Source organism: Candidatus Weimeria sp. HCP3S3_B5 (genome assembly GCF_052064335.1).
Taxonomy (GTDB): domain Bacteria; phylum Bacillota; class Clostridia; order Lachnospirales; family Lachnospiraceae; genus Weimeria.
In genome coordinates, this window is sequence record NZ_JBQHVU010000002.1 from 1 (window position 1) to 115343 (window position 115343).

At 46.9% G+C, this 115343-nt stretch carries 105 protein-coding genes, 8 tRNA genes and 1 pseudogene (1 of these 114 running past the window's edge); 91 read left to right on the forward strand and 23 right to left on the reverse strand.

Annotated elements, in window-relative coordinates; all coding sequences use genetic code 11:
- Positions 1-323 precede the first annotated feature (323 nt).
- From ACTNCK_RS01255 to ACTNCK_RS01280, 6 genes are all read right to left on the reverse strand, one after another.
- Positions 324-396 (reverse strand) — tRNA-Lys (locus ACTNCK_RS01255).
- A gap of 4 nt (positions 397-400) precedes the next feature.
- A tRNA-Gln gene (locus tag ACTNCK_RS01260) sits at positions 401-472 on the reverse strand.
- Positions 473-516: 44 nt separating this feature from the next.
- A tRNA-His gene (locus tag ACTNCK_RS01265) sits at positions 517-590 on the reverse strand.
- A gap of 5 nt (positions 591-595) precedes the next feature.
- A tRNA-Arg gene (locus ACTNCK_RS01270) sits at positions 596-669 on the reverse strand.
- Between the two features lie 61 nt (positions 670-730).
- Positions 731-801, reverse strand: a tRNA-Gly gene (locus ACTNCK_RS01275).
- A gap of 4 nt (positions 802-805) precedes the next feature.
- A tRNA-Pro gene (locus tag ACTNCK_RS01280) sits at positions 806-879 on the reverse strand.
- 183 nt (positions 880-1062) lie between these two features.
- Between ACTNCK_RS01280 and ACTNCK_RS01285 the strand changes: the two genes are divergently transcribed.
- The 5 genes from ACTNCK_RS01285 (at position 1063) to thiH (ending at position 5248) form a co-directional block, all read left to right on the forward strand.
- Complete coding sequence (locus tag ACTNCK_RS01285; protein WP_441080517.1) at positions 1063-1485, forward strand: helix-turn-helix domain-containing protein; 423 nt, start codon at positions 1063-1065, stop codon at positions 1483-1485.
- A gap of 81 nt (positions 1486-1566) precedes the next feature.
- Positions 1567-2859, forward strand: a complete 1293-nt coding sequence (gene eno / locus ACTNCK_RS01290) for a phosphopyruvate hydratase (RefSeq protein ID WP_441080518.1) — start codon at positions 1567-1569, stop codon at positions 2857-2859.
- Positions 2860-2978: 119 nt separating this feature from the next.
- Positions 2979-3173: a sulfur carrier protein ThiS gene (gene thiS / locus ACTNCK_RS01295; protein WP_441080519.1), complete on the forward strand. Its 195-nt coding sequence runs from the start codon at positions 2979-2981 to the stop codon at positions 3171-3173.
- Between the two features lie 22 nt (positions 3174-3195).
- Positions 3196-3960, forward strand: coding sequence for a thiazole synthase (locus ACTNCK_RS01300; protein ID WP_441080520.1), 765 nt, complete (start codon positions 3196-3198; stop codon positions 3958-3960).
- A gap of 25 nt (positions 3961-3985) precedes the next feature.
- Positions 3986-5248, forward strand: coding sequence for a 2-iminoacetate synthase ThiH (thiH, locus tag ACTNCK_RS01305; RefSeq protein ID WP_441080521.1), 1263 nt, complete (start codon positions 3986-3988; stop codon positions 5246-5248).
- 38 nt (positions 5249-5286) lie between these two features.
- Here the strand turns inward: thiH and ACTNCK_RS01310 are convergent, their stop codons facing one another.
- The gene (locus ACTNCK_RS01310; protein WP_441080522.1) at positions 5287-5640 is read right to left on the reverse strand and encodes a DUF5684 domain-containing protein; all 354 of its coding nucleotides are present in this window, start codon (positions 5638-5640) and stop codon (positions 5287-5289) included.
- A gap of 138 nt (positions 5641-5778) precedes the next feature.
- Here ACTNCK_RS01310 and ACTNCK_RS01315 point away from each other — a divergent pair, with 138 nt between their 5' ends.
- From ACTNCK_RS01315 to ACTNCK_RS01340, 6 genes are all read left to right on the forward strand, one after another.
- Positions 5779-6444, forward strand: a complete 666-nt coding sequence (locus ACTNCK_RS01315) for a thiamine phosphate synthase (protein ID WP_441080523.1) — start codon at positions 5779-5781, stop codon at positions 6442-6444.
- Positions 6445-6664: 220 nt separating this feature from the next.
- Entirely contained in the window at positions 6665-8977 is a 2313-nt protein-coding gene (gene nrdD / locus ACTNCK_RS01320) for an anaerobic ribonucleoside-triphosphate reductase (RefSeq protein ID WP_441080727.1), read from the forward strand.
- A 14-nt stretch (positions 8978-8991) separates the two neighbouring features.
- A complete protein-coding gene (gene nrdG, locus ACTNCK_RS01325; RefSeq protein WP_441080524.1) occupies positions 8992-9516 on the forward strand; it encodes an anaerobic ribonucleoside-triphosphate reductase activating protein in 525 nt (174 codons plus the stop codon).
- Between the two features lie 21 nt (positions 9517-9537).
- Positions 9538-10230 (forward strand): histidine phosphatase family protein, encoded by a 693-nt coding sequence (locus ACTNCK_RS01330; protein ID WP_441080526.1) that lies wholly within the window; start codon positions 9538-9540, stop codon positions 10228-10230.
- Positions 10230-11114, forward strand: a complete 885-nt coding sequence (locus ACTNCK_RS01335) for a polysaccharide deacetylase family protein (protein ID WP_441080527.1) — start codon at positions 10230-10232, stop codon at positions 11112-11114. Before ACTNCK_RS01330 ends, ACTNCK_RS01335 begins: the two co-directional genes overlap by 1 nt.
- A gap of 24 nt (positions 11115-11138) precedes the next feature.
- Positions 11139-13259 (forward strand): EAL domain-containing protein, encoded by a 2121-nt coding sequence (locus ACTNCK_RS01340; protein WP_441080528.1) that lies wholly within the window; start codon positions 11139-11141, stop codon positions 13257-13259.
- 36 nt (positions 13260-13295) lie between these two features.
- Here ACTNCK_RS01340 and nadC read toward each other — a convergent pair whose 3' ends face one another.
- From nadC to nadA, 3 genes are read right to left on the reverse strand one after another with little or no spacing between them, the layout of a single operon-like run.
- Positions 13296-14150 (reverse strand): carboxylating nicotinate-nucleotide diphosphorylase, encoded by an 855-nt coding sequence (gene nadC, locus ACTNCK_RS01345; protein WP_441080529.1) that lies wholly within the window; start codon positions 14148-14150, stop codon positions 13296-13298.
- A 13-nt stretch (positions 14151-14163) separates the two neighbouring features.
- On the reverse strand, positions 14164-15522 hold the full coding sequence (locus tag ACTNCK_RS01350; RefSeq protein WP_441080530.1) for an L-aspartate oxidase: 1359 nt from the start codon (positions 15520-15522) through the stop codon (positions 14164-14166).
- A complete protein-coding gene (gene nadA / locus ACTNCK_RS01355) occupies positions 15519-16439 on the reverse strand; it encodes a quinolinate synthase NadA (RefSeq protein WP_441080728.1) in 921 nt (306 codons plus the stop codon). The genes ACTNCK_RS01350 and nadA overlap by 4 nt, the downstream gene beginning before the upstream one ends.
- A gap of 177 nt (positions 16440-16616) precedes the next feature.
- Between nadA and ACTNCK_RS01360 the strand changes: the two genes are divergently transcribed.
- From ACTNCK_RS01360 to hemL, 9 genes are read left to right on the forward strand one after another with little or no spacing between them, the layout of a single operon-like run.
- On the forward strand, positions 16617-17618 hold the full coding sequence (locus ACTNCK_RS01360) for an ABC transporter substrate-binding protein (RefSeq protein ID WP_441080729.1): 1002 nt from the start codon (positions 16617-16619) through the stop codon (positions 17616-17618).
- Positions 17619-17625: 7 nt separating this feature from the next.
- Complete coding sequence (locus tag ACTNCK_RS01365; RefSeq protein WP_441080531.1) at positions 17626-18567, forward strand: ABC transporter permease; 942 nt, start codon at positions 17626-17628, stop codon at positions 18565-18567.
- Positions 18554-19348 carry an ABC transporter ATP-binding protein gene (locus tag ACTNCK_RS01370; RefSeq protein ID WP_441080532.1) on the forward strand — a complete coding sequence of 265 codons (795 nt, stop codon included), beginning with the start codon at positions 18554-18556 and terminating at the stop codon, positions 19346-19348. The genes ACTNCK_RS01365 and ACTNCK_RS01370 overlap by 14 nt, the downstream gene beginning before the upstream one ends.
- A gap of 6 nt (positions 19349-19354) precedes the next feature.
- Entirely contained in the window at positions 19355-20503 is a 1149-nt protein-coding gene (locus tag ACTNCK_RS01375; RefSeq protein WP_441080533.1) for a glycosyltransferase family protein, read from the forward strand.
- Positions 20500-23352, forward strand: coding sequence for a hydroxymethylbilane synthase (gene hemC / locus ACTNCK_RS01380; RefSeq protein ID WP_441080534.1), 2853 nt, complete (start codon positions 20500-20502; stop codon positions 23350-23352). The genes ACTNCK_RS01375 and hemC overlap by 4 nt, the downstream gene beginning before the upstream one ends.
- Positions 23345-24319, forward strand: coding sequence for a porphobilinogen synthase (hemB, locus tag ACTNCK_RS01385; protein ID WP_441080535.1), 975 nt, complete (start codon positions 23345-23347; stop codon positions 24317-24319). Before hemC ends, hemB begins: the two co-directional genes overlap by 8 nt.
- On the forward strand, positions 24319-25422 hold the full coding sequence (locus tag ACTNCK_RS01390) for a glutamyl-tRNA reductase (protein WP_441080536.1): 1104 nt from the start codon (positions 24319-24321) through the stop codon (positions 25420-25422). Before hemB ends, ACTNCK_RS01390 begins: the two co-directional genes overlap by 1 nt.
- Positions 25423-25432: 10 nt before the next feature.
- Positions 25433-26572 carry a DUF4422 domain-containing protein gene (locus ACTNCK_RS01395; protein WP_441080537.1) on the forward strand — a complete coding sequence of 380 codons (1140 nt, stop codon included), beginning with the start codon at positions 25433-25435 and terminating at the stop codon, positions 26570-26572.
- A 10-nt stretch (positions 26573-26582) separates the two neighbouring features.
- A complete protein-coding gene (hemL, locus tag ACTNCK_RS01400) occupies positions 26583-27851 on the forward strand; it encodes a glutamate-1-semialdehyde 2,1-aminomutase (RefSeq protein WP_441080538.1) in 1269 nt (422 codons plus the stop codon).
- Here the strand turns inward: hemL and truA are convergent.
- Both truA and ACTNCK_RS01410 read right to left on the reverse strand, forming a co-directional pair.
- Positions 27848-28600, reverse strand: a complete 753-nt coding sequence (truA, locus tag ACTNCK_RS01405; protein ID WP_441080539.1) for a tRNA pseudouridine(38-40) synthase TruA — start codon at positions 28598-28600, stop codon at positions 27848-27850. The two genes, hemL and truA, sit on opposite strands and share 4 nt — an antisense overlap.
- Positions 28597-29571: a zinc dependent phospholipase C family protein gene (locus ACTNCK_RS01410; RefSeq protein ID WP_441080540.1), complete on the reverse strand. Its 975-nt coding sequence runs from the start codon at positions 29569-29571 to the stop codon at positions 28597-28599. The genes truA and ACTNCK_RS01410 overlap by 4 nt, the downstream gene beginning before the upstream one ends.
- A 108-nt stretch (positions 29572-29679) precedes the next feature.
- On the opposite strand from ACTNCK_RS01410, the gene ACTNCK_RS01415 reads away from it, so the two are divergent.
- The 11 genes from ACTNCK_RS01415 to ACTNCK_RS01465 all read left to right on the forward strand — a co-directional run bounded on the left by ACTNCK_RS01415 (position 29680) and on the right by ACTNCK_RS01465 (position 39471).
- Positions 29680-30393, forward strand: coding sequence for a pseudouridine synthase (locus tag ACTNCK_RS01415; protein WP_441080541.1), 714 nt, complete (start codon positions 29680-29682; stop codon positions 30391-30393).
- Between the two features lie 482 nt (positions 30394-30875).
- Positions 30876-31088: a hypothetical protein gene (locus tag ACTNCK_RS01420; RefSeq protein WP_441080542.1), complete on the forward strand. Its 213-nt coding sequence runs from the start codon at positions 30876-30878 to the stop codon at positions 31086-31088.
- 4 nt (positions 31089-31092) lie between these two features.
- Positions 31093-31172 (forward strand) — tRNA-Leu (locus tag ACTNCK_RS01425).
- 81 nt (positions 31173-31253) lie between these two features.
- A complete protein-coding gene (locus ACTNCK_RS01430; RefSeq protein WP_441080730.1) occupies positions 31254-31730 on the forward strand; it encodes an S-ribosylhomocysteine lyase in 477 nt (158 codons plus the stop codon).
- 22 nt (positions 31731-31752) lie between these two features.
- On the forward strand, positions 31753-32454 hold the full coding sequence (locus ACTNCK_RS01435; RefSeq protein WP_441080544.1) for a 5'-methylthioadenosine/adenosylhomocysteine nucleosidase: 702 nt from the start codon (positions 31753-31755) through the stop codon (positions 32452-32454).
- An 81-nt stretch (positions 32455-32535) separates the two neighbouring features.
- On the forward strand, positions 32536-32976 hold the full coding sequence (locus ACTNCK_RS01440; protein ID WP_441080545.1) for a MarR family winged helix-turn-helix transcriptional regulator: 441 nt from the start codon (positions 32536-32538) through the stop codon (positions 32974-32976).
- Between the two features lie 78 nt (positions 32977-33054).
- Positions 33055-34908 (forward strand): single-stranded-DNA-specific exonuclease RecJ, encoded by a 1854-nt coding sequence (locus ACTNCK_RS01445; RefSeq protein WP_441080547.1) that lies wholly within the window; start codon positions 33055-33057, stop codon positions 34906-34908.
- Positions 34909-34922: 14 nt separating this feature from the next.
- A complete protein-coding gene (locus ACTNCK_RS01450; protein WP_441080550.1) occupies positions 34923-35879 on the forward strand; it encodes an alpha/beta fold hydrolase in 957 nt (318 codons plus the stop codon).
- Entirely contained in the window at positions 35872-36687 is an 816-nt protein-coding gene (locus ACTNCK_RS01455) for a class I SAM-dependent DNA methyltransferase (RefSeq protein WP_441080551.1), read from the forward strand. Before ACTNCK_RS01450 ends, ACTNCK_RS01455 begins: the two co-directional genes overlap by 8 nt.
- Positions 36684-37547 carry an Hsp33 family molecular chaperone HslO gene (hslO, locus tag ACTNCK_RS01460; RefSeq protein WP_441080552.1) on the forward strand — a complete coding sequence of 288 codons (864 nt, stop codon included), beginning with the start codon at positions 36684-36686 and terminating at the stop codon, positions 37545-37547. The genes ACTNCK_RS01455 and hslO overlap by 4 nt, the downstream gene beginning before the upstream one ends.
- Before the next feature lie 10 nt (positions 37548-37557).
- Entirely contained in the window at positions 37558-39471 is a 1914-nt protein-coding gene (locus ACTNCK_RS01465) for an NAD(+) synthase (RefSeq protein ID WP_441080553.1), read from the forward strand.
- A gap of 4 nt (positions 39472-39475) precedes the next feature.
- Here the strand turns inward: ACTNCK_RS01465 and ACTNCK_RS01470 are convergent, their stop codons facing one another.
- Positions 39476-40129, reverse strand: coding sequence for a phosphatase PAP2 family protein (locus ACTNCK_RS01470; RefSeq protein WP_441080554.1), 654 nt, complete (start codon positions 40127-40129; stop codon positions 39476-39478).
- Between the two features lie 75 nt (positions 40130-40204).
- Here ACTNCK_RS01470 and ACTNCK_RS01475 point away from each other — a divergent pair, with 75 nt between their 5' ends.
- From ACTNCK_RS01475 to rlmD, 24 genes are all read left to right on the forward strand, one after another.
- Positions 40205-41623 carry a L,D-transpeptidase family protein gene (locus tag ACTNCK_RS01475; protein WP_441080555.1) on the forward strand — a complete coding sequence of 473 codons (1419 nt, stop codon included), beginning with the start codon at positions 40205-40207 and terminating at the stop codon, positions 41621-41623.
- Between the two features lie 20 nt (positions 41624-41643).
- A complete protein-coding gene (locus ACTNCK_RS01480; RefSeq protein WP_441080556.1) occupies positions 41644-42708 on the forward strand; it encodes a pyridoxal phosphate-dependent aminotransferase in 1065 nt (354 codons plus the stop codon).
- Positions 42709-42710: 2 nt separating this feature from the next.
- Positions 42711-43214 carry a COG2426 family protein gene (locus ACTNCK_RS01485; RefSeq protein WP_441080557.1) on the forward strand — a complete coding sequence of 168 codons (504 nt, stop codon included), beginning with the start codon at positions 42711-42713 and terminating at the stop codon, positions 43212-43214.
- A gap of 10 nt (positions 43215-43224) precedes the next feature.
- On the forward strand, positions 43225-43404 hold the full coding sequence (locus ACTNCK_RS01490) for a hypothetical protein (protein WP_441080559.1): 180 nt from the start codon (positions 43225-43227) through the stop codon (positions 43402-43404).
- Between the two features lie 80 nt (positions 43405-43484).
- Positions 43485-44492 (forward strand): 6-phosphofructokinase, encoded by a 1008-nt coding sequence (gene pfkA, locus ACTNCK_RS01495; RefSeq protein ID WP_441080560.1) that lies wholly within the window; start codon positions 43485-43487, stop codon positions 44490-44492.
- A 64-nt stretch (positions 44493-44556) separates the two neighbouring features.
- The gene (locus ACTNCK_RS01500) at positions 44557-45345 is read left to right on the forward strand and encodes a TrmH family RNA methyltransferase (RefSeq protein ID WP_441080561.1); all 789 of its coding nucleotides are present in this window, start codon (positions 44557-44559) and stop codon (positions 45343-45345) included.
- The gene (locus tag ACTNCK_RS01505) at positions 45342-45605 is read left to right on the forward strand and encodes a hypothetical protein (protein ID WP_441080562.1); all 264 of its coding nucleotides are present in this window, start codon (positions 45342-45344) and stop codon (positions 45603-45605) included. Before ACTNCK_RS01500 ends, ACTNCK_RS01505 begins: the two co-directional genes overlap by 4 nt.
- 83 nt (positions 45606-45688) lie before the next feature.
- Positions 45689-46336, forward strand: a complete 648-nt coding sequence (locus ACTNCK_RS01510; RefSeq protein ID WP_441080731.1) for a GTP pyrophosphokinase — start codon at positions 45689-45691, stop codon at positions 46334-46336.
- Positions 46337-46816, forward strand: a complete 480-nt coding sequence (locus tag ACTNCK_RS01515; protein ID WP_441080563.1) for a gamma carbonic anhydrase family protein — start codon at positions 46337-46339, stop codon at positions 46814-46816.
- 23 nt (positions 46817-46839) lie between these two features.
- Positions 46840-46971, forward strand: a complete 132-nt coding sequence (locus ACTNCK_RS01520) for a hypothetical protein (RefSeq protein ID WP_441080564.1) — start codon at positions 46840-46842, stop codon at positions 46969-46971.
- A 105-nt stretch (positions 46972-47076) separates the two neighbouring features.
- Positions 47077-47149, forward strand: a tRNA-Gly gene (locus ACTNCK_RS01525).
- Between the two features lie 126 nt (positions 47150-47275).
- Entirely contained in the window at positions 47276-47494 is a 219-nt protein-coding gene (locus ACTNCK_RS01530) for a YjfB family protein (RefSeq protein WP_441080566.1), read from the forward strand.
- Between the two features lie 106 nt (positions 47495-47600).
- A complete protein-coding gene (gene thyA, locus ACTNCK_RS01535) occupies positions 47601-48557 on the forward strand; it encodes a thymidylate synthase (protein ID WP_441080567.1) in 957 nt (318 codons plus the stop codon).
- Positions 48558-48573: 16 nt separating this feature from the next.
- On the forward strand, positions 48574-49095 hold the full coding sequence (locus ACTNCK_RS01540; protein WP_441080568.1) for a dihydrofolate reductase: 522 nt from the start codon (positions 48574-48576) through the stop codon (positions 49093-49095).
- Positions 49071-50801 carry a biosynthetic-type acetolactate synthase large subunit gene (gene ilvB / locus ACTNCK_RS01545; protein WP_441080569.1) on the forward strand — a complete coding sequence of 577 codons (1731 nt, stop codon included), beginning with the start codon at positions 49071-49073 and terminating at the stop codon, positions 50799-50801. The genes ACTNCK_RS01540 and ilvB overlap by 25 nt, the downstream gene beginning before the upstream one ends.
- Positions 50802-50806: 5 nt before the next feature.
- A complete protein-coding gene (gene ilvN, locus ACTNCK_RS01550) occupies positions 50807-51304 on the forward strand; it encodes an acetolactate synthase small subunit (protein ID WP_441080732.1) in 498 nt (165 codons plus the stop codon).
- A 252-nt stretch (positions 51305-51556) separates the two neighbouring features.
- Complete coding sequence (locus ACTNCK_RS01555) at positions 51557-52591, forward strand: phosphatidylinositol-specific phospholipase C domain-containing protein (protein WP_441080570.1); 1035 nt, start codon at positions 51557-51559, stop codon at positions 52589-52591.
- A gap of 42 nt (positions 52592-52633) precedes the next feature.
- Positions 52634-53848, forward strand: coding sequence for a DUF4317 domain-containing protein (locus ACTNCK_RS01560; RefSeq protein WP_441080571.1), 1215 nt, complete (start codon positions 52634-52636; stop codon positions 53846-53848).
- A 117-nt stretch (positions 53849-53965) separates the two neighbouring features.
- The gene (gene asnS, locus ACTNCK_RS01565) at positions 53966-55363 is read left to right on the forward strand and encodes an asparagine--tRNA ligase (protein WP_441080573.1); all 1398 of its coding nucleotides are present in this window, start codon (positions 53966-53968) and stop codon (positions 55361-55363) included.
- A gap of 34 nt (positions 55364-55397) precedes the next feature.
- The gene (gene asnA, locus ACTNCK_RS01570; protein WP_441080574.1) at positions 55398-56408 is read left to right on the forward strand and encodes an aspartate--ammonia ligase; all 1011 of its coding nucleotides are present in this window, start codon (positions 55398-55400) and stop codon (positions 56406-56408) included.
- Complete coding sequence (locus ACTNCK_RS01575) at positions 56405-56692, forward strand: YerC/YecD family TrpR-related protein (RefSeq protein ID WP_441080575.1); 288 nt, start codon at positions 56405-56407, stop codon at positions 56690-56692. The genes asnA and ACTNCK_RS01575 overlap by 4 nt, the downstream gene beginning before the upstream one ends.
- Positions 56693-59041, forward strand: coding sequence for an ATP-dependent helicase (locus ACTNCK_RS01580; protein ID WP_441080576.1), 2349 nt, complete (start codon positions 56693-56695; stop codon positions 59039-59041).
- A gap of 65 nt (positions 59042-59106) precedes the next feature.
- On the forward strand, positions 59107-59427 hold the full coding sequence (locus tag ACTNCK_RS01585) for a hypothetical protein (RefSeq protein WP_441080577.1): 321 nt from the start codon (positions 59107-59109) through the stop codon (positions 59425-59427).
- Positions 59428-59489: 62 nt separating this feature from the next.
- On the forward strand, positions 59490-60674 hold the full coding sequence (gene rlmD / locus ACTNCK_RS01590; RefSeq protein WP_441080578.1) for a 23S rRNA (uracil(1939)-C(5))-methyltransferase RlmD: 1185 nt from the start codon (positions 59490-59492) through the stop codon (positions 60672-60674).
- Here rlmD and ACTNCK_RS01595 read toward each other — a convergent pair.
- On the reverse strand, positions 60657-61637 hold the full coding sequence (locus tag ACTNCK_RS01595; RefSeq protein ID WP_441080579.1) for an alpha/beta fold hydrolase: 981 nt from the start codon (positions 61635-61637) through the stop codon (positions 60657-60659). The two genes, rlmD and ACTNCK_RS01595, sit on opposite strands and share 18 nt — an antisense overlap.
- Positions 61634-62365, reverse strand: coding sequence for a glycerophosphodiester phosphodiesterase (locus ACTNCK_RS01600; RefSeq protein ID WP_441080580.1), 732 nt, complete (start codon positions 62363-62365; stop codon positions 61634-61636). Before ACTNCK_RS01600 ends, ACTNCK_RS01595 begins: the two co-directional genes overlap by 4 nt.
- A 129-nt stretch (positions 62366-62494) precedes the next feature.
- Here ACTNCK_RS01600 and ACTNCK_RS01605 point away from each other — a divergent pair, with 129 nt between their 5' ends.
- On the forward strand, positions 62495-63979 hold the full coding sequence (locus tag ACTNCK_RS01605) for an MFS transporter (protein ID WP_441080581.1): 1485 nt from the start codon (positions 62495-62497) through the stop codon (positions 63977-63979).
- Between the two features lie 86 nt (positions 63980-64065).
- On the opposite strand, the gene ACTNCK_RS01610 is transcribed toward ACTNCK_RS01605, so the two are convergent.
- The 3 genes from ACTNCK_RS01610 to ACTNCK_RS01620 all read right to left on the reverse strand — a co-directional run bounded on the left by ACTNCK_RS01610 (position 64066) and on the right by ACTNCK_RS01620 (position 66738).
- Positions 64066-65076: a GGGtGRT protein gene (locus tag ACTNCK_RS01610; protein ID WP_441080582.1), complete on the reverse strand. Its 1011-nt coding sequence runs from the start codon at positions 65074-65076 to the stop codon at positions 64066-64068.
- A gap of 17 nt (positions 65077-65093) precedes the next feature.
- Positions 65094-65786: an iron-sulfur cluster assembly scaffold protein gene (locus tag ACTNCK_RS01615; protein WP_441080583.1), complete on the reverse strand. Its 693-nt coding sequence runs from the start codon at positions 65784-65786 to the stop codon at positions 65094-65096.
- A gap of 82 nt (positions 65787-65868) precedes the next feature.
- Positions 65869-66738, reverse strand: coding sequence for a helix-turn-helix domain-containing protein (locus tag ACTNCK_RS01620; protein WP_441080584.1), 870 nt, complete (start codon positions 66736-66738; stop codon positions 65869-65871).
- A 231-nt stretch (positions 66739-66969) separates the two neighbouring features.
- Between ACTNCK_RS01620 and ACTNCK_RS01625 the strand changes: the two genes are divergently transcribed.
- From ACTNCK_RS01625 to ACTNCK_RS01655, 7 genes are all read left to right on the forward strand, one after another.
- Positions 66970-68106, forward strand: coding sequence for a tyramine oxidase subunit B (locus tag ACTNCK_RS01625; RefSeq protein ID WP_441080585.1), 1137 nt, complete (start codon positions 66970-66972; stop codon positions 68104-68106).
- A gap of 67 nt (positions 68107-68173) precedes the next feature.
- Positions 68174-68773, forward strand: a complete 600-nt coding sequence (locus ACTNCK_RS01630) for an AAA family ATPase (RefSeq protein ID WP_441080586.1) — start codon at positions 68174-68176, stop codon at positions 68771-68773.
- A gap of 5 nt (positions 68774-68778) precedes the next feature.
- The gene (locus tag ACTNCK_RS01635) at positions 68779-71460 is read left to right on the forward strand and encodes a bifunctional amino acid transporter/iron-containing alcohol dehydrogenase (RefSeq protein ID WP_441080587.1); all 2682 of its coding nucleotides are present in this window, start codon (positions 68779-68781) and stop codon (positions 71458-71460) included.
- 41 nt (positions 71461-71501) lie between these two features.
- The gene (locus tag ACTNCK_RS01640) at positions 71502-71831 is read left to right on the forward strand and encodes a (2Fe-2S)-binding protein (protein WP_441080588.1); all 330 of its coding nucleotides are present in this window, start codon (positions 71502-71504) and stop codon (positions 71829-71831) included.
- A gap of 20 nt (positions 71832-71851) precedes the next feature.
- The gene (locus ACTNCK_RS01645) at positions 71852-73438 is read left to right on the forward strand and encodes an FAD-dependent oxidoreductase (RefSeq protein WP_441080589.1); all 1587 of its coding nucleotides are present in this window, start codon (positions 71852-71854) and stop codon (positions 73436-73438) included.
- 19 nt (positions 73439-73457) lie between these two features.
- On the forward strand, positions 73458-73790 hold the full coding sequence (locus tag ACTNCK_RS01650; RefSeq protein WP_441080590.1) for a (2Fe-2S)-binding protein: 333 nt from the start codon (positions 73458-73460) through the stop codon (positions 73788-73790).
- Positions 73787-74920 carry an NAD(P)/FAD-dependent oxidoreductase gene (locus ACTNCK_RS01655; protein ID WP_441080591.1) on the forward strand — a complete coding sequence of 378 codons (1134 nt, stop codon included), beginning with the start codon at positions 73787-73789 and terminating at the stop codon, positions 74918-74920. The genes ACTNCK_RS01650 and ACTNCK_RS01655 overlap by 4 nt, the downstream gene beginning before the upstream one ends.
- A 71-nt stretch (positions 74921-74991) precedes the next feature.
- Here the strand turns inward: ACTNCK_RS01655 and ACTNCK_RS01660 are convergent, their stop codons facing one another.
- Complete coding sequence (locus ACTNCK_RS01660) at positions 74992-76281, reverse strand: MATE family efflux transporter (RefSeq protein ID WP_441080592.1); 1290 nt, start codon at positions 76279-76281, stop codon at positions 74992-74994.
- A 50-nt stretch (positions 76282-76331) separates the two neighbouring features.
- Between ACTNCK_RS01660 and ACTNCK_RS01665 the strand changes: the two genes are divergently transcribed.
- From ACTNCK_RS01665 to ACTNCK_RS01725, 13 genes and pseudogenes are all read left to right on the forward strand, one after another.
- Complete coding sequence (locus ACTNCK_RS01665) at positions 76332-76517, forward strand: hypothetical protein (RefSeq protein WP_441080593.1); 186 nt, start codon at positions 76332-76334, stop codon at positions 76515-76517.
- Between the two features lie 197 nt (positions 76518-76714).
- Complete coding sequence (gene ppdK / locus ACTNCK_RS01670) at positions 76715-79357, forward strand: pyruvate, phosphate dikinase (protein WP_441080594.1); 2643 nt, start codon at positions 76715-76717, stop codon at positions 79355-79357.
- 146 nt (positions 79358-79503) lie between these two features.
- Positions 79504-81471 carry a BMP family ABC transporter substrate-binding protein gene (locus ACTNCK_RS01675; RefSeq protein ID WP_441080596.1) on the forward strand — a complete coding sequence of 656 codons (1968 nt, stop codon included), beginning with the start codon at positions 79504-79506 and terminating at the stop codon, positions 81469-81471.
- A complete protein-coding gene (locus ACTNCK_RS01680; RefSeq protein ID WP_441080597.1) occupies positions 81468-82151 on the forward strand; it encodes a metallophosphoesterase family protein in 684 nt (227 codons plus the stop codon). Before ACTNCK_RS01675 ends, ACTNCK_RS01680 begins: the two co-directional genes overlap by 4 nt.
- 85 nt (positions 82152-82236) lie before the next feature.
- Positions 82237-83730, forward strand: a pseudogene (gene malQ / locus ACTNCK_RS01685) (4-alpha-glucanotransferase); the annotation flags it as partial.
- Positions 83731-83772: 42 nt separating this feature from the next.
- Positions 83773-86028 (forward strand): glycogen/starch/alpha-glucan phosphorylase, encoded by a 2256-nt coding sequence (locus ACTNCK_RS01690; protein ID WP_441080733.1) that lies wholly within the window; start codon positions 83773-83775, stop codon positions 86026-86028.
- A 92-nt stretch (positions 86029-86120) separates the two neighbouring features.
- Complete coding sequence (locus ACTNCK_RS01695; protein WP_441080598.1) at positions 86121-87650, forward strand: response regulator transcription factor; 1530 nt, start codon at positions 86121-86123, stop codon at positions 87648-87650.
- On the forward strand, positions 87651-89378 hold the full coding sequence (locus ACTNCK_RS01700) for a sensor histidine kinase (protein WP_441080600.1): 1728 nt from the start codon (positions 87651-87653) through the stop codon (positions 89376-89378).
- A gap of 108 nt (positions 89379-89486) precedes the next feature.
- Entirely contained in the window at positions 89487-90800 is a 1314-nt protein-coding gene (locus ACTNCK_RS01705) for an extracellular solute-binding protein (protein WP_441080601.1), read from the forward strand.
- A gap of 94 nt (positions 90801-90894) precedes the next feature.
- The gene (locus ACTNCK_RS01710; protein WP_441080602.1) at positions 90895-92271 is read left to right on the forward strand and encodes a carbohydrate ABC transporter permease; all 1377 of its coding nucleotides are present in this window, start codon (positions 90895-90897) and stop codon (positions 92269-92271) included.
- A 1-nt stretch (position 92272) separates the two neighbouring features.
- Positions 92273-93118 carry a sugar ABC transporter permease gene (locus tag ACTNCK_RS01715; protein ID WP_441080603.1) on the forward strand — a complete coding sequence of 282 codons (846 nt, stop codon included), beginning with the start codon at positions 92273-92275 and terminating at the stop codon, positions 93116-93118.
- A gap of 62 nt (positions 93119-93180) precedes the next feature.
- The gene (locus tag ACTNCK_RS01720; RefSeq protein ID WP_441080604.1) at positions 93181-94839 is read left to right on the forward strand and encodes an extracellular solute-binding protein; all 1659 of its coding nucleotides are present in this window, start codon (positions 93181-93183) and stop codon (positions 94837-94839) included.
- A gap of 170 nt (positions 94840-95009) precedes the next feature.
- Entirely contained in the window at positions 95010-96767 is a 1758-nt protein-coding gene (locus ACTNCK_RS01725; RefSeq protein WP_441080606.1) for an ammonium transporter, read from the forward strand.
- A gap of 61 nt (positions 96768-96828) precedes the next feature.
- Here the strand turns inward: ACTNCK_RS01725 and ACTNCK_RS01730 are convergent, their stop codons facing one another.
- The 3 genes from ACTNCK_RS01730 to ACTNCK_RS01740 are packed head-to-tail and all read right to left on the reverse strand — an operon-like array spanning position 96829 to position 99497.
- Entirely contained in the window at positions 96829-97827 is a 999-nt protein-coding gene (locus ACTNCK_RS01730) for a FecCD family ABC transporter permease (RefSeq protein ID WP_441080607.1), read from the reverse strand.
- Positions 97827-99068 (reverse strand): ABC transporter substrate-binding protein, encoded by a 1242-nt coding sequence (locus ACTNCK_RS01735; protein WP_441080608.1) that lies wholly within the window; start codon positions 99066-99068, stop codon positions 97827-97829. Before ACTNCK_RS01735 ends, ACTNCK_RS01730 begins: the two co-directional genes overlap by 1 nt.
- Positions 99069-99497 carry a hypothetical protein gene (locus ACTNCK_RS01740; RefSeq protein ID WP_441080609.1) on the reverse strand — a complete coding sequence of 143 codons (429 nt, stop codon included), beginning with the start codon at positions 99495-99497 and terminating at the stop codon, positions 99069-99071.
- 128 nt (positions 99498-99625) lie between these two features.
- On the opposite strand from ACTNCK_RS01740, the gene ACTNCK_RS01745 reads away from it, so the two are divergent.
- On the forward strand, positions 99626-101119 hold the full coding sequence (locus ACTNCK_RS01745; protein WP_441080610.1) for a cobyric acid synthase: 1494 nt from the start codon (positions 99626-99628) through the stop codon (positions 101117-101119).
- Here ACTNCK_RS01745 and ACTNCK_RS01750 read toward each other — a convergent pair.
- Positions 101100-101840, reverse strand: a complete 741-nt coding sequence (locus ACTNCK_RS01750) for an ABC transporter ATP-binding protein (RefSeq protein WP_441080611.1) — start codon at positions 101838-101840, stop codon at positions 101100-101102. The two genes, ACTNCK_RS01745 and ACTNCK_RS01750, sit on opposite strands and share 20 nt — an antisense overlap.
- A 41-nt stretch (positions 101841-101881) precedes the next feature.
- Here ACTNCK_RS01750 and ACTNCK_RS01755 point away from each other — a divergent pair, with 41 nt between their 5' ends.
- From ACTNCK_RS01755 to ACTNCK_RS01820, 14 genes are all read left to right on the forward strand, one after another.
- The gene (locus tag ACTNCK_RS01755; protein ID WP_441080612.1) at positions 101882-102643 is read left to right on the forward strand and encodes an alpha/beta hydrolase family protein; all 762 of its coding nucleotides are present in this window, start codon (positions 101882-101884) and stop codon (positions 102641-102643) included.
- The gene (locus tag ACTNCK_RS01760; protein WP_441080613.1) at positions 102640-103269 is read left to right on the forward strand and encodes a histidine phosphatase family protein; all 630 of its coding nucleotides are present in this window, start codon (positions 102640-102642) and stop codon (positions 103267-103269) included. The genes ACTNCK_RS01755 and ACTNCK_RS01760 overlap by 4 nt, the downstream gene beginning before the upstream one ends.
- 3 nt (positions 103270-103272) lie before the next feature.
- The gene (gene cbiB / locus ACTNCK_RS01765) at positions 103273-104298 is read left to right on the forward strand and encodes an adenosylcobinamide-phosphate synthase CbiB (RefSeq protein ID WP_441080614.1); all 1026 of its coding nucleotides are present in this window, start codon (positions 103273-103275) and stop codon (positions 104296-104298) included.
- 22 nt (positions 104299-104320) lie between these two features.
- Positions 104321-105358: a pyridoxal phosphate-dependent aminotransferase gene (locus tag ACTNCK_RS01770; protein WP_441080615.1), complete on the forward strand. Its 1038-nt coding sequence runs from the start codon at positions 104321-104323 to the stop codon at positions 105356-105358.
- Positions 105351-105998, forward strand: a complete 648-nt coding sequence (locus ACTNCK_RS01775; RefSeq protein WP_441080616.1) for a precorrin-8X methylmutase — start codon at positions 105351-105353, stop codon at positions 105996-105998. Before ACTNCK_RS01770 ends, ACTNCK_RS01775 begins: the two co-directional genes overlap by 8 nt.
- The gene (cbiD, locus tag ACTNCK_RS01780; protein ID WP_441080617.1) at positions 105995-107068 is read left to right on the forward strand and encodes a cobalt-precorrin-5B (C(1))-methyltransferase CbiD; all 1074 of its coding nucleotides are present in this window, start codon (positions 105995-105997) and stop codon (positions 107066-107068) included. The genes ACTNCK_RS01775 and cbiD overlap by 4 nt, the downstream gene beginning before the upstream one ends.
- A complete protein-coding gene (gene cobM / locus ACTNCK_RS01785) occupies positions 107065-107814 on the forward strand; it encodes a precorrin-4 C(11)-methyltransferase (RefSeq protein WP_441080618.1) in 750 nt (249 codons plus the stop codon). The genes cbiD and cobM overlap by 4 nt, the downstream gene beginning before the upstream one ends.
- Complete coding sequence (locus ACTNCK_RS01790) at positions 107811-108881, forward strand: cobalt-precorrin 5A hydrolase (protein ID WP_441080619.1); 1071 nt, start codon at positions 107811-107813, stop codon at positions 108879-108881. Before cobM ends, ACTNCK_RS01790 begins: the two co-directional genes overlap by 4 nt.
- Positions 108878-110206, forward strand: a complete 1329-nt coding sequence (gene cobK, locus ACTNCK_RS01795; protein WP_441080620.1) for a precorrin-6A reductase — start codon at positions 108878-108880, stop codon at positions 110204-110206. The genes ACTNCK_RS01790 and cobK overlap by 4 nt, the downstream gene beginning before the upstream one ends.
- A 3-nt stretch (positions 110207-110209) precedes the next feature.
- A complete protein-coding gene (locus tag ACTNCK_RS01800) occupies positions 110210-111556 on the forward strand; it encodes a cobyrinate a,c-diamide synthase (protein WP_441080621.1) in 1347 nt (448 codons plus the stop codon).
- Positions 111534-111791: a cysteine-rich small domain-containing protein gene (locus ACTNCK_RS01805; protein ID WP_441080623.1), complete on the forward strand. Its 258-nt coding sequence runs from the start codon at positions 111534-111536 to the stop codon at positions 111789-111791. Before ACTNCK_RS01800 ends, ACTNCK_RS01805 begins: the two co-directional genes overlap by 23 nt.
- A 45-nt stretch (positions 111792-111836) precedes the next feature.
- On the forward strand, positions 111837-113282 hold the full coding sequence (locus ACTNCK_RS01810) for a transglutaminase domain-containing protein (RefSeq protein ID WP_441080624.1): 1446 nt from the start codon (positions 111837-111839) through the stop codon (positions 113280-113282).
- Between the two features lie 98 nt (positions 113283-113380).
- Positions 113381-115093 carry a methyl-accepting chemotaxis protein gene (locus ACTNCK_RS01815; RefSeq protein ID WP_441080625.1) on the forward strand — a complete coding sequence of 571 codons (1713 nt, stop codon included), beginning with the start codon at positions 113381-113383 and terminating at the stop codon, positions 115091-115093.
- 134 nt (positions 115094-115227) lie between these two features.
- Positions 115228-115343 carry the 5' end (the start) of a transglutaminase domain-containing protein gene (locus ACTNCK_RS01820; protein WP_441080626.1) on the forward strand. 1048 nt of this gene lie beyond the right edge of the window, so 116 of the gene's 1164 nt are visible here — the first part of the coding sequence; the start codon lies at positions 115228-115230; its stop codon lies off the right edge, out of view.

The window sequence follows — 115343 nt, forward strand, 5'->3', positions numbered from 1 at the left end:
CAGTACGAGGTTGACTGGTAGACATAAGTGATCCCGCTCCGTTTATCAAGGCTTCGAATGATACTGGACATCTTCATTCCTCCTGCTTCATAGCTTGGTATTATTATACCACACTATGTAGGAGAAGGCAATGAAAACATGTCATTTTTTCAGTATTTATGCGGCTTTTCAGCCGTTTTCATAGTGGCAACATAGGTTGGAATTCCGGGAATCCAGGTTCCATGGGAGCATTGTCATACGGATAAATAAAAAAATCATATGCTTTCGACCAGACATATGACCTTATATAAATATCATAATATAATTCATAAAGAGGGATAAAATGAGGCATGGGGGATTTGAACCCCCGACAACTTGATTAAAAGTCAAGTGCTCTACCAACTGAGCTAATACCCCGTTTCTGGGCCAGCCGGATTCGAACCGGCGAATGCAGGAATCAAAATCCTGTGCCTTACCGCTTGGCGATAGCCCACCAAAGAATCCAACTGAAAGTGAAAGATAGACTAAAAAGTCAAGGGTGGATAAAGGGATTCGAACCCTTGGCCTCCAGAGCCACAATCTGGCGCGCTAACCAGCTGCGCTATACCCACCATAATGTGCCTGAAGGGATTCGAACCCCCGACCCACGGCTTAGAAGGCCGTTGCTCTATCCAACTGAGCTACAGACACATTTATATTCATAAATGTCCGCACAATGCCTATCAGAGTGCGGACAATAAACATGAATAGAAGCAGGTGATGAGAATCGAACTCACGTATCCAGCTTGGAAGGCTGGTGTTCTACCATTGAACTACACCTGCATAATCGAGGTGACAGGATTCGAACCTGCGACCTCCTGGTCCCAAACCAGGCGCTCTACCAAGCTAAGCTACACCTCGAAACAAGAGCGTTTTCTCTCGAAACGCAAGTAAGAGTATATAACAATGTCGGGCGCTTGTCAAGCACAAATTTCAAATTCGAGTAAATAGAATTCTGCTTCGAGTATATGGCAGCATTCCAGCCATTTCAAGCTCACATGGATATCCTTTTAGATATAAAAATATCAGCGAAAGGAGAAATCTATGGAAATCTTTAAGCAGGCGGACAAAGGCTTTGATAACAGCAAGGGCAAAAAGGAAAAGAAGGAAAAGGCTGTAGCACTTGTCGAGCAGACATTCGGAGAGAGATTAGAGCAGGTACTTCTTGAAAGCGGCATTGCAAAGAAGGTGTTTGCGGAGAGCATAGGTATAGCTCCTAATACACTGAGCGGTTATCTGAAGGGAGCCCATCTGCCGGATCTTCTTACCTTTACTATTATATGCAGGAAGCTCGATGTTTCCGCTGACTATATGCTTGGAAGAACCGAGAACAGGAATGTGGACAGGAAACATACCAGAAGGGAGAGCGATCTTTTATCCTTCTACAGCATGATATCGGCCGGACGTCAGGAGCAGCTCATAGGTGAGGCAAGAGCATTTGCCAAGATGGAAAACAGGATGAGGTAAATGTTGCTTGAAAAAAAATACATTGTCTGTTAAACTTTACATCGGATTTTATGGTACCTGTTTTTTATAAGGAGGCATTTCATGGAATTACAGGAAATAACAGACGTAAAGGGAAGGGAGATCCTTGATTCAAGAGGAAATCCTACTGTAGAGGCAGAGGTCACTCTTGCCGATGGCACAGTAGGACGTGGGGCTTCCCCTTCAGGAGCATCGACTGGACAGTTCGAGGCTATAGAGATGCGTGACGGCGGAGACCGTTATCTTGGTAAGGGTGTGATAAAGGCAGTTTCTCATGTGAATAATGAGATCAGGGATGCGGTCTTAGGCATAGATGCTACAGATACCTATGCAGTAGACCGTGCCATGCTTGCTGCAGACGGCACAGACAATAAGTCAAAGCTCGGCGCCAATGCAATACTTGCAGTATCAATAGCAGCAGCAAGGGCAGCAGCCAGCTCGCTTGAGATCCCTCTGTTCAGGTTCTTAGGCGGATCCCAGGGGACTGATCTTCCAGTTCCTATGATGAATATTCTAAACGGCGGGGCTCATGCAGCCAACAATATCGACGCTCAGGAATTCATGATCATGCCGGTAGGGGCTCCTTCCTTCAAGGAAGCGCTCAGATGGTGTGCGGAGGTCTTCCACAGCCTGCAGGCACTTCTGAAGGCTGACGGCCATGCTACAGCAGTAGGAGACGAGGGAGGCTTCGCTCCGGATCTGGAGAGTGACGAGGAGGCTATAGGCTACATAGTAAAGGCAGTCGAGAGGGCCGGATACAAGCCGGGAGTCGATTTCAAGATCGCTATGGACGTAGCATCCTCCGAATGGAAGGGCAGCCGCAAGGGTCAGTATCATCTGCCGAAGGCCGGAAAGGATTATACTACAGATGAGCTTATAGAGCATTGGGCTAGGCTTGTAGACAAGTATCCTATCATTTCTATCGAGGATCCTCTCGATGAGGAGGATTGGGAAGGATGGGCAAAGATCACAAAGAAGCTGGGCGATAAGGTTCAGCTTGTAGGAGACGATCTTTTTGTTACAAATGTAAAGAGACTCCAGAAGGGAATCGACTGCAAGGCAGGAAATTCCATCCTGATCAAGCTCAATCAGATCGGATCTGTTTCAGAGACCCTTGATGCCATAAAGCTTGCTCATGACAATGGATATACGACTATAGTTTCACACAGATCAGGCGAGACAGAGGATACTACGATCGCTGATCTGGCTGTAGCTATGAATTCCAAGCAGATAAAGACCGGAGCTCCGAGCAGATCAGAGAGGGTTGCCAAGTACAACCAGCTCCTGCGTATAGAGGAGGAGCTTGGAGAGGCAGCAGTCTATCCGGGACCAAAAGCATTTAATGTCCAGCGCTGAAGCAGGATCTTAAATAAATAACAGAGTACACGAAAGTGCACGAAGGGGCACACCACCTTGGGCGTGAGTCTTCTTCGTGTACTTTTTTTTATTGTCTTTGTAGACGCGAAAGGAGGCATATGCGGATAAATGGCGAGGAATTCCCCGCAGATGGGAAAAGCGTAGAGGCGCTTATAGAGGAGAGAGGACTGAAGAAGGAAATGGTTGCGGTGGAGCTCAATGAAAGGATTCTGCCGCGAGAGGAATATGGGACTTGTATTCCTCTTGAAGATGATGTGATAGAAATAGTTCAGTTCATGGGCGGCGGCCGGTGAACAAAAGAAAGGAAGGCAAAAAATGTCAGATACATTAAAGCTCGGGAACAAGGAATTTACATCAAGGTTTATCCTTGGATCAGGGAAATACTCTGTGGATCTGATAAAGGCAGCTGTAAATGAGGCGCATGCCCAGATCATAACACTAAGTGTCAGGCGGACCAATACAAGGAAGTCAGAGAATATCCTTGAGTATATACCTGATGGGGTAACCCTTCTCCCGAATACCTCCGGAGCCAGGAATGCCGAGGAGGCAGTGCGTATCGCTCATCTGGCAAGAGAGCTTGGATGCGGGGATTTCGTAAAGATAGAGATAATGGGAGATACCAAGTATCTTCTTCCGGATAATAATGAGACAGTTAAGGCAACTGAGATCCTTGCAAAGGAGGGCTTTATTGTGCTTCCATATATGTATCCGGACCTCTATGCAGCAAGAGCCTTAAGAGATGCGGGAGCTGCAGCGATAATGCCACTGGCATCTCCTATCGGATCAAACAGAGGGCTTTCTACAAAGGAGTTTATCCAGATCATTATCGATGAGATCGATCTTCCTGTGATCGTCGACGCCGGTATAGGGAAGCCGTCAGAGGCAGCCTGTGCAATGGAGATGGGAGCAGCAGCTGTAATGTGCAATACTGCAATAGCTACGTCTGAGAATATACCTCTTATGGCAGGCGCCTTTGCAGAGGCCATAAGCGCAGGAAGAAAGGCATATCTTGCCGGAACTGGCAGGGTGCTTGAAAGAGGAGCAGAATCATCTGATCCCCTGCTTGGTTTTTTGAGATAAGAGTGAAGGAAGGCAGGAACATAAAATGGAAGAACAGAAAAATCAGTTTTTTGTCGATGGAAAGCAGTTAAGCGAGGCTGCCCTTAAGAGAAAGCACGAGCTGGAAAATAACCCTGAGAGCCGAACAGATCCTATGAAGTTCATGCCGGGTATGGACAGGATCGATCCTGCCATAAGGAATACAGTGATCGACCAGATGAATTCATACGATTATAATAAGTACACAGATATGGACGTAAGGAGGGCTTTAAGGAAGAGGAGGATAGATATAGAGGACTTCAAGGCGCTTTTGAGCCCGGCAGCCTTTCCTCATCTGAACGAGATGGCAGAGAGAGCCAGGTATGACACAGCCCGTCAGTTCGGAAACACAGTATATATGTTTACTCCGCTTTATATAGCCAACTACTGTGAGAATTACTGCATCTACTGCGGCTTCAACTGCTATAACGATATTCACAGGAAGCAGCTCGATAAGGATGAGATCCGTCATGAGATGGAGGTAATCGCTGATACCGGGATCGAGGAGATACTGATCCTTACTGGGGAAAGCAAGAAAAGGAGCTCGGTCGAATATATAGGAGAGGCCTGCAAGCTGGCAAAGGAATACTTCAGGAATGTAAGTCTTGAGGTATATCCCGGCAACATAGACGATTATAAATACTGGCATGAGTGCGGAGCCGACTATGTGACAGTATTTCAGGAAACCTACGATGCGAAGAAATATGAGACCCTCCATCTGCTAGGCCACAAAAGGATCTTTCCTTACAGGTTCGAGGCCCAGGAAAGGGCCCTGCTCGGAGGCATGAGAGGAGTAGGCTTCTCGGCTCTCCTGGGCTTAAGCGATTTCAGGAAGGATGCGCTTGCGACAGGCCTTCATGTATATTATCTTCAGAGGAAGTATCCATGGGCTGAGTATTCGCTTTCATGTCCCAGACTTCGTCCTATTATAAACAATGAGAAGATAAATCCGCTTGATGTAGGAGAGGCCCAGCTGACACAGATACTCTGTGCATACAGGATCTTTCTTCCGTTTGCGGGGATAGTAGTAAGCTCCCGTGAGACAAAGCGCTTCAGGAACGGTATAGTAAAGATAGCGGCCACCAAGGTTTCAGCCGGGGTATCTACCGGAATAGGAGATCATGAGGCCAAATATACCCACACCGAGGAGAAGGGGACCGGCGATGAACAGTTCGAGATCGCTGATACCAGATCCTTCGACAGCATGTATTCCGATCTCTCCGATGAAGGAATGCAGCCTGTCACCAATGACTATGTATATGTAGGATAAAAAATGCGCCCCATATGGGGCGCACCTTTTCTCAAGACCTATTGCGGTCCGTAGTACTGGGAAGAATCGAATCCCAGTATAAGCTGGAAAATATTCGGCAGGAAGATAAGTCCTACGGCGAATCCGCCTGATTTCCCGAATGCATGTGCAAGCTTTACTTCATAGATGATGCTTATCACGACATTTACGATCGGGATCAATAACAGAAGAAATAACAGACCGTTTCCCCATGCTATCTTGTACTGAACGTACAGATTATAGAATGGGATAAGACTCGCCCAGCCAGGCTCTCCGGCCTTTTCGAAGATCTTCCAGTTCGCTATGATCAGAAGAATATATAATACCAGACACCAAACCCAGTAGACAGCAAGTAATGCAAATAAGCCTTCCATTGCTTTCGTCCTCCTTTCTCTTAAAATTTGATTAAATTATAATCTTTTTGTAAACACACGTCAAGCTAAAGGTTTGTAAGTCCTGATAAAAAATGCTATATTAGATAAAGCGATTTACAGGAAAAGGAAGCGGAACTTATGAAGGTGATCTGCATTACAAATCATGAGCTTCTGCCTGACGGCAGACTGGGGGAGATGTCCTACAGGTCATGGAAGAAGGCCTATGTGGAGGAGATAAAGAGGATAGACTGCTGCGGTCCGGCAGCAGTAATAGTAAGGGAAAAGCTGCTGTCCGGAATAGAGTATACAGATCTCTATCAGGCACTTTCTCGGGACTCCATTACAGAGCAGACAGAGCTTATCTGGCATGATCATTACGAGGCGCTGCGGCTTTTTATGAGATTCCACAGGAGATCTGAATGGCCGGCATCCGTATTCTTCTCAGGACGTGAGGCGGGTGCTATTCCTGATGCGGATCTAAGAGAGCTAAAGAGAGACGGGATCAGATTCGGACTGCCATGCCACAGTATGATCGAGCTTAAGGACGCACTCTGCGCAGGAGCTGACTTCATTACTGCAAGCCATATCTTTAATACTGCCTGCAAGATAGGAAAGAGGCCGAAGGGTCTTGACTTCCTGAGGGAGGTTTCGTCTGCGGTGACTATACCTGTCATAGCCCTTGGAGGTATAGATGTATCAAATGCCGCATCATGTATCGAGGCCGGAGCAGCCGGAGTGGCTGTCATGTCTCTTGCGATGAGGGAAGACAAGGCTGCTCTTAGGGATCTTATAGCCCTGAAATGAGTTGTATTAATATTCAGAAAATTACGACTTTGCTTTTTTTGCGTTTTACCCTTTTAATATTCTCTGGAATGTATTATCATATATCCAACGCACAATATATAGTGCTTTATAGATCAGACATAACTACACTTAGTTGTTGCATGAGTCCACAACTAAGTGATTTTTTCCTGTATGACCTGATGATGGGTTTGTCAGGATAAGGAAAGGAAGATTCTTTTTGATGGATACTATCGTAGTAAAGACAAATGTGATCAAGCGAAACGGCCGTGAGGTCAGCTTCGATGAACAGAAGATCATAAATGCCATAATGAAGGCCAACAAGGAGGTGGAGGGTATCCATCAGCTCAATCATGCCCAGGTTCAGGCTGTTGCTGACGGTATCTCAAGACAGGTGGCCGCTTCTCCCCATGCGGTAAATGTCGAGGACATTCAGGACCTCGTTGAGAAGGGCATTATGGAGATGAGATGCTACGAGGTAGCCCAGAAGTATGTCAGATACAGATACAAGAGAGAGCTTTCCCGTAAGTCCAATACGACCGACAATGGTATACTTGCTCTTATAGATCAGGTCAACGAGGAGGTAAAGCAGGAGAACTCCAATAAGAACCCGGTGATAAACTCAACCCAGAGGGACTATATGGCCGGAGAGGTATCAAAGGATCTGACCAACAGAGTCCTTCTGCCTGAGGATATAGTAAAGGCACATAAGGAAGGGGTAATCCATTTCCATGACGCCGATTATTTTGCCCAGAGAGAGCATAACTGCGATCTGATAAATCTCGAGGATATGCTTCAGAACGGAACGGTCATATCAGAGACCATGATAGAGAAGCCGAAGAGCTTCTATACTGCCTGCAATATAACAACACAGATAGTAGCTCAGGTGGCCAGCAACCAGTACGGAGGCCAGTCCTTCTCCCTGGCTCACTTAGCTCCATTTGTGGATGTGAGCCGTCAGAAGATAAAGAAGCAGGTCATTGCTGAGAGAGAGGAGATCGGAGATGATCTCGATCCGGAAAAGGTCATGAAGGTTGTTGACCATCGCCTTCAGTCAGAGATCGAGTCGGGTATACAGACGATACAGTACCAGCTCGTTACCCTTATGACTACAAACGGCCAGACTCCGTTTGTGACTATGTTTATCTATCTTGATGAGGTGCCAGAGGGGCAGACCAGGGACGATCTGGCCCGCCTGGCAAAGGAGGTCTTCCGTCAGAGGATCCAGGGCATAAAGAATGAGAAGGGAGTCTGGGTGACTCCTGCCTTCCCTAAGATCATCTATACGCTTGATCAGGACAATATAGAGGAGGGCAGCCCTTACTATGATCTGACAAAGCTTGCCGCAGAATGTACAGCCAAGCGGATGGTGCCTGATTATATTTCCGCCAAGGTCATGAAAGAGCTTAAGGGTGATGTATATACCTGTATGGGATGCCGTTCCTTCCTTACTCCAGACAATGAAAATAATGACGAGGGACTCTGCAATGCAGGAAATAAGTCCGGAGCTCTTGACTACAAGGAAGGTGAGCACAAGTATTACGGCCGCTTCAATCAGGGAGTCGTCACCATAAATCTTGTTGATGTGGCCTGCTCCGCTGTAAAGGAAGCAGAGGAGAAGGGCACAGACAGATTCGAGGAGTTCGAGCGGATCTTTGACGAGAGGCTTGAGCTCTGCCACAGAGCCCTTCTCTGCAGACATAACCGTCTTATGGGGACATCATCAGACGTGGCTCCTATACTCTGGCAGCACGGAGCTCTTGCCCGCCTGAAGAAGGGTGAGAAGATAGACAAGCTTCTTTTCGGGAATTACTCAACTATCTCACTCGGCTACTGCGGTATCTCTGAGATGACCTATGAGATGACAGGCGTAAGCCATACTGATCCTAAGGGCAAGGAATTCGCACTCAAGGTCATGAGGCATCTGAATGATAAGTGTGCAGAATGGAGAAAGGCTGAGAACATCAGCTATTCTCTTTATGGGACTCCTATGGAGTCGACGACCTACAAGTTCGCCAAGTGCCTGCAGAAGAGATTTGGTATCATACCTCATGTGACCGACAAGAACTATATCACCAACAGTTATCATGTCCATGTGACAGAGGAGATAGATGCATTCAGCAAGCTGAAGTTTGAATCGGAGTTCCAGAAGCTTTCTCCGGGAGGAGCCATAAGCTATGTGGAGGTTCCTAACCTTCAGACCAATATACCTGCTGTTCTATCTATAATGAAGTATATCTATCAGAACATCATGTATGCGGAGCTCAATACCAAGAGTGACTACTGTGAGGTCTGCGGCTATGACGGACAGATAAGGATAGTAGAGGATGACAACGGAAAGCTGGTCTGGGAGTGCCCTAAGTGCGGCAACCGTGACCAGAGCAGGATGAGCGTTGCCCGTCGTACCTGCGGATATATAGGGACCCAGTTCTGGAATCAGGGACGTACCCAGGAGATAAGAGACAGGGTGCTTCACCTTTCTATACCTGAGTTCAGTGATACGAACGAGATGAATGTAAACGCTTCAGTAAAATAGAAACCACTAGACAAATGAATTACGGACAGATATACTATGCAGACGTTGCAAATGGTCCGGGATGCAGGACCTCGCTCTTCGTGAGCGGCTGCACCCACCATTGCAAGGGCTGCTTCAACCAGGAGACCTGGGATTTTTCATTCGGACACGAATACACAAGGGAAACCGAAAACAGGATACTTGAATCAGTAAAGCCATCCTATATAGATGGCCTTACGGTCTTGGGAGGCGAGCCGATGGAGCCATCAAACCAAAAGGCTCTCCTGCCGCTCTACAGGCGGATAAAGGAAAAGGTCCCTCATGCAGACATATGGATATACAGCGGATATACCTGGGAGGAGCTTACAGATCCTTCAAATAAGCGCGCCCATACAGACTGTACAGATGAGATCCTTTCTCTTACAGATGTGCTTGTAGACGGCGAGTTCGTAGAGGACTTAAAGGACATTTCCTTATGCTTTCGTGGCTCTTCCAATCAGCGTATAATAGACGTGCAAAAGACAATTGAATATGGTAAAATAACTCTGAAGGATATCTGATCCAACGGAGTTTTTTTATTTATGGCAGAGATATATTTTTTGCGTCACGGTCAGACAGATATGAATATTTCCCATATGCTGCAGGGCCGGACCAATACCGATCTGAATGACAGAGGAAGAAGACAGGCAGAAAGTACAGGAAAAGCAATAGCAGAAAGAGGCATAAGGCCGGATATCATCTTTTCATCGCCTCTTAACAGGGTGAGACAGACGGTATGCGGGGCACTTAGTGCGCAGAACCTTACCCCTATCGATATGACGCTTGGAGAGGCTCTTGTATATCAGGGAGACAAGGTCCCTCTGGTTACCGATGAGCGGCTTATAGAGATGAGCTTCGGAGAGGCCGAGGGTATCCCTATGGATAAGCTGCCGGATGATTTTGCAGACATATTTTTTCATGATCCTGAGAACTATTCTCCAGTAGCCGGAGCAGAGTCCTATCAGGAGCTTGTAGCAAGATGCAGGGATTTTCTGGAATCGCTTCGCAGGGATATAAGACCAGGCGGCATTCTTTCTGATAAGACCATCTTCTGTGCGACTCATGGCGGAGTCATGCACTGCATTTTTCTTCTGCTATCCCACAGGCAGCTTAAGGATTTCTGGAGGCAGTCGGTTCTTAACTGTGCAGTGATAAGGGCATTCCTTGGAGACAGACAGGATGATGACAGGGTTACGTTTATCGAGGAAGGATTTACAGGAGAGGAAAGAATTTGATGAAGAAGGCAGCATTATTTCTTGGAGCAATATGCATGAGCTTATCCATGATCGTGCCAGAGGGCTCATCGGCAGTTCAGGCAAGGGTGGTTACAGAAGCAGCTGTTGGTAAGAAAAATGAGACCAGCGCAACAAGTGGCTCAGCCATAAAGACAAAGCCCCAAAGGCCATCAAAGCCGGCTAAGTCAAATAAGCCGGTGAAGAAGAACAATAATAAGCCGGTGAAGAAGAACAAGAAAAAGAAGCATAAGAAGCAGCCGAAGAAGACGGTATATCTTACATTTGATGACGGACCGGGAAGCAGGGTCACACCAAAGCTTCTTAAGGTCTTAAAGGACAATAAGGTAAAGGCTACTTTCTTTATAGTAGGCTATGAGGGAAAGGCCAATAAAAAGCTTCTGAAGCGGATAGTGAAGGACGGCCATACAATAGCCATTCATACCTACACCCATGACTACAGGAAGATCTATTCCAGCAAGAAGGCTTTTCTTTCAGACTTCCATAAGACAGAGAAGCTTATAGTGGATACGACCGGGGTAAAGCCGCATTACTTCAGATTCCCTGGAGGAGGCAACAATCACTATATGTCAAAGAAGCTGAGGAAGTCAATACTTAAGGAGCTTCATAAGGAAGGCTATACAGAGATGGACTGGAACTGCGGTACCTCTGACGCGGCAGCGACCTATTATAGTGCGGCCCAGCTTATCAGATATGGTAAGACTACTCACTGGGGACCGGATCCTATCGTCCTGCTGCAGCATGATGCCAATACCAAGTATCATACACCGGAGGTCACAAGGGCACTTATAAAGTATTACAGATCAAAGGGATATCATTTCAGCGGTCTGTCTGATTATCCGGGACCGGAGATGTGCTTTAAGTAGAGAGTCTTTTAAAGGAGGGCAACAATGACAGACAAAAGTGTACTGATAATCGATGATTCACCGACCAACAGAAAGATGCTGGCGGATATCTTAAAGGATGAGGTCGATGTGCTTGAGGCAGATACAGGCGAGAAGGGTCTTGGCCTTTTAAAGAGCCATATAGGTCATATAGGGATAGTGCTTCTTGATCTTATCATGCCGGGAATGAGCGGCTTTGATGTGCTAAGTGAGATGAAGCGTGAGCATATGATGGACTATGTGCCAGTGATCATGATCTCCAGCGCAGATGAACCGGGCAATATAGAGAAGGCATTTGATCTGGGAGCCCTGGACTTCATATCGCGTCCATATTCTGAGAGGATAGTTAGGAGAAGAGTGCTTACTACTATAAGCCTCTTTCAGAAGCAGGCCAGCATAGCGAGTAAGATCGACAGGCAGTACAAGGCCGATGACGAGCTTATCGACAAGAGGACCGGACTTCCTTATAAGAAGAATTTTTTCAATCAGGTAGACACGGCGCTAAGGAACCCGAACCTTGTACCTCTGTATATGGTTGCCATGGACATAGATCATTTCAAGCTCTTCAACAGCTATTACAGCTGGGAGAGAGGAGATGAATACATCAAAAAGATAGGATCGATACTTGCTTCATCTACACAGAGACATGGAGGAGTCGCCGGCTATCTGGGTGGTGATGATTTCGCCCTGCTCTGTCCGGCGAGATTTGATCTTGTCAATTCCCTTTCTGAGCAGCTGAACCGCTATCTTACTGAAAACAGCTTTGAGCCCTCTTTCCGTACTAATTTCGGAATCTATTCGGTGGACATGGCGCGTGCGACGGATGCCAAAGCCCTCTACGATCTTGCTGCAATAGCGCTTGAGACCATAAGAGGTGATTATACAAGGACTGTTACGGTCTACGATCCTGCTATGATCCAGAAGGAGCAGGATGAATACAAGCGGCTTCTTAATATCAGAAGCGGTATCAAAAATGGAGAATTCACTATCTATATCCAGCCAAAGGTAGATATGAATACAGGTCATATCCTGGGTGGCGAGGCTCTGGCCAGATGGATCCATGACGGTACAGTATATTCTCCCGGACTTTTTGTCCCGGTGATGGAGAAGAATGGACTTATTTCCTCTCTTGACAAGCTGATCTGGGACAGAAGCGCCAGATATATAAAGAAGCTTATAGGGGAGGGGATAAATCCTCTGCCTATCTCTGTAAATATATCAACGACCGATATCTTCACTATGGATGTACCGGAGTTTTTCAGTGAGCTGATAAGGGCTTATGACATACCTCCGGCCCTTCTTGAGGCTGAGCTGTCTGAGAGCACCTTCCAGAAGGCGCCAGAGAGAGCTGCCGATGTGGTATCGAGATTCCATGACATAGGAATGAGCGTCTCCTATGATGATTTCGGCAGCGGCTATGCACCTCTGTCCACGATCGAGTCCATGGATGTGGATATGCTAAAGATCGATACGACCTTCCTTCGTATGTCACATGAGAATCCGGAAAGGAGCAGGAATATCCTTGAGCCTGTGCTTGCTATGGCTCAGCAGATCCAGCTTCCTGTGATAATAGAGGGAGTAGAGACCGAGGGACAGGCTGACTTCCTTAAGCGTATGGGCTGCTACTATGCTCAGGGCTATCTGTTCTATACACCTATGCCTACAGAGCGTTTTACAAGGCTTATAAGCGATCCGGCAATGGTCGAGACCGAGGGACTCATGATTGGGGCACCTCAGGCCTACAGGGTAAGACAGATCTTAAGCTCTGACTACATATCGGATGATATGGTGACAAATATATTCGGATCAATAGTCATCTTAAACAGGATAGGAAGTATAGTCCATGTAGGATGGTCCCTGCTCGACCACTACAGGAATTCAAGCCTCCAGGAGCTTGTTGATAAAGATAACAGTACGTCGATGTCAGACTTTGTACAGGATGAGGACAGGGAGAAATTTGACAGGCTTTTCGAGAGCGCTGTTGAGAATAAGGATCAGGGAGCAAAGGGCACTATCACCTTTGTCACATCAGAGGGACAGATAAGGGTCAGGATAAGGCTTTATTATTTGAGAAGCAATGTAAATGAGCAGATCTTTTATTCAATGTTAGACCAGATCGACGAATAAAAAAACGCTGACGGATCCGCCGTCAGCGTTTTTTATTTAATCTGTAGGATGAAGATTCTTAAGAGAAAGATCGAGGATCGGGGCTGAATGGGTAAGAGCACCGCTTGATACGAAGTCGGCTCCCAGGTCCTTTATCATGTCAACATTCTCACAGCTTACGTTTCCTGAGATCTCAGTCAGGGCCCGGCCGTCTATTAAGGCTATGGCCTGCTTCATTGTCTCGTGATCCATATTATCAAGCATTATGATATCAGCGCCTGTGTCAAGAGCCTCCTGGACCTGGTCTATGCTTTCGGTCTCGACCTCTATCTTTCTGACGAATGGAGCATAGTCCCTTGCCAGCTTCACGGCTCTGCTTATAGATCCTGCAGCTCCTATATGGTTGTCCTTTATCAGGACTCCGTCAGTCAGATTATATCTGTGGTTCGTGGCCCCTCCGACCTTTACAGCATATTTCTCAAAAAGACGCATATTAGGAGTGGTCTTTCTGGTATCAAGAAGCCTTGTCTTAGAACCCTCTAGAAGATCTACCATACGTCTAGTCATAGTAGCTATACCGCTCATCCTCTGAAGGTAATTAAGCGCTGTACGCTCTCCTATAAGCAGGGTCCTGATGTCGCCCAGAACCTCAGCTATCTTCTGGCCGGATCTTATTTTCTCTCCGTCCTTTACGAAGACCTCGAACTCTGTTGTGAAATCGAGAAGAGTAAAGACTCTTTTGAATACATCGAGACCGCAGAGTATACCATCTTCCTTTGCGATCAGATCCACCTGACCGGGAGTACTCTTCGGCATTATAGCGTTTGTCGTCACGTCCTCTGAGGTCACATCCTCTCTTAATGCAGAAAGGATATAAGGGTCAGCGTTTAATTTAAGAGTTATATCTGTCATATGTTCTCCTTTACTATTCGGCGTTCTGATCCATAAGAGTGTTTTCCCTGTCGATTTCATCCCAGATAAGCTGTCTGTTTTCCTGATCCCTGTCTTTGGTATCATAAAGACTGTCAAGATCGAGATCATAGATCGCTGCAAGCTCTGACAGGGACTTGTCAAGATTAGAAATATAGCGGGGCTTCCTGCCCTCCCAGGCCCTCTGCCCGTCTATCTTTACCATATGTCCGGCTGCATTCTTTGCGAATACAAGGCTTTCCAAAAGGGAGTTGCTGGCAAGGCGATTCTTGCCATGGACACCATTGCAGCAGGTCTCACCTGAGGCATAGAGATGGTCCATGGATGTATGTGAATTCAGATCGACATGGATACCACCCATGAAATAATGCTGGGCAGGGACCACAGGCACATACTCCTTCTTCGGATCTATACCGCATTCGAGACAGTGCTTTACTATATGAGGAAATCTCTTTGCTATGTCGAATTTCGTGATCGCCATCATATTGAGATGGACATACTTAGTATGATCCTTTGCCATCTGCTTAAGGATCTCCTGTGACAGCAGATCTCTTGGCAGAAGCTCATTTGTGAAGCGCTCTCCGTTCTTGTCAAGAAGAGTTGCACCCTCACCGCGCACAGACTCTGAGACAAGGAAACGTCTTTCTTTCTTCTCACTGTAAAAGGTCGTCGGATGGATCTGCACATAGTTCACATGCTCCAGCTTTATACCGCGGCGAAGACACAGAGCCAGCGAATCTCCGGTAAGTGAAGGATAGTTGGTCGAATTCTCATAGATGCCGCCAATACCGCCGGTAGCCAGAAGTATATGGGAGGCAAAGACAGTGTGGAGCTCTCCGTCACCGTCAAGAACCACTATTCCGTCGCAGCGGTTATTTTTACAGAGGAGGTCTACCATTCTGGTGTATTCAGAAATCTCAACGTTCGGGAGTTTCTTTACTGCTGCCTGCAGATGGGTGGTAATCTCCTCTCCTGTGATATCCTCGTGGTGGAGGATACGGTTAGTCGAATGGGCGGCCTCCCTGGTAAACTCAAGCGTGCCGTCAGGGTTTCTCGCGAAGTCTACCCCGTAGCCCATAAGCTCCTCAATGACTCCCTTTGAGGAACGTATCATGCAGTCAACCGATTCCTTCCGGTTCTCATAATGCCCTGCCCTCATCGTATCCTCAAAGAAGCTGTCATAGTCGGAAGGATCCTTTAGCACACAGATACCACCCTGTGCCAGATATGAATCACATTCCTCCATCCCCTTTTTTGTTATCATAAGGATCTGTTTGTCTGCAGGAAGATGCAGAGCCGCAAAGCAGCCCGCTACACCGGCACCTGCAATTATCACATCGTATTGTTTTTTCATTTTGAAAGTTTTAGCATCTTCTCCATAGGTAAAGCAGCATCCCTCATTATATCATCAGGAAGCGTGATCTGATTGTCTTCATATTCAAGAACATGAAGAAGCTTCTCCATAGTAAGCTTTTTCATATTCGGACAGATCTGCATAGGACCTGCAGGGTAGAAGCTTTTGTCAGGATATCTCTTGCCCAGCTCATGCATGACGCCAAGCTCTGTGGCGACGATGAATTCCCTGGCATCTGACTCTCCGGCGTATTTTATTATGCCTGAGGTGGATCCGACATAGTCAGCAAGAGCCACTACATCAGGCTTGCATTCAGGATGAACCAGAAGCGGGGCATGGGGCTTCAACTCTTTTGCCTTCTTTACTACATCTGCCTTTATCGAATTGTGCACATGGCAGAAGCCGTCGTTAAAGATGAAATTCTTGTCAGGAAGCTGGTCTGCAATATAGCGGGCCAGATTCTGATCCGGAATGAAGAAGATATTCTTCTGCGGAAGCCGGCTTACGATCTTTAGAGCATTGGCACTTGTCACGCATACATCTGAGGCAGCCTTTAAGTCTGCTGTAGAATTCACATAGCAGACGACTGCAAGATCATCATACTTACTCCTCATCTCTGCGATCGAATCGGTCGTGGCCATATGAGCCATAGGACAATCAGCGGCTATCTCAGGGATCAGAACCTTCTTATCAGGATTCAAGACCTTGGCGCTCTCCCCCATGAAACGGACTCCGCAGAGTACTATTATATCTGCATCGGTCTCAGTAGCCTTCTTTGCAAGGAAAAATGAATCCCCCACATAGTCCGCTATATCCTGGATCTGATCAGCCACATAGTAGTGAGCCATAATCACAGCGTTTTTCTGATTCTTTAAAGCATTGATACGGTCTGCTATTTCTTTCGTGTTCACAGGCATGCCTTTCCATTTCATAAAAAGGCTGTGAAAAGAATATTCACAGCCCTTGGTTTTTCCGAATCAGTTTACCACTCTTAAAATGATTTTACAACTATTAAATGAAAGTCTCCGGATTGACTTCATTGATTTGAAGTGATATAGTGAAAAAATCGAAAGTATATTTCAAGGAAGGAGTCTATAATGAAGAAGAAAAAGATCATCACACTGTTCCTTGCAGCCGCAATGGCTGTGACTTCACTGGCTGGCTGCTCAGGGGCGTCGAATGGCAAGTCAGCTGACAAGGGAGGCAAAGGGGGGAAAACCTATAATATAGGTATCTGTCAGCTGGTACAGCATCCGGCGCTTGATGCCGCTACGAAGGGCTTCAAGGATTATCTGAAGGAGAAGCTGGGAGACAGGGTGAAGTTCGATGAGCAGAATGCCGCAGGTGATTCTGCAAACTGCTCGACCATCTGCAACGGCTTCGTCTCTGCCGGAGACGATCTTATCATGGCTAATGCGACAGCAGCTCTTACAGCAGCTACTCAGGCTACGACCACTATCCCTATACTGGGCACCTCGGTTACCGATTATGGCACAGCCTTAAGCATCAAGGACTGGAACGGAAAGAGCGGAAGCAATGTATCAGGGACTACAGATCTGGCTCCTCTCGACCAGCAGGCTTCAATGCTGAATGAGCTTTTCCCGGACGCAAAGAAGGTAGGCATCCTTTACTGCTCTGCAGAGGCCAACAGCAAGTATCAGGTCGATACCATCACTCCTTTCCTTGAGAAGTACGGATATACAGTAAAGGCTTATACATTCTCGGATTCGAATGATGTGGCTCAGGTCACAAAGCAGGCCTGCGCTGACTCGGATGTCCTCTACATCCCTACTGACAATACTGCAGCAAACTGTGCTGAGAATATCAATAACGTTGCCCTTCCGGCAAAGACTCCTATTGTATGCGGAGAAGAGGGAATCTGCTCAGGCTGCGGAGTAGCGACTCTTTCGATAAGCTATGAGGATCTGGGAAGAAAGACCGGAGAAATGGCCTACGATATCCTTGTCAATGGCAAGAATCCTGGTGACATGCAGGTCGAGAGCGCAGAGAACTTCACAAAGGAGTATGATGCTGATCGTGCCAAGGAGCTTGGCGTAACGATCCCTGATGATTATAAGGCAATTAGTAAAGAGTGATAAAGATATGGGACTTAATGTAATGACTCTGATCGGGGCACTTCCCGGAGATGTGGCCCAGGGACTGATATGGGGAGTGATGGCTATAGGCGTTTTCATCACGTACAAGATACTTAATTTTCCGGATCTGACAGTTGACGGCAGCTTCGCTACAGGCGGAGCTGTGGCCGTGATGCAGATCCTTGGCGGACATTCGGTCGCATCAGCGCTTGTCATGGCGCTTATAGCAGGCCTTATAGCAGGCCTGTGTACAGGCCTTCTGCATACACTTCTTGGTATACCAGATATCCTTGCGGGGATCCTGATGCAGATAGCGCTTTTTTCCATAAACCTCCATATAATGGACGGAGGAGCCAACAAGGCTGTTTCATCGACCCAGTACAAGCTTATAGTTAGTCTTCGTGATGTGAACCAGTCCATCCTTGTAGCACTTATATTTGTAGCTGTAGTGATAATAGCCTGCTACTGGTTCTTCGGAACAGAGGCCGGCTCGGCAATAAGAGCCACCGGTAACAACCCGGCCATGAGCAGGGCACAGGGTATCAATATCAAGGTCTGCAAGGTCGTTGCACTTTCGTTATCAAATGGACTTGTGGCCCTCTCAGGAGGACTTTTCGCCCAGTACCAGGGCTTCTCTGATATCAATATGGGCAGGGGCTCGATCGTTATCGGGCTTGCAGCAGTCATAATAGGTGATGTGCTTGGAAACGCTATCCTCGGAAAGAAAATGAACTTTGCGGTAAAGCTGGTCTTTGTCGTCATTGGTTCCATAATCTATTATCTGGTGATAGGAGTCGTTTTATGGCTTCGTATGCCTACAAACGATCTGAAGCTCTTTACAGCTATAATCGTTGCAATCTTCCTTGCTATCCCTTATCTTAAGGACAGCATAGGGCATTCCTTTGCTCATGCCAAAAGAATAGGAGGCAGAGAGAATGATCGAGCTTAAGAATATAAAAAAGACCTTCAATCCCGGTACCATAAATGAAAAGCATGCCTTAAACGGCCTTTCCCTGAAGCTTAACGATGGTGACTTCGTCACAGTTATCGGAGGAAACGGAGCAGGAAAGTCAACTATGCTAAATGCTCTTGCAGGAGTCTGGCCTATAGATTCCGGCCAGATCATAATAGACGGTGTGGACGTGACCGGTTATCCTGAGCATAAGAGAGCTCCATTCCTTGGAAGGGTCTTCCAGGATCCTATGACAGGGACGGCTACAGACATGCAGATCGATGAGAATCTGGCTCTTGCTGCAAGAAGAGGAAAGCACAGAGGCTTAGGCTGGGGTATCACAAAGGCTGAGCGAGAGAAATACAGACAGCTTCTGTCGAAGTTCAATCTGGGACTTGAGGACAGGCTTACAGCAAAGGTCGGGCTCCTTTCCGGAGGACAGAGACAGGCTCTTACCCTTCTGATGGCTACTCTTGTAAAGCCAAAGGCCCTGCTGCTCGATGAGCATACAGCAGCTCTCGACCCCAAGACTGCAGCAACTGTTCTTGCCGCTACAGACCGTATCGTAAGCGAGAACAAGCTGACTACCATAATGGTCACTCACAATATGCGAGATGCCATAGCTCACGGTAACAGACTTGTGATGCTAAATGACGGACAGGTGATGCTTGACATCAAGGGAGAGGAGAAAAAGCATCTTACAGTCGAGGATCTCCTTCATAAGTTCGAAGAAGCCAGTGGCGAGGAGTTCGCTAACGACCAGGCAATACTTTCATAAGAATTCATGTATAATATCATTTTTTTCAAGGGCATCCTTGAAACAATGGATTATTTCACAGACAAATGCACCGAGGCGCTTAGCTTACTTGGAGCAGATACCTATATCATAGACGCCGGAGATCCTTCCACCTATAACGGGGAGGATTTCCGGCGTTTCATGGAAAGAGAGAATAAGGCGGTTTTCCTCTGGAATCAGATCGGGCTTAACATGACAGTCGATGGGAACAATCTCTGGGAGAAATACGGGGTGCCCATATATGATTCCATACAGGATCATCCGAGGAATTTTCCTGATACTCTTACAAGTCCTCCTGGAGATTTCCATGCTCTTGTACTCGATAATAACCATGCGGCCTTCATAAGGGAGTTTTATCCAGCTATAAGGGATATACGTTTTTTCCCTAACGGCGGGGCCTGCGAGGGTCAGATGATACCCTATGATAAAAGAAGTATTCCGGTTCTTTACTGCGGCTCTGTGCAGAAGGCTGTAAGCGGTTTCCCTATGCTCTCCATTTTTGCAGATCAGGGAAAAATGTATTACAATCAGACCATCGGCCTTATGATTTCTGACCCGTCTCTTACCACAGAGCAGGCAGTAAGCAGGGTGATAGATGGATGCGGTTTTTCTCCTGATGAGTACCACAGGCTCTTTTTTGCCACATCTGTACAGATAGATATGTATGTCAGACGGTATTTCAAGCTCAGCTTTATGCATGCGCTTGAGAAAAAACGGATTCCTGTTGCTGTTTACGGTGACCACTGGGATGATGGATTTTCTGAGCCAATATCTATACATACAAGGATAAGCTCAAGGCGATGCAATGAGCTTGCCTCTGATGCCAGGATCTCGCTTAATTTCATGCCCTGGTACAAGGACGGATCGAGCGAGAGAGTCTTTAACAATATGCTTGGAGGCTCCCTTTGCATTAGCGACAGGAGCAGATACCTAAGCGACCATTACAGGGATGGAGAGGATATAGTTTTCTTTGATTTGAAGGACCCGGATGGCTTTGCAGACAAGGTTTCCTATTACCTGTCTGATATGGATAAGGCAGCGGAGATCGCTGCAAATGGAGCAAGGAAAGCAGCAGAAAACGACAGCTGGTACTGTCGTATGAAGACCTTTCTTTCGTTTCTAGAGGAAGAAAAATGACTTATTTTCCTTTTTATATAAATATTGATGATAAAAGATTCCTTATAGTCGGAGGCGGCAGGATAGCCGGAGAAAAGCTTTCAAGACTTAAGCAGTTTACAGAAAATATAACTATAGTTGCAGAGGAGTTTTCCTTTGACACAGCAGGCATCGATATCAGGAAAAAGCCTTTTGCGGCAGCAGATCTTGATGGCTTTGATTACTGTATCGCCGCAACAGATGACTGTAAGCTGAACAGATCTATCGGGTCTCTTTGCCGTGAAAGGGGCATACTTGTAAATACAGTAGATGACGAGTCATACTGTGATTTTATTTTTCCCTCTATAATAAAGGAGGGAGATCTGACCGTTTCTGTCTCGACAAACGGCTCATCTCCAGCAATGGCAGCTCTTCTTAAGAAAAGGATAAGGGAGATCCTGCCGGATAATATAGATCAGGTGGCCAGAGAAATGAAAGCTGCCCGCTCTGTTATAAGGAAAAGTGTTCCTGATCAGGATGACAGGAAGGCTGTATACAAGCAGATGCTTAAGACTTGTCTTGACGGAGGAAGGCCGGATATTTATTTTCCCCACAGGATAGTCATTGCTACACGCGGATCGAAGCTGGCCCTGGCTCAGGCAGAAATAGTGAAAAAGAAGCTGGCATGTCTTGGAATGGAGAGTGAGCTTAGGATCATAAGGACCCAGGGAGATAAGGAACAGAAAAAATCGCTGGCTAAGATCGGTGGCCGGGGAGTCTTCGTAAAGGAAATAGAAAGGGCCCTGCTTTCGGGAGAGGCAGATATAGCTGTACATAGTGGAAAGGATCTGCCTTTCGAGCTTGCAGCTGGTCTTACCATAGCAGCTACTCCTGAGGCGGAAAGCGACAGGGACGTAATGCTTTCTGTGACAGATGATCCGGTAAGGATAGGGACAGGCTCACTTCGCCGGATAAAGCAGCTTAAAGCTGTTTTTCCTAAGGCAGAATTCATACCGATCAGAGGAAATGTCGACACCAGGCTTGAAAAGCTGAGATCAGGTCAGGTCGATGCCATTGTGCTTGCGCGTGCAGGGCTTAACCGGCTTTCTATAGATACCGGAGATCTTATAGTAAGGGAATTTACTGACAGAGAGTGTATACCGGCAGCCACTCAGGGAATAATAGCTGTCGAATGCAGGAGGGACAGGAGAGACCTTCTGAATCTTCTCTCCCTTATAGACGACAGTAAGGTCCACAGGAGATTCAACGGAGAGAGAGCCTGTGTCAGGGCACTTGGGGCAGACTGTACCTTTGCAGCTGCCGCCAGATACTATCAGAGCGGCGATAAGGACCTGCCTTTACATGAGACACTTCGAGAGGGAGAGTATCTGATGCCTGTTATGTATCAGGGAATGAGCCATATATTTAAGGGAGATGTTTACAGCTTTGACAGAGACATGTCTTTTGAAACGGTAAGAAGGATATTCCATACAGGAGCCCAGAAGAAGCGGGGGAAGGTATATATTGCCGGAGCCGGGCCTGACTATGAGCTTCTTACCCTAAGGACAAGACAGCTGATAGGAAGCTGTGATGACATAGTATATGATGATCTTATAGACCCATCTGTACTTTCTCTGGCAAGGCCAGATGCGGCCTTTCATCCAGTAGGGAAAAGGCTTGGCTCCCATAAGGCCTCGCAGCAGCAGATAAATGATTTCCTTGTGACACTTGCTGTATCAGGAAGACAGGTGCTGCGTCTTAAGGGCGGAGATCCGTTTGTATTCGGCCGGGGCGCTGAGGAGGCACAGGCGCTTGAGGGAGCAGGTATAGAATATGAGCTGGTGCCAGGCATCACATCCGCAGTCGCTGTGCCTGAGCATTTCGGGATACCAGTCACAAGTCGGGGAGTTGCGAGTGGCTTTATCGTAGAGACAGGACATGCGGCAGAACTTCACAGGGACTGCCTGTCAAGGGTATATCTGATGGGTATCACAAGGCTTGCCCAGATAGTAGATGAGCTGACAAGCGAGGGCTTTCCTGCTGATACTCCGGTTGCAGTGATGAGCAGGGGCTTTAAGAGAGATGAGACTATAATAAGGGGAAGGCTTTCTGATATTGTAGAAAAGGCAGCAGACGCGCCGATGCCAGGTATAATATTTGTCGGTGAGGGTGCCGGGTTTTCTCTTTCCGCCCACAAAAGAGAGTCAGTTACGGTGACAGGTACAAGAAGCTTTGTAGAAAGGGCTGAAAGGATACTTACAGACAGAGGTTTCAGGGTAAAGCCCCTGCCGCATCTCATCACCGAAACAAACGGTGAGGACCTTCCTGACAGCTTTGAGACGGGAAGCATTCTTGTATTTACATCTGCCAACGGAGTGGACAGCTTCTTTAAGGCATATGGTAAGGATCTTAGGACTCTTGCATCTCTAAGGTTTGCTGTGATAGGACCGGGCACTGGAGATGAGCTTCGCAAAAGAGGCTTCTCCTATGACTATATGCCAGAGAACTATACCAGCGAGGCCCTGGCAGAGCTGCTTATAGAAAAGACAGGAGATGAGAGAATATATCTCCTCAGGGCAGACAATGCCTCTGATACTCTGCCAGCCCTTCTTGACTCAGCGCATAAAAAGGTAGAAAATATATGCGTATACAGGACAACTGTGGATCAGAGGCTTATCGCCTCATATGACCCTGATACGGATTATATACTGTTCGGGTCTGCTAACGGGGTCCGCTCATACATTGAGGCAGGAGGAAAAACCAGTAACACCAGAGTGGTCTGCATAGGAGAGCTGACGGCAAGGGCATATGGAAAAAAATGCATTGTAGCCAAAAGGCCGGATCTATACAGCCTGGCAGATGAATTGGAGGCAGCTGTAAGAAATGAGTAGTTTTAGAAGATTCAGAAGGCTTCGGCAGAGTGAGGCCATCAGGAGCTTTGTAAGAGAAAATGAGCTTCATGCGTCGGATTTTATCTATCCGGTGTTTGCTGTGGCCGGGAAAAACATGAAGGTGCCGGTAAAGTCAATGCCAGGCATCTGTCAGTATTCGCTAGACAGGATCGACGAGGAAATAGACAGGGTAGTAGCAGCAGGGATACCGGCTATCCTTATTTTTGGCATCCCTGATCATAGGGATGATGTAGCAAGCGGAGCCTATGATCATCACGGAGTGACCCAGGAGGCCATAAGACATATTAAGGAGAGGTATCCTGACCTTATAATAATAGCAGACGTCTGCCTTTGTGAATATACCTCGACAGGACACTGCGGAATGGTCGATAAGAATGGATATGTGATGAATGACGAGACCCTGCCTCTTCTTACAAAGACAGCAGTAAGCATGGCAGAGGCCGGAGCAGACATAGTGGCTCCATCAGACATGATGGATGGAAGAGTGGCAGCCATAAGGGAGGGACTTGATAAGGCAGGATTTATGCTCACACCTATCCTTTCCTACAGTGCCAAATTCGCAAGCGCTTATTACGGACCCTTCAGGGATGCTGCAGAGTCAGCTCCGAAATTTGGCGACAGGAAGTCATATCAGATGGATCCGGCAAACAGCAGGGAGGCAATGAGAGAGATAGAGGATGATCTGGAGGAGGGAGCCGATATGATCATTGTAAAGCCTGCTATGGCATATCTCGATATCATGAAGGAAGCCAGACGCAGATTCGAGGTACCTCTTATCGCCTATAATGTGAGCGGAGAGTATGCAATGATAAAGGCAGCAGCACAGAATGGCTGGATCGATGAGAAACGGATCACTCTGGAGACGCTTACAGGAATGAAGAGAGCTGGGGCTGACAGGATAATCACCTATCATGCTATAGAAGCCGCAGGCTGGCTTTTAGAATAATGTTTGCTATATCTATAAACAACAGGACAGCTGATGAAAGGCTAAGAGGTGCCCTTACGGTAGCAGACGGGCAGCTTGATTACATGCTTGGCAGGATAAGTGACAGGAACCATGATGCTGTGGTCATCTGCACCTGTAATCGTACTGAGATCTATGGAGAGCTTGGGACAGAAAAGGCTATAAATGCGCTTTCAGCTGTTAGCGGAGTAGATCCCTCTATCATCAGGGAGCACTGCCTGGTTTTTACAGGTGAGGCAGCCATAGGACATCTGTTCAATGTTGCAGCAGGACTTGATTCAATGGTGATAGGAGAGGATCAGATCTTAGGACAGGTAAAGGATGCAGCAAAACGGGCTAGAGCAGCCGGTTGCTATGGTAACTCATTCCCACAGATATTTCAGGCAGCCTTTGCAGCAGCAAAAAAGGTAAAGACCGATACCCTGCTGTCAAAGACTTCTGTTTCTATAGCGACCCTGGCTGCCTCCTGCTGTCACCGGTTTTCTGATCATAAAAAGAAGATCCTTATGATAGGGGCCGGAGGCGATATAGGAAGCTCGCTCAGAAAGGACCTGCTTTCCTACGGCGACTGCCAGATCACGGCTACTGTTCACAGGAACCGCTTCAGTGACAGAGGCATAAGACTTATCGACTATCATGACAGATATCAGGGGATAGAGGATTACGATATTATCATTTCCGCTACCAAAAGTCCCCACTATACAGTGATAAGGACCAGACTTCCAGACCAGATGACCGATAAGAGCAGGCTTTTTATCGATCTGTCGGTTCCATCTGATATAGATCCTGCAGTAAGCGGTATAAAGGGGGCAAGACTTGTCACTATAGATGATTTCAGGCAGCTTGCCAGGGAAAACAATGACAGGAAGGCCACCGCTGTAGAAAAGGCGGAAATGATAATAAAGGAAGAGAAGGAGGCTCTGTTAAAGGAGATTAGTATCAAGCAGATAATTCCGGATCTGGACAAATATTCCAACAGATATGGCCAAGGCTTCAGGAAATTCCTGTTTGATTACAAGAAAAAGGCAGATGCCGATGATTTCGCGAAGTTTATCAGTACAGCTCTTTCTATGATAGAGCATTAAGGAAATTGAGATGGCGACAAGTGTTTTTGTGATGGCCCACAGGCCATATGACAAGCCCGATGATCCTGCATACAGGACCCTGTTCGTCGGTGCAGCCGGTAAGGAAGACATAGAAAAAGGCTGCCTTAGGGATGACAGGGGAGAGGATAATATTTCTGACTTGAATCCCTATTTTTCTGAGCTGACAGGGATCTACTGGCTTTTTAAGAACTATAAGGGTCAGGAAAATATAGGGGCCTGTCATTACAGGAGGTATTTCTGCGACAGAGCCTTAAGGGTGCTTTCGGGAGAGAGACTTGACCAGCTGCTTGATGAATATGATCTTATCACCTCAAAGAATATAAGGACAGAGATCAGCTACCGGGACAGCTATGCCAGGGCACATAATGTGGCCGATCTTGACGCTGTCGGAGAAACGATAGCGAGACTATATCCTGATTACAGCAGGGCCTTTGAAGAGGTGATGAACGGAAGGGACCAGTATTTCGGCAATCTTTTCTGTATGCCAAGGCCTCTTTTTGACGAATACTGTCAGTGGATGTTTACGATTCTGCTTGAAACCATGCCTGCCATAGATATGACTGGCTACAATGCTTATCAGCAGAGGGTTTATGGCTTTCTTACAGAAAATCTACCTATGGTTTTCATAAGGGCAAGAGGGCTTAAGAACTATGAGAGCAATATAGTCTGCACAGGGGAAAAGGCTGAGACAAGGGAGGTCCTTCTTGCTGTCAGGGAGCTTCTCTTAGAAAAAAGAACCGCTAAGGCAAAGAGTATGCTTCAGGAGATCCTGAAGGAGAGACCGGAGGTGGCATTGCCTACGTCTGATCCCCGCGCAAGCCTTGAGCTTACCAAGCAGATCCTTTTCATAAAGGACCACCAGGAGCAGACCGGGGCAGACAGCTATTTCGCAAGGGAAAATGATCTAAAAGCCTTGATAGATCACTATAAGGAATGCTATCTGGCTCTGTCACATCTCTCAGATCATGAGGAAGTAGGAGCTGATCTGACAAAAAGGCTTATTGATGACGGATTTGATCTCTTCGAGGCAAATGTGATACTTTCAAATGATCCGTCTGAGAGATTCGGGAGAGAGAAGCTTGATCCATCGAATATAATAAAAGGGATCGGAGCTATATGCAAGAAATGAGGTTATTATAATGGGACTTAATACAGAAAATTCAGAAATAGCATTTAAGGATGCGAAAAGCTATATACCCGGAGGAGTGGATTCTCCGGTCAGGGCCTTTAAGAATGTCGGCATGACTCCTCTTTTTATCAATAAGGCAAAGGGAGACAGGATATGGGATATAGACGGCAATGAGTTCATAGACTATGTCGGATCATGGGGACCTAACATAATAGGGGCAGCAAATGAGAGGGTAGTAACGGCAGTAAGCGCTGCAGCGCAGAAGGGACTTACCTATGGTGCTCCGACAATCGCAGAGACCATACTTGCAAGGGAAATATGCGAGGCTTATCCATCTGCGGAAAGGGTGAGGCTTGTAAACAGCGGGACTGAGGCCTGTATGAGCGCTATCCGCGTGGCCCGCGGCGCTACAGGAAGAGACAAGATAATAAAGTTCCGCGGCAACTATCATGGCCATTCGGATGCTCTTCTGGCATCAGCAGGTTCAGGAGTGCTTACCGATTCCCTGCCTGACTCCGCAGGAGTACCGGCTAATGCGACGAAGGACACCCTGCTTGCAGACTATAATGATCCGGAGTCTGTCGAAGCACTTTTTCTGGCTAATAAGGACCAGATAGCAGCTGTCATAGTCGAGCCTGTCGCCTGCAATATGGGAGTAGTCCCTCCTAAGAAGGGCTTTCTTGAGGCCTTAAGGAGTATTACAAAAAAATACAGGGCTCTTCTCATATTTGACGAGGTGATCACAGGATTTCGGCTTTCCTATGGCGGAGCAGCTCAGGCCTTTGGCATTTCACCTGATATGGCCTGCTTCGGAAAGATAGTAGGAGGCGGAATGCCTCTGGCAGCCTATGGCGGAAAAAAATGGATAATGAGCAAGGTGGCTCCTGAGGGAGATGTCTATCAGGCAGGGACCCTGTCAGGAAACCCGATAGCTGTTGCAGCTGGTATAGAGACTCTTTCTATACTAAAAAGTCATCCTTCCATCTATGAGAGGATCGACCAGAAGGCAGCTCTGCTTGAGCGGGCATTCAGGGATAAGGGGCTTAATGTAAACAGGGCCGGTTCGCTTCTTTCTGTATTCATGACAGACCAGCCTGTCACGGACGAGAAGAGCGCCAAAAGCTCAGATACCGAAAAGTTTGCCGACTATTTTTCACAGATGCTTAATAATGGCATCTATGTGGCTCCGTCACAGTTTGAGGCCATGTTTGTTTCGGCAGTCCATACAAAAGAAGACATCGCAAAAACCTGCGATGTCATAAAGGCGCTTGATATTTAATAATCGACACTTAAAAGCATAAGACCCTTTGCCGGAGCAGTAGGTCCGGCAGCCTTACGGTCCCTGGCTTCGAGGATATTTTTAACATCTTCCGGCTCTATTCTTCCTTGGCCAACAAGGAGAAGTGTGCCTACTATTATCCTTACCATGTTCTGAAGGAAGCCTGTTCCATGGAGAGTGAAGTAGATATAGCCCTTTGATCTTCTGATCTCTATTCTGTCAACGACTCTTACAGTGGATTTTTTGAATCTTGAATTGCCGCAGAAGCTTCTGAAGTCATGTGAGCCCTGAAGGAAGGCAGCAGCACGCTGCATTTTCTCAATGTCCACATCGTTTTCAAGGATGCTTATATATTTCCTGTTGAATACAGGATGGACAGGCCCATAGAAGGCGCTGTATCGGTAGGTCTTGCCGACAGCGTTGTATCTGGCATGGAAGCGGTCGCTTGCAAGGTTTACCTCTCTTATTGCTATATCATCAGGGAGATATCTGTTACAGTAGTCCCTTATCTGGTCGCATGAGAGGTCAGTGTCCATTTTTACAGAGGCTATCATGCCTCTTGCATGGACTCCGGCGTCTGTCCTTCCGGCTCCTATCAGGTCAGGGACAGGCGCGATTTCCTGATCAGGATAGAGCATACGGGATAGAACACTCTCGATCTTTCCTTGTATGGTAGGCTTATCAGGCTGATGCTCCCAGCCGAAGTAACGGCTTCCGTCATATTCTATTTTAAGCTTGTAGTTTTTCATAAGGCAAGACCACTGTCATAGGAGAGGTTGGAAAGATCATTTTTCAGCATATCGACATAGCTGAAGTAATCACGGCTGCCGCATTCAGAGGAGAAGAGACAGAAATAAAGGTAAAGTCTCCTTATATATTTCTTCTCCGCACTTGCGAAAAGCTCATAGAATGAGGCCCTCGAATGGTGGGTCAGATCCCATGGATTCTTCCATTCGAGATGTCTTAGGTTGCATGGATCTGTATATGTCTTATGGCCGTCGTTTGCTATCATGGCAGAAAACTGGGGATGTTTCAGAAAATCATCCTCAAAGCTTCTTACAAGCTTTTTCTTCCATCTGTTTCTGTCCTCCATAAGGTCATAGACTATCCTTGTGAAACGGAAGGCCTGAGTGACCTCAAAGGAGACAAGGACCATCTCCGGATAGGTCATGGCTGCTGCTCTCTGGATCAGGGATCCTATCAGGATAGCATCGGCCTGACTAAGCTCTATAGTCTTCGATGGTATGAATTCCGACGGGCGAAGCTTCAGATAGTGGGCTAAAAGAGCGCAGTCTATATCGGCTTCGAGAAACATATGGTTGTAGAAGCCCCTGTTGCTGTGGTCATTTATGTCCTTCTTTGTCCTGTAATGGATGTAAGGGTGACATGTCGTATCCATAGTATAATGTCCGATGAATCCGGCCGTATAAGCATGGGCGACCCCTCTTAGTCCGGGATCGTTTATGGATTCGGATACCTTTATCAGATTCGTGATAAAGGCCAGGGTCCTGTCGTGGTGCATTATCTCTCCGGTATTTCTCTTGTGGGTATAGGACAGGGGGTTATAAAAAAATATATCCGGTCCCTGCTGTCCCAGGGCATATACCGCCGGATGAGATCTGACTACATCCCACATTGAAAGACTCTCTGGTGTATTGAGTTTTTTTAAGATATTCCGGGATTCTATCCCGAAAACATAGTGTGAACGAAAACCTGGCATGATTCCTGCTTTCTAGTCTGCTTTTTTAACCACGATATTATAACAGAATAATCACCTTTTAGGAAGTAGTAAGGGACATGTGATGATAAAAGAAAGGAAGTGTATTTAATGCGACTTGATAAATATCTTGCCTCGGCTACACAGATGACGAGAAGGGAGATAAAGAGAGCTCTTAAGAAAACGCCGGCCGTAGTAGACGGGGTAAAGGTATCTGCTCCAGAGACCCAGGTGGATGTCAGGTCAGTAGTCCGCTTTATGGGTGAAAAAATAGAATACCATGAATATACCTATATACTTATGAACAAGCCTGCCGGTCTGGTCTGTACAAACAGGGAGGGCAGGAATCCGACTGTTTTTTCTATTCTCGATGACAGGCTTAAGGGAAAGGAACTCTTTACTGTCGGAAGGCTCGATAAGGATACGACAGGACTTCTTATAATAACGGATGACGGTGATCTGTCCCATAGGATGATGCATCCGAAAAAGCATGTGGAAAAGACCTACAGCCTGACCTGTGACAGACCTATCCCTCAGTCAGCTGTGGAGAGCTTCAAGGCGGGGATAGACATAGGAGATGATAAGCCGACAAAGCCGGCTGATCTTGTGATTTCAGGTATTGACGAAAAAAGCGCCCTTCTTACTATCTCCGAGGGCAGATTTCACCAGGTAAAAAGGATGATGAAGGCAGTCGGCTGTGAGGTCATAGCGCTTAACAGATGCTCTGTCGGTGACTTTGACCTGAAGGATGGCCCCTCGGTCGGGGAATATCGTTTCTTCAACGAGAGAGAGCTTGAAATAGTGGACAAAATAAAGAATCAGTAAAAAACTGTGGATAAGCTTATCCACAATACAGATGAGGGCCTGATATAAAAAGGTTATTAAACCGCGTTTTTATTGACTGTGATCCGGAGAAAATAGTTGGTTTATGAATAAACTATTTCCTCGGGCGAATTATCCACATAATAAACGAGAAACGGCCGATCACTTATCGACAGCTTTCCACAGGATTTTGTGGAAAAAAGTCCGCTATCTTAACTGATGAATGGTTTTTCAACGGCTTTATCCACTTTCTCCACATTTCAAGGGTGTATAGATATCGTTGATGCATGGATCACCCATTAAAACCTGTCGAATCTGGCCTTATTTATTATTTCTGGTTGGAAAAGCTGTGGAAAAACAGTGGAAAAATCCACTTGAAATCTTTCCCCAAATCCTGTATTATAAAGAAGCTGTTTTAATGCAGCATGTAGTCCGGTGACTCGGGAGGCTTACAGGGCTCCCTGATTATTATTGAAGGTAAGCATATGGCAAAGGATGAAGCAACCGTTAAAGAGGGTCAGGAGAGCAGTACTGAGGCAGAGATAAGAGAGTTCAGATCGCATCTCGGCATAGGAGACCATGATGACGAGACACCTCTGATCGGGAAGATGGAGCAGGCGCTCGATCGTTTCGCGGAGGTAGACAGCAAGGATATCCTTGATGCTCTGAATAGTCTTTCGGATGAGGACGACAGATAGTCAGGCGGATATGGCGGAATTGGCAGACGCGCCAGATTTAGGTTCTGGTGGGAGACCGTGCAGGTTCAAGTCCTGTTATCCGCAGTTTACTATGGACGGGGATGCATTGGAGCCGGCTGGCACCGATGTGTCTCTGTTTTTTTGTGTATGATAGAAAGGATGGCTATGGAGAAGATTACAAGCTTTACGATCAACCATCTGAAGCTGCTTCCGGGAGTCTATGTATCCAGAAAGGACAGCTTCGGCGATGCGGTGATCACCACCTTTGATCTTAGGATGACTGCTCCGAACAGGGAGCCTGTGATGAATACGGCTGAGATGCATACTATAGAGCATTTAGGCGCCACATTCCTAAGGAACCATAAGGACTTTGGGGATCGGACTGTTTATTTCGGGCCTATGGGATGCAGGACAGGATTCTATATGCTGCTTGCCGGTGACTATGACTCTGAGGATATACTTCCGCTTGTCATAGAGATGTTTGAATTCATCAGGGACTTCGACGGAGACGTACCGGGGGCTGCTCCCCGTGACTGCGGCAATTATCTGGATCAGAATCTGTCTATGGCGCATTATCTTGCAAAGAGGTATCTTAAAGTGCTTAAGGATGCGACGGAGGAGAACCTCCATTATCCGGAGTAGAAATAAGGAATAAGGTGTTATTATGAGGATTGGTATTATTGGAGCCATGGAGGTCGAGGTTGACCATCTGAAGGCTGAAATGAATGTAAGTCGTACTGTTGAACGTGCAGGGATGAGCTTTTTCGAGGGAAAGATCGGAGACTCGGATGTAGTAGTGGTAAGATGCGGTATAGGTATGGTAAATGCCGGTGCCTGCGTTCAGATACTCGTTGACTGCTTTGATGTGACTCATGTGATAAATACAGGAGTGGCCGGCTCACTTGACAACCGTATAGATATAGGAGACATTGTCGTATCAGAGGATGCGGTGGTGCATGATTTTGATGTGACACCGCTTGGATACAAGCCTGGAGAGATCCCGGGAGTGGGTACCTTAAGCTTCCCGGCAGACAGCTATCTTAGGGAATGTGCGATCAGTGCGGTAAAGGAGGCTGCGCCTGATATCCATGTCTTCTCAGGAAGAGTCGTATCAGGAGACCAGTTTATAGCAGGAAACGAGAAGAAGAAGGCTATAATCGACCAGTTCGGCGGTATGTGTACAGAGATGGAGGGAGCCGCTATAGCCCAGGTCGCTTATCTGAACAGGGTTCCGTTTGTCATAATAAGGGCTATATCTGATAAGGCTGATAATTCAGGCAGCGAGGACTATCCTTCATTTGAGAAGAAGGCAGCAAGACATTGTGCTGCTATAGTAGAGTACATGCTGAAGAATATCAGAGCATAAAGCCCTGCTTGACAACCATAGATAGATTGTATACAATGAAATAGTGCTTTGTGCACTAATCTATCTGACTGGAGATCTTTTATGGGTGACAATAAGTATGATTGCCTGAAGCTGGAGAACCAGCTGTGTTTTCCGCTTTACGCCTGCGCTAAGGAGGTCGTAAGAGCATATAAACCGTATCTTTCCAAGCTTGATCTGACCTATACCCAGTATATCACTATGATGGTGCTATGGGAAAGGAAGCAGATGAATGTAAAAGAAATAGGTGAATGTCTCTACCTTGATTCCGGGACGCTTACCCCGCTTCTGAAGAAGCTTGAATCCAAGGGATACATAAAGAGACACAGGAGTGAAAAGGACGAGAGAAATCTGCTGATTTCGATCACGCCTTATGGTATGAAGCTGAGGGATAAGGCACTTGCAGTACCTGAGAGGATGTCGGAATGCTTATGCCTGAGCAGTGACGAATCAAAGGAGCTCTACAGGCTTTTGTACAAGTTTTTGGATAATAATAGAAAGTAAGAGCCTCTGGCTCTTTGTACCGAGCGGTATCGTTATTCCAGTGGATATGATCACCGCTTTTTTGATTAAGGAGAAGAAATGGCAAAGTGGATGAGCCTTATGAAGAAGGCTGATTTCAAGAAGATAGCAGCCGATCTGGGCATAGATCAGGTGACTGCGAGGGTGCTTGTAAACAGGCATTTATCCGAGGAGGATATGAAGGGTTTTTTGAATCCCGACCTTGGCAGCTTAAATGATCCTCTTCTTATGTCGGACATGGAGCGGGCCTGTGAGCTTATCAGAGGGCTTATCAAGGATAAGAAGAGGATCCGGGTAGTGGGAGATTATGATGCCGATGGCATATGTTCTACCTATATCCTTATCGATGCATTAAGAAGGCTGGGGGCAGACTGCGACTTTTGTCTGCCGGACAGGGTAAAGGACGGATACGGTCTGAATCCTGACATGGTAGAGCAGGCAGCAGAGGATGGTATAGAAGCCATCATCACCTGTGATAATGGTATAGCAGCCTCTCCTGCTGTAAGTCTGGCTAAGGAGAAGGGTATGACTGTAATAGTAACAGATCATCATGAGATACCTTTCTCCACAGCAGAGGGAAATGAGGGAGAGTTGCCAGAGGCCTTTAATACCGGATCGGGAGTCTATGACGCCATATCAGGGGACAAGATATATCATCTCCCTCATGCTGATGCTGTAATTGATCCACACAGGATAGATGACAAATATCCGTTTCCGGGGATATGTGGAGCAGTCGTAGCATGGAAGCTTGTATTTGTCCTGTTTTCCGGAGAGGCGGATTCATATATGGATTATCTGCCAGAGGCAGCTTTCGCTACGATCACAGATATAATGGAGCTTGTCGATGAGAACAGGATAATAGTCTATTACGGACTTAAGGCAATGGCTGAGGCGAAAAATCCGGGACTTGATGCACTTATAGAATGCTCTGGCCTGGATAGGACAAGGATCAGTGCATATAATGTGGGCTTTGTCCTAGGTCCATGCTTTAATGCGTCAGGCAGGATAGATACGGCAGAGACAGCAGTATCGCTTCTTCTTGAAAATGACAGGGAAAAGGCTTTGGCTATAGCAAACAAGCTGGTGAAGCTTAACGATCAGAGAAAGTTCATGACCACAATGGGTGTAAACAAGGCCTTTGCCATGCTAAGCGAGCTTGAGGAGATACCGGATGTGATAGTCATATATATGCAGGATCTGCATGAGAGTCTCTGCGGTCTTGTCGCAGGAAAGCTCAAGGAAAAGTACAACAGGCCTGTTTTTGTCCTTTGTAAGACAAAGACCGGAGAGGTAAAGGGAAGCGGAAGAAGCATCGAGGCATATTCGATGTATGAGAAAATGGTAGAGGCAAACGAGGCCTATGAGCAGGAGAATCCGGACAATGGAGGAGTATTTATAAGGTTCGGCGGACATCCAATGGCAGCAGGCCTTTCAATGAGGGAGACGGATATAGACTGGCTTAGGAATTATTTGAACCAGCATTCAGACCTTTCGGCCTCGGATATGGAAAAAAGAGTCATAATAGATGTGCCAATGCCGCTCTGGTATGTTAAAATACCTCTTATAGACGAGCTTTCACGACTTGAGCCCTTCGGGAATGGAAACCCAAGGCCTGTCTTTGCGGAAAAGGGGCTTCCCCTCGTGTCCTATCGGATGATAGGAAAGGGGCAGCAGTACAGGAAGCTTCGCCTTTCATCCCATGGCAGGGTCGTGGATGCACTCTATTTCGGGGAGGGCGCAGCCATGGATGGAGCCATAAGAGAGGCCTTTGGAAGAAGCCAGCTCGATAAGGCTATGGCCGGGATGAAAAATGATATCAGGCTTGACATAGTCTATTATCCTGATATAAATGATTATATGGGGACAAAAAGTGCGGAGGCCCGTATCACGGATTTCCGCGTAAGGAAGGGTTAAATAGGAAATGATCTATGGTAAAGGAGAATTTTTCACTTAAGTCATCTGACGATGCAGGGACAGATCTCCACTGCGTGGAATGGAAAGCGGACGAGTATATGGCACCTAAGGGAGTCATCTTCTTAGTCCATGGTATGATCGAGTATATCGAAAGATACGAGGGCTTCGCCAGATATCTGACAGACCGGGGATTTGTCGTTATTGGCCATGACCACATCGGTCACGGAGAATCGGTATCAGGAGATGACGGATCAGAGCTTGGTATTATGCATACGAGGACTCCGGATAGGACCATGTGTTTTGATATGAGGACAGTCTTCCATTATGGAAGAAATAGGTATCCGGATATACCATGCTTTTATCTGGGACACTCTATGGGAAGCTTTCTCTTAAGGGAGTTCCTGTGTATCTACCCTGAGGAGACTAAAGAGCTGAATGGGGCTGTGATAGTAGGGACAGGTACAACTCCGACTCCTGCCATAATCCTTGCAAAGCTTGTGATAGGAGCTGCGGCTCTTTTTCATGGATGGGACTATAAGAGTCAGCGGGTCACGGACTTCCTGTTTTCAGGCGACTATCACAGATTCAATATGGATGGTTCACAGCCAAAGGACAGCTGGCTTACAAAGGATATTGAAGTAGTAAAAAAATATTATAATGATCCTCATGACACCTTTCTTTTCTCCCTGAACGGATACAGAGGACTTACCTCGGCCATGCTCTATGACAATTCGGTCAGTAACATAAGGAGGATAAGAAAGGATCTGCCGATCCTGTTTGTCTCTGGCTCAGACGATCCTGTCGGCTCCATGGGCAGGGGAGTAAGAAAGGCCTGTGACAGGTTTAAAAGGGCTGGCCTTTCGGATGTATCCATCAGGCTTTTTCCCGGCGACAGACATGAGGTCCTTAACGAAACCGACAGGGATAAGGTCTATGACTTTATTTATGATTGGATAGAAAAACATGTGTGATGCATATACATCATTTGCAGAGGTTTATGACCTCTTTATGGACAATGTGCCTTATGATGACTGGAGCAGGAGAATCGATTTGCTGCTTAAGGAATATCTGCCCCGTAGGTCAGATCAGGCGCCCATGGTGCTTGACCTGGGCTGCGGAACAGGTCAGATCACAAGGCGCTTAAGAGATATGGGATATGATATGACAGGAGTCGATGGCTCAGATGAGATGCTTTATATAGCAAGATCAAAGGAGAACGACGACTCCATTCTATATATCTGCCAGGATATGAGGCAGCTTGACCTTTTTGGCACTTATAATGCAGTAGTAAGTGTCTGCGACTGCATGAACTATATCACAGATATAGATGATCTGACAGAGGTCTTCTTCAGGGTCAATAACTTCCTTGATCCGGGAGGACTGTTTATCTTTGATATAAATACTATTTACAAGTATGAAAATGAGCTTTCTGACAATACATTTGCCGAGAACAGGGAAGAGGGAAGCTTCATCTGGGAGAATTCCTATGACAGGGCGGAAAGGATGAATTACTATGATCTGACTCTTTATATAAGAAAGCATAAGGACAGCTACAGCCGCTTTTTCGAGGAGCATATACAAAGGGCCTACAGCCGGGAGGAGATAGTAAGTGCCCTTGAGAAGGCTGGCCTTATGCTTATAGAGGTGCTCGATACCGACAGTGGACTTGCTGTAAGGCCCGATTCGGAAAAGATCACGTTTGTTGCCAGAGAATACATGAAGGACCCTTTAAGACCAGGATTCTATAAGGATGGAACAAGACAGAAAGGATTACTATGAAGGATTACCTCGTAAGAGCTATAGCTGCAGATGATCAGATCAGGGCCTTTGCGGTAAGCGACAGAGGAGTGGTAGAGACGGCAAGAGCCAGTCACGATACCTGGCCGGTTGCAACGGCTGCTCTGGGAAGAGCGCTTTCGGCCTCGCTTATGATGGGCTCCATGATGGAGGGAGAAAGGGACGAGGTCACCCTGCAACTGATCGGTGACGGTCCCCTGGGCGGAGTGACTGTAACCGCTGATTCGGCCGGCCATACAAAGGGCTTTGTGAATAATCCCCATGTAGATCTTCCTGAAAAGGAAAACGGTCACTTAGATGTCGGAGCAGGGATAGGGAAAGGATATCTAAGGGTCATAAGGGATATGGGACTAAAGGAGCCCTACAGCGGGACCATAGGACTGGTATCGGGAGAGGTCGCAGAGGATCTGACATATTACTATGCCGAGAGCGAGCAGGTCCCTTCATCGGTAGGGCTTGGGGTCTTAGTAGATACCGACCTTACTGTCAGGCAGGCAGGAGGCTTTATAGTCCAGCTGATGCCGGGGACAGATGATGCGACGATCGACCGTCTGTCAGACAATATTTCAAGGATCGAGTCTGTTACAGACATGCTTGAAAAGGGATATAGTCCTGAGATGATGCTTCAGAAAATACTTGACGGCTTTGACATGGAGCTTACCGAAAAGCGGGATGTATCGTTTTTCTGCGGCTGCAGCCATCAGAGATTTGCAGAAAAGATAAGGACCCTGTCGAGACAGGACAGGGAGGATATAGCCGTAGGAGATGAGCCTGTCGAGGTAGTCTGCAGGTTCTGTGGAAAGAAATACACCTTTTCACCGGAGGAGATTCTTGGAAGATAAGGAGGCTGTTATGTCAGATGGATTCGTTCGTGTCGCGACGGTGACGCCGGAAACGATAGTAGGAGATACGGTATCAAATGCACAGTCTATAGTCGAATGGGCTGATAGGGCAGCAGGAGAGGGAGCACAGATCATAGTATTTCCTGAGCTTTGCATTACCGGTTATACCTGCGGCGAGCTCTTTTTTCAGGATAGTCTGCAGAGGGGAGCAATCGCAGCCTTAAGAGGTATAGCCGAAAACACCAGGGAGCTCGATGCCATAATCTTTGTCGGCCTGCCGCTCAGATTCAAGGGACATCTGAGAAATGTCGCTGCAGCAGTCTGTCACGGAAGGATCCTGGGCTTTGTCCCTAAGATGAATCTTCCAAACTACGGCGAATTCTACGAGGCAAGATACTTTGCCCCTGGTCCACAGTATCCTGAGACTATTTCTCTTCCGAACGGTGAGGTGCCGATCGGAAGCACGCTCATATTTTCCTGCGAGAGCATACAGGGTATAGATATAGGAGTGGAGCTATGCGAGGATCTCTGGGTGCCGGATTCTCCCTCGACCCATGCGTCTATGTCAGGGGCAGATATTATAGTAAACCTTTCTGCCTCGGATGAGCTGACAGGCAAGGCCTCATACAGGAAGCAGCTTATAGCCATGCAGTCCGCAAAGACCTATACCAGCTATCTCTATGCGAGCGCCGGTATCGGAGAATCCACTCAGGATCTGGTATATTCAGGCCATTGCCTTATTGCTGAAAATGGCCGGATCCTTGCAGAAACAAGGCCCTTTACCGGAAATATGGCCATAAGTGAGATCGATACAGAGGAATCCCTTAAGCGCAGGGAGCAGATGAATACCTTTCAGGAAGACTATGAGTATGATCTTGTTCCGTTCAGGCTTTCTCCTGTAAGGGTGGAGCTTTCGAGACAGGTCGATCCCCATCCATTCGTTCCTTCAGACAGCAGCCATCTTAGAGCACGCTGTGAGGAGATCCTTGATATTCAGGCCTATGGACTGAGGAAAAGATTAGCTCATACGAAAGCCAAGACTGCAGTGATAGGCATATCCGGAGGCCTTGATTCTACGCTTGCTCTTCTTGTCACCGTAAGGGCATTTGATATATTAGGCCTTGACAGAAAGAATATAATCGGAGTCACCATGCCTGGCTTCGGAACGACAGACCGGACCTATGATAATGCAGTCTCTATGATAAGGACCCTTGGAGCCACTCTGCGCGAGGTCGATATAAGGGCAGCTGTAAGGCAGCATTTCATCGATATAGGGCAGGATCAGGACAAGCATGATGTGACCTATGAGAATTCCCAGGCCAGGGAAAGGACCCAGATCCTTATGGATATAGCAAACAAGGAGGGCGGTCTGGTTATAGGGACCGGAGATATGTCTGAGCTTGCACTGGGCTGGGCCACCTATAACGGAGATCATATGTCCATGTATGCAGTGAACTGCTCGGTTCCAAAGACTCTTGTCCGTCATCTGGTAAGCTTCTATGCGGATTATTATGGAAAAGAAAATGAGGAACTGAGGAAGGTCCTGCTTGATGTCCTTGATACTCCTGTTTCACCGGAGCTTCTGCCTCCTGAGGAGGATGGCAGCATAGCACAGAAGACAGAGGACCTTGTCGGCCCATATGAGCTGCATGATTTCTACTTATATTATATGCTAAGATACGGATATTCTCCGGAAAAGATCTATTTCCTTGCGAAAAATGCCTTTGCTGATCTGTATGATGAAGAAACGATAAGGAAGTGGCTTAAGGTATTCTATAGGAGATTCTTCGCCCAGCAGTTCAAGAGGAGCGCGATACCGGATGGACCTAAGGTCGGTACGGTGGCTCTTTCTCCAAGAGGAGACTTAAGGATGCCGTCCGACGCGTCAGCTGCTATATGGCTTCAGGAGATAGAGGACCTCTAAGTCACTAGTCCAGCCAGGCAGGGATCCGGACCCATTTGAAAAATACAGGATAGAGGACAGAAAACATTATAAATGCCCCTATTATATCAAGTATAGTATGCTGCTTTATAAATACTGTTGAGAGTATGATAAGAATAGCTATGACAGGTGCAGCAATACGGTTAAGCCTGCTATTTCTGGCCTCCTTTGATCTCTCGATAGCTGTGCATATCACGAGCGAATTGTAGACGTGGATCGAGGGCATCACATTTGTCGGAGTATCAGCGGCATAGATAGCACCGACCATTTTTGAAAAAACATCATTTCTCAGAGAGGAAGGCCGCAGCTCCTGCGCATTTGGGAAGACGATGGATACTATTATGAATATTGTCATGCCTGAAAACAGCGCAAACGCTATCCTGTAGTACTCATCTCCATCATCGTGGAGAAAGGCCGGCAGAAGCCCCCATACATGGTAGAAAAACCACAGATAATATGCGATTACGAACTGGGGTATGAATGGGATCATATGGTCGAATTGGGTGTCGAGAATGAAGAAATGTCTGTTGACAAGTACATGCTCAATGATATAGAAACACACCAGATATATTATGAAATAGGAAAGGACAGCTATCCTTTTCCTTTTCTTATATAAAAAATCCTTTACCTTTATACTCATGGTGGATATTGTATCATAGAATACAATTGAAAAAAAGAGCTTTTTGTAGTACCATAGGCACGTTAAGGAAAAACTATGAAAAAGAAAATCATGATACCAATAGCTGTGGTTACGGCCGCAGCGGCAGTCTATGCAGGAGGCTGCGCATACTTTGGCAGTCATATGCTGCCTAACAGCGTTCTTGTCGAGGAGGACGCATCAAATCAGGACAGGAAGGGCATAATAGACATTCTCGACAGGGATGCGGATTCATATACCCTTGAGATAGACGGAGATTCTACAACCGACGTGATCTACGGTAAGGAGGTTTCCCTGGAGCTTGACGGAGCAGCCAGGGAGAGGGCAGCAGACCAGATCCTTTCATCTCAGAATGTGGCATCATGGCCTTTAAGGTTCTTTGGCGGCAAAAAGGAGGTCTTAGTCCCGGCACTTTCAGCAGACTTTGACAAGGCCTTACTGGATAAGCGGATAGATGAGCTATCGGCTGTGAATGAAAAAGCGAGAAAGTCAGAAAATGCATCCTGCAAGCTAAAGGGAGAGAAGTTCGTTATAGTGCCTGAGGTCTATGGCACACAGATAAAGAAGGAGACCCTGAAGCAGAATATAATAGATTCCCTTTCGACTCTTTCAGACCGGCTTGACCTGAGAAAGAGCGGCTGCTACAAGGATCCTTCGATAAAGAAAAATGACCCAGTCCTTAAGAAAGCAGAGAAGAAGCTTAATGCATATCTTAAGCCCAATATAAGTTACAGGCTTGGAGGAAGATCGGTTACCGTTTCGAAGGAGGACCAGGCAAAGTGGTTTAAGGCTGATAAAAAGGGCAATGTAAGCTTTGATGATGATGCCATCTATGCATTTGTCAGAAGCTGCGGCTATAAGTACAATACCTTCGGACTGCCGAGAAAGCTTAAGACCCAGTATGGCAAGACAGTTACCATAAAGGGCGGAGACTACGGCTGGTGGATAAACTATCCTGCAGAGGTAAAGCAGCTCAAGGCCGATGTAAAGGCCGGTAAAGATGTGAAGAGAGATTTCATCTATCACAGCGAGGCGGCAAATCACGGCCCGGCAGCAAGCGACTACGGTGACACCTATGCCGAGGTCAATATAGGTGAGCAGCATATGTTCATGATAGTAAAGGGAAAGAAGGTCCTTGAATCCGACTTCGTATCAGGAAACACAAGTCTGAACCGCGGTACGCCTACAGGCACATATACGATCAAGTACAAGGAAAAGGATGCGACACTTAATGGAGAAAACTATTCCACACCGGTAAGCTGGTGGATGCCGTTTAACGGCGGTATCGGCTTCCATGACGCACCATGGCGTCACGGCAGGTTCGGCGGAGAGATCTACAAGACAGCAGGATCCCACGGCTGTATAAACCTTCCGCCGGAGGTGGCAAAGAAGCTTTTTACCTATGTATATAAGGGTATGCCGGTACTGGTATATAATTACAAGGCAAAGGATACGAAAAAAGCAGCTGAGGATTGATCAGAGAAAAGAGAAAGATTATGAGCACCTGGGAAGAAAAAGTTCATAAGGTGACTCCCTATACTCCGGGAGAACAGCCGAAGAATAAGAATGTGATAAAGCTTAATACGAATGAGAACCCATATCCGCCGGCCTCCTCTGTAAAGAGGATAATAGAGTCGGCTGACTATGAGGTCCTGCGCAGATATCCGGATCCGCTGGCATCCGGACTATTACAGGCTCTCTCTGACAGCTACGGAGTTCCTAAGGATCAGATCTTCGTAGGAGTAGGCTCTGATGATGTGCTTGCAATGAGCTTCCTTACCTTCTTTACATCAGGAGAGAGAATCCTTTTCCCTGATGTGACCTATTCGTTCTATGACGTGTGGGCAGATGAATTCCGTATACCATTTGATACAGTACCCTTAAGGGAAGATCTTTCTATAGATAAGGAAGGCTTTATCGGTAAAAACGCTGGCGGAATAGTGATTCCCAATCCTAATGCTCCTACAGGTCTTGATGCCGGAGTAGATACGCTTGAGGAGATCATAAGGGATAATCCCCAGTGCGTTGTGATAATAGACGAGGCATATGTGGACTTCGGAGCAGAATCGGTTCTGCCGCTTATAGACAAGTATGACAATCTGCTTGTGACACAGACCTTCTCGAAGTCAAGGGCCCTTGCCGGCAGCAGGATAGGCTTTGCCTTCGGCAGCAGGAAGCTTATAAAGTATCTGAATGATGTAAAGTTTTCATTTAATTCATACACTATGGACTATATCACCCAGCAGGTGGGTATAGCCTCACTTCAGGACAGGGATTATTTCAGGATGCGCTGTCTTGAGATAATAAATGAAAGAGAACGCGCCAAGAAGGAATTTAGCCGGCTGGGATTTGATTTTCCGGACTCTAAGAGCAATTTCATCTTTGTCCACCACAAGGACAGAAGTGCAGTCGATATCTTCAATGCCCTGAGGGAAAATGATATTTATGTAAGACATTTTGACGGAGAACGCACAGGAGACTATCTGAGAGTCACTATAGGTACAAGAGAGCAGATGGACGCCCTGTTTGGATTCCTTTCTGACTATCTTGGGGAGGGCTGACATTGAACTCTTTTGTGACATGGTTTGCAGGGACCCTGGGTAAGTATATATCGAAGGAGCTTGCGGTCTTTATCATAAGTCTCTTCCCTATCCTTGAATGCAGGGGAGGCCTTATTGCCTCGGCTCTTCTTAAGGTTCCGATCCTTAAGGCAATCCCTATCTGCATAATCGGAAATATAATCCCTATCCCATTCATCCTTCTTTTCATAAGAAAGATTCTTGACTGGATGAAGGGCACCAGGCTGCACGGGATTTCGGAATGGGTGGAATCGCATGCCCTGAAACGGTCCGGCAAGCTTAAAAGTGGTGAGTTCATTGCGCTAATGCTCTTTGTCGGAATTCCTCTTCCAGGAACAGGAGCCTGGACTGGAAGCCTCATAGCTGCTCTTCTTGGTATGGATATAAAGAAGGCAGTAATAGCAGAGCTTATAGGAGTTGCGATAGCGACATGTATAGTATCAGCCTTAAGTTACGGCCTTTTGGGTGCTATAGGCAGTCTTGGCTGAAGGAGGCAAAATGAGATTTGAAGGAGTGACAACAAACTTTGTCTGTCTTGTAGCAGGCGTCTTTATCTATCTTGGCATAATGCACACAGGCTGGGGAAAGGCTCATACCAGATATCAGGTCTTTATCATGATAGTATCTATCGCGGCAGCCTGTCTTGTGGGCGGGCTCATAAGACATTTCGTTATTTAGGCCATTTTGCTATTGAAAACTATGGTGAAAAGTCTTAAAATGTGAAAGATTGGAAAAAGATTTACGGAGGATTTTTTCTTATGGCAACAGAAGTAAATACAATCGCAGTTCTTACCAGCGGCGGTGATGCACCGGGAATGAATGCCTGCATCCGTGCAGTGGTACGTCAGGCGATCGCCAGAGGCAAAAAGGTCATGGGTATCCGCAGAGGATATGCAGGTCTTCTGAATGAGGAGATCGAGCCTATGGATACACACAGTGTTTCGGACATCATTTCACGCGGAGGTACTATTCTCCAGACCGCCAGATGTCTTGAGTTCAAGGAGCTTGAGTATCAGAAGCAGGCTGCTGAGATCTGCAGGAAGAAGAATATCGATGGTTTAGTTGTCATCGGAGGCGACGGTTCATTCAAGGGAGCACAGAAGCTTTCTGCTCAGGGCATCAATACCATAGGTGTTCCTGGAACCATAGATCTTGATATAGCCTGCACTGATTATACGATCGGATTCGATACTGCTGTAAATACAGCAATGGAGGCCATCGATAAGGTAAGGGATACCTCTACCTCACATGAGAGATGCTCTATCATCGAGGTAATGGGAAGAGGTGCCGGATATATAGCTTTATGGTGCGGCATAGCAAACGGAGCAGAGGATGTACTTCTTCCTGAGCTCTATGACTATGACGAGCAGACTATAGTAAACCATATCATTGACGGCAGACGCCGCGGCAAGCAGCACCATATCATAGTAAATGCCGAGGGAATAGGACATTCAGCATCGATGGCAAAGCGTATCGAGGCAGCAACCGGAATCGAGACAAGAGCTACTATCCTTGGACATATGCAGCGAGGCGGATCTCCTACAGCCAAGGACAGGGTATATGCTTCAACTATGGGAGCTATGGCAGTCGATCTGCTCTGCGAGGGCAAGTCAGACAGACTTGTGGCTCATAAGCATGGTGATTTTGTGGATTTCGATATCGATGAGGCTCTTGCAATGCAAAAGACCCTTGATCCGTATCAGGTAGAGATCTGCAAGACTCTTGGAAACAGCGACTACAAGCTTCCTCCTATCAAGAAGGACTGATACAGGGATAACGCTGTGAGCGGGGCTGTGAATCATTAGCTTCACAGTCCCTTTTTATTTGCCTATGTATATATCTTCAAGAAATAATGATATAATAAAACATATCAGAAAAATAAAGACGAACTCAAGGATCAGAAGGAAAGAGGGACTGTTTTTTGCTGAGGGAAGACGGCTTATATCAGAGACTCCGCCAGAGCTTTTGTCCCAGGTCATCGTGGCAGAGGACTTTAAGCCAAAGGATACTTGGGCTGATAAGAGGCTTGAGAGACTTCTTAAGGACTTTGACGGGATCGTTACAGTAAGTGATCAGGTCTTTTCAGAGATATCTGAGACAAGCCACAGTCAGGGGATAGCAGCCCTTGTAAGATGTCCTGTCTATAAGCCGTCTGACCTGCTGGGAGATGTGCCTCTGCTTCTTGTGCTTGAGAATATTCAGGACCCCGGTAATCTGGGGACCATGATAAGGACCTCGCTTGGAGCCGGAGCGACCGGAATAGTTATGACAGAGGGCTGTGTAGATATCTTTTCTCCTAAGGTGGTGAGAGCCACTATGGGCGCTATCTACAGGATGCCCTTCATAGTTGTTTCCGATATCGGCTCACTGTCTGACAAGCTCCCGCAGGGTATCAGGCTTTTTGCTGCATCCCTTAATGGGAAGAGCTCCTACGATAGCTTTGACTACAGGCAGGGCTGCGGTTTTCTGATCGGTAACGAGGGAAGAGGCTTAAGCGAAAAGGCAGTAGAGGCAGCCGATCAGGAAATGCTAATCCCTATGGAGGGCGGCCTCGAGTCGCTCAATGCAGCAATGGCTGCTGGAATCCTGCTCTATGAGGCTCACAGACAGAGACAATGAAGATATGGTATAAGCTTGTCAGGAATAATCACATGATAAAGGATACGACAGTCTGTGATGATTCGGCTGACACAAGGACACATAAGATAATGCGCGGGACCGAGGAGGCCTGCCACAGGCTTGATACGGGAATCCCGATCTGGCTTGATGTAAATATAAGAGAATTCAAACGATTCGCAAGGACCCGTTTCACAAAGGATTCCTTTGTTGAGGGGCTTGATGCGGATTATCTTGAGATTGAGGTTATAGAGGAGGATTAGGATCCTCCCCTGCAAGGAGAGTTATTATGGATCAGGTAGAATATGTCCGTGAGTTGGCCGGCCACAAGGAGATCGACACATGGATGAGGACAATGCTTCTCTACAATTCTGCGATCAAGGAGATCGGCACCAAGATAGATATTCTGAATGAAGAGTTTCAGGAGACTCACCGTTATAATCCGATCGAATATGTAAAGAGCAGGGTCAAGTCGCCGGAGAGCATAGCAAAAAAGCTCAGGAGATACGGCTTCGAGGATGATATCTTAAATATGGTGACTCACTGCAATGATATAGCAGGGACAAGGATAGTATGCTCCTTTACCTCGGATATATACAGGCTGGCCGATATGATAGGCCGTCAGTCTGATATCAATGTGATCTCGATAAAGGACTATATCAAGCATCCCAAGATAAGCGGCTACAAGAGCTACCATATGATAGTAAGCATTCCGATCTTTCTGTCGGATGCAGTGGTTGACACAAGGGTAGAGATTCAGATAAGGACCATGGCCATGGATTTCTGGGCCAGCCTCGAGCATAAGATCTACTACAAATTCGAGGGTCAGGCTCCTGACTATATAAGCCGGGATCTGAGAGAATGCTCTAAGATCGTCTCTATGCTTGATGCCAAGATGCTCTCGCTTAATGAAGCTGTCATAAAGGCCAAGAAGGAGCAGGATGCAAGTCTTATGTCCACAGATGATGATCTGCCTGCAGTAAGGGAGGGCTGAATGGATATTGATGAATCTGTATATATAGGTCCGGGTGCATTCATAAGCGATGATGTGACCCTTAGGGAAAATGTCTCTGTCTTTCCAAATGCGGTAATACGCGGAGATGAGGGAGCTATATTTGTTGACCGTGATACCAACATTCAGGACTGTGCTGTTCTTCATTGCGGCGACGGCTATACCGTTCATGTAGGAAGGGGAGTGACCATAGGTCACTCTGCCATTGTACATGGAAGCACAGTAGGCGATGACTCGCTTATAGGCATGGGTGCCATACTTCTGAACGGTGCTAAGGTAGGCTCATGCTGCATAATAGGCGCCGGTTCCCTTGTGACCGGTAAGATGGAGATCCCTGATGGCTACATGGCTTTCGGAAATCCGTGCCGTCTTATAAGGAAGCTTACTCCTGAAGAGATAGAGGGCAACAGAAAAAATGCCAGACTCTATGTGGAGCTGGCACGCGAAAAGCGCGGCCTGTAGGACGGGCTCTCTGGAGGAGGTATATGAAGAAAGATGACGAGAAAATAGAGACGAGAGTGGTTTTGACAGCCGCCATAATACTCTTTTCCTCCATAACTGGAAATGGTATGATTACTATATGCCAGTCGCAGTCCTCTTCGTCCTGGGCTTTATAGGATAAGGAAAATCGAAAAAAATAAAAAAAGTGCTTGACATCATATATAAAGTCTAGTATACTATCCATTGTCGCGAGTGATCAAACAGCAAGCGATAGGATATATGCGATGGTGGCGTAGTTGGTAACGCGCGACCTTGCCAAGGTCGAGACCGCGGGTTCGAGTCCCGTCCATCGCTCTTTTCAGGGGCTGCCGGAATGGCAGTCTTTTTTGTATCTATCAATCTTTTGCAAATAGAACATCTTCTTGCAATATGCATCGTAACATGAGATAATAGTGCTATAGATTTATCGGAGGTGACCATATGGATACTATGGATATAGCTTCATTATCAATGGGCCTTAGCCAATCGAGGACTATGGGCCAGGTAGGTACCCTGATGCTTGCCAAGTCACTCGATACCCAGAAGGATCTGGCAATGGGAGAGGTTGGCATGATAGAACAGGCACCGGCTCCTTCGAGGCCGGCAATGGAGAGATCGGTGAATCCTTCAGTCGGAGGAAATGTAGATCTCTATCTGTGACATAGGAGACAGGGTAAGCAGGAGACCATGAGTCTCCTGTTTTTTTAAGCCCTTTATTTTTTTGCAGTAATTTGGTAGAATAAGTAGATTATTGAAAGGATAAGAAATGAGCCAGGCAGACAGGATCTTTAGAGCGATGTGCAGGGATATAATAGATCACGGCACAGATACAAGGGGACAGGCGGTGCGTCCGCACTGGCCGGATGGAGAAGCAGCATATACGATAAAGCAGTTCGGTATCGTGAACAGATATGACCTGAGAGAGGAATTCCCAGCCCTTACATTCAGGCGCACAGCTATAAAGAGCGCGACAGACGAGATCCTCTGGATCTGGCAGAAGAAGTCTAATAATATAAAGGATCTCCACTCTCATATCTGGGATGAATGGGCAGGTAATGACGGAAGCATAGGAAAGGCCTACGGATATCAGCTGGCGAGGAAATACTGCTGGAAGGATATCACAGAGGAGGGGCTTATCAGGGTATATGGAAGCGCAGATGTGCCGATTGTTGGAGAGGGCGACCATATAGCAGCGCAGACCCATGTGGTATACAATTCTGACAGACAGATGTATATGATGGATCAGGTGGATAAGGTTCTCTATGATCTGAAGACCCATCCTTTCTCGAGAAGGATAATGACGAATCTGTATGATTTCTGTGACCTTCCGGAGATGAATCTCTATCCATGCGCTTACAGCGCTACCTTCAATGTGACAGAGGAGAAAGATGGTCTGGTTCTTAATATGGTCCTGAACCAACGCTCACAGGATACGCTTACAGCAAACAACTGGAATGTATGTCAGTATGCAGTGCTTTTGTCTATGATAGCAAGGGATGTGGGGATGAAGCCCGGGGTCCTTCTCCATGTGATAGCGGATGCCCATATCTATGACAGGCATGTGCCTCTTGTGGAGGAGCTTATATCAAGAGAAGAGCACCCGGCTCCGTCATTCTGGCTTAATCCTGACAAGAAGGATTTCTACTCCTTTACCAGAGATGATGTAAGGCTTGATGATTATGTGACAGGAGAACAGATAAAGGATATACCGGTGGCAATCTGAACCGGAAGGAGAAGATATGATAGCAATCGCAGCCGTTGACAAGAACTGGGGTATAGGATATAAGGGGAAGCTTCTTACCAGCATACCAAATGATATGAAGCTTTTTCGGAACGAGACAAAGGGAAATGTGATAATATGCGGGCGAAAGACCCTTGAGAGCTTTCCTGGTGGAAGGCCTCTGCCGGGACGAGTCAATATAGTGCTTACCTCCTTCCCTGGATACAGAAGCGGTGACGCTGTTGTTGTACATGATATGGACGAGCTTTTTGCGAAAATAAAGGATTATCCTGATAAAAATATATATGTTGCAGGCGGGGCATCGGTCTATTCAGAGCTTCTGCCATATTGTGAAAGGGCGCTTATCACGAGGATAGACTTCTCCTTTGACGCGGATACCTACTTCCCGGATCTTGATAAGGAGGAGGGTTGGAGGCTTGATGGCCTAAGCGAGGAGGAGACATACTTTGATCTGTGCTACACGTTTACAGAATACAGGAATGAGAAAGTAAAGAAATGGACATCACAGGAAGAAAACTGATAGTAAAGGCTCTTGCAGAGGAAGGCGTTGATACTGTTTTTGCATATCCCGGAGGGATGATCACGGATATAGTAGACGAGCTTTACAAGCAGGAGGACAAGTTCCGGCTTATCCTGCCGCGCCATGAGCAGGCTCTTGTCCATGAGGCAGAGGGCTATGCCAGAGCGACTGGTAAGCCGGCGGTATGTCTGGTTACAAGTGGCCCTGGAGCCACTAATGCAATCACCGGCATAGCAGATGCACATTATGACAGCATTCCTCTTGTTGTGATCACAGGACAGGTGGCCCAGCCTCTGATAGGAAACGATGCCTTCCAGGAGGTCGACATAGTCGGAATGACAAGAAGCATAGTAAAGTACGGTGTGACTGTCCGTGACAGGAAGGAACTCGGCCGTATACTGAAGATGGCTTTTTATATAGCTGCAAGCGGTAAGCCGGGCCCGGTGCTTATAGATATACCTAAGGATATACAGCAGAAGTCAGGCCCTGAGGAATATCCATCACACGTCGATATCAGAGGCTATAAGCCTAATACATCTGTCCATATAGGACAGCTGAAGCGGGCATACAAGACTCTTCGAAATGCGAAAAAGCCTCTGATCCTGGCGGGTGGCGGCATCCATATTTCGGGAGCAGAGAAGCTTCTTACTGAATTTGCCAGAAGGATGAGGGTGCCTGTAGTCACTACAGTGATGGGAAAGGGATCCATGCCTGAGGATGATCCGCTATATGTCGGAAACTCAGGAATGCATGGCAGATATGCTGCAAATATGGCAGAGATGGAATGTGATCTGCTCTTTTCCATAGGTACCCGTTTCAATGACAGGATCACCGGGGACCTGAATGAATTTGCGCCAAAAGCAAAGATCGTACATGTGGATATCGATACTGCCTCTATCTCGAGAAATGTAGTAGTGGATGTGCCTGTGGTATCTGACGCTTCTCTTGCCCTTACTCATCTGCTTGAATGGGCAGAACCCCTTGATACGGCTGACTGGCTGGCTCAGATAGCAGGCTGGCAGAAGGAGTATCCTCTTTCGGTAAAGGTAAAGGAGGGCCTGAATCCCCAGGTCATAATGGAGGATATAGCGGATGTGTTTGGAGAGGCCACATATGTAGCCGATGTGGGACAGCATCAGATGTGGGCCACACAGTTTTTGAAGCTTGTCGGGAATTCAAGGCTTTTTACCTCGGGAGGTCTGGGGACAATGGGATTCGGTTTTCCTGCATCCCTTGGCGCCAAGGCTGCGGATCCTGACAGGGCAGTCGTATGCATAACAGGTGACGGAGGCTTTCAGATGAATATGCAGGAGCTTGCGACATCGGTATGCGATGATATACCGGTGACCATATGTCTGATGAATAACAGATATCTGGGAATGGTGCGTCAGCAGCAGCAGTATTTCTACGGCAAGCGCTATGAGCTCACATATCTTGGAAAAAGAGACAGGAATGTCCTCCATCCGGACAGGTTTGAGAACATGGATCCGTTTTATGCCCCTGATTATATCAAGCTTGCGGCTTCATATGGAATAGATGGCATGAGGGTAAGTCGTGAGGAGGACATAATAAAGGCTCTTCAGGCCGCGTCAGCAGCCCAGAAGAATGGACATTCATATCTGGTTGAATTTGAGATATCACCGGAGGATGTCGTGCTTCCTATGGTAAAGGGCGGAATGGCAAACTCTGATATGATATTAAGGTGATCATGATGAAAAACAGATGGATTGCATTATATGTGGAAAATGAGGTCGGAGTCCTTGCAAAGGTGTCGGGCCTGTTTTCGGGAAAGAGCTATAATCTGCAGAGTCTTACAGTAGGGACGACAGAGCATGATGACGTCTCCAGGATGACTATAAGTGTAGAGGCCGATGATGTGACCTTTGAGCAGATAAAGAAGCAGCTCAATAGCATGGTCGAGGTGATAAAGGTAATGGACCTTACCGATGTTCCTATCCACAGCAAGGAGATCCTCTATGCCAAGATAGCAGGTATAGATTCAGAGGGTAAGGATGAGGCATTCCGTATAGCCCAGGCTTTCAGGATCAGGGTGATAGATATAGGAAAGGATTCACTGCTGCTCGAAAGCGCTCTTACAGAGCGAAGAAACAATGAGCTGGTCGCCCTGCTTAAGAAGACCTACCGCCGGATAGAGGTCGTACGAGGCGGAGCAGTCGCAATAGAGAGTATAAGTACAAGCTGTAGATGACCGGAAGCACAGAGACGAGGCCGAAAGCCTGTAGGCGAGAGCAAGCCGAAGGCGCAGCTCGAGCCACAGGCGAGGTCGTTCTCTGAGATTGGTGAGACCGAGCTGATAAGCGAAGGTCGAACCTAGCGAAGAGAACTTCCTTAGCAAAATAGGTGTGAGGTCCGAGGTCTGAGGTGCGAGGCCGAAAGCATAGAGATAAAGACGAGCTTAGCGAAAAGAACTTCCATGATTCATATACGATAGGACACGATAATGATAAACTTTTTTAAAGAACACAAAGACAGATGGCTTGCCTCCCTGATCGTTCTTATCCTTCTTATAGTATGCTTTGCAAACGCAGACAGCGGAGAGATAAGAGAGGCAGCTATTACAGATTCAAAGCATTACAAGCCGACAGCAGAGTGGATGAGAGATATAGCTGATGATACCTATCTTTCATCGATTTCTATTCCTGGGACACATGATAGCGCGGCCAGATATGTATTTCCTGAATATTCGCTCAGGACACAGAAAATGACTATTGCCGACCAGCTGACTAGCGGATACAGATACCTGGACATAAGGCTTGCTATCGAGAATACCAGAGAGGGCAAAAGGCTTGGATTTGTGCATAATCTGGGAAAATGCCGTAAGTCAAAGATCATCTTTTCAAAGCAGATATATCTTGACGAGGTTCTTGATCAGATATATGCCTTCCTGAAGGCGCATCCGTCAGAAACAGTCCTGTTCTGCGTAAAGGATGAGAACAGCAATGATAAGGCAGACGAGTTTGAAAGGCTTCTATTTAATGAGATAGACAAGAAACCGTCAGACTGGTATCTCGATGATACTATACCGAAGCTCTCTTCAGTTCGGAGCAGGATAGTGCTTTTAAGGCGCTTCAGTAATCCGCTGGCCAAAAGTGCCGGGCTTGATTTCAGCTGGGAGGATCAGGGAAGCAGTCAGGTCGTGGACCTGCCATATGTGAACTATCCGATAGGAGACAATGCGACGCTCTGGGTACAGGACAGATACAGATATACTGTTGCAGAGAAGGAGGACGCCTTTACCGATATGCTTGAGAATGTACAGCCGGATGATTCTACATTTACTCTGAATTTCCTTTCTACAACGAATGGAAGCGGAATATCGCATCCGGCCTCCTATGCATCGCTACTAAACGAAAAGCTCATGGGGATCGATCTGCATCCGAACACAAGCTACGGGATCATAGTCGTGGATTTCGGGACCAGACAGCTAGCACAGCATATCTACATGACAAACTATAAGACAGCAAACCAGCAATAAGGATCTGATGGCTCAATCGGCCATCAGCAGATGAAAAAGAGAATGACAAAGAAAGACATACAGGAGATAAAGAGGCGGTATACAAAGGACAAGCATAACTTTACCCGGATTGCCGGCTGCTATGTGGACAACGAGAAGAATAAGATCATAAGCTTTTCAGAGTCGCCTGAGCAGATGGCAGAGGATGATTTTTTCAAATACCTTGCTATAGCAGGCAAATGTCTGTCAGGAAAGATAAATGACAATATCCTCCAGCTGCCGTTTCCTGATACAGAAATACTTAACGGAGAGAGGTATGACCTGCTTCAGAGGCTCAGGAAAAGCGAGCTGAAGGACCAGGAGATATTGGAAGAGTTTTTTGACATAGTAATCGAAAACTATACTATAGCAGGAAATTTCCTGATGCTTCTGTTCCGCGATGTATATGACATACCGATGAAGACAAAGGACCAGCTGGATACAGATGAGTCAGAATATGTCTATGACTATATACTTGGAGCCATCTGTCCGGTAAACCTCTCAAAGGCCGCTCTTGGCTACAGGGAGGATACAAATGAGATAGGAGCCCTGAGGAGGGAATGGACCGTAAGCCCGGTGGAAAGCGGCTTCATGTTTCCGAGCTTTTCAGAGAGAAACGCTGATTTCAATACAGTGACCGTATACCAGAAGAATCCAAAGGCGCCGCACAGGGAATTCTTCGAGAACTGCCTTCATGCGACCTCAAGGCTTACCTCATCAGAGAAGAAAACGGCCTTTGAGCAGATGGTGAATAAATCCCTACCGGAGGATGACAAGGATATCCATTGCAGCATAGCAGATAACCTTAGTGAGTTCATCGAGAGGAAAACAGCAGAGCAGGCTCAGGATACTCCGGTTGCTATCAGCGGAGACGATGTGAAGGAGATCCTTACAAGCTCAGGAGTCGAGGAGATAAAGGCCGACAGGATAAAGGAGAGGTTTGAGGGTTTCTTTAACGATACTTTTAATGAGCCGGAGGCAGACGAGCTACTTGACAAGAGACTCTTAAAGGATAAGGAGCTTCGTGATGAAAAGGCAGCACTGGCAAGAGAGGTACATACTCTGCAGCAGCAGTTAAACGAGGCAGGAGCAGATCAGGAAGCCAATATCACTGTAAGGGTTCCGTCGGAAAGAGCCGCAGAGGTTACGACAGCCTTTATCGATGAGAAAAGATGTCTTGTCATACCACTTGATCCGGCGGATACGGCAAGGGTCAATGGAGAGGAGAAGGCATTGTGATCCACTTGTTTTTTCGATGCTAATGCGTTAAACTGTTAGTTTAGAGAAACAGGGCAGGCGATAAGCCCTTTTTATGAATTTATCGTATGATTTCAGTATATATAAAGGAGCAGCATAATGAGACAGGAGCTTACTGACGTAAAGCAGTTGTTTACAGACACAGAAAGATATGTCGGGACTACGGTAAAGGTAGCCGGATGGGTCAGGAGCAACCGCAGTTCCAAGAACGTGGGATTTCTCGTTGTAAATGACGGGACATACTTCACGCCGCTTCAGGTAGTCTATACAGCGGATACAAAGGATTTTGACAAGCTTGGTAGCATCAATGTAGGAACTGCCGTTATAGCAGAGGGAGAGCTTGTTGCCACGCCGGATGCAAAGCAGCCATTCGAGCTTTCGGCAAGGGTAGTGGAGATAGAGGGAGAGAGCACTCCTGATTACCCTCTTCAGAAGAAAAGACATACAATGGAGTATCTGCGTACCATACCGCATCTTAGGGCCCGTACCAATACATTCGAGGCTGTCTTTAAGGTAAGAAGTCTTGCAGCCTATGCTATCCATAAGTTTTTTCAGGAGAGGAACTTCGTATATGTCCACACTCCTCTTATCACCGGAAGCGATGCCGAGGGAGCAGGAGAGATGTTTCAGGTGACGACTCTTGATATGGATCAGCTACCTCGCACCGAGGACGGGGCTGTCGACTATTCTAAGGATTTCTTCGGAAAGGAGACCAACCTTACTGTATCAGGCCAGCTGAACGGAGAGACCTTTGCCCAGGCTTTTAAGAATATCTATACGTTCGGACCTACCTTCCGTGCAGAGAATTCCAATACCACAAGGCATGCGGCTGAGTTCTGGATGATAGAGCCGGAGATCGCCTTTGCCGACCTTGAGGATGATATGGAGCTTGCGGAGTCCATGCTTAAATACATCATAAACTATGTCCTGGAGAACGCGCCGGCCGAGATGGAGTTTTTCAACAGCTTTGTGGACAAGGGGCTTATCGAGAGACTTCATAATGTAGTAGACAATGATTTCGCCAGAGTCACCTATACAGAGGCAGTCGATATACTGATGAAGCATAACGACAAGTTCGATTACAAGGTGAGCTGGGGATGCGATCTGCAGACAGAGCATGAGAGATATCTGACAGAGCAGATCTACAAGAGACCTGTATTCGTGACTGACTATCCTAAGGAGATAAAGGCCTTCTATATGAAGCTGAACCCGGATGGAAAGACGGTTGCAGCAGTTGACTGCCTTGTACCGGGAATAGGCGAGATAATCGGAGGCTCACAGCGTGAGGATGACTTCGAGCTCCTTAAGAAGAGAATGGATGAGCTGGGAATGGACGAGAGTCAGTACGGTTTCTATCTCGATCTGAGGAAGTACGGTTCTACCCGTCATGCCGGATTCGGCCTGGGCTTCGAGAGATGCGTGATGTATCTTACAGGAATGGGCAATATCAGAGACGTGATTCCGTTCCCGCGTACAGTAGGTAACTGCGAGCTGTAATTTTATAAAAATATTTAGAAAAGGGAAAGAAAATATGGCAGGCATTATAATTCCGGATAATTACAAGCCGGTGCTGGGATTAAAGGAAACCCAGATCGCGATCAAGAGAGTAAAGGATTTCTTCCAGAGTCAGCTGTCAGCTGAGCTTAATCTTCACAGGGTTACGGCGCCTCTGTTCGTTACCCCTGAGTCAGGATTAAATGACAATCTGAACGGAGTTGAAAGACCGGTTTCCTTTGGTATCAGGGAGCTTGGCGATAAGAAGGTGGAGATAGTCCATTCGCTGGCCAAGTGGAAGAGGATGGCTCTGGGAAGATACGGCTTTCTTCCGGGAGAAGGCCTTTATACAGATATGAACGCGATCAGGCGTGATGAGGAAACGGACAATATACATTCTATATATGTGGACCAGTGGGACTGGGAGAAGGTCATCACACATGACAAAAGAAACGAATCCACTCTTATAGATACTGTAAAGAACGTATATGAGGCTCTTCGTGTGACTGAAAAGCATATGAGCAATCTCTACGATTATATTGACTGCTTCCTGCCGGAGGAGATCTTTTTTATAACCAGCCAGGAGCTTTTAGACAGATGGCCGGATATTACTGCTAAGGAAAGAGAGTACAGGATAGCAAAGGAGCATGGTGCAGTCTTCATACAGAAGATAGGAGGCCCGCTTTCCGATGGCAAGCCTCATGACGGCAGGGCTCCTGACTATGATGACTGGGAGCTGAACGGGGATATAATAGTATATTATCCAGTAGATGATATCTCACTTGAGCTGTCATCGATGGGTATAAGAGTGGATGAGATCTCTCTCCCTAAGCAGCTTAAGGCAGCAGGCTGTGAGGATCGCCTGTCGCTTCCTTTCCACAAGGCTATAATGGAGGGAAGGCTCCCATATACTATAGGCGGAGGGATCGGACAGTCGAGGATCTGTATGTTTTTCCTGAGAAAATGTCATATCGGTGAGGTTCAGGTATCGGTATGGCCGGAGAGTGATATAGAAGAGGCAGACAGACAAGGGGTGACACTTTTATGAGCAAGAATCTGCATTCACCGTCTATGGACAAACTCATGGATGCCCTCTGTTCCCTTACAGACAGGGATGAGGCATACCGTTTTATGGAGGATCTGTGCACGGTAGGCGAGCTTGAGGCAATGCAGCAGAGACTTCTGGTTGCTGCAATGCTTCGCCGCCATGATACCTATCAGGTAATAGCAGCAGATACAGGAGCATCGACAGCGACCATCAGCAGAGTAAGGCGTTCGCTCGATTACGGCGATGACGGCTATGATCTGATACTTAAAAGACTAGGATTATAAATGGAAGATTTGAGCAAAATACTTAACAAGGAACAGCTTGACGGGGTTCTCACGACCGAGGGCCCCGTTCTTATACTGGCTGGAGCCGGCTCAGGCAAGACCAGGGTCCTGACTCACAGGGTAGCCTATCTGATAGAGGAAAAAGGAGTAGCGCCATGGAACATTATGGCTATCACCTTTACGAACAAGGCCGCAAGGGAGATGCAGGAGAGGGTCGAGGCCTTAAGCGGGGCCAACAGCGGAGTATGGATTTCCACATTTCACTCAGCCTGTGTCAGGATCTTAAGACGCTTTTCTGAGAGGATAGGCTATAAGAGCGGCTTTTCCATATATGACTCGGAGGATTCAAGGACTCTTATCAGACATATCCTGAAGGAAAAGAATATAGATACGAAAAAGGTCAAGGAAAAATTTTTCCTTAACCAGATAAGTCATCTGAAGGATAGTCTTATTTCTCCAGAGTATTCGGAAAAGGGATTCTCCCATAGCTTTCCTGATGGACTGGTACCGGCTGTATACAGGGAGTATCAGGCCAGGCTTAAGGCCAATAATGCATTCGATTTCGATGATCTGATAGTAAAGACAGTAGAGCTTTTAAGTCATGATGAAGAGGTAAGGGCTTATTATAACGACAGGATCCATTATCTTATGGTCGACGAGTATCAGGATACAAATGCCGCCCAGTTCGAACTTATAAGGCTTCTTTCTGAGAAGAGGAGGAATCTCTGCGTCGTAGGAGATGATGACCAGTCTATATACAAATTCCGCGGAGCAGATATTGAAAATATTTTAAGCTTCGAGAAGCGCTTTCCTGATGCAAAGGTCATAAAGCTGGAGCAGAATTACCGCTCATATTCGACTATACTTGATGCTGCCAATGCTGTTATTAAGAATAATAAGGGCAGAAAGGCCAAGAAGCTTTTCTCCAGAAGGGGCCAGGGAGATAAGATTGTATTTAAGATGTTTGAAAGCGGCTATGAGGAGGCGGCTTTCATAGCAGATGATATAAGAAGAAAGGAAAAGAGCTTAAAGGACGATTTCAGGGATTTCGCAGTCCTTTACAGGACAAATGCCCAGTCCCGTCTTCTAGAGGAGAAGATGCTTTTGGAGAATATCCCTTACAGGATAGTCGGCGGTGTCAACTTCTATCAGAGAAGAGAGGTAAAGGATATGCTCGCCTATCTTCAGGTCATAGAGAATTCCTCAAACGATGTATCGGTCAGAAGGATCTTGAATGTGCCTAAGAGAGGCATAGGAGCTACAACTGAGGCCAAGGTCGCTTCGATCGCTGCTTCCAGCGGTATCTCATTCTTTGAGGCCCTCTCACGTGGAGTATCGGACGGAATGCTTGGCAGAAGCGGAAAAAAGATCACTGAGTTTACTGATCTGATTGAGAAGCTTACTGTCATGCTTAATGAGGACGGAGTTACAGGTCTGATAAAGGACATTGCTGAGCAGACAGGCTACCGGGCGGCTCTTAAGGCAGAAAACACAGATGAATCAGAGGAGAGGCTTCTTAATATCGACGAGCTGGTGAGCAAGGCAGCAGAGTTTGAAAGAAGGCTTAACGCTGATAAGGAGAATGAAGGGCTTACTAACGCCGAAAGACTTACCATGTTCCTTCAGGATGTGTCTCTGGTAACCGACGCAGATGCATCGGATGAAAGCGATAACAGGGTGACTCTTATGACAGTTCATGCTGCCAAGGGACTTGAGTTTGCCAATGTATATCTGGCAGGAATGGAGGATGGCCTCTTCCCTTCTTATATGTCGATCAATTCTGATACGTCAGATCAGGACATAGAGGAGGAGAGGAGACTTATGTATGTCGGGATCACAAGAGCCAAGGATTCTCTTACTATAACGGCAGCACGAGCCAGAATGGTTCATGGTGAGATCGAGTATTCCAATGTGAGCCGCTTTGTAAAGGAGATACCGGAGGACCTGATAGATGGCTATGTGCCCGGAGGAAAGGACAGATCTGATAAAGGAGGCTTTAATTTAGAGCATCAGCCTTCCTATACTACGGAGAAAAGGGAGGGCTACGGGAGCCTGGCATATGGAGGAGTCAGAGGCTATTCTGCGACCCCTGGAACAAAGAAAAGGACAAGGAAAAAGACGATTTCGACAGACTACACCAAAAAGCTTGATTCCTTAGTTCAAAAGGGCATGTCAAAGCAGACTGTCTTAGATTACGGGGTAGGAGACAGGGTCTCGCATCTCAAGTTCGGCGAGGGCCAGGTCACGGAGATCAAGGACATGGGTAAGGACTACGAGGTCACGGTAGAGTTTGAAAAGGCCGGCAGGAGGAAACTCTTCGCAGGATTTGCCAGGCTGAAAAAGGTCTGAGGGTTTACATTTCCCTTTGATGTGGTATAATTAAGATAAGTTTATCATACAGGTCAGGAGGTATTATGAAAATATTTTCCAGAGAACTGACAAAGGACGATCTGGCGGACCTGATAGATGTAAGCAAGCTTCTTAGGATACTTGATAAGCCTGCATCACTGGTCAGAAGCCGTGCGGAGATCAAACAGAAAAAGAAGGAGAAAACAGACATGAAAAAGCTGGTAAAGGGAATCCTGATTACAGTCGGAGTTGTAGCTGTTGTATGTGGTATCGCATATGCGCTCTACCGTTATTTCACGCCGGATTATGATGATGCGTTCGATGATGATTTCGATGACGCATTTGATGACGATGATGACGACCTCTTTGCGGAAGACAAGGACTGAGAGGATTTTACAGTAGTTAAGGCCGCAGCAGAAGCTGCGGCTTTTATTTTTGGAGATGACAGATGAGCTGTATTCATTTTGGGGATCCTGACAACTGTGGAGGATGCAGATACCAGGACATTCCCTATCAGGAGGAGCTTCTAAGGAAGCAGGAAAAGCTGCGTGAGCTTTTTATCGAGCCCCTGCCTGATTTCGATCAGATATTTGAGGGCATAACAGGCAATGAGGCCTGTGCCTACCGCAACAAGATGGAATTTACATTCGGAAACCGCTGTAAGGATGGTCCTCTGGAGCTTGGAATGCACAGAAAGGGGAGGTTCTACGATATAGTTTCAGTTCCGGACTGTCAGATTACTTCAGCTGATTTTGGCAGGATAACTGAGGCTGTATGCGGATATTTCAGGGAAAAGGGAACTGATTTTTACAGAAAGAGAGCCCATACAGGATATCTGAGGCATCTTCTGGTAAGAAAGGCCCATTTTACAGGCCAGATTCTTGTAGACCTGGTGAGTGCCGGCTATGAGGGATCTGATGAAAAGTCCCTGCTTTCGGGCTTTAAGGACAGGATCCTGTCTCTTGATCTTGACGGAGAGATAGCAGGTATCCTCCATACCAGGAATAATTCATTGGCTGATGCTGTAACGGATCAGGGAACAGAGGTCCTGTATGGAAATGACTTTTTCTATGAGAAGCTATGCGGCCTTACCTTCCGGATCTCTCCATTTTCCTTTTTCCAGACCAATTCAGCCGGAGCCGAAAAGCTATACGGCAAGGCCAAGGAATATATGCTTTCTGCTCTTTCAGGAGAAAAGCCATCAGAGGTCTTTGACCTTTATTCAGGGACCGGGACCATCACCCAGATCGTTTCCTCCTATGCCACTCATGTGACAGGAGTGGAGATAGTTCCTGAGGCAGTGGAGGCGGCAAGGGCAAATGCAGGGCTGAACGGGATCTCAAACTGTTCATTTATATGCGGAGATGTGTTCAAGGTAATTGAAGGACTTGAAGAGCGTCCCGATATGATAATAGTCGACCCTCCAAGGGAGGGGCTGTCGCCAAAGGCTCTGTCAAAGATAGTATCCTATGATGTGGATTCGATAATCTATATAGCCTGCAAGCCGGCCTCCCTGGCAAGGGATATCCCGACCTTTACGGCTCATGGATACAGGACAGCCAGGCTGTCCTGCGTAGATATGTTTCCAAGGACCGACAATACTGAATGTATAGCCCTATTCACTAAGAGCTAGTTTTTCTGACAGCCAGGAGAATATATGTCTGTAGTAGTCCTTCCGGACCTGGTCGGTGGAATTAAAGATCTCATGCTTTGATGTCTGGTAGGTGATATGACGGGCATCCTTTACTTTTGATAGGAAGTCTCTGTATCCGGATGGATCAACCAGATGGTCACAGCCTGCCTCAAATACCAGAAGAGGGGTTTTAATGGATGCTGCCTTTTTTATTAGCTTCCTTGTGGCGGAGACAGAGGCCAGTGACCAGCCGAAGGTCGCTCCATAGGTCTGGTAATCAGGACAGGTTAGTCTCTGATCGAACAGATAGTCATATCTGGCCCTTGACTGGGCGCTTGATGTCTCGAAGACTCTTACTCCATCAAATCTTTGCTGGCCTACTGAGAGCATCCTTTCCTTATGGAAGAGATGGACATATAGCCACAGAAGTGCGATCTTTGCTCTTGATATCCCATTTGTCTGAATGCGTACCATGGGACTTGAAAGTATGGCAAGACAGAAGTCATCCGGATAGCTTTCTAGATAAAGGGAGGCGATCGCTCCTCCCATCGAATGGGCAAAAAGCACGGCAGGAATACCCTGAGGCTTCTTTACAGATACGATCCTGTCATAAAAGGTCTTCATATCGGATAAGTACTGGTCATAGCTTTTAATATATACCAGATCCTTTTCGGCAAGCTTGCCTCCTGAGAGGCCATGACCTCTCATCTCAGGGAAGAAGAAGCCGTAGCCCTCCCTGAAGAAATACCAGGACATCTCATGATATTTCCCGAAGAATTCGCAGAAGCCGTGAAAGATCACTATGATAGCCCTGGGCTTATCAGGTATCGCATAGTAGTAATGGATAGGAGTGCCGTCATATGAATCAAGGTAACCATCCTTTACAGCCTGTTCTCTCCATTCACGGCATGGCCCATCCATGGCCTCCCTGAAATCATCTTCACCAAGAATAGCTGTCATCATGCTCTCCCGTAAAGCCTTAAGGCCTTCTTAGGATAGTTAGTGATGATAGCATTTACTCCTGTCTCTTGACATAATTTCATATGCTTCTCCTCGTTAACTGTCCATACATTTACAGAAAGACCTCTGTTCCTGCATTCCTGAATGAAATCAGGGTACTGTATGTTATAGAGGGCAGGATGAAGTGCGTCCACTCCGTGAGTCTGGCCGTATGCAGGCATATCAATAGTGCCGTCGGCATATAGAAAGCCGGTCTTGGCCAGCGGATCGAGCCTTCTGATCTTCATCACAGAATAATGATTGAAGGAAGAGTAGATCACTCTGTCAGAAAAACCGTTTTTCTTTGTTAGCTTTACAATGTCATCCTCTATACCCGGATAGAAGTATATGCCGGTCTTTAGCTCTATGTTTATAGTAAGCTCTGTAGGACGCAGGGCATCGAATACCTCCTGCATGGTAGGAATCGTCACGCCCTCGTAGGCCTTGTTGCCGTTATCGAAATTAAAGGTCTTGAGCTGGGACAGGGTGTAGTCCTTTATCAGGCCGGATCCATTTGATGTCCTGTCTATGGTCTCGTCATGGCAGACTACTATCTTTTTATCCTTTGTGTATTGTATATCAAGTTCTACTCCGTCGGCTCCCATCAGGTTGGCAAGCTCGAATGCGGGGATAGTGTTCTCCGGCGCATATCCGCTGGCTCCTCTGTGAGCCCATACAAGTGGTGTGTTCATAAGCAATAACCTCCTTCCATTATTTTATAATTTTTCTGTCAGATATTCAACAATATTACGAACATTTTACTTTTAACGACGTATGGAAACTGATATAATGAAAATAGTTTATAAGAACGGAGGTATATTATGAAAGAGGAAAAAAATCATTCCAGAGGACTATGGGCACAGATGAGCTATGGAATGGCGGAATTTTTTAATGGAGGAGCCTTTGTGATAATCGGTTCCTTTTTCTCAGCTTTCCTGATAAAGGCAATGGGGATGCCGCCGGCCCTGGCCGGTACCGTACCACTTGTTGGAAATTTCTGGGATGCAATCACAGATCCCATTATGGGGAATATAACCGACCGGACCAGCAGGGAAATGGGACCGAAGAGGTTTTATATGCTTATAGGCTCGATTGCCACAGCCTTATCCTTCATGGCCATCTGGATCCCGTTTTCTTCATCGGCGGCAGCCATGACGGTCTTTTATATAGTCATGTACTGCCTCTTTTCCACAGGCTCTACCATCCTTATGGTACCCTACAATGGGCTGCTTGCAGATATGGTGGATGATTATGCGGTAAGGTCTAAGTTTTCAAATATGAGGATGATCTGGTCTACGCTCGGGGCTATGGTATGCGGAGTAGTCCCGACCTTTCTTATAGGAGATCCGACAGACGCCAGTCTCTATTTCAGATGCTGCGTGGTCTTCGGAATCTGTTTCCTTGTGACATGTCTTGTCACAGTAGCGGGCACCTGGGAGAAGCAGCATCCTCCGGTCAGGTCAAGGCTTATAGACAGTTTCGATCATGCAGGAAGCGTCTTTAAGAGCAGAAGCTTCCGTCTCTTTATCGGTATCTATCTGAGCGGACAGTGCGCAACGGATTTTGTGACAGGTATGGCAGTGTATTATGTAGATGATGTGCTGAATGGATATGGTAATCATTACTTTACCTATCTGATGGCTGCTATTATAGTTTCTCAGCTGGTTGGCATGATTATCTGGGGACCTGTGATGGAAAGGACATCAAAGCGTACCACTATACTGATAGGAGCTCCCATAAGGATAGCCTCAACTCTCCTTCTTATACCATTCTCCTATCAGGGAGTAAGCATAATTTTTGTCCTTCTTTTAGCCTGTGGGATAGGAATAGGAAATGCAGCGACTCTTACAAGCATATTTGCTATAATGGCTGATATGCCGGATGTGGATGAGCTTCTAACAGGAGTCAGGAGACCCGGAGTAGTATCCGGTATGTCGACCTTTGCCAGAAAGATTTCATCAGGACTTTCATCCTGGCTTACAGGAGTCCTTCTGGCGGCAGTGGGCTACAGTTCAAAGGTGGCGAAGGCCGGAGGAAGACAAAGTCTGTATACCCAGCATGGTATAGCTCTGATATTTATCCTGATGCCGGTAATCCTGTGTATACTGCTTTTTATCTTTGCGATGAAATTTCCTATGACAGAAAAGGAGTACAATGTGATAAAGCGTGATATAGCAAGGAGAAGAGGAGAGGATATTCCTGCTGCGACAGAGGAAGAAAGAAGGATCTGCGAGAGGGTATGTGGAATTTCATATAACAGACTCTTTGATCCTGCAAATGAATGGATAGGAAGACATAATAAGTAGTTTTCGGATAAAAAAACCGGCAGCGGCGGTCTGCGATCTCTCGCATCCGTCACTGCCGGTTCTTTTATTTACAGAAGAAAGAAGAATCAGAACTTTCCTGCCTTTGCAGCCTCCTCTATGGAAACGGCTACGGCAACTGTAGCACCTACCATAGGGTTGTTTCCCATTCCGATAAGACCCATCATCTCAACGTGAGCTGGAACTGATGATGATCCTGCGAACTGGGCGTCTGAATGCATACGTCCCATTGTATCAGTCATACCGTATGAAGCAGGACCTGCTGCCATATTATCCGGATGAAGGGTACGTCCTGTACCACCGCCTGATGCGACAGAGAAGTAAGGCTTTCCGGCCTCAACTCTTTCCTTCTTGTAGGTTCCTGCTACAGGATGCTGGAATCTGGTAGGGTTGGTTGAGTTTCCGGTGATAGAAACTCCTACGTTCTCATGCCACATGATAGCTACGCCTTCCTGTACATCATCGGCGCCGTAGCACTTTACAGAAGCTCTTACGCCCTTTGAATAAGGGGTCTCTGAAACTATGTTGAGCTTTGCGTTCTTGTAGTCATACTGGGTCTCTACGAATGTGAAACCGTTGATCCTTGAGATGATCTGGGCTGCATCCTTTCCAAGACCGTTAAGGATGACTCTCAGAGGATTCTTACGAACCTTATTGGCCATTGTAGCGATACCGATTGCACCCTCAGCTGCTGCGAAGGACTCGTGTCCAGCCAGGAAGCAGAAGCACTCTGTCTCCTCCTCGAGAAGCATCTTTCCCAGATTACCATGTCCAAGACCTACCTTACGGTGATCAGCAACCGATCCAGGAATACAGAAGGACTGGAGTCCCTCTCCGATAGCTGCTGCTGCGTCAGCTGCTCTCTTGCAGCCCTTCTTTATTGCGATGGCGGCGCCTACAGTGTAAGCCCACTTGGCGTTCTCGAAGCAGATACCCTGAACTCCCTCGACCATATGATATACATCGAGTCCGGCATCCTTTGTGATCTTCTCGGCTTCCTCGATATCCTTGATACCGTACTTATTCAGAGCCTCGGTGATCTGTTTTATTCTTGCATCATAATTTTCAAATAAAGCCATTATACGTCTCCTTTTTATCACTCTTTACGAGGATCGATAAACTTTACTGCGTCATCAATACGGCCATACTGACCCTTTGCCTTTTCCCAGGCAGTATTAGGATCGTCGCCCTTCTTGATGAAGTCTGTCATCTTGCCAAGAGAGACATACTTGTATCCGATAACCTCGTCATTCTCATCAAGAGCCAGATCAGTCACATAACCCTCTGTCATCTCGAGGTATCTGACACCCTTTGCCTTTGTACCATACATTGTGCCGACCTGAGAACGAAGTCCCTTTCCGAGATCCTCAAGTCCTGCTCCAACTGAAAGTCCGTCATCAGAGAATGCAGACTGTGAACGTCCGTAAACGATCTGAAGGAAGAGCTCTCTCATAGCGGTATTTATAGCATCGCATACGAGGTCTGTATTTAAAGCCTCAAGAATGGTCTTGCCCTGGAGAATCTCAGCTGCCATAGCTGCTGAATGAGTCATTCCTGAGCATCCGATGGTCTCGATAAGAGCCTCCTCAATTACACCGTTCTTGATATTAAGAGAAAGCTTGCAGGCACCCTGCTGAGGAGCACACCAGCCTACTCCGTGTGTGAAGCCTGAGATGTCCTCGATCTTTTTTGCATGAACCCACTTGCCCTCTTCAGGAATAGGTGCCGGCTCATGCTTAGCGCCTTTAGCTACAGGGCACATATTCTGCACTTCTGTTGTGTAAGTCATTGAAACTCCTTTCAAATACATACTTATCTTATTTGCAGCCTTCATTTTCTCACAAAATCATCCTAATGTAAAGAGGTTTGACCTAAAGAACCTTAAGTCCCTTGTCATGGGCATAGACAGCCTTTCCTCTGTAGTTTCCCTCTTTTATCAGCTGCTTGTACTGACCTGGAGTCATGCCTGTGTATTTGCGGAAATCCCTTATGCACTGGGACTGGTCATAAAAGCCCAGATCGCTTATCCAGTCGGCTGTCTTCTCATCATAGCCGTAGTTTATAAACTCGATCGCCCTCTGGAGACGCAGGATCGAGCAGAATGTCTTTGGAGAAAAGCCCATTTCCTCCTGAAAGATCCGTCTTATGTAGCGCTGCGAATAGCTGGTCCGCGTCGACAGCTCTGATACTCTTATCTGGCCGTCGCTATTGTAGATCATATCGCATACTGCGTCAAAAAGAGCCTCCTTTCCGTAGGGAGCCCTGCCTCTGGCCGGAAGAGCGGTATATTCATTCAGAAAGACCCTGACCCTTGAGGTGAAATCCGTCTGCATGGAAAGCTGGTCAAAGTCGAAATCATAGGGATAGAATTCTCTTAGAGAAAGCTGGTCTCCTATCAGATCGTGGAGACGGAGCATAAGACCATTGGGATTTGTGCCTGGCATGAAACGGACACCGAAAATATCTGTCTCATCGGCCAGCAGGTCCCCGGTAAAGGAGAGGGCCGTTCCTGTGACTAGAGAGCGCATTTCCCCGGGACCTCTGTAGCAGAACATGAAATCTATACAGCCTGTAGGGATGGATCGCAGAGGAAGGCCTGGATCCTTACGGAGCATATAGAAATGCGAGATTCCCATCTTGCGGTAGGTTTCCTGAATGAAGTCCCTGCTGTCAAGCACAAAGAATGGCTGGGTAGATCTTATTTTTTCTCTTTTCCAGCTTTTTACTATAGTGGTTTCCATGTCCTTATCTTATGACTAAAATCCATAGGCTTCAATAGGTGGCTGCAAACATTCCCCAATGCTTGTTCCGTTTTTTACAATAATTATCATTTGATGAATGTAAAATATAAGCAATCAAAAAGAGAAACAGACGACAAAGACGTCGCAGGAAATGACCGGTGATTTCCTGTGGCGTCTTTCTTTTTCTTAGAGTCATGCTATAGATGATAGATATTACAGGAGGCAAATATTATGAGTGAATATCCGGCAGTTGATTTTCTATTCTTAAACGAGGATGACATGGTTAAGGCTGGTGTTACAGATATGCACGGCTGTGTAGATGCTATGGAGGAGGTGCTTGGTCTTCTTGACAAGGGAGATTTCATGATGGGTGGAGACAACCATTATTCCCACGGCACCAAGCTTGGCTTCCCGGATGAGTCACCATTCCCGGAGATGCCTTCAGGAAAGGGAGAGGACAGACGATTCATGGCAATGCCGGCTTATATCGGTGCTCCGTTTGATAATGCAGGTGTTAAGTGGTACGGCTCCAACATGGAGAACAAGAAAAAGGGTCTGCCACGTTCTATCCTTATGTTTACACTTTCTGATAAGGATACAGGAGCACCAAAGGCCTTTATGTCTGCAAACCTCCTTAGTGCTTACCGTACCGGAGCAACGGCAGGAGCAGGCCTTAGACATTTTGCAAAAAAGGATTCCAAGATCGCAGGTATATGCGGACCCGGAGTAATAGGAAGGACAACCTTTGAGGCCATAATGGATGCCTGCCCGGGGATAGAGCTGGTTAAGATCAAGGGAAGAAGCCAGAGGGGTATAGATGAGTTCACTGAATTCGCAAAGGAAAAATATCCAGATGTAAGGATAGAGGCAGTTGACAGTCTTGAAGCATGCGTAAGAGATTCAGATGTAGTAGGATTTGCAGCAACAAGCGGACATGACTTGAGCAAGTACCCTAAGGTCGAGAAGGAATGGGTAAAGACAGGATGCACTATCACCTGTCCTGGTGGAGCTGAATTCGACAAGAAGTTCCTGGCAGAGGACTGCGTGCTGGCTGTCGATGCAATCGGACTCTACAAGGCATGGGCAAGTGAGTTCCCTTATCCTACCTATGGAAAGGTGACTATGGTCGGTACCAAGTTCATGGATATGGAACATGAGGGCATGATCACAGACGATGATATAAGAGATGTCGGAAAGATCGTAAATGGAAAGCAGCAGGCCAGAAAGAGCGATGATGAGATAATTGTTTACTCGGTAGGAGGAATGCCTGTAGAGGATGTGGCGTGGGCTACAAGGTGCTATGAGAAGGCGTTAAAGGAAGGCATAGGCACAAAGCTTCATCTGTGGGACAAGCCGCTGATGGCATGATATAAATGGCAATGGGGCCGTCGGAGATATATTTCCGGCGGTCCTTTTTTAGAGAAAGGAGAAGCCATTGAAGCATTTGGTTATCACAATAGGATGCGAATACGGTGCCGGCGGACCTCAGATCGGGCAGATGCTGTCGAAGGCCCTCGGTATTGAATACTACGACAGGGATCTGGTGGATTCCGTTGTAGACCAGCTGGGAGTAGAAAAGGACCTGGTCGAGAAGGCTGATGTAGAAAGAAATGTACACTATTCCTTTGACACCTCGCTTGGCCCAAGATATGCGAACCTTACCAACAGGGTCATATCGGCACAGTTCGAGGTCATTCATGAATTTGCAGAGAAATCATCATGTGTAATTATAGGCCGCAGCAGCGACTATATCCTGAAGGACAGGGATGATGTGCTTAACGTATTCATCTATGCGCCTCTTGACACAAGGATAGATGCTGTTATGGGCATGAAGGGCATAAGCCGTGACGAGGCTAAAAGGATCGTTTCATATAATGATGAAAAGAACCATGCAAGACATAAGTATATAACAGGTACCTACAGAGGAGACAGAAAAAACCGTCATATAATGATAGACAGCTCTCTTCTCGGCTGGGAAAAGACAGCCCAGTATATCCTGATGCTCGTAGAAATGCTTGAAGAGAAAGGAGCGTGAATACTATGGGTGAGAAAAAGGGCTCGGAATTCAACAAGGTATTCAGCTCCTGGGATATCCTGGTAATAGCCTTCGGAGCAATGATAGGCTGGGGCTGGGTAGTGCAGTCAGGAGACTGGATCGAAAAGGCCGGAGTGATCGGAGCAATGCTGGGATTTGTACTGGGCGGCGTGATGATCTTTTTCATAGGACTTACATATGCAGAGCTCACACCGGCCATGCCTGAGTGCGGTGGAGAGCATGTATTTTCGATGAGGGCAATGGGACCCTACGGATCCTTCATTTGCACCTGGGCCATAATACTAGGCTATGTAAGCGTCGTATGCTTTGAGGCCTGTGCGTTCCCAACTATCATATCCTATCTGTGGCCGGGCTTTTTGAAGGGCTATATGTATACTGTCGCTGGCTTTAGAATCTATGCGTCATGGGTAGCTGTAGCAGTGGTCTTTGCCTTTATCATAACGATAATAAACCTGATGGGAGCAAAGACAGCGGCTATCCTTCAGACCATACTTACTGTAGCTATAGGAGCTGCCGGAATAGCTCTTGTCGTCGCCTCTCTCTTTTCAGGCGCCCCGTCAAACTTAAGCGGTCAGGTATTTGAGGGGAGCAGCCAGTCAGGTATTCTTTCGAATATCATAAGGGTGGCAGCGGTAAGTCCTTTCTTTTTCATTGGCTTTGATGTGATCCCACAGGCAGCTGAGGAGATAAATGTTCCCCTTAAAAAGATAGGAAAGATCCTGCTCCTTTCCATTGTCCTGGCCATTTCCTTCTATGCCCTGGTGATCTTTGCAGTTGGATATGTAATGGATAGCGGATCTATTGCCGATTCATATCAGGCATCAGGACTTGTAACAGCAGACGCAATGGCAAAGGCTTTCCACAGCGAGGCAATGTCAAAGGTTATAATAATAGCAGGAATGTGTGGAATAGTAACCAGCTGGAACTCCTTCATGCTCGGAGGAAGCCGTGCCATCTATTCCATGGCTGAATCCTATATGGTGCCTCGTGCGTTCAAGAAGCTTAGCAAAAAGCACAAGACACCTACAACAGCTGTATGGCTTATAGGAATCCTTAGCATGCTGGCTCCCTTTGCAGGAAGAAAGATGCTTGTATGGGTATCTGATGCAGGAAACTTTGGCTGTGTCCTGGCCTACTTCATGGTAAGCCTCTCCTTCCTTATATTAAGGAAGAAGGAACCGGATATGCCTCGCCCATACAAGGTAAGATTCGGTAAGGTAGCCGGCGCCCTGGCTGTCATAATGTCAGGACTAATGCTTATTTTATACATACTTCCCTCGTCAGGAGCGGCTCTTATGCCTCAGGAATGGGGAATAGCGGGAGGCTGGTTTATAGTCGGGATCTTCTTCGTGATAGGCTGCAAGGCCAGATACAAGGACAAGTTCGGCTACTATGCTCCTCTCAATGCTATGATGGCCGGCTCTAAGACCTCTTCAGAGGAAAAGACACAGACAGGCGAGGGTACAGCTGTAATAAGCGTTGAAAGGGCTCTTGAAAAGGAAGAGACTCTTTCTGATCAGATACCTGTAATGGCCCCTGAGTTTTCCTATTTCCTTCCGGTAAATATAAATTTCGGCCCGGGAAAGGTGGATCTTGCCGGAAAGATCGCAAGAGCCTATGGAAAAAAGGCCCTTATAGTAACAGGAGGTTCGAGTGCCAGAAAGTCAGGCCTGCTTGACCGCGTAAAGGGTCTTATGGAAGCAGAGGGAATGACCTGCGAGATCTTCGATAAGGTTACTCCTAATCCTCTTACGACCACAGCAATGGAGGGAGCCTCACTTGCAAGGTCACTTTCCACTGAGCTTGTTGTGGCAGTTGGTGGAGGAAGCGTGATGGATGCCGCAAAGGGAATAGCCTTTATGGCAAAAAACGATGGTGATATCTCTGATTATATATTTGGAAGAAAGACAGGAGATATGGCTCTTCCTCTGGTGCTTATCCCTACCACCTGCGGAACAGGATCGGAGGGAAATGGATTTGCAGTCCTTACAGATCCGGCTACAGCAGACAAGAAGTCGCTTAGGAGTACAGCTATAGTCGCAAAGGCATCTGTCGTCGATCCTCTTGTGATGAAGACAATGCCTAAAGGAGTGCTTGCCTCTGTTGGCTTCGACGCTCTCTGTCACTGTATAGAGGCCTATACGGCAAGGAAGGCCCAGCCGCTTACTGATGCTTTATGCCTCTATGCCATCCCTCTTATAGCCGAAAATCTGGTAAAGCTCTACAGAGGAGAGGAAAGCGATGAGGCCTGGGAGGCTGTGACTCTTGCAGCTACATTCGGAGGAATGGTGATAAATACAGCCGGTGTCACATTAGCTCACGGAATGGAGCATCCTGTAAGCGGAAAGGTAGATGCAGTGCACGGCAGAGGACTTGCAGCTATCACTCCGGCAGTAATAGAAGCGGAATACAGATATAACAGAGTGAAGTTCGGACGTATTGCCCGTATACTCGGAGGATTTACCGCAGAGGACTGTGCCGGAAGGATAAGAGTCCTTCTGTCACAGCTTGACATGAATATCACTCTTTCTGATCTTGGTATCGGAGAAGAGGATATAGACTGGCTGGCCGAAAACTGCTGTAAGGTATCGGCAGGAAATATAGATAATACCCCGGGCTCATATACTAAGGAATCAATAGCTGATCTTTACAGAGCTTGTATGTGATAATTGAAACAGGAATCAACCCGAAAGGAAGGAGAAACACTATGGCAGGAAGGATTAAGACGCATCCGATCCTTGGCGCCCAGAACGAGGGCAAGAGGGTGGTTACATTCACCTACGATGGAAAGGAGATGCAGGGATACGAGGGTGAGCCTATTGCGGCCGCCCTCAAGGCAAACGGAGTCATGGTTCACAGATATACTATGAAGCAGCACAAGCCAAGAGGTATCTTCTGCGCGATCGGCAGATGCACAGACTGTGTGATGGTAGTGGATGGTGAGCCTAATGTAAGGACCTGCATGACACCGCTTGCCGAGGGCATGGATGTACGTACCCAGTACGGAGTCAGCGATAAACCATTTGACAGACAGTGATAAGTCCGGAGGAAAAGTAGATGAAAATAGAAAGATTTGATCTGATAATAGTTGGCGCCGGTCCTTCTGGACTTTCAGCAGCCATAGAGGCCGCAAAGCGCGGTATGAATGTAGTCGTATTTGATGAGAATGCACGTCCGGGCGGACAGCTTTTCAAGCAGATACATAAGTTTTTTGGATCTAAGGAGCACAAGGCAAAGATCAGAGGCTTCCATATCGGAGAGCAGCTTCTTAAGGAGGCAAACGAGGCAGGAGTAAAGGTCGAGCTGAACGCAACGGTCATAGGCCTCTATCAGGACAGGGAAGTAGTTGTAAGGATGGGTGATGAGGTTCATCATTTCAAGGGCGATGCGGTGATCATTGCTACAGGAGCAGCAGAGAACATGGTCCTCTTCGATGGCTGGAATCTTCCGGGAGTCATGGGTGCAGGAGCAGCACAGACTCTTATGAATCTCTACGGAGTAAAGCCAGGGGACAGGATCCTCATGCTTGGATCTGGAAATGTTGGTCTTGTCGTATCATTCCAGCTGATCCAGTGCGGATGCGATGTGGTCGCTCTTGTAGATGCGGCTCCAAAGATAGGAGGCTACGGAGTGCATGCTGCAAAGGTAGCACGTACAGGAGTTCCGTTCTACCTTTCACATACTATAAAAAAGGTCGAGGGAGATGATCATGTAACAGGCGTGACTATCGGTCAGGTTGATGACCATTTCCAGTTCATAGAGGGAAGCGATAAGCATTTTGATGTGGACACTGTCTGCGTGGCAGTCGGTCTTTCTCCTATGTCGCAGCTTCTGAAGATGGCAGGCTGCAGGATGGAGGATAATCCTAAGCGCGGCGGTCAGGTGCCTGTAGTCGGAGAATACGGCGAGACATCTGTTCCGGGTATCTTCTCAGCCGGTGATGTATCCGGTATCGAGGAGGCATCCTCAGCCATGATCGAGGGGCGTATGTCAGGAGTCGTAGCCGCTGAATACCTGGGCTATATGACTGCAGAGGAAAAGGATGCTGAGCTTAAAAAGCTTGAAGCCTCGCTTGACTCCCTGCGTCAGGGAATGTTTGCTCCAAAGAACAGAGGAAAGAATATTACAGAGACTGAGGAGGGAATAGATATTTCCACAAATCTACTGAAAAAGGGCTATGTGGCAGATGACGAGATAGAAAGATTCCCTGGAGTAGTCCATAAGGCCGGCCTTCATCCGGTGCTTGAATGCACCCAGAACATCCCATGCAACCCTTGTCAGGACGCATGTACGAAGGGCTGCATTTCCATAGGGGATAATATCACCTCCCTCCCTATTTCTGTGACTGACAGCACCTGTGTAAACTGTGGTATGTGCGTGGCCTCCTGCCCTGGACAGGCTATCTTCCTTGTAAATGAGGACGATGGAGACGGCAGTGCCACTATCACTCTTCCTTATGAGTTTATGCCTCTTCCCGACACAGGATCAAAGGGAAAGGCTCTCGGAAGGGACGGCTCTGTGGTCTGCGACGCTGAGGTGGTACAGGTCAGATCAGGTAAGGCATTCGACGGGACCAGTCTTCTTACTATAAAGGTTCCTAAGGAATATGCGATGAAGGCAAGATTTTTCAAGGCAGCAGTATAAGCGCAAGGAGGAAGGAACAATGAGTGAATTAAGCAACAGATCCAGAGATATAGGTGAATTCGTTCCTATGCCTGACGATGATATGATCGTCTGCCGCTGCGAGGAAGTCACCAAGGGCCAAATAAGAAAAGCCGTTCATGAGGGCCTGTGGACGATAGCTGAGATCAGGAGATACTTACGCTGCGGTATGGGACTCTGCCAGGGCCAGACCTGTGCAAAGCTGGTAAAGGGTATTGTCGCAAGAGAGCTTAAATGTTCTCCGACCCTATTAGAGCCTGCCAGCTCCAGAGCTCCTATGAGACCTACTGAAATGCATGTATATGCGGATGAGACGGAGGATACAGATCTATGACTACATCAGACGTAATTATTATCGGCGCCGGAATCATAGGCAATGCATGTGCCTACTATCTGGCTAAGAAGGGATACAAGGTAACTGTTCTGGAAAAATCCGATATCATCGGTGACGGTGGTTCGAGCCGCAACGGAGGCGGTGTCCGTCAGTCAGGCCGTGATCCAAGGGAACTTCCGCTCGCCATGTACGGGATCGAGCATCTCTGGCCGACTCTTTCCGAGGAGCTCGGTTACGATGTGGAATATCACAAGAAGGGAAACCTTCGTCTGGGGAAGACGCAGGCTCATCTTGCTACATTAAAGAAGCTTGCGGACAGTGCCTCTGCCTGTGGACTTGATGTAAGGATGATAGATGGAGACGAGGTAAGAGAGATAAACCCTTACCTCTCTGAAGAGATCATAGGCGCAAGCTGGTGTCCGACAGATGGTCATGCCAACCCTCTTAAGGCTACGCTGGCCTATTATATGGCTGCCAGAAGGCTTGGCGTCACCTTTATCACCGGTGAGGATGTAAAGGAGATAAAGAAGATAAAGGGCAGGGCAAGACGTGTCATCACGCAGACAGATAGCTATGAGGGAGATCACATAGTCCTTGCTGCTGGTATGGCATCCCGTGCCATAGCTGGAACTGTCGGGATTGACATCCCAATGGTGAGTAAGCTCATCGAGTGTCTTGTGACAGAGGCTGAGCCAAAGATGTTTGAACAGATGCTTGGAACCGCCGAGGCGGATTTCTACGGCCACCAGACAGACCATGGTTCGTTCGTGATCGGCGGCTCCACGGGCTTCGAGCTCTATAAAAAGGATAACGGCACCCCTGTAAACTACAGCGATACTGTACCTTGCATCTGCCGCGGTATCATCAGATACATCCCTATGTTAAAGGATGCCAGGATAGTCAGAGCCTGGGCTGGCTGGTCAGACAACATGAAGGATGGAGTTCCTGTGATTGACACAGTGAGTGAGGTGCCTGGTCTCATTCTGGCCTGCGGCTTTACAGGCCATGGCTTCGGTATAGCTCCTGGCGTAGGAACTGTCGTCTCCGAGCTTATCGCCGGAGAGCCGACCTCCTGCGATATCTCAGGCCTGAAGTACGACCGCTTTTATGCGAAGGATATAAAGAAATAAGCGCCAGATAGCTGATAGAACGTAAAAACCGCAACCCCGGAATGAGGTTGCGGTTTTTTAGGGGTTAGGTGTCACTCCTCGCCCCTTATCCCTAACCAAATACTGATCCCTGCAGTGACTACCTTTGCAATCACTGCGCTCCACCAGATCATTGTCTGTCCGCCGGCCAGGGGTGGGAGGAAAAGGATCAGGAGTAGCAAAATGACCGGCTCAGAGAAGGTCAGGATGTAGGAGCGGATGCTCTTTTCGGTCGCATAGAACAGGGCAGTGGTGACACGGGTTATCGCATCGAAGGGAAGAGAGAGGAGAAAGATCGGCATCACCCTTATTATGCCTTTGTTGACAGTGGCAGAGGAGCCGAACAAAAGCCCGATCCTGGCGCGAAGGAAAAAGATGACAAGAGCACCTGCAATGGCCAGAAGGATAGCGGATTCATAGGCAAGGCTTTTTATCTGAGAAAGCGATCTCTTGTCACCCTCACCGAAGAAACGGCTCATAAGAGGCTGACTGCCATCGCCAACGCCCTGTAGCAGCAGATATACGATCCAGATGATATAGGAAATGCAGGCATATATGGCAATGGCCGCCTCGCCGCCATAGAAGACGCTGAAGCGGTTTATTATGATAAGAGAAATATTGGGAGCCAGAGTGAGAGCGAATGGAGCCAGACCGATCTTTAGCGTGCGCAGGAATACATCCCATATATCATAGGAAGAGATCCGAAGAGCAAGCCTTCTTTTTGCCAGACAGTAGATAAGAGCGACAAGCATTGTGATGCCCTGCCCGGCAACAGTTGCCAGAGCTGCACCAGTCATTCCCTTACCCTTTATCCATATCAGGAAAAAATCAAGGAATACATTTGTGATAAAGCCGCCGATCATAGCGCCCATAGCCCAGAGGGAGCCGCCGAAATTGCGCATGAAGGGGACAAGACCGGTACCGAAAACCTGAAGGAGGCTTCCAACTGCAATAAGCCTTATATATTCATTTCCAAGAGAAAGAAGATGGCCGGAAGCGCCGAGAGCCGCAAGAAGAGCCCTGGAGAAGAAAAAAACACCTCCGCTAATCACGGCACTTATAAGAAGCATCATATAAATAGCACCGGCGATGAATTCAGAGGCCCTGTCCTTATCACCGCCAGCCATCAGGATAGAGTACCTTACAGAGGCGCCGATCCCTATGCCGGTCCCGGCAGCCTGGATAAAGGCAGTGATCGGGTAGGCAATGTTTATGGCGGAGAGGCCGGCATCGCCGATCCTGTTTCCGATAAAGAAACCATCGACGATAGCATAGATACCTGACAGGGCAAACGAAAGGACAGATGGTATTACATATGAAAAGAAGGTGCGTCTGTTATTCATGGCATTATTATAGCAGCTTTCTGAATCGTTGCAATACATCCTTATATTCTATGAAAGAAAGACCAATATTAAAAAACAGGAAATATCTTTATCTGACAGAGTTCTTTTCAGGAATGTCACTTATGGCAGTGGAGATAGGGGCGCAGAGACTGATAAGCCCTTATTTCTCATCATCACAGATAGTATGGACCATTATAATAGGAACCATAATGATAGCAATGTCCCTTGGCTTATAAACGATGAGGTCTCATATTACCGCAATATATACGAGAAGAATGGTATAGGCGCAGTCTTAAAGGAGCTTGAGTAGGGCCTGTCAAAAAATCCTTGCATATCGGAGTGATTGTGATAGAATATATAGGGTGACCGCACGGGGACCCATCTTGCGACCGGCGGGCACGTTTATCAATTCACATTTACAGGAGGAAATAAAATGGCAAAGAAGTGGGTCTACAAGTTTGAAGAAGGCGGAGCAGATATGCGTAATCTTCTCGGCGGAAAAGGTTGTAACCTTGCTGAGATGACTCATTACCTGCATATGCCTATTCCACACGGCTTCACAATCACAACAGAAGCATGTACAGAGTACTACAATAACGGAAAGGGCCTTACAAAGGAGATCACAGATCAGATCGAGGAGAACCTTAAGTGGCTCGAGGAAGTAAACGGAAAGAAATTCGGTGACCCGGAGGATCCGCTTCTTGTGTCAGTTCGTTCAGGTGCCCGCGCATCAATGCCGGGAATGATGGATACCATCTTAAACCTCGGACTTAATGACGTCGCAGTCGAGGGCTTCGCAAAGAAGACTGGAAACCCTAGATTTGCCTATGATTCATATCGTCGTTTCATCCAGATGTATTCAGACGTAGTAATGGAGGTTTCCAAGTCTCTTTTCGAGAAGGAAATCGACGACGTAAAGGCTAAGAAGGGCATCAAGTATGATGTCGAGATGGATGTAGATGACTTAAAGGAGCTCGTAAAGAGATTCAAGAAGATCTACAAGGATGCTCTTGGAAAGGACTTCCCTCAGGAGCCACAGGATCAGCTGATGGGAGCCATCCTCGCAGTATTCCGTTCATGGGATAATCCACGTGCCATCGTTTACCGTCGTATGAACGACATCCCTGGAGACTGGGGAACAGCTGTAAACGTTCAGACCATGGTATTCGGAAACAAGGGTAACACATCAGGTACAGGCGTTGCATTTACACGTGACCCGGCTACAGGAGAGAAGGGAATTTTCGGTGAGTACCTCCTCAATGCACAGGGTGAGGACGTTGTTGCAGGTGTACGTACACCTCAGCCTATCTCTACTCTTGCAGATGCAATGCCAGACGTATACAAGCAGTTCATGGAGCTTGCTACAGGCCTTGAGAACCATTTCCACGACATGCAGGATATGGAGTTCACTATCGAGGAAGGAAAGCTTTACTTCCTTCAGACCCGTAATGGTAAGAGAACTGCTCAGGCAGCTATAAAGATCGCATGTGACCTCGTAGATGAGGGACAGATCGATGAGAAGACAGCAGTTACACGTATCGAGGCAAAGAGCCTTGACCAGCTGCTTCACCCTGTATTCGATCCAGCAGCCTTAAAGAGCGCAAAGAAGATCGGCGCAGCTCTTCCTGCATCACCAGGTGCCGCAGCAGGTAAGGTAGTATTTACTGCTGAGGAGGCAAAGGCATTAGGAAAGGGAGGCAAGGGAGAGAGAGTCATCCTTGTCCGTCTTGAGACCTCACCTGAGGATATCGAGGGAATGAACGCTGCTCAGGGTATCCTTACAGTACGTGGAGGAATGACAAGCCACGCAGCCGTTGTTGCACGTGGAATGGGAACCTGCTGCGTATCAGGATGCTCAGATATCACAAATATCGATGAGGAAAAGAAGGAGTTTACACTCGCAGGAATTACTTTCCATGAGGGAGACTACATCTCACTCGATGGTTCTACAGGAAACATTTACCAGGGTGATGTAGCTACTAAGGAAGCTTCAGTAGCAGGAGACTTCGCTCGTGTAATGGGATGGGCTGATAAATACAGAACACTTAAGGTTCGTACAAATGCAGATACCCCTCGTGATGCGAAGAAGGCTCGTGAGCTTGGAGCTCAGGGAATCGGCCTTTGCCGTACAGAGCATATGTTCTTCAGTGGCAACAGGATTGATGCATTCCGTGAGATGATCTGCTCAGACACAGTAGAAGAGAGAAAGGCCGCTCTTGCAAAGATCGAGCCATATCAGGAGGACGACTTCAAGCAGCTCTATGAGGCAATGGAAGGCGACCCTGTTACAATCAGATTCCTTGACCCACCTCTTCATGAGTTCGTTCCTCAGACAGAGGAGGATATCAAGAAGCTTGCTGATTCTCAGGGCAAGAGTGTTCAGCAGATCAAGGACATCATCGCAGGACTCAAGGAGTTCAACCCTATGATGGGTCACAGAGGATGCCGTCTTGCTGTTACATATCCTGAGATTGCAGAGATGCAGACCACAGCAGTTATAAAGGCAGCTCTGTCTGTAAAGAAGGCTCATCCGGACTGGAACCTTGTTCCTGAGATCATGATCCCGCTCGTATGTGAGGAGAAGGAGCTTAAGTTCGTAAAGAAGACTGTCACAGATACAGCTGACAAGCTTATCGCAGAGGCAGGATCTGATATGAAGTATGAGGTAGGAACCATGATCGAGATCCCAAGAGCTGCTCTTACAGCTGATGAGATCGCAAAGGATGCTGAGTTCTTCTGCTTCGGAACCAATGACCTTACCCAGATGACATTCGGATTCTCCCGTGATGATGCTGGTAAGTTCCTTGATTCTTACTATGAGAACAAGATCTTCGAGTCAGATCCGTTCGCTCGTCTTGATACAGACGGTGTAGGCAAGCTGATGAAGTTCGCAGTAGATAATGGTAAGAAGGTTCGCCCTTCACTCCATTGCGGAATCTGCGGAGAGCACGGTGGAGATCCTTCATCCATCGAGTTCTGCAATGAGATCGGACTTGACTATGTTTCATGCAGCCCGTTCCGTGTACCTATTGCTCGTCTTGCAGCAGCACAGGCAGCAATCACTCAGGCTAAATAAAGGCAGGATTATAGAGGGGCTCTCCGGCAGCAAGGCTGCCGGGGAGTTTTTTTATTGCAAGAAAGCCGTGGTAAGTATACTGACACGGCTTCTTTTTTTTGCTATAATTGAGACAGGTTTTTTAGCTGATCGGGAGGAAGAAGCCAATGATAGATGATTACAACAGAGCCCTTAGGATTGGGCAGAGAACCTTCAGACGGGATGCATCATGGGGCAGATATCCATATCTGCCGGCCCTTGAGGATATTGTCTTAACTCAGGATACCAGCGAAGAGCCGGTAGGCCTTATTGAGGTGCCGATTGAGAATATAAAGGGCACCAAGACCAAGGGCAGGACAGAGGCCTTTGCCAGCGATTTCATGCCGCTGCTTTCAGCCGGGTCTGAGTTCGCGACCAAGTGGTCCAAGCTTTATGATTCCGCAGTCGAGGAGGGCATAAGGGAGCCTATAAAGGCCTATGAGTACATGAGATCCTTTTATGTGCTCGAGGGTAATAAAAGAGTATCTGTTTCAGCCTTCTTAGGCATTGATACGGTACTTGCCGATGTGATAAGGCTTGTGCCCAAAAGAAGCGAGGATACGGATAATAAGATATATTTCGAATTCCTGGATTTCTACAGAGTCTGTCCCCTCTATGATATTTCGTTTTCAAAGGAGGGCGGATACTTAAGGCTTGCCGGCTACTATAATCAGGACCTGAAAAACAAATGGCCTCAGGAGAAGATAGAGGATCTGAGGACAGACTACAATTCCTTCCGCAAGGCCTTCAAGAAGGAGGGAGGAGACAGGCTTGATCTTACAACAGGCGATGCCTTCCTTGTATACCTGAGGTTCTATAGTACTGACAAGAGCATTATAAGTCTGAATGAGAATGTGCTGATCAGCAGGATAAGAAAGCTCTGGGACGAGTTCCTTGTGACAAGTGATGATGATCCGGTCGAGCTTGTCGAGCATCCGGAGGAGGTAAAGAAGGACACCTCAGGAATGAATGCGATCGTCTCGCTCTTCACATCCAGACCGTCATATTCTGCTGACAAGCCGCTAAAGGTTGCCTTTTTCTATGAGAAACCGGCCAATGTATCGCAGTGGATATACGGACATGAGCTGGGGAGAAACTATGTCGAGGCTCATTACAAGGGAGTGGTCGTCACAAGGAAATATGATGACTGTGCAACCGATGAGATCCTGCGACAGAGAATAGACGAGGCGGCAGAGGATGGATTTCAGATGATGTTTACCGTATCTCCTGTTCAGATGAATGAAACTCTAAAGAGTGCAGTCCATTTCCCGGATATCAAGTTTTTCAACTGCTCGGTGAATCTGTCCCAGAGCGCAGTCCGCACCTATTATGGCAGGATGTATGAGGCCAAGTTCCTGATGGGATTTATAGCAGGTACAAGGAACAGGGGACACAGGATAGGCTATCTGGCCAACTATCCTATCTACGGAGCCATAGCTGAGATAAATGCATTCGCCATAGGAGCCTCAATGGCCGATCCTGAGTCGGAGATCTATCTGGCCTGGTCCTCGGTAAAGGATTCTGACTGGAGGGAATATTTCCATGATTGTGATACAGATCTGGCACTGGGACCTGATTTCATAAAGCCGGATGAGGCATCGAGGGAGTTCGGACTTTACAGGCTTACAGATGACGGAAGCATAGAGAATCTGGCATTTCCTCTCTGGGACTGGGGCAAATACTATCAGCTTATAATAGATCAGGTGCTTGACGGGACCTGGGATGACAATCCTGCCCAGGGGGCAAAGGCCTTGAACTACTGGTGGGGGATCTCATCACAGGTAATAGATGTGATCCTCTCGCCACATCTGCCCTACCAGACCTACAAGCTTGTGGATATAATGAGACAGGCAATGCAGCGTGAGCTGTTAAATCCCTTCTACGGAGAGATCTGGGCTCAGGGTCACAGGAAGATAAAGGGCTTCGGGACACCGAAGATCTCCAATGAGGAGATACTTACCATGACCTGGCTTAATGATAATATTATCGGAAGTCTCCCGAAGGAGCATGATCTGGTACCGGAGGTCGAGAAGGCAGTTTCAGTGAGCGGAACACTGGAGACAGATGATTCATTGGGAAAGAAAGGCAGTAAATGAAGATACTCGCACTTGCAGATGTAGAGGATAAGGCGCTGTGGGATTATTTCGACAAGGAAAGGATAAAGGATGTGGATCTGATCATATCCTGCGGGGATCTAAACCACAGCTATCTCGAATTTATAGAGACCATGTCCAACTGTCCTCTGCTGTATGTGAGGGGGAATCATGACAGGGGATACAGCCAGAGGCCGCCTCAGGGCTGCGTAGATATAGATGACAGGATATATGATTTTCACGGACTTCGTATCCTGGGGCTTGGAGGCAGCATGAGATATCATGAGGGTAGTGATATGTATACCGAGCAGGAGATGGCGAATCGGATCAGGAAGCTGAAGAGAGCCATAGCCCTAAGAAACGGCTTCGACATCTTAGTGACCCATGCGCCGGCGAAGGGATACGGAGATATGGACGATCTTCCGCATCATGGCTTTGAATGCTTCAACAGCCTGATCGACCAGTATCATCCCAAATACATGCTCCATGGGCATGTGCATAAGGATTACGGCCATTTTGAGCGCGTGAGGATCCATGAAGCAGGGACTAAGATAATAAACTGCTACGACAGGACCTATGTGGATATCTCTGATCAGGATCATCCGGCAAGAGGCAGAACGGGTTCGCTCCTCTATGATCTCTATACAGGGATGGAAGACAGGCGAAAGAAAAAATATTATTGATATATTTCTAAAAAAAGTTATATGGAAACCTTTTATCAGTAGTGTTAGTATATAATGCGTATACTAACAGGAGGTAATGACGACCATGAGACAGCAGGAACTGAGCAGAGGCGCAGGAATTCTACTTCCGGTCAGCTCCTTACCGTCACCATACGGTATAGGGACATTCGGGAAGAGCGCATATGACTTTGTGGATGATCTGGTAGCAGCAGGACAGTCTTACTGGCAGGTACTGCCTATAGGACCGACAAGCTTCGGAGACAGTCCATATCAGGCCTTTTCAGCATTTGCAGGCAATCCATATTTTATAGATCTGGATATACTGGCTGATCAGGGACTTTTATCAAGGGATGAGCTTTCTTCGATAGACTGGGGCTCGAGTGATTCTGATATAGACTATGCCAAGCTTTATAATGAGAGATTTCGTATCTTAAAGAAGGCATATCTGGCTTTTCTTGGATCACCGGATCAGACTATAAAGGAACAGCGGACTGACTTTGACCAGTTCAAGAAGAGAGAGAGCGGCTGGCTTTCTGATTATTCTCTTTTCATGGCCTTAAAGGATAAGAACGATGGAAAGAGCTGGCAGGAATGGGATAAGGATATCAAGACCAGACAGCCAGAGGCGCTTGACTACTACAGAGGTCTTCTTGCAGAGCAGAGCGACTACTACAGCTTTATCCAGTTCGAGTTTTACAGACAGTGGACCGAGCTTAAGAGATATGCCAACGGTCATGGAATCAGTATAATAGGAGATATTCCTATCTATGTGGCACTTGATTCGGCAGATGTATGGTGTAATCCGCTTGATTTCCAGCTTGATGGCGATCTAAAGCCTGTTGAGGTAGCCGGCTGTCCGCCAGATGCTTTCTCAGACTATGGACAGAAGTGGGGCAATCCTCTCTATAACTGGAAGAAGATGAAGCAGGACGGCTTCACATGGTGGAAGAAGAGGATGGGAGCCGCAGCAGGTCTCTATGATATAGTAAGGATCGATCATTTCCTCGGAGTCGTTAAATACTACTGTATTCCTGTTGATGGTGACCCGGTCGACGGACACTATGAGGAGGGACCGGGAAAGGATCTTACTGATGCCATAGATCAGGTCATGAACGGATCAAAGGTCATAGCAGAGGACTTAGGTGTCCAGATCGATGGAGTGAAGAAGCTTCTCTCACAGACAGGCTATCCCGGCATGAAGATCCTTGAGTTTGCCTTTGATGGCAACAGGAATAATGAATATCTGCCTCATATGTACGACAGGAACTGTGTGGTCTACAGCGGTACCCATGACAATGAGACCCTTGTCGGATATTTCAAGAGCCTTTCTCCTATGGGATATCAGTATCTGCTTGACTACACAGGCTCATCGGATCAGAAGGAACTGATCACGAATATCCTTAGAATGGCATATATGAGCGTGGCGGATACAGTAGTGATCCAGATGCAGGATATCCTTGAAAAGGATAACTCAGCAAGGATGAATCTTCCATCCACTATAGGTACTAACTGGAGATGGAGAATGAAGGCAGGAGAGTTTACTCAGGACAAGATAAGGAAGCTGCGTAAACTCTCAGACACCTATGCAAGAAATGAGAACAGAAAGGTAAACAAGGAACAGATGGTAGAAGAAACCGCAAAGAAGCTTTTTGGAAGAGGAATAAGTCAGTGCACGAATGAGGAGCTCTATATCACCCTCCTTCATATTGTAAAGGATATGGCAGAGCAGAGGAAGTCCGATGCAGGAAAGAAGAAGGTATATTATATTTCCGCAGAGTTCCTTATTGGAAAGCTCCTCTCCAACAATATGTTAAACCTCGGCATCTTCGATCAGGTAAAGAAGGAGCTTCAGGACAATGGTAAGAGCATATATGATATTGAAGAGGTCGAGAATGAGCCTTCGTTAGGTAACGGCGGACTCGGTCGTCTTGCAGCCTGCTTCCTTGATTCAATGGCTTCTATCGGCATTCACGGAGACGGAGTCGGGATCAATTATCATCTTGGACTTTTTAAGCAGGAATTTGCCGGCAATCTCCAGAAGGAGACTCCTAACCCATGGATCACAAAGGATTCATGGCTTATAGACAGAAAGAAATATTTCGATGTAGAGTTCAGATACCATACAGTACATGCGCATATGTATGATATTCCTGTTACAGGATATGAGAACAGGACAAACGAGCTTCATCTGTTTGATATAGACTCTGTAGACGAGCATATCACTGAGGGAGATTCTATTTCCTTCAATAAGGACGATATAGAGAAGAACCTGACACTCTTCCTTTATCCTGATGATTCAGATGACAAGGGAAGGATGCTCCGTATCTATCAGGAGTACTTCATGGTAAGCGCCGGAGCCCAGCTCATCATAGAGGAGTGCCTCGGAAGGGGAAGCAATCTCCATGATCTCTATGACTATGCAGCTATCCAGATCAACGATACGCATCCGTCAATGGTGATCCCTGAGCTCATCAGACTTCTTGTCCTTCACGGAATAGATGTGGATGAGGCAGTAGACATTGTCACAAAGACATGTGCCTACACCAACCATACCATTCTTGCAGAGGCTCTCGAGACCTGGAATTATGACTTCATGAATCAGGTTGTTCCGCAGCTTATGCCTATAATCGCTATCCTTGACGCCAAGGTAAAGAATACCTACAAGGATAAGTCAGTCTATATCATAGATGACAACAGAAATGTGCATATGGCCTTCATGGATATCCATTTCAGCCACAGTGTAAACGGAGTTGCCTATCTGCATACAGAGATCCTGAAGAACTCAGAGCTTAACAACTTCTACAGGATCTATCCTGACAAGTTCAATAACAAGACCAACGGCATCACCTTCAGGAGATGGCTTCTGGACTGCAACCCTGAGCTTTCAGACCTTATCGAGTCAAGGATTGGCTCAGGCTTCAAGAAGGATTCTATGGAGCTTAAGAAGCTTCTCGATTACAAGGATGATCCGGCAACCCTTGAGGCTCTCCGCTCGATCAAGGTACATAACAAAAAGAAGTTTGCAGACTTCATGAGAAAGACCCAGGGCATAGAGCTCGACGGACATTCCATATTCGATGTACAGGTAAAGAGACTTCATGAGTACAAGAGACAGCAGCTCAATGTCCTTTCTCTTATCCATGAGTACTTCGAGATCAAGAAGGGAAATCTTCCGAAGAGACCTATCACAGCGATCTTCGGAGCAAAGGCTGCACCGGCCTATACTATAGCAAAGGATATAATCCATCTTATCCTTTGCATGCAGCAGATCACTAATAATGATCCTCAGGTAAGCCCTTACCTTAAGGTGGTAATGATAGAGAACTATAATGTGACAAAGGCATCCTGTGTGATCCCTGCAGCAGATATATCTGAGCAGATCTCCCTTGCCTCAAAGGAAGCGTCAGGAACCTCTAACATGAAGTTCATGCTTAACGGAGCCCTTACTATAGGTACAATGGACGGAGCAAATGTCGAGATAGCAGATCTTGTAGGATCTGACAATATCTATACCTTCGGTGAGGATTCACAGACAGTAATAGACAGATACGCAAGAGGCGACTACAATTCCAGAAGCTACTACGATAAGGATCCTGTTCTTAAGGAATGCGTGGACTTCATAGTTTCCGATACAGTAAGAAGCGTTGGCTGCGCAGAGAATCTCGAGAGACTCTACAATGAGCTTCTGAACAAGGACTGGTTCATGACCTTCCCTGATTTCGAGGATTATCTGAAGACCAGAAAGAGAATGTGGGACGACTTCGAGGACAGAGATGTCTGGGCTAAGAAGTGCCTTATAAATATAGCAAACGCAGGTTTCTTCTCATCTGACCGTACTATAGATCAGTATGACAAGGAGATCTGGCATTCAAGATAAACTGATCAGTTGTCTACCGAGTGATATTTGTGTTAAAATAGGGATGTTGCCTTCGGGCAGCATTCCTATTTTTGTACAGACAGGTGGAACCTATGGAAATACTGATCGTAGATGATGAGGCAATCGAGAGAAAGGGGCTTATAATGCTCCTTAGGAGAGAAAAGCTTGACTGCCATATAAGAGAGGCATCAAACGGAAAGCAGGCTCTTTCGCTGCTGTCCGAGACAAGGGCGGATCTGATGCTTACCGATATTAAGATGCCATTCATGGATGGACTTGAGCTTACAGAGATCTGCGCCGAGAGGTATCCGGAAATGAAGATGGTGATCTTTTCCGGATACGGTGAGTTCGAGTACGCAAGAAAGGCAATGCAAAACGGCATCACCAACTATATACTAAAGCCCGTCGATCCGGCAGAGTTCCATAAGACAATAGAGGGGATAACCAAGCAGATGTATGAGGAAGCACTGGAGAGTGAAAACCGTAATAAACGCGGTGACTTTATCCTGGAGCATGTCCTTCTTACTCTTGTGAACGGAGTGGATCCGGAGAGCCTTAATGCTTCGATCAGGAATATACTGCCGGATGACTTTGCCTATGATTACTCTATCATGGTTCTGCTTTCAGCTGATCATGATTTCTTCGGACTTGGGGCCATGAACTTCGGTGAGGATATGAAGACTGCTCTTGGAAGAGAGTTTACCTATCTGAATATAGATCCTATGAACAGCCTTCTTTTATTCAGTGGAGAAATAAGTGACAGGAGAAGACTGGGGAAGGAAATAGCAGCAGCTGTCGAGAAGAGATACGGGACTACGCCATATATTGCCGTATCAGAGCCTCTGCCGGGAGGAAGAGCTAATCTGAGGGCGCTTTCAAGGAGCTATGAGGATCTGGAGACTCTGATGGAGAACCGTTTCTATCTGCTCGATACCAAGGTATTCATATCAGGAGAGGGTGTCGAGGGGACTCCGGATCTTAGTGACATAGATTCAGATCTTCTTATGAAGCAGATCAGACAGGATATAAACCTTAAGGATATGGTCGGACTCCGCGAGCACTATGAGAGGCTCTGTGACAAGTACAGGAAGAATGCAGCCTTTTCCCAGATCTATGTGAAGTTCGTCTTTTCGAACCTGATGAAGGAGATCTATGATGCGCTTCCGAAGGACAATCAGGACTCTCTTTCAAGCGATGTGGACAGGCTATATCGTACGACAGATTTTTCAGAGGTGATGAATATCTTAGATAAGGGCATATCCCTTCTGGAATCGACCTGCCTGTCAGCTACCAGGACCAATCACAGGGAGATAGATACAGTAAAGAAATATATCTATGAAAACTATGACAGGGAGCTTTCGATAGAGGCACTTGCAGAAAAGGTATATATGGCTCCGAGTTATCTGTCACATGTGTTCAAGAAGGAGACAGGCCAGACGCTGTCCAAGTTCATAAAGTCTCTCCGTATGGAGAAGGCAAAGCAGCTCCTTACAGATACACATGAGAAAATAGTAAATATCAGTGCTTCGGTCGGATATCCGAATGTATCCTATTTCTGCAAGAGCTTCAGGGAATATTACGGAGTAAGTCCGCAGAAATATCGCGATGAAGAGGACAGTTAAATGTCACACAGGATCAGAAATCATTTGGGACGCAGGTTCAGGGATCTTTCTCTAATCAGAAAGATCATGTTTATCTATATTTCTATAAGCGCCCTTCCTATACTGATACTTGGTATAGCTCTGGTAAGTCAGGAGGGCAGAACGCTTCGCATAAGCGCAAGGAGCGCAGTAAGGCAGACCCTTATGCAGTCAACGGCCCAGATGTTATCAGACATCAGGGTCTATGATAATCTGGCAAATTATATAGCCTATAATCAGTCGGTCAGCGATGTATTAAGCAGTAATTATAATGGCAGGAGCTTCGAGCTCTATGAGCAGCTGAATAAGACCGTTGACCCTATTCTTACATCACCAACATATTTTTCACATGGGATAAATGGGATTACTATCTATGTAGACAGGGATATTCCAGAGCATGGAGATTCGATCGCTCCGCTTTCATCAATAAAGGATAAAAAATGGTATAGGGATAACAGGGCAGATTTCGGTGCAGCCTCAGTCATTCTAATAGACAAGAAGGAAGACAAGGTCCGGCTTGTACGTACAATGCCTCTGATGGAGCAGAACGGAGTGAATGGCATCCTCTGCCTGGAGCTTGATTATAATGATTTCTTCGGAGAATACAAGGATATATGCGGAAAGGGACAGGGACTTTTTGTCTTTAATAAGGATGGAGAGGCCATTTACAGAGCAGGAGAGGCAGGGAAGATAAAAAATTCTGGAGCATATTTCAAAAGGGAAACATATGACGGCCATTATATTGTAAAAAGGCGTATCTCAGGGACAGACCTTACAGCGGCAATTTACACCGGTATAGGATTTTCGCCGGCCCAGCACAAGACAGTGATACTGGCCTTTCTGGCATATATAGCTATAGTAGCATCTACACTATATATTGCATCAGTATTATTCAATCATTATGTGGTAGAGGATATATCTGCCCTTGGAAAGAACATGGTAGAGGTAGGAAAAGGCAACAGGACCCTTACTGTAAAAAGCGACTCAGCCGATGAGATAGGAGATCTGATCCGCGGCTTCGGATCCATGCTGGATGAGGAAAATGTGCTGATAAAGGAAAACTATGAGAATAAGCTGGCTTTAAGAAAATCTGAAATGAAGGCCCTTCAGGCCCAGATCAACCCGCATTTTCTCTATAATTCACTTTCTCTTATCAACTGGAAGGCGATAGAGGTAGGGGCAGATGATATATCAAGAATCACGCTGGCTCTGTCCAACTTTTACCGGACATCACTTAACAGGGGGAAAAACGTCCTTACAATAGAGAAGGAAATAGAAAACGTAAAGAGCTATATAGCCATCCAGCTCTATATGCATGACAACAGCTTTGATACAGTTATAGATATAGATGAGGAGATCCTGCCCTATGAGACCTTAAATCTTATCCTGCAGCCGCTTGTGGAAAACGCCATCGATCATGGTATAGATATGAAGGAAAGCGGAAGAGGCTATATAAAGATAATAGGCAGGCAGGATCAGGATACGATTGTTCTTACTGTTTCTGATGACGGAGTAGGAATGGATGAGGAAACGGCAGAAAAGATCACCACATTCAAGAGTCATGGATACGGACTTGCAAATGTAAATGAGAGGATAAAGCTCTTTTATGGAGAAAAATATGGGGTAAAGGTAAAGAGCAGGGTCGGTTTTGGGACCATATGTACGATTACTATCCCAAAAATTCACATAAAAGACAAAAATCAAACATAAATCAAAAAAGAGTAATATTTACGTCCTCCCAAATCAACCTTATAATATACATTGTAAACAAAAATTTTCTTAAGCCGGTTATAAAAGGCGAAGAAGGAGGAACAAGACATGAAGGCAAAGAAAATCGTAGCAACCCTTCTTACTGCTTCAATGGCAGCAGGAATGCTCGCAGGATGCGGTGGCTCAGCAACAAAGAGCAGCAGCACTGGAAAGGCAAGCAGCTCTTCCAAGAAGACTGAGACCAAGGATGTTACACTTACAGTCTGGGGTCCGCAGGAGGATCAGGCAGCCATCGACGGCAAGGATCAGTACAAGGATGGTATCCTTAAGTACATGTGTGACCAGTTCAACGAGGATCATCCTGAGTGGAACATCACATTCAAGTACGGTGTCTGCTCCGAGGGAGATGCCAGGGACACAGTCACAAAGGATGTTGATAACGCTGCAGACGTTTATATGTATGCAAACGATCAGATCCCTGCACTTGTAAATGCTGGAGCCCTCGCTCAGATCGGCGGTAACTATGCAGATCAGGTAAAGAAGGACAACGATAATTCTATCTCAACTTCAGTTACATTCAAGGACAAGGTATACGGAGTTCCTTATACTGGAAATACCTGGTTCCTTTACTACGACAAGAGCAAGTACTCAGCAGAAGATGTAAAGGATCTGGACACAATGATGTCAAAGGATCTTGGAAAGGGCGTTACAAACTTCGCATTCGCTCTTGACAACTCATGGTATATCTCAGCATTCTACTATGGAGCAGGCGGAACACTCTTCGGAGCTAACGGCGATGATCCTAAAGCAAAGTGTGACTGGGACAATGATCAGGGAATCGCAGCTACAAAGTACATGGTAGCACTTGCTAAGAACCCTAAGTTCTCAAACGAGAAGGATGGTTCATCTATCGCCAAGTTCAAGGACGGAAAGCTCGGAGCTTACTGCTCAGGATCATGGGATGCAGCAGCTATTAAGGAAGCTCTTGGAAAGAACTTCGCATGCACACAGCTTCCTGCAGTAACAATCAACGGACAGAAGGGTCAGCTCTGCGCCTTTGCTGGATCAAAGGCAATCGGTGTTAACCCTAAATGCAAGGATCAGGATGTAGCAGTAGCACTTGCTTCTTATCTCGGATCAGAGGCCTGCCAGAGGATCAGATTTGAGGCTCGTGGAATCATCCCTTGCAACAAGAAGCTCATTGCATCTAATACAGTTCAGAAGGATGAAGTCGCAGTAGCTCAGGCAAATACAATTGCCAACACCTCAAAGACACAGCCTGTACTTGACGAGATGGGCGCTTACTGGGATCCGGCAGCAACCATGGGCGGCGAGATCGTTAACGGAGATGTAACAGACGCTAACGCAGCAGAGAAGACCAAGAAGATGGTTGAGGGAATCAACAGCCAGATAGGCAAGTAATCACCAGAAACCAAGGTCTTGATATTATCACGAAGAACCCTGGCGCTCTCCGGGTACCCGGGGCGTCAGGGTTCTTTTACAGAGGACAAATCATATGAAGAAACAAAAGGTAAAGGATCCGGAGGAGATCACATTCCGAAACGCCCTTGCCCATGGAGACGCAGCGACGAGATGCTCGGCAGTGATCATGGGAGCCGGGAATTTCGCGCACAGACAGATAGGAAAGGGACTTATGTATCTGGCTGTGGAGCTTCTCTTTTTCCTGTATATGGCAGAGCTCGGAGTTGGATTCTTAAAAGGACTCGTAACTCTTGGAACCAATAAGGGAGGAGAGGTATGGAATGACGCCAAGCAGGTATATGAATATACCTCAGGCGACAACTCTATGCTTTTCCTGCTTTATGGAACCTTCACACTATTTGTGATTTTCTGCTTCGCCATGGTATGGGCTGACGGACTTAGAAGTGCCTACAAGTCACAGATCTATGCAAAGCACGGAAGACACTTAAACACTTTTGCAGAGGATATAAGGTCGCTGTTTGACGGCAATCTCTACAAGTTCCTGCTCAGCGGACCATTAGTCTGCATCTTTGCATTCACTATTGTACCGCTGGTTTTCATGGCTCTGATCGCATTCACGAACTACGATCAGCATCATCAGCCGCCTGGCTCTCTTTTCCACTGGGTAGGTCTTGAGAATTTCCAGGCCATGCTCTCATCCGATAACGGACTGGGATACGCATTCTGGCATATACTCGGATGGACCATTGTCTGGGCAATATTTGCAACATTCTTAAACTATATCTTTGGAATTGTCCTTGCTCTTATTATTAACAGAAGGGATACGAAGCTCAAGAGCCTGTGGAGATTCATCTTCGTGCTTTCTATCGCAGTACCTCAGTTCGTATCGCTGCTTATCATGAGGACAATGCTTCAGCCTGACGGAGCAGTAAATGTACTGCTTAAGAATGCAGGACTGATTCAGAAATCGCTTCCATTCTGGACTGATGCGACATGGGCAAGGGTTACGGTAATAATAATAAACCTCTGGGTAGGTATACCGTTTACAATGCTTCAGGTAACAGGAATCCTTCAGAATATCCCTAAGGAGCTTTATGAGGCAGCAGAGATGGACGGAGCAGGACCGCTTACTATCTTCTTCAAGATAACAATGCCATACATCCTGTTCGTAACGACTCCTTACCTGATCACATCCTTCGTAGGTAACATCAACAACTTCAATGTCATCTACCTGCTTACAGGAGGAGCTCCGGTTTCCATGGATTACAACAATGGAACCGCAGGAAAGACAGACCTGCTTGTAACCTGGCTCTATAAGCTGACAATTGACAAGAAGAACTATAACTACGGTGCAGTCATCTCGATACTCGTATTTATACTTTCCGCCACGTTCTCACTTATAGCGCTTAAGAAGTCAAAGGTATTAGAAAACGAGGAGGCGTTCCAGTAATATGTCAAGACAAGCAAGAAATATATTGGTCCATGCGATCCTTGTTGTACTATCAGTGATATGGCTGTTCCCTCTCTTCTGGGTAGTCATGATATCATTCAGGGCAGAAAAGGGCTCCTACACGACCACCTTCCTGCCAAAGAGCTGGACCTTAAAGAATTACACGACACTCTTTACAGATACAGATGTATTTAACTTCCCAAGATGGTTCTTAAATACTCTTGTTGTGGCTCTGGTATCCTGTGTAATAGCTACTTTCTTTATAGTAAGCATAGCATATGTAATGAGCCGTCTCAGATTCAAGGCCAGAAAGATGATGCTCAACATGAGCCTGATCCTTGGTATGTTCCCTGGATTTATGGCCATGATAGCTATCTATTACATCCTTAAGGGTGTAGGTCTTACTCAGGGAGGACTTAAGCTCGTAGCTCTTACTATTGTCTACTCAGGTGGCGCAGGAATCCTTAACTATTTCGTATGTAAGGGATTCTTTGATACCATACCTAAGGAGCTCGATGAGGCCGCAAGGCTTGACGGTGCTACCAATATGCAGATCTTTACAAAGATCACCCTTCCTCTGTCGAAGCCGATCGTGGTATATACGATACTTACCTCCTTCATCGGACCATGGTGCGACTTCATCTTCAGTAAGGTCATCATCGGTACCGATGCCAACTACTATACTGTGGCTATCGGACTCTGGAATATGCTCCAGAAGGAGAATATCTACCAGTGGTACACCAGATTCGCCTCAGGTGCTGTATGTATCTCGGTTCCTATCGCAATACTCTATATCGCGATGCAGAAATACTATACAGACGGACTCACAGGAGCCGTCAAAGGCTGATGAATATAAAGCCGCCCCGGCTGGGGTGGCTTTATTTTTTTGTTTGTTGTATAATTTTTATCATGAGAAAGAAGATTGTACAATTACTCTGCCTTTGTATGCTGACGGTCTTTTGTCTGGTATGCGCCTGTCTAACGGGTGATAAGCAGTATAGATCTGCCGAGAGAGAGCGTGTCATGAGGGCAGCGTCAAGGACTCCATTCGGCAGATATCCGTCAAAGGTGACCTATACCTTAGGCAAGCTTTCGGCAAGTAACAGATCCAATATGCCATCAGGCGATTCCTATCAGGATAATGCCTATACCAGGTATGTTGAAAAAAGGATCAACGTAGTAAATAAGGACGTATTTGAGCTTAGTGACAATAACTACAACGACCGTGTATCTATCTCGATCGCTTCAGGAAATATGCCTGATGTATGTCTGGTGAATGATGAGTCAACCTTGCGGAGACTTGTAAGCGCGGGCCTTGTCGAGGACCTGACCACCGCTTACAGGAACTGCGCCTCATCGAGGATCAAGAAGATATATGAGTCATACGGTGATGAGATATTTGAGCCGGTGACCTTTAATGGCAGGCTCTATGCCCTTCCCGAGACCAATATAGACAACGGTCCCTCTCTTCTATGGCTCAGACAGGACTGGATGGATGAGCTTGGTCTTTCTGCTCCTGTGGATATATCAGATGTAAGGACCATCCTTAAGGCTTTTAAGAGGGCCTATCCTGATTCTACGGGTCTTATCACGACTCCTGAGCTTACAGGAGATGCTGGGTATTCTCAGGAGTATCAGACCGATATCATTTTTGCAGCCTTTTCATCCTATCCAGGCCAGTGGTATAAGAAAAAGGGGCAATATGTCTACGGTTCTGTCCAGCCTGAGACAAAGGAGGCTCTTTCTTATCTCCGGGATATGTATAAGGAGGGGACTCTCGACCGGGATTTCTTTGTCAGGGATTCAGGTAATCTGATAGATCTTGTTACAGAAGGAAAATGCGGGGCTTTTTTCGGACCCTGGTGGGCTCCGAACAATCCTCTTATCGATTCAGTAAAAAAGGACAGCAGGGCCAGATGGATGCCATATCTTATCAAGACGGATTCTCAGGGCTTTACCAGCTTCCCCTCACAGAATCCTAATGGCAAGTTCGTAGTCGTAAGGAAGGGCTATAAGCATCCTGAGGTCGTTATGAAGATAGTAAGCGTGCTCTTTGATGATCTCCCTTACGGGAAGCCTGCGACAAGGGAGCTTGAGGACTACTATATAAATAATGTGGATCCTACTGCAAGACCCCTGTCAGTAAACGTTGATTTCAAGAATGCCCTTACCATCTGCTATAATGACCTTACAGCAGTCCTTCATGGCAAGATGAAGGCATCCTCTTTAGACCTGCTGGAGGGCTCCTATTATGAGGCCTGCAGGGACTATCTGAAGTCAGGGAAGGACTCTGATAAGGGATTATACAACTGGGCAGCCTATACCTCAAGGATTACCGCCTGCAGAGCCTTTACCAACAATAAGGTAAGGGAGGTGAATTGTCTTCATAATATAGAGACAGACGCTATGAAGAAGCGCTGGTGGAAGCTTAAGGAGCTTGAGCAGAAGACATTTCTGACCATCGTCACAGGAGAATCCCCCTTAAGCAGCTTTGATGAATTCACTAAGGAATGGTACAGACAGGGAGGCGGACTTATCACCTCTGAGGTAAGATCGCTTTATAAATAAATTTCCTCTTGACATATTTCAAGAAATAGTATATCCTTTATCACATCACAGACAAAGACGTCTGGTGCGCTATATAGCGCATCAGGCGTCATTTTTTTTGGGAATTGGAAGAGCATGGCCTTACCTGCAGAGAAGCGATGCGGCTTCCGTTTCTGGAATAGGAGGAAAAAATGCACTTTGAAATGACAACAGTAATCTGGGTGCTGATCTGCGCAGCACTGGTTTACTTCATGCAGGCAGGATTTGCACTGTGTGAGGCGGGCCTTACCAGAGCCAAAAACACAGGAAACATTCTGATGAAGAACCTGATGGACTTCTGTATAGGGACACCATGCTACTGGTTCATCGGATTCGGACTTATGTTCGCAGGAACAGGAAAGTTCATCGGTAAGTTCGATCCATTCATCACTCATGCAGCCCTTTATGGAGCCAAGAATTCGGTGGTTCCTCAGACAATGCCTTTATGGTGCTATGTAATATTCGAGACTGTCTTCTGCGCTACAGCAGCTACGATCGTTTCCGGATCCATGGCAGAGAGAACCAACTTCAAGGCATACTGTATCTACTCAGCCTGCATTTCACTTTTCATCTATCCTATAACAGGACACTGGGGCTGGGGCGGAGGCTGGCTCGCACAGCTTGGCTTCCATGATTTCGCAGGATCTGCACTTGTCCATATGGTCGGTGGAACGATTGCCTGCCTCGGAGCAGCAATGCTTGGACCTCGTATCGGTAAGTATGACAAGAACGGCAAGGCAAGAGCTATCCCGGGACATAACCTTACAGCAATGGCACTCGGAGTATTCATCCTCTGGTTCTGCTGGTTCGGTTTCAACGGCGGATCTACAACAGCAATGGCTTCAGGAGACAATGCATTTGTAGCATCACTTGCATTCATGAACACAAACCTTGCAGCAGCAGTCGCAACAGTAGTGGCAATGATCTTCACATGGTTCCGCTATGGCAAGCCGGATGTTTCGATGACATTCAATGCTTCACTTGCAGGACTTGTAGCTATTACAGCAAGCTGTGACTGTGTTACACCTGTTGGAGCCTTCTTCATCGGACTTGTAGCCGGGATTATAGTAGTATTCTCAGTAGAGTTCTTTGATAACGTAGCAAAGATCGATGATCCTGTAGGAGCTATCTCAGTACATATGGTAAATGGTGTCTGGGGAACTGTTGCGGTAGGTCTCTTCTCAGCCGGAAACGACGGGATAGCAAAGGGACTTTTCTATGGCGGCGGCTTCAAGCAGCTTGGAGTTCAGGTATTAGGCTTCATCTGCATTCAGGCATATGCCCTTGTAGTAATGTTCATTGCCTTCAAGATCATTGACAAGGCAGTAGGCCTTCGTGTATCAGAGCAGATCGAGATCGACGGTCTCGACTATGCAGAGCACGGACTTGTAAGCGCATATTCAGGATTTGCTATCACCGATGTCACAGACATGGAGGTCGATGCAAATGAGAACACTGATCTCGGTGAGGATGACTTCGAGAAGGCATCTGAGGCTCAGATCAATGCAGCAGTCAAGGTTCGCGAGGAGGCACCGCTTCCAGCAGATCTCGACAGCGGTATCCATAAGGTAACAATCATCTGCCGTCTGGCAAAGTTCGATGCCTTAAAGAAGGCACTGAACCAGGTAGGTGTTACAGGAATGACAATGTCACAGGTCATGGGATCTGGAATCGAGCGTGGCTCGACAACAAAGTACCGTGGTGCTGTAGTTGATTCGACACTTCTTCCTAAGGTAAAGGTAGAGGTAGTAGTCGGAAACGTTCCGGTTGAGAACGTGATAGAAGCTGCGAAGAAGACCCTTTATACCGGTCATATAGGCGACGGGAAGATCTTCGTATATAACGTTACCAGGGTTGTTAAGGTCCGCACCGGAGAGGAAGATTTCAAAGCCCTTGCTGATGTGGAATAAACAACATATATCTTTTCTTTCCTTTTTCAGAGGCGGCTGGTTTACAGCCGTCTCTAATATTTTATGCCCCCTGGTCTCTTTTGTTCTTTATTATCATGATTATCACTACAGGAGCTCCTATTATAGAGGTAACTGTGCTGATATTAAGCTCTGTAGGTGAGAAGAGAGTCCTTGCCATAAGGTCGCACACAAGGCACATAAGGGAGCCTGTAAGAAAGGCGGCTGGTATCACAAAAAGAGGCCTTGTATTTCCTAAAAGTCTCGAGGCAAGGAATGGAACAGCGACTCCAACGAAGGATACAGGCCCGGCAAAGGCGGCGGCTGTTGCTGAGAGGATACCGCTTATTATAATGATAAGGATCCGAAGCCGCTTTACATTTACTCCCATTGTAAAGGCATAGGATTCAGAAAGCATAAGAGCCTCTATAGGCTTTGACAGGGCAAGGACTATGATAAAGCAGGCCAAAACTATTATAAATGATATATGGACGCTTCTCATATCGGCTCCCGAAAAGCTTCCCCTGGTCCAGTTATGGAGATTTATTATGTCGTTGTCAGAAAAAAATGTGACAAGCATATCGCAGACAGCATTGCAGATATAGCCTGTCATTATGCCGGCTATAAGAAGTGGGGCTATTCCGCTTATATGGGATGATATAAGGACAAGAAATACAATTACAGCCATAGATCCGGCAAAGGCAGCGAGAACCATTGACAGGCTTGAAAGTCTTGCCGAAAAGGAGACTGACATAAATAGCAGGATAGCGACAGCCATCTTCGCTCCGGATGAAATACCAAGTACGAATGGACCGGCTATCGGATTTCTGAAATATGTCTGAAGCAGGAAGCCTGAAACGGCAAGGGCTCCGCCTATTATCATTGAAAGCAGAGCCCTTGGAAGTCTGATCTGTCTTATTATGACCTGATCCCTGTCAAGTATATGAGACAGGGGGATCCTTACTGAGCCGGTCGAAATGTTTATCAAAAAGAAGATGATAAGCAGGCATAAAAGCAGTACAATGGTCAGTATGAAACGTCTGTAGTCTTTTTTCTGTGTCATTAGTCAAGCCTTTTAAAATATTTTTTCGCTTTCTTACCCTTGATGATACGGTGCATGTCGTTTATTATCTGATCGCTCTCGTCAGCTGACTGATATATATCGGCGCTTGTCTCATATACATTTCCATCCCTTACAGCCTTCATATCACTAAATAGGCTGTTTCTGTCGGTAAGAGCGGATAAGGAACCTATGCTTCCTTCTATAGTTGTGTTTATTATCATTATATCTGTATCCCTTGCGGTCTTATAGAAATCCTCAAAGGAGAGATTTACAGTAGGAGAGTGCGAATCGCTGTCAGGGTTTTTAAGATCGGGGAAGGCATATTCTCCGCCGGCACGTTCTATCATTGCAGGTATATAGTCGCTTCCGGAACGGACGACTACATTGTTTTCTGCATCAAGAGAAAAATATGCGACGGACTTGCCGGTCTTTTCCAGCTGGTTTACCTTTTCTATGTTCTTGTACTTCTCGTTGAAGAAGCGGAAGGCCTCATTCTTATGACCGGTGATGATCCCGTAAACCTTTACCCATTCAAGCCTTGCCTCTGGAGTTGATTCATAACTCGAGTAATCGATCATCACAGGAATGCCTAGTTTAAGGAGTTTTTCCCTGACAGCAGGAGTATGAAGGATCATAGTTGATTCAATAGCCAACGAGGCTTTCCCGTCGGTAAGCCTTTCATAATCTGGAGCAGAATACTTTCCGGCGAACTTTATCTGCTTATTATCCATTGCATCCTTAAGCTGTGATATGGACCAGTCAGCGGGTCTAATGCTTGAGAAGCCTATATCATCTATAGCATTACAGGCCCTGAAGAAGGAACCGCATGCCGTAGCTGCAAGGTAGATATTGCCATGGCCCTGATCGATAATAGTAAGCTCGTCTCCGAAATCCTTTTTTACCTCATCTGTGGAGAAGTCCCAAGGGCAGATCAGGTAGTTCTGATTGCCCTCTATGACAAGCAGATAGAGGGTTTTACCGTACTTTTTATATTCTGTGACTGAGAAATGAGTGGCGGCCGTATTCTGGTAGGTCGTCCCCTCTGTAAAGCCGTTTGTGGAAAGCTTTTTTAAAAGCTCCTTCTCATTTCTGGTGCCTATGGCTGCCTTTTTCTGCTCTGTATAGACATATTGCTTTGTCCCGGAGGTAGGAAGGATAGAGCATGATGAAAGCAGAAGGCAGGCTGAGATAAGCAATAAGAAAACTGCTGGCATAGAATGGTCTCGCGTCTTCTGTGACATTTAATGTCTCCTTTCTTTTCTGATGAAAAGACCAGCAGCAATGACTGCTATTACTATAGCTGCAAGAACAGGGACGATAATGAGCGGGCCTGACCCGGTCCTTTTTGCCCTTGCTGTATCGAAGCGGATAGTGTATGAGATCTCGTGAGGCTTTGTCATAGCAGTCGTATCTCCTATGACACGAAGAGGCTTGTTTAAGTCCTTTACAGGTATATCAAAGCGTGAGTTGCCCTTCTTGTTTACCTTCAGATATTTCCTGCCGTCTACCTTCATATAGTCATAGTAGCCTGACGACCAGGTGATCTCTGCAGTTGTCTTTCCTGCTTTTATATGGACTGGAGCCGGAGAGGCAATACCAGCCCGCCCGCTGCCACCGGACAGGGAAACAGGAATTTCATAGTTACCAGATGATAAAGTTTTGTTATTCATAGGAGTAAGTATAGCATAGGTGGTGGGGGAGGTAAAGGTGAGGTGTGAGGTGTGAGGTGCGAGGTGCGAGGTGCGAGGTGTGACCAGATCTCATTGACCTTAATCCTCCAATATAGTACCATATCCCCATGAGAACAAATATACCATCCCTAACCAATAACCTTATGATCGCCGGTACTATGTCCGGAGTCGGGAAAAGCCTTCTTACTGCAGGGCTTTGCAGGATCTACAGCAGAAGAGGATACAGGGTCGCTCCATTCAAGTCACAGAATATGGCGCTAAACTCGACGGTAACTCCTGACGGAGGAGAGATAGCGACGTCGACAGCTCTTCAGGCTCTTGCCTGTGGCAGGGAGCCTTCTGTCGAGATGAACCCCATCCTTTTGAAGCCGACTAAGGACACGGCCTCCCAGGTCATAATAAATGGAAAGGCAGAAGAGACCCTGTCTGCTGCAGAATATTTCAGGATCAAGGGAAAGCTGCTTCCGATAATAAAAGAAAGTTATTATAAGCTTGCAAGGGATAATGACATAGTCTTTATCGAGGGAGCAGGCTCTGTATGCGAGCTTAATCTGATGAAAAATGATATAGTAAATCTTGGATTTGCAGCCGTTGTCGATGCACCTGTTCTGCTCGTAGGTGATATAGACCGGGGAGGCATATTTGCCCAGCTCTATGGTAGCATTGCCCTGCTTGATAAGCCGGACAGGGAGAGGATAAGGGCGCTTGTAGTAAACAGATTCCGCGGAGATGAGAGACTGTTTTCGGATGGAGTGGAAATACTAAAGCAGAGGACCAGACGGCCTGTAGCAGGAGTTCTTCCTATGATGCAGCTTGATCTGCCTGAGGAGGACTCGCTGTCAAGACGGCTTGAGAGGAATGATATATCGGATATAGATATTGCAGTAGCCGGACTCCCCCATATTTCAAACTATACTGACTTCCTCCAGCTGGAGAGATATCCTGAGGTCTCGGTCAGATATGTGCATTCAGTGGCGGATTTTCAAAAGCCTGATATGGTGATCATACCGGGGACCAAGAATACCATAAGGGATCTCAGGTGGCTTAAGAAAAGCGGACTTTCCGATCTTATAAAAAAATATGCCGGAAGGCTACCTGTGATCGGGATCTGCGGCGGCTATCAGATGCTTGGAGAGGTCATAAGAGATCCAGATGGAGTAGAAGAGGGCGGAGAGGAAGAAGGTCTTGGACTTATACCTATGATAACGGAGCTTTCTCCAGAAAAAACTACGGTAAGGACAGACGGGATACTTGCAAACGGAATGAAGGCAAGCGGATATGAGATCCATGCAGGCATAAGCAGCTTCACCAGGGAAGCAGAGCATCTTTTTCTTACCAGTGACGGAAGAGAGTGCGGATATATTGACAGAAAAGGAAGGATAGCCGGGACCTATATGCACGGCTTCTTTGATTCAGCAGAGATAACAGATTCTCTTGTGCACTCTCTTGCCCGGGAAAAGGGAGTAAGGGTAGAAACCCATTATACAAGCAATCTTTCAGAGGAAAATTCAAGGGAGCTTGACAGGCTCTCATATATGATGGAGGAGAAGCTCGATATGGACCTTATAGATTCAATCATATTCAGATCAGGGATGAGCTGATCCCGAAAAGCTTTTTTACGAAGTCCATGTCCTTAAGCGATTCCGGATCTCTGATCGAAGAGAGATGGGAGCTGTCAATCGTAATAAGCCTCGATGAGCACTCAGAGGCCAGAGAAAGCTCATGTATGGACATGATCACGGTGACACCCCGATCACTAAGGACAGAGAGTATCCTTCTAAGTAGATACTGGTATCTGAGATCGAGAAAGGCAGTAGGCTCGTCGAGCAGGAGATAAAGAGGCTTCTGACATAAGCAGCGGGATAGAAGGACCCTCTGTTTCTGCCCGTCACTTAGGGAATCAAAGAGTCTCTCACTAAGGTCAGTGGTCTCGGTAAGCTCCATTGCCTCATTTATTATATCCTGATCCTTTTCACTCAGCTTCCCGAAGAAGCCTGAGTAGGGATAGCGCCCTGCAGCCGTTAAGTCATAGCATCTGAGCCCGTTGCCCCGGATCCTGTCGGTGAACAGGGCGGCAATATTCATAGAGGCGCTTCTCCTGTCGACCGAAGAGAGGCTAAGCATCCTCCCGTCCTTTGCGCTGAATACTATATCTCCCGATACCGGAGGAAGCAGACAGGAAAGAGTCCGTAAAAGAGTTGATTTACCGCTTCCGTTGGGGCCTGTAATGCTTATTATCTCTCCGGCTTCTATCTTCATATCGGGCACTCTTACGAGCGGTCTTCTGCCGTATCCGATTGACAAATCCTTAAATTCCATCATAATAGTAGAAGTATAGCATATTTTTGAAAGGAACGTAAACGTTGGAAAAGAAATTTGATATAAATAAGGAAGGCTACAGCGTCCGCTGCCTTTACTACTATGATAAGGATCCGAGACATGCCGATGATCTGGTCATATCTACCTACGGCTTCGGAGGCAAGAAGGAGAATCATGCGACTGAGAAGCTGGCAGACAAGCTTATCTCAAAGCATAAGGAGTTCGGAGTCATAACCTTCGACTGGCCATGCCATGGCGAGGATGCAAGAAACCGGATGATACTTGACGAGTTTCTTGAATACTACAGGATGGTAACCGACTATTGCAGGCAGGAGTTTGGGGCAAAGAGGATCTATGCCTACGGGACCAGTCTCGGAGGCTATATGACCCTGTTTTATCTGACCCGTTTCGGTAATCCCTTTACCAGGATAGCACTCCGTGTCCCGGCCCTTAATATCTACAGTAACCTTACATCCGATATCACCGATGAGGAATGGAAGAAGCTTGACAAGGGCAAGGATATAATAAGGGGATATACGAGAAAGATAAAGGTTTCTGAGGAATTTTTAGACCAGCTTAAGGCGGCGCCGGTCACAGATAAGGATTTTATGGATTTCGCAGACCAGATGCTTATAATAGCAGGGTCAAAGGACCAGTATACAAGCGTGGATCAGATAAGGGATTTCTGTGAGAAAAATGTGATAGAATACCAGGTAGTCGAAAATGCCGATCATCCCTTTACAGATCCGTCGCTAATGGATTATGCGATTTCACTGATAATAGACTGGTTTGGTGAGAAGGAATGAAGAAGAAACTGCGGATCCTTATCCTGCGTCATGGTATGACAAAGGGCAACAGCGAGAAAAGATACATAGGAAAAAGGAGCCAGGAGCCACTTTCCAAAGAAGGAGAAAGGCTTTTGCGAGAAAATGCATCCGGCTATCCCAGCTCCATGTATCTGTTCGTAAGTCCTTCTCTTCGGGCAGTAAATACAGCAAGGATCATATATCCGAGACTTTTTTCAAGAAGGATAGTCATCCCGGTATTCGACGAGATGGATTTCGGCATCTTCGAGGGAAAGAATTACAAGGATCTGTCGGATAATGCCACCTACCGCCAATGGGTAGACGGAGGCTGCCTTGGGATGATACCGGGAGGAGAGGATATGGAGAGCTTTAAGGAAAGGGTAAGGGAGGGCTTTTCTATAGTAATAGATACTATAGAAAAGGAGCATAAGGAGCTTTCTCTTATACATATCACAGGGGCAGAGGATTTCAGCCCCAAAAGACGTCTTTCTGAGGTGACAGACGCTGTGATAGTAGCCCACGGAGGGACCATAATGGCACTGCTTTCATCCTTTCTGGATCAGGATTATTTCAGCTTCGATGCTGCCTGCGGAGAGGGCTATATACTTACGGTGACAGTGGACTGATATATGGGAATTATAAGACTTCATCTTTATGGCTTTTTTGCCGGTTTCCTTCTGGATTTGATAATAGGCGATCCCCACTGGTTTATCATCCATCCGGTCAGGCTCTATGGTGGGCTCATTGCCTTACTTGACAAGCTTTTTCTAGGAGCATCAGATAAGGGCAGGCACAAGGAGGCAGGAGAAAGGCAGCTTATATTAAGTGAATATGCGACAGGAGTCTTTACTCTGGCCATTGTCGTCCTTATTGCAGGAGCTGGCAGCGCCCTTATCCTCTATCTCTGCTACAGGATATCGGATCTGGCTTTCATGATCGCAGAGGCCATCCTTACCTGCACGGCCCTGTCAGGATCATCTCTTATAAGAGAGACCACCCCTGTAAGAAGAGCCTTAGAGGATAATGACATAGGAGAGGCCAGAAGGAGGCTGTCCTTTGTAGTAGGAAGGGATACGGATCACCTGTTATGTGATGAGATAGCAAGGGCTACAGTCGAGACCCTGGCCGAAAACTTAAGCGATGGCATTATTTCACCGCTTTTTTTTCTGGCTCTGGGGGGCCCCTGTGCAGGTCTTGCCTTTAAGGCAGTAAGCACAGCAGATTCCATGATAGGCTATAAGAGCCGGAGATACTATTCATTTGGCAGGGCCTCAGCAAGGACCGACGACCTGCTAAATCTATTACCGGCCCGTCTGAGTGCACTGCTTATAATGGCAGCATCGTTTCTCCTGAAGGGATGCTCTGCCTCCCGGGCATTTAAGGTCTGCAGAAGGGATCATGGCAGGACAGAGAGCCCTAATGCAGGCTATCCTGAGTCGGCAATGGCCGGATCGCTCGGGATCAGGCTGGGAGGAGCCGCCTCATATAACGGAAGCATGATAGAGCGTCCCTGCCTGGGAGAGGGAAGCTCTGATAAGGAGCCTGACTGCAAGGCAATAGTCACGGCACAGAGGATAGTCAGACTCTCAACACTGCTGATGGAAATCATCTGCCTTTTTGTGCTATACTTTACAGTGATCTGTTGCAGGGCATGATAAGGGATACAGGAGGGCTTTTATGCAGTATCATGGCGGAGACGTCTACAGAAATAAGGATATAAGACTTGATTTTTCGGTAAACACCAATCCCCTGGGAACACCCCAGAGGGTAATGGATGCTGCCAGGGAGGCAGCAGAGCTTATTGGACAGTATCCGGATCCGCAGCAGGAGGAGCTTAGAAAAAGACTCTCAGACATTCTGGTGACAGAGCCTGACCAGCTGCTTCTAGGAAACGGAGCCTCTGAGCTTTTCCTTGATATAGTATATACACTAAGGCCTGGGAGGATAGGAGTAGTGGTACCATCCTTTGGAGGATACAAGTATGCAGCTGCAGCAGTAGGCGCAGACCTCATTGAGTATCCGCTCAGGGAAAAGGACGGATATCTGCTTGATACTGATGTGGCAGCAATGATAGACAGCGGGATCGATATGCTTATCCTTGCGACACCAAATAATCCTACAGGACGGACCATACCCATCCCCCTCCTCGAAAAGATACTTAAGCACTGCCAGAGAAAGAATGTGATCGTGGTGCTCGATGAATGTTTCATGGCGCTTAGCGATATGCATGACGATTACGAGGATTTCCTGTTCAGGAGTACCTTTGACAATGTGATCAGGGTATCGGCCCTCACCAAGTCCTTCGCTATGCCGGGAGTAAGGCTTGGCTACCTTATTGCTCCGAAGAAGCTTGCCTTGCGGATAGCCTCTCATCAGAGTGAATGGAATGTATCGATCTTTGCAGAGAGGTGCGGGCTTGCGGCAACTTATGAGGGAGACTATCTGATAAGGAGCAGATCCTTCCTGCGTACCGAGAGAGGATTCGTTCAGAGCGGCCTTATGGGAATGGGGATAATAGTCTTTCCGGGAGAGGCCAATTTCCTTATGATAAAGACAGATATCCCTATATATAAGAGACTTCTCGAAAAGGGTATCCTGATAAGGGACCTTTCGGACTTTGACGGTATAGGAGAGGGCTACTACAGGATAGCTATAAAGGACAGACCGAAGAACATGCTTCTTCTGGCCGCTGTACAGGAGATAGTGAATGGATAATGATTTCATCTATGTGAAGCCGACAGATATAGAAAGAGAGAGCTTTCGGATCATAGGAGAGGAGTTGTCTGGGAAGGGTATAGTCCTTAAGAAAAAGCAGGAGCCCTATATCAAGAGATGCATCCATACCAGTGCCGATTTTTCCTATGCTACAACACTTGCCTTTTCGAGAAACGCTACATCTGTGCTAGAGGGCCTTTTAAGAGAGCATGCCTCAGTGATCTGTGATACCCATATGGCGCTTTCGGGTATCAATAAGACAGCACTTGAGCGGGCCGGCTGCAGAGCCTACTGCTTCATGACAGACGAGAGAGTAAAGGAGATGGCAGGGAAGGAGGGCACTACAAGGGCAGCTGCAGCAGTAAGTGCTGCTTCACATATAGAGGGAAGGAAGATATTCTGCATAGGTAATGCTCCGACGGCCCTTATAGAGCTGAATAAGCTCTATAAGGAGGGCAGGCTTACTCCCGACTTTGTGATAGGAGTTCCGGTAGGCTTCGTAAACGTGGTCTATGCCAAGGAGCTGATAATAAACAGTGATATCCCATATATAGTAAACCGGGGAAGAAAGGGAGGAAGCCCTATAGCAGCCTGTCTTATAAATGCAGCTCTTTACCGGATAGAAAACAGGCAGCTATGAAGGAGCTTAAGCGCGGATTTACGACAGGTTCCTGTGCAGCCCTTGGGGCAAAGGTAGCTTCATGCATGGCTCTTTTCGGCAGGGTTCCTTATGGCATATCCATTGTTACTCCGGCAGGAGTCAGATATTCTCCTGAATACAGGATAGCAGAAGATGGCTTCTGCGAGGTGGTAAAGGATGCCGGAGATGACCCTGATGTGACCGACGGGATCACGATAAGAGCCGGAGTAAGGCTTATACCATCAGACATACCCGGTATCAGGGTGACTATCGATGGCGGCAGAGGAGTAGGCAGGGTGACTAAGGCAGGGCTTGACCAGCCGCCCGGAGAGGCCGCTATAAATACTGTCCCAAGGCGGATGATAGAGGAAAATGTAAGAGAGATAGCAGACAAAGCTGACTTCAGCGGCACTATAGCTGTGATAATAGAGGCCACAGGAGGGGAGAAGATAGCTGAGAGGACCTTTAATCCAAGGCTTGGAATAACAGGAGGCATATCTATACTCGGTACTACAGGTATAGTGGAGCCAATGAGTGATTCGGCTCTTATAGATACCATAAGGGTAGAGATACATCAGAGAAGGGTGCTGGGAGAGAAAAGACTTTTTCTGGCATTTGGAAATTACGGACAGGAGTTTCTGAAGAGGGATTTTGGCCTTGACTTAGATGCTGCGGTAAAGTGCTCCAACTTCATAAAGGATGCCCTTCTTATTGCTTGTGAGGAGGGCTATAAGGAGCTGATCCTTGTGGGACATCTGGGCAAGATAGTAAAGGTGGCCGGAGGCTTTTCCAATACCCATTCGAAGTACGGGGACTGCAGGATGGAGATCCTTACGGCAGCTCTTGTCAGATCAGGTATCCCGGTGGAGATTAGGGATCTTAGGATGCTTCTTTCTATGAATACGACAGAGGAGGCAGCGGATTTTCTTGCAGAAAAGGGCTTTCTTGCTAAAGTCGCAGAGGTCCTTAAGGAAGAGATCATGGAGACTATCGGTATATGGGCCCCGGAGCTTAGGGTAGAGATTCTTATCTATACGTTGGGACAGGGGCTGATAGGAGAATATAAATGATACATTTTGTAGGAGCAGGACCGGGAGCAGTTGACCTTATCACTGTAAGAGGACAGAGGCTTATTGAAAAGACAGATGTGCTTATCTATGCGGGCTCCCTTGTAAGCGATGATTTTTCGGATCTCTTAAAGCCGGGTGCAAGCCTTTACAACAGCGCCTATATGACCTTAGAACAGGTCTGTGAGATTTTCCTTAAGTCTGATGAAATGGGACTTGACCTTGTAAGGCTTCATACAGGAGATCCTTCACTCTTTGGCGCCATAGCCGAGCAGCAGGCCTTTCTCAAAAAAAACCATATTCCATATGATATTACTCCGGGAGTGACCGCAGCATTTGCTGCTGCAGCAGCACTGGGAATAGAGTACACTCTTCCGGGTATCAGCCAGACACTTATTCTAACGAGAGCAAAGGGAAGAACTCCGGTCCCTGACAGGGAGACTATAGAGGCTCTTTCAGCTACGGGCTCATCGATGGCCATATATCTGAGCGTGAAGAGCGCAGCCGAGGTAAAGGAGGCCCTGCTTTTAGGAGGCTATAAGGAAACGACACCGGCAGCCATAGTATACAGGGCAAGCTGGCCGGACCAGAGAGTCATAAGGACTAGGGTAGCAGAGCTTGACCGGGCCCAGCAGGAATCTGGAATAGAAAAGACAGCCCTTCTTATAGTTGGAGATGCTCTTCTGCAGTCTGACTTTGACAGGAGCTGTCTCTATGACCCGGACTTTTCGACGGAGTACAGGAAATGATCAGAGTTATCTATTTTACAGATAAGGCAGAAAGGCTGGCCTCCTCGATAACTGAGTATACAGATCTTCTCGACGGCAGGTGTGGAGGAGTTGAGGATGCGCTGTCAGAGTCCTTCGAGAAGAAGATAGATCTGCTTTTCATAGGAGCAGCAGGCATTGCAGTCCGTCTGATAGCCCCATATATAAAGGACAAGACGACGGATCCGGCAGTCCTCTGCATGGATCAGGAGGGCAGATATGTGATCCCGCTTCTTTCGGGCCATATAGGAGGAGCGAATGATCTGGCAAGAAGCATAGCAGCCCAGACAGGAGCGACAGCGGTTATCACTACGGCTACAGATCTTGAGAAGGTATTTGCGGTCGATATTTTCGCAAAAAACAACGGACTTGGTATTTTAAATCCCTCCGCGATAAAGACGGTTTCCTCAATGGTCCTTAAGGGAGAGTCAGTTCCTGTAAAGACAAAGGATCCGACGCTTATCCTCCAGGAGGAGACAAGGAGGTTCCTGCGCCCGGTAAGGGACGATGAGAGACCAGTCATAAACGTGGTGGATAAGGAATGGATCCTATCCATGCTTCAGCTTACAGGAATAGATCCATATATGCCTCTTCCCGACAGGGATACAAGGGAGGACCTCCTGCTTGACTGCGGAGTCAGCAGCAGATGCCTCTATCTCTACGAGAGGGATTTATGCCTTGGCGTTGGCTGCAGAAAGGGTACCCCTGTAGATGATATATTTGCCTTTCTTCGCGACTGCCTGTTTCACAAGAGGCTTCCCATGGCCTGTCTTGGCTCTGTATCCTCTATAGATATCAAAAAGGACGAGCCCGGTATAATAGGGCTCTGCGGAGCCCTTAAGGTTCCCTACTATACCTATACGGCAGCAGAGCTTATGGCCCTGAAGGGCAGCTTCCATTCATCAGAATTCGTAAAGGAAAAGACAGGAGCAGATAATGTCTGCGAGAGAGCAGCAGCTCTTACAGCGGGAGTCACAGCAGAAAGGCTTGTCGGCAGAATGAAGACAGACCGGGTCACGCTAAGCATTTACAGAAGAGGAAGCATATGAAAAATATAGTCATCTTTTCAGGAACCACAGAGGGGAGAATGCTTGCTGAATCGTTTGCTATCGCAGGCATAGCCGTAAGCGTCTGTGTGGCGACTGAATACGGACAGGAGGTAATGGAGAACTCTCCTCTTATCGATGTAAATGTTGGGAGAATGGACGAGGGGGAGATAAGGACCTTCCTTGAAAAGAAGCAGGCTGATCTGGTCTTCGATGCTACCCATCCATATGCGACTCTTGTCACAGAAAACATAAAAAAAGCCTGCAGGTCCCTTTATCTGCCGCTCAAGCGTATAATAAGGGACAGAGGAGAGGACTGCCATACCGGCTATAGGATAAATATGGCCTCTGATACAAGGGAAGCAGTATCAATGCTTTTGAATATACCCGGAAATATCTTCCTTACAACAGGGAGCAGGGAGCTTTTAGACTTTGCAGCCCTGCGGGAGAGGCTTTATGTAAGGGTCCTGCCATCAAGGGAGGCTATAGGCCTGTGTGAGAGAGCAGGAATAGAGAAAAGCCATATAATAGCCCAGCAGGGCCCATTCACCTGCGAGGAAAACCTGGCCATTATAAGGAGATATGATATAGGGGTCCTGGTGACAAAAAGCTCCGGCAGGAACGGAGGCTATCAGGAGAAGCTTAAGGCAGCAGAGACAGCAGGCATAGAGACTATAGTGATAGAAAGGACTCCACGCGGGCCGTCAGAGGAGAAAAGGGAGCGGACCCTTACTCTTATAGGAGCAGGATGCGGAGAGGGTACGCTTACGGCTGATGCCATAAGGGCAATAGAAGATGCCGATCTGATAATAGGCTCATCCCGCCTGCTTGCATACAGAATAGTAAGGGAGAGCCCGGCTCCTAAGGAGTCCGCCTATAAGGCAGAGAAGATAAATGAGATATTATCAGAAAAGAAACCTTACAGGCCTGTGGTCCTCTACTCAGGCGACAGCGGCTTCTATAGCGGAGCCAGATCCCTGATAGCGGCTGCTTCGGAGGGCATGAGGCTATTGGTGATACCTGGTATCTCATCGGTAGCGGCCCTTTCAGCCCTGACACATATCCCCTATGATAATGCTTTTATAAAGTCATATCATGGAAGAGCCATTGACAGTAAGGAGCTTGCACAGGCGGTAAAGAGTCACAGGGCATCGTTTATACTCCTTTCCGGAAAGGATGATCTCTATAGCCTGCTTTCGCTTTTTCCTGACAAAAGGATAATAGCCGCCCAGGACCTGGGAGGAGAGCTGGAATGGGTAGGAGAGATAGATAAGGAGAGGGTGGATGGCCTTAAGGGATCGCTTTTTACAGTGCTTGTCACGGAGTAGACGATGAAAGGACTTATGATAGCCGCTGACAGGAGCGGCTCAGGAAAGACTACGCTTACAAGAGCGCTTATATATGCTCTTATGGAAAAAGGCATGGATGTCATTCCCTTCAAGTGCGGACCGGATTATATAGATCCCATGTACCATTCTCTCATAAGCGGGAAAAGAGGGCATAATCTTGATACCTTCTTTACTGACCATGACAGGACGAGCAGGCTCTTTGCCAGAGAAATGGGCTCTGTCAGGGAAAACTCTATAGCCATAGTAGAGGGTGTAATGGGATTATACGATGGACTGGGAGGCTTTTCGGCAGAGGGGTCCTCATACGATCTTGCAGATGCGCTTGGAATGCCCATCGTCCTCTGTATAAATGCAAGGGGAGCAGCCCAGACTCTTATAGCACTTATTTCAGGAATTTTAAGCTTCGATAAAAGCAGGCTGATAAGGGCCATATTCTTAAACCAGGTATCGGACGGCTTCTACCCGGTCCTGAAGAAAAGGATAGAGCAGGCTTTCGGGCTTCCTGTTATAGGTCATTTCCCGGCTGATCAGGGAATCGAGCTAGCCAGCAGGCATTTGGGCCTTCTGCGTCCTTGGGATATCGATATAAGGAAGGATAAGGCCAGACTTTCCCAGATCTCCATGGACAGGATAGATATTAATAGGCTGCTTTCGATAGGAGAGATGCCTGACATTAAGGAGCCATCCTTCGAACCTGCCGGTAAAAGAGCAGTGATAGCCATCGCAAGAGACAGGGCCTTTGACTTTTTTTACAGTGAAAATGAGCTTGTGCTTTCGGATAAGGGAGCTCATATAGTGTATTTTTCTCCGCTCTCTGATAAGAAGCTTCCTGAGGGTACAGCTGGGATCATCCTTCCAGGCGGATATCCGGAGCTCTATGCAGATCAGCTGAAGGATAATCAGGAGATATGCGGGCAGATAAGGGATGCCTTAAGGAGTGGAATGCCTCTTCTGGCCGAGTGCGGAGGCTATATGTATCTTCACGAGAGCATAGGGGGAAGCGGCCCTCTGGTATCTGTTCTTGACGGGGATGTCCATGATTGCGGCAAAAGCCTGCGCTTCGGCTATCTGACCTGTAGCGACAGGGGGCACTTCTTCATAAAGGAGGGTAAAGAGATAAGGGGGCATGAATTCCATTACTATGACACAAAAGACAATGGAGACGGTGCCGTCGTGACAAAGCCAGGAAGCGGGCGGGTAAGGAGGGCAGGTTTCTGTGGCAGCAGAAGCTTCATGTCCTTCATGCATTTCTACTATCCGTCATATCCGGACTTTGCCGGACATTTTCTAAAGGAGGCAGCATCCTATGCAGCAGGAAAAGGGCTATGAAAACAGCTATAAGTATTTTGAAAACAGGGACTGCAGATACTATCCCTGCCACAGGTCAGACCATATCAACTGTCTCTTCTGCTACTGTCCCCTCTATAGGGAAGAGACCTGTCCGGGAACATATAAGTGGATAGAGACAAAAGATGGAAGAAAGGTTAAATCCTGCATCGACTGTATCTGGCCACACATGCAGAAAAACTATGAAAAAATCATGAACATTCTTTCTAAATGTTGAAAAGCCGCCTCACTGAGTCTATGATAGATTCTGTGAGGTATTTTTATGAGAAAGAAATTATTAGCAGTTATTTTATCATTACTTATCCCTCTTGCAGGATCTGCAGCTGGTATCACGCCTGTAAGCGCAGCAGAGCAGACACATAGCCTGCCATGCGGGGATATACATTCAAGCGTTAAGAAATTCGCGAAAAAGAGCAGGGTAGACAAAAGGGTCTATTCGTCAGAAACTGTAAAAAGTGACCCATACTGGGACCAGTTCTCAGGCAGCATTTACTATGAGCAGATGGGAAGCAGCCAGAGACAGCTTTATGACAAGCTTAAGAGTCTATCACAGAGGTATCTGACCGGAAATGCGACAGCCTCTGTTATGACACTTGATGACGGAAGCAGCGGCTACTATACCGATTCAGTGACATATTCAGACATGTCATCGGCTCAGGCCTTCTATGTAGCGACTATATTTTTCTATGAGAACCCGCAGTATTATTTCCTAAACGACGGGATAGGATATACAGAGCCGCTAAGCTCCCTCTTCTGGGGCATATCTGAGCCAGGGACCATAAGTCTTGGGATCTATTCCAGATATGCCAGCGCCAGCGCCAGAAAGACCTATACAGAAAAGTATAAGGATGCGATAAACAAGGTGATCTCCAAAGCCTCATCATACAAGAGCGATCTGGCAAAGGAGACCTACTTCCATGATAGTCTGGCCAAGAATGTATCATACAACGGTGATACCGATGATAATAATGAGGATGATACCCAGAGCCAGAGCGCTGCATCAGTATTTCTTCTGAAGAAGACAGTCTGCGCCGGATTTACCAAGGCCTTTTCCCTGCTTCTTAATTCCCAGGGGATAAAGAACGTGGGAGTCACAAGCGATTCCCATGCCTGGAATGAGGTTATGATAAATGACATCTGGTACATAACCGATGTGACCTGGGATCAGAACAAGTGGCCATCCCATGATTTCTTCAATATAAGTGAGTCAGAGATCAGGAAGTCAGATTCCCAGTGGGCCCATCTGCCTCTGTCATGCTATTACGGAATCCGTCCTGAGTGCGTTACCGATCATGATTCATCGGTGGATGCCATAGATCTGACAAGCACCGACAGCAGCCAGGCGGATACGGACAGCGGCAATGACACTAATAAGGAAAACCCTACCATAACACCGGTCACTCCTTCTCCTCAGGAGGTGACTTCTCCTCGCCCTGCAAAGCCTTATAGCTTTTCGGTAAAGAAGACAGGAAAGGGAGCCCTTACTCTGAAGATAAAGACAAGTGAGAAGGTAGCCGGATTCTATATATACTACCGCCTGAAGGGAGATAAGGTCTGGGATACCAGGTATATAAAGGTAAACGGCAGGCAGAAGACCTTTAAGCTAAGTGGACTTGTGTCAGGGAGGATATATCAGATAAAGGCGTTCTCGTCTGACAGTAAGGGAACTCTTTCGAAGGGGACTAAGATCAGGGTAATTAAGGCTTGATTTTCCATAGATTCCACTTGAAAATATGCCAAAAAATGATAAAATCTAACATAGATTTTATATTTTCAAGAAACTAAAGTCGGAAAGGAAATGGATTTATGGAGAAGAAGGAAGATGTTAGGTTTCTACGTTCAACAAGAGGCAGGATCATCATTGCAGTGCTTATAGTGATTATATGTATAATCACGGCACTTAATTTCGCAACACTGACCAGATTCGACAAGACCATTACATTGACCACAAAGAACTATATGCAGGATCTGGCCTATGCTTATGGTCATTCGATCGATGCAGAGATAAATGGAGGTATGTCGACAGACAAGGCTCTTACGGCAGGCAACCTGTCAAACGAGCTCAAGGGAGTAGGGGTAAAGGGGATAAAGTCAAGCTATGCTTATCTGGTAGACGCCAAGGGCACCATGCTTTATCATCCGTCAGCCGATAAGATAGGACAGCCGGTTGAGAACTCGGTCGTAAAGGACCTTGTATCAAAGATAGAAGCTGGTGAGACGATCCAGGAAAAGAACGAGACAGTTGAATATAATTTCAACGGAGTAAAGAAATACGCAGCATTTTATGTATCTGACAAGCAGCAGTTTATTCTTGTAATATCAGCAGACGATGCAGAGGCGAAACAGGCAGTTAACAGCACTATTGTTTCATCAACCGTTATTGGAGTGACTATCGGTTTAATTGGTATCATAATCCTTGCCCTGCTCCTTGTAGTCGCCATGCGTCCGATAAGAGAGCTCTCCAGGTTCGTAGACAAGATGTCCGACCTCGACTTCAGCCCTGATCAGGACAGCAGGAAGCTGGCTGCCAGACAGGATGAGTTCGGTATTATGGCAAGATCCATAATCAATCTGCAGAAGCGACTGATAGAGGTCATCTCCAATATCAAGGACCAGTCGTCAAAGCTCTTTGACTCGTCGAACGGTATGTATAAGCATGCTACCGATATGAACGAGACCACGAATCAGGTCGATACAGCTGTAAACGAGATAGCTCAGGGAGCCACCTCTCAGGCCAGCCAGACCCAGTCAGCCTCTGAGAATGTCATCACTATCGGAAATATGATAGAGGAGGCCAATCAGAAGGTCGATGAGCTCTATTCTACAGCCCAGAAGATTAAGGATTCCAATAAGTCAGCACTTGATATATTAGGTCAGCTGGGAGCTACAAACGAGAAGACAAAGGAGAGTATCAACCAGATAGCGGAGCAGACAAGGACCACAAACCAGTCAGCCGGCAAGATCAGGGAGGCAACCTCGATCATTGCCAATATTGCAGATGAGACAAATCTTCTTTCTCTTAATGCTTCGATCGAGGCTGCAAGAGCCGGAGAGGCCGGTAGAGGTTTTGCAGTTGTCGCTTCACAGATCCAGCAGCTCGCCGATCAGTCATCCGAGTCAGCCCAGCAGATAGAGCAGATAGTAGAGGAGCTGATGAAGGATTCGGATCAGGCAGTTTCTACTATGGACAGCGTTAAGGAGATAATCGAGCAGCAGTCTGAGAATGTCGATCAGACAAAGGAGGCCTTTGGTCAGGTATCGGCAGGTATCGATGAATCGATAGCAGCTGTTACTACGATCACAGGAAAGATGAATAAGATGGATGAAGCCAGGAAGAAGGTCGTAGAGACAGTATCCTCGCTTTCTGCTATAGCTCAGGAGAATGCCGCAAGCACAGAGGAATCATCAGCATCGGTATCTTCAATCACTACTATAGCCGACGAGATCGAGGAGTCATCCGGAGATCTTAAGGATATAGCTAAATTGCTTGATGAGGATATGAACAAATTCAAATATTAACATTAAATAAAAAGCACACGCAGTAACAGTATCTGTGCTATAATAATCTCAAACGAAACACCGCGGAAATAGCATTTTTCGCGGTGTTATATGTTATACGGAAACTGTTTTAATTATTTCAAAGGAAAGAAGTCATGAAGAAAAGAACCCTGGTGCTTCTGTCAACAGCCTTAGCAGCCGCTATTGTAGTATCCTCAGCTGGTCTCTGTGTAAATATTGCCCAGTCAAAGAGGGTTAATAGTTTCATTAC

Excerpts from the sequence above, each read along its gene's own strand:
- ACTNCK_RS01285 (WP_441080517.1), top strand. The coding sequence starts at position 1,063 with ATGGAAATCTTTAAGCAGGCGGACAAAGGCTTTGATAACAGCAAGGGC.
- eno (WP_441080518.1), top strand. The coding sequence starts at position 1,567 with ATGGAATTACAGGAAATAACAGACGTAAAGGGAAGGGAGATCCTTGAT.
- thiS (WP_441080519.1), top strand. The coding sequence starts at position 2,979 with ATGCGGATAAATGGCGAGGAATTCCCCGCAGATGGGAAAAGCGTAGAG.
- ACTNCK_RS01300 (WP_441080520.1), top strand. The coding sequence starts at position 3,196 with ATGTCAGATACATTAAAGCTCGGGAACAAGGAATTTACATCAAGGTTT.
- thiH (WP_441080521.1), top strand. The coding sequence starts at position 3,986 with ATGGAAGAACAGAAAAATCAGTTTTTTGTCGATGGAAAGCAGTTAAGC.
- ACTNCK_RS01310 (WP_441080522.1), bottom strand. The coding sequence starts at position 5,640 with ATGGAAGGCTTATTTGCATTACTTGCTGTCTACTGGGTTTGGTGTCTG.
- ACTNCK_RS01315 (WP_441080523.1), top strand. The coding sequence starts at position 5,779 with ATGAAGGTGATCTGCATTACAAATCATGAGCTTCTGCCTGACGGCAGA.
- nrdD (WP_441080727.1), top strand. The coding sequence starts at position 6,665 with ATGGATACTATCGTAGTAAAGACAAATGTGATCAAGCGAAACGGCCGT.
- nrdG (WP_441080524.1), top strand. The coding sequence starts at position 8,992 with ATGAATTACGGACAGATATACTATGCAGACGTTGCAAATGGTCCGGGA.
- ACTNCK_RS01330 (WP_441080526.1), top strand. The coding sequence starts at position 9,538 with ATGGCAGAGATATATTTTTTGCGTCACGGTCAGACAGATATGAATATT.
- ACTNCK_RS01335 (WP_441080527.1), top strand. The coding sequence starts at position 10,230 with ATGAAGAAGGCAGCATTATTTCTTGGAGCAATATGCATGAGCTTATCC.
- ACTNCK_RS01340 (WP_441080528.1), top strand. The coding sequence starts at position 11,139 with ATGACAGACAAAAGTGTACTGATAATCGATGATTCACCGACCAACAGA.
- nadC (WP_441080529.1), bottom strand. The coding sequence starts at position 14,150 with ATGACAGATATAACTCTTAAATTAAACGCTGACCCTTATATCCTTTCT.
- ACTNCK_RS01350 (WP_441080530.1), bottom strand. The coding sequence starts at position 15,522 with ATGAAAAAACAATACGATGTGATAATTGCAGGTGCCGGTGTAGCGGGC.
- nadA (WP_441080728.1), bottom strand. The coding sequence starts at position 16,439 with ATGCCTGTGAACACGAAAGAAATAGCAGACCGTATCAATGCTTTAAAG.
- ACTNCK_RS01365 (WP_441080531.1), top strand. The coding sequence starts at position 17,626 with ATGGGACTTAATGTAATGACTCTGATCGGGGCACTTCCCGGAGATGTG.
- ACTNCK_RS01370 (WP_441080532.1), top strand. The coding sequence starts at position 18,554 with ATGATCGAGCTTAAGAATATAAAAAAGACCTTCAATCCCGGTACCATA.
- ACTNCK_RS01375 (WP_441080533.1), top strand. The coding sequence starts at position 19,355 with ATGTATAATATCATTTTTTTCAAGGGCATCCTTGAAACAATGGATTAT.
- hemC (WP_441080534.1), top strand. The coding sequence starts at position 20,500 with ATGACTTATTTTCCTTTTTATATAAATATTGATGATAAAAGATTCCTT.
- hemB (WP_441080535.1), top strand. The coding sequence starts at position 23,345 with ATGAGTAGTTTTAGAAGATTCAGAAGGCTTCGGCAGAGTGAGGCCATC.
- ACTNCK_RS01390 (WP_441080536.1), top strand. The coding sequence starts at position 24,319 with ATGTTTGCTATATCTATAAACAACAGGACAGCTGATGAAAGGCTAAGA.
- ACTNCK_RS01395 (WP_441080537.1), top strand. The coding sequence starts at position 25,433 with ATGGCGACAAGTGTTTTTGTGATGGCCCACAGGCCATATGACAAGCCC.
- hemL (WP_441080538.1), top strand. The coding sequence starts at position 26,583 with ATGGGACTTAATACAGAAAATTCAGAAATAGCATTTAAGGATGCGAAA.
- truA (WP_441080539.1), bottom strand. The coding sequence starts at position 28,600 with ATGAAAAACTACAAGCTTAAAATAGAATATGACGGAAGCCGTTACTTC.
- ACTNCK_RS01410 (WP_441080540.1), bottom strand. The coding sequence starts at position 29,571 with ATGCCAGGTTTTCGTTCACACTATGTTTTCGGGATAGAATCCCGGAAT.
- ACTNCK_RS01415 (WP_441080541.1), top strand. The coding sequence starts at position 29,680 with ATGCGACTTGATAAATATCTTGCCTCGGCTACACAGATGACGAGAAGG.
- ACTNCK_RS01420 (WP_441080542.1), top strand. The coding sequence starts at position 30,876 with ATGGCAAAGGATGAAGCAACCGTTAAAGAGGGTCAGGAGAGCAGTACT.
- ACTNCK_RS01430 (WP_441080730.1), top strand. The coding sequence starts at position 31,254 with ATGGAGAAGATTACAAGCTTTACGATCAACCATCTGAAGCTGCTTCCG.
- ACTNCK_RS01435 (WP_441080544.1), top strand. The coding sequence starts at position 31,753 with ATGAGGATTGGTATTATTGGAGCCATGGAGGTCGAGGTTGACCATCTG.
- ACTNCK_RS01440 (WP_441080545.1), top strand. The coding sequence starts at position 32,536 with ATGGGTGACAATAAGTATGATTGCCTGAAGCTGGAGAACCAGCTGTGT.
- ACTNCK_RS01445 (WP_441080547.1), top strand. The coding sequence starts at position 33,055 with ATGGCAAAGTGGATGAGCCTTATGAAGAAGGCTGATTTCAAGAAGATA.
- ACTNCK_RS01450 (WP_441080550.1), top strand. The coding sequence starts at position 34,923 with ATGGTAAAGGAGAATTTTTCACTTAAGTCATCTGACGATGCAGGGACA.
- ACTNCK_RS01455 (WP_441080551.1), top strand. The coding sequence starts at position 35,872 with ATGTGTGATGCATATACATCATTTGCAGAGGTTTATGACCTCTTTATG.
- hslO (WP_441080552.1), top strand. The coding sequence starts at position 36,684 with ATGAAGGATTACCTCGTAAGAGCTATAGCTGCAGATGATCAGATCAGG.
- ACTNCK_RS01465 (WP_441080553.1), top strand. The coding sequence starts at position 37,558 with ATGTCAGATGGATTCGTTCGTGTCGCGACGGTGACGCCGGAAACGATA.
- ACTNCK_RS01470 (WP_441080554.1), bottom strand. The coding sequence starts at position 40,129 with ATGAGTATAAAGGTAAAGGATTTTTTATATAAGAAAAGGAAAAGGATA.
- ACTNCK_RS01475 (WP_441080555.1), top strand. The coding sequence starts at position 40,205 with ATGAAAAAGAAAATCATGATACCAATAGCTGTGGTTACGGCCGCAGCG.
- ACTNCK_RS01480 (WP_441080556.1), top strand. The coding sequence starts at position 41,644 with ATGAGCACCTGGGAAGAAAAAGTTCATAAGGTGACTCCCTATACTCCG.
- ACTNCK_RS01490 (WP_441080559.1), top strand. The coding sequence starts at position 43,225 with ATGAGATTTGAAGGAGTGACAACAAACTTTGTCTGTCTTGTAGCAGGC.
- pfkA (WP_441080560.1), top strand. The coding sequence starts at position 43,485 with ATGGCAACAGAAGTAAATACAATCGCAGTTCTTACCAGCGGCGGTGAT.
- ACTNCK_RS01500 (WP_441080561.1), top strand. The coding sequence starts at position 44,557 with ATGTATATATCTTCAAGAAATAATGATATAATAAAACATATCAGAAAA.
- ACTNCK_RS01505 (WP_441080562.1), top strand. The coding sequence starts at position 45,342 with ATGAAGATATGGTATAAGCTTGTCAGGAATAATCACATGATAAAGGAT.
- ACTNCK_RS01510 (WP_441080731.1), top strand. The coding sequence starts at position 45,689 with ATGAGGACAATGCTTCTCTACAATTCTGCGATCAAGGAGATCGGCACC.
- ACTNCK_RS01515 (WP_441080563.1), top strand. The coding sequence starts at position 46,337 with ATGGATATTGATGAATCTGTATATATAGGTCCGGGTGCATTCATAAGC.
- ACTNCK_RS01520 (WP_441080564.1), top strand. The coding sequence starts at position 46,840 with ATGAAGAAAGATGACGAGAAAATAGAGACGAGAGTGGTTTTGACAGCC.
- ACTNCK_RS01530 (WP_441080566.1), top strand. The coding sequence starts at position 47,276 with ATGGATACTATGGATATAGCTTCATTATCAATGGGCCTTAGCCAATCG.
- thyA (WP_441080567.1), top strand. The coding sequence starts at position 47,601 with ATGAGCCAGGCAGACAGGATCTTTAGAGCGATGTGCAGGGATATAATA.
- ACTNCK_RS01540 (WP_441080568.1), top strand. The coding sequence starts at position 48,574 with ATGATAGCAATCGCAGCCGTTGACAAGAACTGGGGTATAGGATATAAG.
- ilvB (WP_441080569.1), top strand. The coding sequence starts at position 49,071 with ATGGACATCACAGGAAGAAAACTGATAGTAAAGGCTCTTGCAGAGGAA.
- ilvN (WP_441080732.1), top strand. The coding sequence starts at position 50,807 with ATGAAAAACAGATGGATTGCATTATATGTGGAAAATGAGGTCGGAGTC.
- ACTNCK_RS01555 (WP_441080570.1), top strand. The coding sequence starts at position 51,557 with ATGATAAACTTTTTTAAAGAACACAAAGACAGATGGCTTGCCTCCCTG.
- ACTNCK_RS01560 (WP_441080571.1), top strand. The coding sequence starts at position 52,634 with ATGACAAAGAAAGACATACAGGAGATAAAGAGGCGGTATACAAAGGAC.
- asnS (WP_441080573.1), top strand. The coding sequence starts at position 53,966 with ATGAGACAGGAGCTTACTGACGTAAAGCAGTTGTTTACAGACACAGAA.
- asnA (WP_441080574.1), top strand. The coding sequence starts at position 55,398 with ATGGCAGGCATTATAATTCCGGATAATTACAAGCCGGTGCTGGGATTA.
- ACTNCK_RS01575 (WP_441080575.1), top strand. The coding sequence starts at position 56,405 with ATGAGCAAGAATCTGCATTCACCGTCTATGGACAAACTCATGGATGCC.
- ACTNCK_RS01580 (WP_441080576.1), top strand. The coding sequence starts at position 56,693 with ATGGAAGATTTGAGCAAAATACTTAACAAGGAACAGCTTGACGGGGTT.
- ACTNCK_RS01585 (WP_441080577.1), top strand. The coding sequence starts at position 59,107 with ATGAAAATATTTTCCAGAGAACTGACAAAGGACGATCTGGCGGACCTG.
- rlmD (WP_441080578.1), top strand. The coding sequence starts at position 59,490 with ATGAGCTGTATTCATTTTGGGGATCCTGACAACTGTGGAGGATGCAGA.
- ACTNCK_RS01595 (WP_441080579.1), bottom strand. The coding sequence starts at position 61,637 with ATGATGACAGCTATTCTTGGTGAAGATGATTTCAGGGAGGCCATGGAT.
- ACTNCK_RS01600 (WP_441080580.1), bottom strand. The coding sequence starts at position 62,365 with ATGAACACACCACTTGTATGGGCTCACAGAGGAGCCAGCGGATATGCG.
- ACTNCK_RS01605 (WP_441080581.1), top strand. The coding sequence starts at position 62,495 with ATGAAAGAGGAAAAAAATCATTCCAGAGGACTATGGGCACAGATGAGC.
- ACTNCK_RS01610 (WP_441080582.1), bottom strand. The coding sequence starts at position 65,076 with ATGGCTTTATTTGAAAATTATGATGCAAGAATAAAACAGATCACCGAG.
- ACTNCK_RS01615 (WP_441080583.1), bottom strand. The coding sequence starts at position 65,786 with ATGACTTACACAACAGAAGTGCAGAATATGTGCCCTGTAGCTAAAGGC.
- ACTNCK_RS01620 (WP_441080584.1), bottom strand. The coding sequence starts at position 66,738 with ATGGAAACCACTATAGTAAAAAGCTGGAAAAGAGAAAAAATAAGATCT.
- ACTNCK_RS01625 (WP_441080585.1), top strand. The coding sequence starts at position 66,970 with ATGAGTGAATATCCGGCAGTTGATTTTCTATTCTTAAACGAGGATGAC.
- ACTNCK_RS01635 (WP_441080587.1), top strand. The coding sequence starts at position 68,779 with ATGGGTGAGAAAAAGGGCTCGGAATTCAACAAGGTATTCAGCTCCTGG.
- ACTNCK_RS01640 (WP_441080588.1), top strand. The coding sequence starts at position 71,502 with ATGGCAGGAAGGATTAAGACGCATCCGATCCTTGGCGCCCAGAACGAG.
- ACTNCK_RS01645 (WP_441080589.1), top strand. The coding sequence starts at position 71,852 with ATGAAAATAGAAAGATTTGATCTGATAATAGTTGGCGCCGGTCCTTCT.
- ACTNCK_RS01650 (WP_441080590.1), top strand. The coding sequence starts at position 73,458 with ATGAGTGAATTAAGCAACAGATCCAGAGATATAGGTGAATTCGTTCCT.
- ACTNCK_RS01655 (WP_441080591.1), top strand. The coding sequence starts at position 73,787 with ATGACTACATCAGACGTAATTATTATCGGCGCCGGAATCATAGGCAAT.
- ACTNCK_RS01660 (WP_441080592.1), bottom strand. The coding sequence starts at position 76,281 with ATGAATAACAGACGCACCTTCTTTTCATATGTAATACCATCTGTCCTT.
- ACTNCK_RS01665 (WP_441080593.1), top strand. The coding sequence starts at position 76,332 with ATGAAAGAAAGACCAATATTAAAAAACAGGAAATATCTTTATCTGACA.
- ppdK (WP_441080594.1), top strand. The coding sequence starts at position 76,715 with ATGGCAAAGAAGTGGGTCTACAAGTTTGAAGAAGGCGGAGCAGATATG.
- ACTNCK_RS01675 (WP_441080596.1), top strand. The coding sequence starts at position 79,504 with ATGATAGATGATTACAACAGAGCCCTTAGGATTGGGCAGAGAACCTTC.
- ACTNCK_RS01680 (WP_441080597.1), top strand. The coding sequence starts at position 81,468 with ATGAAGATACTCGCACTTGCAGATGTAGAGGATAAGGCGCTGTGGGAT.
- ACTNCK_RS01690 (WP_441080733.1), top strand. The coding sequence starts at position 83,773 with ATGGTAGAAGAAACCGCAAAGAAGCTTTTTGGAAGAGGAATAAGTCAG.
- ACTNCK_RS01695 (WP_441080598.1), top strand. The coding sequence starts at position 86,121 with ATGGAAATACTGATCGTAGATGATGAGGCAATCGAGAGAAAGGGGCTT.
- ACTNCK_RS01700 (WP_441080600.1), top strand. The coding sequence starts at position 87,651 with ATGTCACACAGGATCAGAAATCATTTGGGACGCAGGTTCAGGGATCTT.
- ACTNCK_RS01705 (WP_441080601.1), top strand. The coding sequence starts at position 89,487 with ATGAAGGCAAAGAAAATCGTAGCAACCCTTCTTACTGCTTCAATGGCA.
- ACTNCK_RS01710 (WP_441080602.1), top strand. The coding sequence starts at position 90,895 with ATGAAGAAACAAAAGGTAAAGGATCCGGAGGAGATCACATTCCGAAAC.
- ACTNCK_RS01715 (WP_441080603.1), top strand. The coding sequence starts at position 92,273 with ATGTCAAGACAAGCAAGAAATATATTGGTCCATGCGATCCTTGTTGTA.
- ACTNCK_RS01720 (WP_441080604.1), top strand. The coding sequence starts at position 93,181 with ATGAGAAAGAAGATTGTACAATTACTCTGCCTTTGTATGCTGACGGTC.
- ACTNCK_RS01725 (WP_441080606.1), top strand. The coding sequence starts at position 95,010 with ATGCACTTTGAAATGACAACAGTAATCTGGGTGCTGATCTGCGCAGCA.
- ACTNCK_RS01730 (WP_441080607.1), bottom strand. The coding sequence starts at position 97,827 with ATGACACAGAAAAAAGACTACAGACGTTTCATACTGACCATTGTACTG.
- ACTNCK_RS01735 (WP_441080608.1), bottom strand. The coding sequence starts at position 99,068 with ATGTCACAGAAGACGCGAGACCATTCTATGCCAGCAGTTTTCTTATTG.
- ACTNCK_RS01740 (WP_441080609.1), bottom strand. The coding sequence starts at position 99,497 with ATGAATAACAAAACTTTATCATCTGGTAACTATGAAATTCCTGTTTCC.
- ACTNCK_RS01745 (WP_441080610.1), top strand. The coding sequence starts at position 99,626 with ATGAGAACAAATATACCATCCCTAACCAATAACCTTATGATCGCCGGT.
- ACTNCK_RS01750 (WP_441080611.1), bottom strand. The coding sequence starts at position 101,840 with ATGATGGAATTTAAGGATTTGTCAATCGGATACGGCAGAAGACCGCTC.
- ACTNCK_RS01760 (WP_441080613.1), top strand. The coding sequence starts at position 102,640 with ATGAAGAAGAAACTGCGGATCCTTATCCTGCGTCATGGTATGACAAAG.
- cbiB (WP_441080614.1), top strand. The coding sequence starts at position 103,273 with ATGGGAATTATAAGACTTCATCTTTATGGCTTTTTTGCCGGTTTCCTT.
- ACTNCK_RS01770 (WP_441080615.1), top strand. The coding sequence starts at position 104,321 with ATGCAGTATCATGGCGGAGACGTCTACAGAAATAAGGATATAAGACTT.
- ACTNCK_RS01775 (WP_441080616.1), top strand. The coding sequence starts at position 105,351 with ATGGATAATGATTTCATCTATGTGAAGCCGACAGATATAGAAAGAGAG.
- cbiD (WP_441080617.1), top strand. The coding sequence starts at position 105,995 with ATGAAGGAGCTTAAGCGCGGATTTACGACAGGTTCCTGTGCAGCCCTT.
- cobM (WP_441080618.1), top strand. The coding sequence starts at position 107,065 with ATGATACATTTTGTAGGAGCAGGACCGGGAGCAGTTGACCTTATCACT.
- ACTNCK_RS01790 (WP_441080619.1), top strand. The coding sequence starts at position 107,811 with ATGATCAGAGTTATCTATTTTACAGATAAGGCAGAAAGGCTGGCCTCC.
- cobK (WP_441080620.1), top strand. The coding sequence starts at position 108,878 with ATGAAAAATATAGTCATCTTTTCAGGAACCACAGAGGGGAGAATGCTT.
- ACTNCK_RS01800 (WP_441080621.1), top strand. The coding sequence starts at position 110,210 with ATGAAAGGACTTATGATAGCCGCTGACAGGAGCGGCTCAGGAAAGACT.
- ACTNCK_RS01805 (WP_441080623.1), top strand. The coding sequence starts at position 111,534 with ATGCAGCAGGAAAAGGGCTATGAAAACAGCTATAAGTATTTTGAAAAC.
- ACTNCK_RS01810 (WP_441080624.1), top strand. The coding sequence starts at position 111,837 with ATGAGAAAGAAATTATTAGCAGTTATTTTATCATTACTTATCCCTCTT.
- ACTNCK_RS01815 (WP_441080625.1), top strand. The coding sequence starts at position 113,381 with ATGGAGAAGAAGGAAGATGTTAGGTTTCTACGTTCAACAAGAGGCAGG.